Origin of the sequence: Oceanobacillus jeddahensis (assembly GCF_000750635.1) — a bacterium.
GTDB lineage: Bacteria > Bacillota > Bacilli > Bacillales > Amphibacillaceae > Oceanobacillus > Oceanobacillus jeddahense.
The window spans coordinates 57,672-173,014 of record NZ_CCDM010000004.1; the positions used below are offsets into that span (position 1 = coordinate 57,672).

Sequence of the window (115,343 nt, forward strand, 5' to 3'; positions counted from 1 at the left end):
TTCTCAGGAAATAAAAAGATTACTGGAACACCTATTAATACAAATCATTTTATCTATAAGCAATTAACTGTAGTCGGAACACATGGAGCACCACGTGATTTACATGTTGAAGCAGTGAAGTGGATTGACGAACAATTAATTGATTTCACTCCTTTTATATCGGATATATTCCCTTTAAAGGACACAAAAAAAGCATTTCAAACCGCTCTTGATAAAAAAGGGTTAAAATGTGTCATAACTCCTTGGAAATAAACATGGATTTAAATTAAACCAATTATCTGCTCTAGATAATTGGTTTAATTGTTATATATAGCTGTCTACCAATTCTTGCGCCATTCGATCATCAATAATTAAAACGTCCAAATAACCACCTTGCAATGCAGCCTCTAAGCTTTCTAATTTATATGAACCCTCTACTATCCCTACAACTTCAGGAATCTTTTTAATTTCATCTAAATTCAAACCAATAACACGATTATTGATTGGGTGATCTAACTCTTTACCAATCGCATCATAAAATCTTGAACTAATATCTCCAACAGCCCCAGCTTTACGTAAAGATATTAAATCATCTGGATTAAGATAACCTATTTTTTCCATCGTCGAGCTTTTAAATGGATTTCCCAGCCCAACTACTGCCATATCTATATTTCTTGCTTCTTCTAAAACATGAGAAATATCCTTTGATTGAACTAGCCTTTCTTTCAAATCAACAGACTCCACCATTGCTGGAGCGTATAAATAGGAACAACTAGAGTTCATTTTTTGTGATAAATGAAAAGCTAATTGATTCGAATGAAGATGGACATGATCACTCCCCATTCCGCCAACAATCGGAACAATATGTGTATCTTTTTTATGTTTATAAGGGTATTCTTCAACTAAAGATAATAAAGTTGTACCCCAGGAAAGACCTAGACTCTTTACTCCTTCTAAATGATTTGCTATATAAGAAGCAGCTGTTTTTCCCATCTGACGTTTTGTCACCTCTGGTGCAAAACCTGCCGTTGAGATAACAATAACTTCCTTCAATCCAAATTTCTTCAAAATTTTATTCTCTAACTCTACACTATGAGAAGTCTCATCTTTAATATAAATTTCCACAATTCCTTCTTTTTTAGCATTACTTAAGAGTTTAGAAATAACCGGGCGAGACACATTTTGTTTCTTAGCAATTTGCGCCTGGGTCCATCCTTCAAAATAGTATAATTTTGCAACTTTAACCATTAAACGCCTGTCTTCCCAACTTAGCATAACATCCGCTCTCTTCACAGTTTGTAGTTATTTTCTTACTATATTCATTTCCTTTTACTTTCTGTATTTTAATAATAATCATAGAATCTATGTTGCTCAATGTCAACATTTTAAGGATTCAATACTTTTGTAATTATCCCAATTTTCCCTTTATATTATATTGAAATATTCCAAATGATAAATCTTTGTATATTAATTAAAATAAAAAATTTTATATCTATGTAAAACAATTAAAGTTATGATGAACGAATACTAATTCAAAAACTTAAATTCAATTTATATAAATTAGTTGTTATCTTCATATTGTATTTAGATAACCTTCTCATTATTATTTAGTTATATTCATAGCATAGTCAATAAAAAACCAGACTAATAATCTGGTTTTTTATTGACTATGCTATGAATATATTCTTTTTTCAAAGCACTAAATAATTAAAATACTAAACCAAAAGATGATGATTTATTTCAGTAGTTTTCCACATCCATTGATAAAATTCAGCATATGCTTTTCTGTACTGTTCAGCATATAATTGATACTGTTCATGATTATGGAGATTAGGTATTATCACTTCATCATTGTATCTAACCATATTATTTACAGCATCTTCTATTTCAGAATACGCTCCACTTGCAACACTAGCTAAAATTGCAGATCCTAAACAAGACACTTGTTTATCTTCAGGTACATGAATTGGGATATTGCTGATATCAGCGTGTATTTGCAAGAAAAGTTTACTATTTGTAGCTCCACCTGCAGCGTATATCTCTGATGTATCAATACCATTTTTTCTCAAATTATTTATATTAAGATCTGTTCCATATGCAATTCCTTCTAAAATCGCCCTATAAATATGTTCACGATTATGCTTTAGTGATAAACCGGAAATTAATCCTCTTACATTAGGATCAGCATAAGGAGAACGATTACCTTGCCAATAATCTAATATAATTAGACCTTCAGAACCCGGTCTTATCTTTTCAGCTTCATTATTTAAAACTTCATATACATTCACATCGTTATCATTTTCTAAGTCTTTACAAAAATTAGTGCGAAACCATTTTATTGTCGACCCAGAAGATGTTTGTCCAGCTTCAGCTAATTTGTAACCTGGTACTACTGCATTAGGAAAAGTTCCCATTATTTCTTTTCCGTGTACTTCTTTTTCCGTTAAACTATAACAATTATGAGAAGAACCTGTAATTAATGCTAGTTTACCTGGTTTTGTTATTCCCAATCCTATAATTCCATTTAGTGCATCTACACCGCCTTGAGCTACTGGAGTCCCTTTACATAATCCCAATTCGACTGCAGCTTCTTTTGTTAGTCCTCCTATCTTATCACCTAAGTTAAAAATATCTTTTGGTATTTTTTCAATAGCTTCTTCAATACCGACTTTTTCAAAAAAGTCTTTAGGTATTCCCGCTGCCTCTGAATTATAATGCCATCTATATGTCGTGTTACTAATACTTCCAGTAAATCTGCCAGTTAATTTAAAAGTATACCAATCTACAAAATCAAGAATTCTATCTGCATTGTTAAAATTTTCAGACTCATTATTTTTTAACCAAAGCGTTTTGCATACCATCCATTCTGGAGATACTTTACCGAAACCATTGTATTTTAGTGCACTATGTCCAGTTGATGAAATTAATTCGGCTTCTTTATCAGCTCTAATATCCATCCAGAGTAATGCCCGTCTTAATGGCGTTCCATCTTCCTTACATAATACTACTGTAGCAGATGTGGTATCTAACCCTATTCCAATAATTTGTTCTTTCTTAACACCGCTATTTTGTAAAGCTTTTTTAACACTAGTTTTAAGAGCTTGCCACCAATCATTTGGATCTTGCTCTGCCCAACCAGGACTTGGATAATATGTTTTATATTCTGTTACTCCATAAGCAACTTGCGTTCCATATAAATCATAAATTCCAACACGTACACTTTCTGTACCGCCGTCAATCCCAATAACATATTCTTTATTCATAAATTCACCTACTATATTTATTCTAAATAACATTATTAAATGAATATTTTATAACAGATTAATCCCTAATAATCATAATTCATTATAATCTTAATCAACTTTTTTACAGAATAATCCATCTTTATTTACATTAGTACCCTACATTTTGTAATTTTCAGTGCTTACCTAATTAATATTTTTAAAATATCCACATTAATTGGTTTCTTCAAAACCAGCTGCACAATTATCTGTGCAGCAGATTTTTTAATAAGTTTCTTTTTTGGAAATTAACTTTGCAACCCCTTGCAACACTATTACCAATACTACAAGAATTATCGACATTGCTGCAGCAGTATAATACTGTGTCCTTAAAATATCTTGAAAAATCGCTAAACTTAACGGCGCCCAACTTGGTGGGGCTAGCAATATCGTAACACTAGTTTCCTTAATAACTGTTACAAACACAAGTATAGATCCTGCTGCTATCCCTGGTAACATCAATGGCCCGATTACGGTTAATGCAGCAGTTAGTGTAGAAGCTCCCAGATTGACTGCTGCTTCTTCAATATCTTCTTTAATCGATTTCATTGTCCCAACAGTCGATCTTACCATATAAGGAAGCCTTCTAATTGCATAAGCTATAATTAAGATAGTAGCCGTTCCAGTTAGTTGTAATGGAGCAACGTTAAAAGTTTGTAATAATGCAATACCTAATGCAATGCCAGGAACAATTAAAGGTAAAGTACTTAGAAAATCCAATCCGGATGATTTATGCCTAACTACAAAGTACGAAATTAAAACCCCTACAACAATTGCAATAGCCAGCGCTCCCAATCCTAATATTAGCGTATTTTGTATATTGGATAATGTATTTGAGAATACATTTTGATAATGAGCTAAAGTATATCCATTTGGTAATGGTCCCCTTCCCCAAGTTGTTGCAATTGATTGAAGGAATACAGTAATCAGTGCTAAAAATGGAACTAGTACAACAAATCCTGAAAATACTCCTAATAAAATAGACACTAATTTATTTTCATTCATTTTCATTTTCTTAGGTTTACCAGATAAAGAACCATAATTTTTATTTTTAAAGATACGGTTTTGTGCCCAAAAAACTAATCCAGCTACCGCTACCATCATAATAGTGAGAATAGCAGCGTTCCCCCAATTGAAAAAACCAGCCATTTCTCTATAGGCTTCTACCACTAAAAGACTAAGTCCAGTTGGAGCCAAAATAATTGGAGTTCCAAAATCAGAAAAACTTACTGCAAATATAACTAAAAATGTTGATATAATACCCGGAAGGGCTAACGGAAATGTAACAGTATTAAATGTTAGCAGCCCCCTTGCCCCCATATTTGTCGATGCCTCTTCTAAGGAAATATCACTAACTTTAAAAGCTGCAACCATCGGCCAAAGAGCATATGGAAAAAAGAAAAAGATTTGAACTAGAGCTATCCCAGTAATAGAATAAGGATCAATAAAATATTCCTTTGTTCCACCCAAAGCTTGATAAATATAAGTAACCCACCCTGATTGACCAAACATCATGATAAATGCATAAGCAGATATGAATGTAGGAATAATCAAAGGAACTGTACATAATGCCATAATCGTTCTTTTAAAAGGCATCTTTGTTCTAGCAATTCCATAAGCTATTGGAACACACATTAAAATAACGGTAAATGAAACAACTAATGCTAAAACTAAGCTATTTCTTAATGCACCAAAATAAGCAGATCGTGAAAAAATGGCATTAAAGTTTTCTAGTGTTGAATTCTTAATAGTTTCTATTGAACTTTGTAAAGTTTCTATACTGATAAAAGATCCAAAGAAATTAATCGGTGTGTTTGTAAAGCTCACTGCAAAAACAACTACCAATGGAATAACTAAAAACATTATTAAAAATAAATAGACGAGAAATTTCATTATTCCAAGGCCCGTTATTTTCTCCTTTATTTTTTTCATAGCAACAACACCCTTTCAGAGGATATACTTAACCTAACTTTACTCCCTTCCTCTAAAATCCCTTCTCCTGCTTCATAATTTTGATCAACTATCAAAATTTGATTTTCTACCTTCACTTCATATCTAACTGTGTTACCTAAATAGGTTGCAACTTCTACTACACCATCAAAAACATTTTTAAGATTTGGTGTGTTCTCTTTTAAAATATTGATATTTTCAGGTCTGATAATAATTTGCACACTATCTTTTTCAGGTTTCTTTTTTGATTCTATTTTCTGCTCTCCAAATTGAATAACCGAATAACTATCCCCTTTATGTACAACTTCTCCAGGAATTATGTTAGAAGTTCCCACAAAATCTGCAATATAAGGAGAATTAGGATTACTATATAAGTCAGTAGGCGTCCCTACTTGTACAATTTCCCCTGCTTGCATAACTGCAACACGATCAGCCATACTCATTGCTTCTTCTTGATCATGCGTGACAAATATCGTTGTAATATTCAAGTCTTGCTGGATTCTTCTAATAGTATTTCTCATTGTATGTCTCAGCTTTTGATCTAAATTTGATAAAGGTTCGTCCATTAATAAAACATCCGGCTCCATAACTAATGATCTTGCCAATGCTACGCGCTGTTGCTGACCCCCAGAAAGCTCACTAGTCAGCTTATGGGCATGTTCAGTCAGCTCTACATATTCTAAAATATCATAGACTTTTTTCTTCATTTCATCATTATATTTAACTAATTTGCTGTTAAGCATCCTTGTATAAATACCTACTTTTTTTAAAATCCCACTCTTCTTTAGCTCTTTTACATTCAAACTATAAGCTACATTATCAAAAACATTCATATGCGGAAACAATGCATAGCTTTGAAAAACCATTCCACAATTTCTGCGATGCGGATCAACTTTATTTACTTTTTTATCACCAATTTTGATAATTCCTTCTGTTGGACTTTCAAATCCTGCCACACATCTCATTGTTGTCGTTTTTCCACAACCAGAAGGGCCCAAGAGAGCGAAAAACTCGCCCTCTTTAATATCTAAATTAATATTTTTTAAAACCCTTGTTTCTCCAAAATCTTTAATTAAATTATCCAAAACAACAGATCCCATATTAACTCACCTTCTTAAAATATAATTATTGAATCCTTTCTTGCCACTCATTACGAATACGATCATAATTTTCTTGAATCCACTCCATATCTAATTCGACAATTCTATCTTCAATTTCATCCATATCAATTGGCAGTTTTTCTTCAACTTCTTCATTCACAACTAGATGATACGTATCTGCTAAAATTTCTTGAGCTTCTGGGGTATGCATAAACTCAATAAATTTCTTTCCACCATCTGGATTTGGACCATCTTTTACTAAAGAAATTGGATCGCTAACAACTGTTGTCATATCTGGGACAATAAAATCAACGGATTCTCCATTTTCAGCTAAATCATATGCGTGATAACTTAGACCAATTCCTATTTCTGCCTCTCCATTTGCAACTGCTGTTACTGGACCAGAACCTGAATCAGGGATTGAATTTGCCTGCTGTGCTAATTGTTCAAAATACTCCCATCCAGCTTCTTCTCCATATTCTGACATGTACGCCAACACTAACAATGTAGCTGTTCCAGAAGATGCAGGGTTAGGAAATTGGATTTTACCTTGCCATTTTGGATCCAATAATTCATCCCATGTCTGAGGAACTTCTTCCTCGCTAAGTACTTCCGGATCATAAGAAAATCCAGTCAATAACTTAATAATTCCACTATAGTAATCATCTTCATGTCTTATTTTGACACCACTTTCATCAATCACTGGCATATCTGCAACATTATCTGGTACAAAGGGTTCAAATATATCCTCTTCAATAGCTCCTTCAAAAGATAAATTACCTCCGCCTGCATACAATACATCGGCACTTGGATTTCCTTTTTCAGCCATCAATTGATTTAACAGTACATTTGTCCCAGCATAATGAACATCAACTGTTCCTCCATATAGTTCTTCAAATTTATCAGCTAATCTTCTTGTAGTTTCAGGTGTTTCCGGAGAAAATACGGTGATAGTTCCATAATCCCCATCTTCTCCACTTGCATCTGACCCATTATCAGAACAGCCAATTAATATAAATGAAATTAAAACAGTAAAAATAATAAATAAAAGTGATTTTCTCATTAAATATTCCTCCCTAAGCTTGTTTTGTTTTATCAATCAATCCTAATTTTTTTAATCCGTAAGCGATGCCATTATCAGCAACGTCTCTTGTTACAAAATCTGATGCTTGTTTTGCTGATTCAACACTGTTCCCCATTGCGACTCCTGTCCCTACAAATTTAAGTAACTCTAGATCATTAATTCCATCTCCAAAAGCAACAGACGATTCTTTTGGAATTTCCAAATATTCCAACATCTTTAAAGCTCCTTTAGCTTTATACATATCAGGATTCAGTACATCAACACAATATTTATACCACCTTAAAAATCGAAAATTATTTCTATATTGTTCTAAAAATCTTTCATCATCTGTTTCACAGAGTAGTAGCGCATAAGATATTTCGTCATGTAAAGTAGCCTCATGATAAGTAGGAACATCTAACCCAATTAACGACATTGAATCGTCTATGAATACATCAGATTTAGAATTTATCCAAATTTTATCCTTCGTTGAAAACATCATCGAATATCCTCTTTCAAACGCTTTCTTTTCTAACTCTCTTAAATCTTCTATATTATATTTCTCTTGATGAATAACTTCTCCTTGATAAACAACAAGTGAACCATTACAGCTAACATATGAATTAATACTTAGTTCTTCAGAAATATGTTGAAACATTGTTGGCGCTCTTCCTGTTGAAATTGCAACTTCAATTCCTTTTGATTGAATTTCATGAATAGAATCAATTGTAGACTTAGGAATCTCATTATTTCTATCTAATATAGTTCCATCAATATCAAAAAACACAATTCTTTTTTCCACTATATTGCTCTCCCTCCTCCGGAAGTACCTGCTATATAAAAGTATGCTTTTGTTAAACGTTCAATAGATTTATAACATTCCACAACTTTTAACATTCGTTCAAGATATAAACATTTGATAACTTTTGTAAAAAATAAAGATTATTCCAAAAAAATAAACACCTAATTTACTTCTAAAATAATTTGCTATAACCACTTATTAAAACATATTTAATATAACTTTCAATATAGTTCCCCCTTCTTCAATAAAAATATATAACACACATTATTTTTACATTCGTTATAATACGTGTCATTTGTAATATTAATAACATTATAAAAATAAAGCGCTTTCTTGTCAATCACTATTTTTAATAATTCGAATTTTCATAGTGATGTTCGATATTAAAATAATAATGATGATTATAATTGGTAAAATTCACAATAAATTTTATGTACTTTTATTTAAAAATACTTTCGTAAATTCGCCTATTCATAATTTAAATTCTTTTTTATTTATATTTTAGATTCAATACAAAAAAGCACAATAAAACCAACGCTAATCTGGTTTTATTGTGCTTTATTAATTGGAAAAATTATTAAAAATCATTTTGTTCTTTCAACTTTACTAATACTCCTCGCTCATCTGTCCCCACTTTCCAATTAATCGAAAGCATCTGCTTCAACTCATCAAGAGAGGATCCACTCAAATCCAAACCTTGAACACCTGTTTTTAACTTTTGAAAGTCTTTACCTTCCACTTTTTGAAACTTTAATTTCAACAATCTCTCTAAACCACCAACCGTAACAAACTTAACAGCATACCCATCATTAATGATTTCTTCAAAAGTTGAAAAGTCCTGCTCTGCTAAGACAAGCAACTGTTCAAAATCATACTGATCGTTGATTTGCTTCCATGTTGATACACCTTTTTCTTTCGCAGCCTGAATAATAGCTTCATTTGTTACTCCGCTTGCACGCAGTGTTTCAATCATATACGCTTCCATCTGAGAAATTTTTGGTCGAGTCATTTTTCATCTCCTTTCTTTCATAGCACTTTATAACAAATAATGATTAATAATTGTTGCAAATGCTTTTTCAATATTTACTAACGCTCGTTCATCAATATCAAATCGGGGGTGATGATGAGGAAAGTGAGTTGCTTCATCATCATTTTTAGAACCTACACGAAAATAAGTTCCTGGTTTTGCTTCTAAAAAGTATGAGAAATCCTCTGCCCCCATTGTTGGTGCAAATTCCACAACATTCTCATCTTCAAAGGTCTCTTTAAATAGATCTCTTGCTACGTCTGTTTCAGCTTTATGATTAAATAACGCAGGGTATCCTCTTAAATAATCCAATTCATAGGTCGCATGAAAAGCACTTGTAATCCCTTCAATAATAGATCGAATATCTTTTTCTACTTTATCCCGGACTGCCGGATCAAAAGTACGGACTGTCCCCTCTATTCTTGCAGTATCTGGAATTACATTAAATGCATTTCCTGCCTGAAAAACGCCAATCGTAACGACAGCAGACTGAAGTGGATCAATTTGACGACTTACAATTTTTTGTAGTGCCTCAACAACACTTGTACCGATTACAAGCGAATCTGTTGTTTGATGTGGTCTGGCTCCATGACCGCCATTTCCTTTCAAATGAATTGCAAATTTATCAACAGCAGCCATTTGATAGCCTTCCCCTACACCAACTTTTCCAATTGGAATGTCAGATGCAAGATGTGCACCAAATACATAATCTACGTCTTCAAGGATACCATCTTCAATCATATATTTCGCTCCGCCAGGCGGGGTTTCTTCAGCGGGCTGAAATACGAAAACGATACTTCCTTTCAAATTATCCTTATACTGGCTTACTACTTTTGCCACGCCTAATAAAGCGGCCGTATGTCCATCATGGCCACAAGCATGCATTACTCCCGGTTTCGTTGATTTGTAAGGGGTTTCTTTCTCATCCTCAATCGGTAAAGCATCGAAATCTGCTCTTAAAGCAATCTTCTTGCCCGGTTGCTTTCCCTCTACAACACTTATTAAGCCATGTCCGCCAATATTTCTTTGGACATCCAAACCAAAGCTTTTTAATTTTTCTTCTATGTAATTCGCTGTTTTTTCTTCTTGAAATGATAACTCTGGATACTGATGCATATATCTTCTCCAGCTTTTTACTTCCTCGAAAGATTGTTCAAGTTTTTCAAAAATAAAATCGACTACCTTTTCTTTTGTATCGCCCACTCGCAAACCCTCCATAATAATTATTTTGATTTTAATTAGTTAACTAGGTTCTCGAAATTCCATATTAGTTTAAACATATTAATCCGAGTTGTCAACTAAAGTTTAAGAATGATATATAAATAGGGGCTATGCCTTAATAGACATTCCCCCTTAAAATGGTAGATCACATTTATTCACAGTAATTAATTATTTTTCTAATTTTATAATTTTTTTAGTGATAACTGATTCGTGAATCGCATTGGCAATTTTTGTAGCTTGAAGCCCATCATATACATTTGCTCTAAAATCCGTATTTTCTATTATATTTCGAACGAAATCCTGTATTGGCTCTATACCAAATCCCCAGGGTACTTCTTCATCAAAATTCATAAATAAATAATTGGGAATACTAGCTTTTTCACTTGTATATTGCTCCAAACCTCTATAGGATTCATTTTTAAAATATTTATTATCCGTTACAATGACTAATTGACCATCATTTGATTTAGGGAATGTATTGGGCAATACCCAAGCATTTTCTACCGTCCAATTGCTGCCATCTGTCATCGTAAGAATCGCCTGCATAGAATCATACGTATCAATTCCTTGATTAGCTAATACTCCTTTATTTCCTGTAGCATAAACCGTTTCCACTTCGCTTCCGGTTAAATAACGAATTAAATCATAACAATGAACTCCTAAAAACCATGCCGGTGAAGACTTGTCCGCCCAGTTCAACCATTTAGTTGGAACATCAATAATATCGTCTAGTGACATGTACCCCCGAATCAGATTCGCATCTCCACTTTTTAGTTCTTTCTTTATCGCATTATAAGCTGGGTCCCACCGTTTATGGAAATCAACACAAATTCGCACATTTTTTTCTTCGGCAAGTTGAACGATTTGATAACTTTCATCCAATGTAGTTGCTAAAGGTTTTTCGATAAAAAGATATTTAATTCCGTGATTCATCGCATCCATTGCTGTATCAAAATGATAGGGATCTGATGTTGCAATACTCACAGCATCTAATTGTTCATTTTGTAGCATACTGTCAACACTTGAGTATCCTTTAATTCCATATTTATCTTCAGCTTGTTGTTTTCTTCTTTCATTTAATTCACATACAACAACGTTTTCAACATTTTTATCTGAAGTATATATATTTAAATGGTAATTTCCATATATTCCAGCTCCAACTACCCCAATGCTGACTTTTTTCATTTCATCTATCTCCTTTCACACATTTATCAATCTATAGATTTAAATGCCGTTACTTTTTGAGTATCTTTTTTCTAAATACTTGCCTCCAATGAGTGCAAGTGCTATTACAGCAAGTAAGAACACTGCGCCAAGTATTGGTACTTCAGCTAATTTGACTGGAAGCCAAATAAAGAAGTTTCCTAAGGCCATGGTTGTTGCGGTTTGCCCTTCTTGAACGAACGTTAATCCTGCATTCTCTCCTAATTGCGTAAATAACGGGGCTGCCCAACTTGAAAGCCATAATACAATAGGAATAAAGATTAAACTTGAAATAATGGTTCTAATTCTGTTTCCTTTATGAACGATCGTTGCAAAACAAACATAAAAAGCTGCAAAAGGTACTTCTCCAAGCGGAAGAGTCGTATTTCCTGGTAAAATAGCTGCAACAAACATAAATACTGGAATCATCAACATACCAACACTAATGGTTACCGAATGTCCAATTGTAACTGCTGAATCTAAACCAATATATAATTCACGATCTTTAAATTTTTCAGCAAAAAACTTCTTTGCTTGGTTTGAGATAGGAATTAAACCTTCAACAATCATTTTTACCATTGTCGGGAATAACACCATTATTGCAGCAGTACTTACGGTAACATTTAAAATATCACTAACTCCGTAACCAGCAACAATTCCAAAGAACAATCCTAATATAAGGCCAAGATAAATTTTATCCCCAAGAACCGCTCCAATCATTTTTGAAATACCATTTGAATTTCGTGAAGCATCATTATCTTCTGAACCTTTTTTGTCTTTTAAAATTGGTATATAATCATAAATCTTATCTAGAATCATAAATAAAGGTGCACTTGCTGCAGCAAATCCATGAGGAATTGTAATCCCTCCAATACCAATAACATCTTGTGTGCGCTTTGCCATAATATCTCCAATTTTCAAACCCAAAATAGCATGCGTTAGCCCTGCTAAAATTGCTAAGAAGAAGTTGCCTGTTAGAATTTGTACAAAACCGGCAGTAATCGCAAAGTACCAAAAGTTATATACATCTACATTAATCGTATTTGTTAATTTTGTAGCAACTAGTATGATATTCACTGCTACTACAACTACTATTAATACTGCGCCTACAGAAGATCCAAATCCTACTGCTGCAGCTGGGCCTCCTCCAACATCAATAGAGGTCAAATTTAACCCTAATCTTTCCACCATCGAATTTATCACTGGAGAAAGTACATCAGCAGTTAATGTACTTACTATCTGTACCCCAATCAAACCAATTCCTACAGTTATACCTGCCTTTAATGCTTTCCCAAAACGCAGACCAAAAATTAAAGCAATTGTCATCATAATTAACGGTACAAAAACCTGGCTACCTAGATTAATTACATATTGTATAATATTGAGTAATACTTCCAATACGTATACCTCCTCCAACATACTTTCACTGCTTCCCGCTAAACATCAAATAAAGTTATTTCCGGTTATCGTTCGTTAGTTGATTTTCTTTTTATTGTTTTAATATAGCTAGTATTTCTTCTTCCACTTGCTCCTCGTTAATTCCTGTAAGGAACGCACTACCTTGAACTACTGGTGTTTTGAAATTTTCGTTTGTTTTCATCGTTGTAATAAATAGATCCGCGTTATCGTCATAACCAGCTAGTTCATTAAATGTTGTTTGAACAACTTCGCAAGGAATCCCTTCCACTAATTCTTCTACCTTGCCTTTTACCATTGAAGATGTTGCTATACCTGCTCCACATGCAATAACAATTTTTTTCATTTTTATTCCTCCATTATTTCGTTTATTTGATGAAACTTCTTTCTATCTATCAAACGACGATTAAAAATGATCTAGTGAATCCTTATTTTTGATTTCCGTCATTAATTGCTGATTTTGGATTACTTCCATTAACTGACGCAACACATCTAAATGCGTTTCACTGCTTTTAAATCCAAGTATAAAAAGGATATCAACCATTACTATTTCTGTTGGCTCATCCATTCTATGCATTGGTATCGGGCTCTTTAAGGTAACAACAGCAATAAAATTTTTTCTCACATATTCTACGCCACCGTGAGGGATAGCAACTGCATCCTGTTTTAACTTTAAACCAGTAGGATATTTATCCTCGCGAAGAATTAATGCTTCTTGAAAGCCTTTATCTACATAATTTTTGTCTGTCAATGTTTTCATTACGATGGTTAAAACATCATCAAAGTTGTTACATTCCAGATTATTAAATACAAGATCATGGTGCAGATATTCTTTTAACAACGATGTCATCCTTTCTTTCCCAGTAATTATGTTTCCGAATAAAGATTTAAAATGTCGATGATTTGTTCTTTTTTATGTGCATCTATTATTTGCTGAACACTATTTTTATCTTTAATTAGCTCAGTTAATTGTCCAAGTGCTCTTAAATGTTGCTTATTATCCCAAGATGCTAAAACAACAAACACATAAATTGAAAATCCAAATAAATCCACAGGTTCCTGTAAATGCAGTACACTTATTCCCGTTTTGTTAACACCACCTGCTGAATTAGCATGGGGCAATGCTAGATGTTTAGAAAGGACGACATAGGGACCGTAATGATTGATATGTTGAATCATTTTATTTACATAGCTTTTATTAATCGATTGATCTTTAATTAATGGTTTTGCTGCGACTTCAACAGCTTCCTTCCAGTCTTTTACTGCGTGTTGAAAATGAATTCTTCTTGAAGGAATCAAGTCACTTAAAGAAGGTTTTCTCTCGCTTTCAATCGTCAAAGGTACTTGTAAATACTTTTTGAATTCCTCTCTCAAGCCGTCTTGATCATGGATATCTGCATAGCGCTTCACAATTTCCATAACAGCATCCACTGAATGCGTAGTTCCAGGTTTATATTCGTTAGCTAATCGGTTGATTTTCTTTAGCAATAATTCCTTATCTTTATTATCTAAAATAGGGTTAACTACTAAGACAGGAACTTTATTTTCTTCAAGTGGTACGGTAGATACAATAAAATCAACTGATTTAACAAATTGCTGATAGTCTCTTAAAGACTTCGTTGCAACAATATCCACTTCGGTTAATAATCCTTCCAGCTGAGATTCCAATATTTTTGAAGTACCTATTCCACTTGTACAAACAATTAAAATACGTAAACGGTTTTGATTAAGGACAATCCCTTCACGTCTTAACCAACCTCCAAAGTGCATCGCAATAAAAGCAATTTCATTCTCTTCAACCTTTTTTTGAATAAATTTTTCAAAGTGATGAATCACTTTTTCTGTTAAATGATAAATTTCAGGATAATTTTTCTTAACTGATGTATGCAGTTTTGTTTCAATTTTTATGTTGTACTTGGAGCGGTAATAAGCTGGTTTCAAATGAACCAATAAGTTCTGAATCATTTTCTTCTTTTCTGTAAATTCAATAGCAGCATATAATTGAAATTCAGCTATCATCACTTCAATAACTTCTTCTAATTGATTTAATTCCTTTCTTTCATTATAAGAAGGAGCTTCATAATTCACTTTGGCACTTAATAAATATCTGGAAAGAAAATAGATTTCTGTTTTTGGAATATGAAATTGATATTGTTTCCTTAGTTCCTGGCATAGTTGTGTTACTCCATTAAATGCTTCTGTTGAGCTGATTACATTTTCTTCAACTGGATCAATATCTACATACTTTGCTTTCTCCATTCTTTTTGTGAATAAATAAATCCATATTACTAACTCTACAAAAATGTCATCAGTAAATTCTAAATACTGGCTAGTCTCATATGCATGCAAGCTCTGTTTAATTTGCTGCATTCGACTTAAATCAAATAATTGGTATGCTTGTACTTTATTTCTTCCCCCTTCCTCTTCTTTATTGGATTCGTTAACGATGCTATGCCACCCATTTAACGGAATAATAAAAGGGAGATAATAAAAAAATGCATTTCTGACTTGTGCTTCTTCTCCAATAGGGATATATCCTTCATATCGTTCGGATATAATTTCAATTTGAAGCGTTTTCAATTCCTGCTTTAACTTTTTTACATCTTCAAGAATTGTATTTCTACTCACTTCAAAGAGATTTTGATAGTCTTCTAGATACATAGGCTGATCATATGTTGTCATATAAAGATAAATCCATGCCCTTCTTTCATTTGGAGAATACGCATAGTATGGATAATCAGAAGCACTTATTTCCAACTTTAGTTGCTCTTTAAGAGAGCTATCTAAAAATAAACCTTTTTCACGAATCTGCCCAATTTCTTTATATCCGTTACCTTTCAACCAATCATTTGTCTTACTTAAATCGTTATAGATTGTCCGACTAGACACGTTAAAACTATCTGCCAGCTCATCTACAGCCACGTATTCATTCGAATAGATTAATTGATTCAGCAATGCTAAAATCCTTTGATTCAACACATAACACCACCTAAAAACATAATAAAATGATTTGTATTATGTTCTATTTGCATTATAAGTAAAATAAAAAATGAAAATAAGACCAAATTCTTTCCAAAGCTATTTGCAAAGTTGTACCAGTATAAAACGAAACAAAAAAAGATACCTAAGTAACTTTATAAAAGTTTCCGGTATCTTTAAAAAAATTATTTTTTCATTTTATACCAATCCGCCTTTTCCATATGAACAAACGGAATATCTGTATCAATCATTCCAGTAACCTCGGAAACAGGAAAATCCTTTCCCTTCAACCAGGAAGCAAAATCAAATTTCACAGGCTGCTGATCACCGCCAAGCGCAAGCCATGCTTCTAATTTCGATGGAAAATACGCGGAAGTATGTATGGTTCCTGCCCACTGTCCGTATAGTTTAGAAAAAACACCATTCTCTGTTCCGTTTAACAGCTGAAAAGCTTCTTCTCCGCAAAGAGAATGAGGTGAGTTACTTTCCATAATTTCCAGACGCCTTATCGAATCCTTCAGATAATGACGATTTTCTTTCTTCAATAGTTGAAAATGATTCGTACACGCTTCTCCAGTTCTTACCTCTACATTTCTAGGTGAGGCCTCAACAATTGTCGACTCCGAATGCTCTTTATCAAACAATACATAGCTGAATGACCCCCGGTGCGGGATTTGTTTTAATAACGCAACAGCTTCTTCTATATTGGCACATGTTTCCAAAATAATTCTGCCAATCATATGACAGACAAAACCATCTTTTGGCCGTTTACGATGCATAAAGGTATATCCCATGGCCAACCCATGTTCATTCATACCGTCACATCTACCCGTTACTTTCTGGGTAACACCTATCACCGCATATCCTATATCCGTTGGCTGAAACACCGAATAAAAACCGTCATAGGTTTTAGGATGATAATCATAATTACGGATCAAATAGCCTTCTCCCGTTAAAATCGAGCATCCTGATCGGTTCAATTTAACCCGAAACCCTCCAAATTCAAGTAAAACTCTCTCCATGGACCACTCGAGTGCTTCTGCAAAACCTGTTAACTCCTCCCATATTGCCGGCGCTATTTCTTGAAAAATCCTTTTTGTTTCATGAATATCAATAGAAAACAAAGGTGTTCTTACCTTCCATTGATTTTCACGATTCTTTAATAAGATATGATTTTTAACTAAAGAACCTTGATGATAGCCAAATTCATAATGAGTTCCTCGAAATTGAATAATACTTGTTGCTATTTTTTTCAAACGAATTCCCCCCTCTTGCACTTTAATCATTCATCAACCTCCGCCTTTATAAAGCTCTTTATGTACAAAGCATACACAAAGGAGGAAATAATCCTACTTCCTTTATCATACCAGAATGTTCCTGTTCGGTTAAAATACTTCGTTTCTAATATATGGAGCTGATAATACTTCTGTATACTTTCTTCAAAAATGCGCCGTTCGCCCTTATACATATCTTTTTTCTGTTACAAATTACCAACCCATTTTACATGGTTATATAAATAATAGGAATGTGTCTACACCGACTTTTCACCAGAGAATATATTGGTTAAGAACACTGCATTTGAAGATATTTTTTCATAAATGTTTCTGTTTAAGATATCTATTCTTAATGAAAGGAGAATCATAATGTCCCAACCAAATATCCCAAACTTTACGCCTAATATTACTTTAACAAGGGATGATGCAATCAATTTACTATTAGCTTCTATTGCTATGGAAGAATTAGGGCTTTCACATATTATTAATGCGGAGGGCGAAAAAATACAATATGCTTTAGGTACCCTTCCTGGTCTGACAACACCTGCAACATTACCTGAAATATTGGAAGTAAATGAAGCAGTTCAAGATATGCTTGCGACAGCGATGAAAAAAGAATTACTATTGGATAATAAACTAAAACAAGTAACCAGCATTATTCCAGATGGGGATTTAGGACCTACTGGGCCGACAGGGCCTACGGGTGCCACAGGACCTGCTGGACCGCCGGGACCTACGGGTGCTACAGGACCTGCTGGCGATATCGGAGCTACCGGACCGATTGGACCTACAGGCGCCACGGGACCTGCTGGCGATATCGGCGCTACCGGACCGATTGGACCTACGGGCGCTACGGGGCCTGCTGGCGATGTCGGAGTCACTGGACCGATTGGACCTACAGGCGCCACGGGACCTGCTGGCGATGTCGGAGCCACTGGTCCGACAGGGCCTACGGGCGCCACAGGACCTGCTGGCGATATCGGAGCCACAGGACCGATTGGACCTACAGGCGCCACGGGGCCTGCTGGCGATATCGGAGCTACCGGACCGATTGGACCTACAGGCGCCACGGGACCTGCCGGCGATATCGGCGCTACTGGACCGATTGGACCTACGGGTGCTACAGGACCTGCTGGCGATATCGGAGCCACAGGACCGATTGGACCTACAGGCGCCACGGGACCTGCTGGCGATATCGGCGCTACTGGACCGATTGGACCTACAGGCGCCACGGGACCTGCCGGCGATGCTGGAGCTACTGGTCCGACAGGGCCTACGGGCGCCACAGGACCTGCATTTGCAGAAAACGGATTTTCTGCATTTCAAGGAACAATGACTGTAACTGAATCAGAACAATTAATTAGCTGGTCTACACTACCACCTTACTATCCAAACCCTAACTTTAATGCATTAGATGGAATATTTACCGTCCCTGAAACAGGCCGTTATTCCATTAACGCAACCATAAACTATCAAACAACTGCCGCACTTACTGTTTCCCTTGGAGGGGGAGTAAACCCAGCTTTTGCGGTTCAACGGATTACACCAGACCCTACACCATTAGTAACTGGGCTATTTCCTGTATTGAACGTAAACGTTGCCCTAATTCTCACCTTGAGAGCTGTATTAGGAAACGGAACCGTAACATTGGCCGGAGAAGTCGAACTAAACGCCGGAGATCAAATTGGGCTATTCTATATAGCTGACGGTTTAACCATAGGCTTAAACCTGGGCGGTACTGACCAGCAAGGTATCGTTTGGTCAATCAATCAAATTGCCTAATCCCACTAATCTGGAGTGCACACGCACTCCAGATTTTTTATTACATAACATGTGTAAAACAAAAAAGCTTCAAATCATTGAAAAAATCATTTATCATCCTCTGAAAATATAAACTTCTACACTTGTCTTTCACACTTTTATTTATCACGGAGAACCGCCCGTAAAACTCCCACCTCAAAATAAAGAGCGAAAATAAATTTATGGCGGGAGATAACAGGCGCTAACTCCCTGAATCACTTAGGCTAATTCAGTGGGAAAATGAAGGAAGCAGACTAAGTTCACAACGTCCTGGGACTGGTGCTGCGGTTACTCATCCCATCGTAAAGAGTTGTGCGTCGAAAAACTCCCACTGAATGAAGTTTCGTTTTATTACCAAATAGACCATTACCCATTTATGGAACGGCCTAATTGAGGAAATCATACGATGGATGTAGAGCAATAGATAAATGTCTAAAAAGGAGGAGGAACCCATTTGTCGCAAGCGAATATCCCAAATATCACACCTGAAATTTCCATCGATCGGGAGGATGTCATTAATTTATTATTAGCTTCCATTGCATTAGAAGAACTTGGCCTGGCACACATCATCAATGCAGAAGGGGAAAAAATTCAATACGCCTTGGGCACTTTAAACACTTCCCCTGGATCGATTTTGGAAATAGATGATTTGATTAATATCAATGAAAGTGTCCAATCGACATTAGAAACGGTATTAAAAAAAGAACTGTTATTGCAAACAAAACTTAAAAATGTATTGGATATCATTGAATAAATGATTTTATTTTTGCAAAGAAAGTTGTAAAGACCGTTTACAGCTGATTTGTTAGAAAGAATACTCATTATTCCCTTTAGTAAAAAGTAAAAATCCGTACAGGGATCACAACTTATGTTACGAGTCCCTGTTCGTTTAGATAAATAAACTTAACAGGAGGAAGTCCTATGTCCATGCCAAACATACCAAATATCACACCTATCGTCTCACTAAACCGCTGTGAAACGATTGATTTATTATTATCTTCCATCGCTTTAGAAGAAATAGGTTTATCGCATATTTTGAATGCAGAAGGAGAAAAGCTTCAAGCATTCTTAAAGGATCCGCACCATTGTTTAAAGGATTATTTAAAAATGAATGACAGTGTTAATAAAACGTTACGTACCATTGTTAAATCGCAGATGCTGCTTCAATTCAAATTAGAAGATGTTACTGCCTTGGATGAGTCATGTGAATGTAAATGCAAAGAAAAAAAGCCGAAGCCCAAACATCAAGGCTGTAAAAACAATTTCTATGAAGAATTAGGTTATCATCCTTCAACCGATTGTGACTGCAAGTATTGCAGAGAAAACAGACCTTGCTCCGAGGAATAAAAGAGGAGGCTAAAAATGATAAACGATGATTCCACAATGGAAGAAAAATGGAGCGAATGCGAATTACACTATATAACGTATACACATATTTTTTTATATTTTCTCACCGATTATTTTTATGAATATTTTTTTTATGATAAAAGTGTATCCGTTGCAGAGGAGGAACAAATGGAGAAAAAACTTCTGATTTCTCTGTCTTCCCTTGAAAAGCTTCATTATCATTTTTTTCAACAAAAAGAATTGCTGGAAGAACTTGATTATTATTCCAATGAATCCGCGCTTGAGCATGAAGACAGTTCAAGGGAGTATTTTAAAGAAGATATCCGGGAGCAGATTCTTGAATTAAAAAGACAAATTCAACAGCATCCTTTTTCTCTGGATACGTATAAAAAGCACTGTTTAGAAAATTTAAATCTGTTATTAAGCTATTACCCCAAAGTTACAATTATTAATAATGCGTTTCCTCATGCCCCTTGGCTGTCCCGTCAAGTAAGTGAAGAAAATCTTTAAGAATTAACTTAATACATCAGGAGGAAATCAAGTGGAATCAAGACCAACGATTACCTTATGTATGATTGTCAAAAACGAAGAAACTTTTCTTGAAAAATGTTTAACCAGTGTGCAGGGTTTTGCAGATGAAATTATTATGGTTGACACAGGTTCTACCGATAACTCCATCAATATTGCACATACATTTCAAGTAAAAGTTTATCATTATGAATGGGAACATCATTTTGCAAAAGCAAGAAATGAAGGGATAAAGAAAGCCCAAAATGAATGGATATTATGGTTGGATGCAGATGAATGTTTAGATATACAGGATCCGGAAACATTTAAGAAAAGATTAAATCAAATAGAAGCGAATATCCTTTTCCTGCCAATAACAAATTTTACAGGTGATCATTTAGAATCGGAGGATCTTACATCCTATATCCATTACCAGCCCCGGCTATTTCGTAATCATCAAGGTATTCAGTTTATCCATCGTATTCATGAAACATTAGACACGGACCCAGAGAAAATGACAACGGATATACTAGACCTGCCTATCCTTCATTACGGTTATATTCATGAGATTACTAAAAAGAGAGATAAATCCGCTCGCAATAAACAAATTCTGAAATTAGAAGCTGCAAAAGAAACCCATAGTCCATGGATCGAGTATCATCTTGCCAGTGAATACTATCGTGACAAAGCATACAACCAGGCGTTTGAATATATCAATCAATCGATTTACAAATTTTTGTTAGAAGGACAAAAACCGCCTTCGATACTTTACAAACTGAAGTATGACATATTAATTCAAACCAATAGCATTGATCAGGCATTACCAGGTATTGAGAAAGCACTTCTCCTGTATCCAGATTACGTCGATTTACATTTTTATAAAGGTCTTATTCTATTTCAACAAGCTGATTACCAAGCTGCAAAAAGATGTTTTGAAAAATGTCTAGAGCTGGGTGAAGTTCATCCAAACTATTTAATTTTAAAAGGCGTCGGGAGTTTTCGGGCAGCACATTATAAGAGCATGTGCATGGAGAAATTAAACACCTCAGACGAGAACTAGGAGGCAGAAAATGAAACGTGTTTTGTATATTGGTTGGATTGGCTACAATAATTTAGGCGATGAATTAATGTTTGAATGTTTTAAAGAACAGTTTTATCAGCTTGGCGATGACTATGAGCTTGATCTGGTAAATAACGAAAAGCGTTACCTTGATAATGCTCCGCTTCAGGCTTATGATTTAATTGTGCTTGGCGGCGGTTCTATTTTAAGCGGAGCCGGTCATCCGATTCAGCCTTATATTATTGAAGCTTTATATCAAGCCTTGCAATTAAATAAAAAAATAATGATTTGGGGATCAGGTATCGATTGGGTACCTAAATCTTATGTATCAAATAATCTAAACATCCAATTTCTTACAAATACATCAAAGCTATTCCAGGAAAAGTTAAATACAGTCTTCCATGAAAGCGTTTGGAGCGGTGTCAGAGGTCCGCTGACAAAACAACTCCTTGAACAGGCCGGTGTTAAAAAAGATGTTATCATCAGCGGAGATCCAGCATTTTTACTTCCAAATAAAACGGATAAAAACTTATTTCCAGCCTTGTTTAGTCCGAATGATAAAGTAATTGGAGTAAATTGGGGTACTTCCTTCCATAATATTTACGGTAGAAATGAAATCACTTTGGAGAACCAGTTTGCAGAAGCTTTAAATCAATTGATTGCTGATGGCTATAAAATTTACTTTTATATCATGTGGCATGCTGATTTAGAGCATACCAAACGCTTAGCTGCTAAATTAAACGATACAACTGCTTGGCAAATAAATGATACCGTTTATTCTGCAGAATCTGTCATATCTTTAATGACACATTTTAATTTTACGATTAATTTTAAATTACATGCAAATTACCTGTCCCTTGCTGCCGGTGTTCCTTTTATTGCTTTAGGCTACCGCTTCAAAATATTTGATTTTGTCCGCTCTGTTCATTTAGAGGATATGGCTATCGCAACAGATGATGTAAATCTCGTATCTCAAATTACCTCTCTGGAGAAAAAAATAGTAAACAATCGTTCCGAAATCGTTGAAACAATGGATAAGCAACAGAAGAATTATCGTTTAAAGCTGATAGAACCATTTGAACAAGGCTTATACATTTAAGAGGATGCGGTGATAATGAAAAAATTAAAACTATTATTTATGACGCGCGATGATCAATCATACACTGTTCCTGCTTCGTATTATTTTATCCAGGAACTTCAACAAATAACGGATTTATATGTATCTCATCAATCCGGAAATATCAGGGAGATTGTTGATTCTATCCCTTTTGAACCGGATTTTATCTATTTTAATGATTATCTTGATAATGGCTCTCCTGTCATTACAGGCCTAAAAGATTTAAATATCCCTTTTGCAGTCGGCTTCCACGACTTGCACTTTCGAAAACCTTTAAGAAAAGCAATGATTGAAAAAGAAAATATTCAGCATGTGTTCACTTTTTACCGCGATAAGTTTAAACAATGGTATCCGGAATTCGCCTCTCGTATGCACTGGCTCCCTCATCATGCGCATGACGCTATCTATCAGGATTATCAATTGGTAAAAGATAAAAACATTCTATTAACAGGCTCCGTACTAGAAGATTTTTATCCTCTGCGTGCAACGATGCAAATGCGGCTGAAAAATAGACCTGATTTTGTCCACTTGCCTCACCCTGGTTACCGAAGGATTAAAGAAGATGAAAAAAATGTCTTTGTCGGGAAAGATTATGCCAAAGAGCTGAATCGTTCGAAAATTGTTTTAACCTGTGACTCTGTTTTTAAGTACCCCTTAATGAAATATTTCGAGATCACCGCTTGCAATGCTTTGCTGCTAGCCAGTTATTCAAAAGAATTAGGTGATTTAGGCTTTATCCCCGGTGTGAATTTTGTTGCCATCGATGAGCTCTGTTTTGAAGAAAAGATTGATTATTACCTGAACCATGAAGAAGAAAGGAAACAAATCGCCCGTAACGGTATGGAGTTGACAAGAGAACGGCATACAACTAAAATACGTGCCCGGCAATTTTTAACGGAAATAGTAGCTATTGTAAAGCAATCATCCCTCTGATAACTATCAAAATATGATCTTCAAGGATAAATACGAGGAGCAAAAGAACTCTCAAATTTATCCGATATCACCAGCTTGCAGACAAGTCCTCTCTCTCTTCATCCGCTCCCTGCTTATTTCTACATATTTCCTTCCAAAACAAGATAAGCATACATTCCCTTATTTCAATGAAACATACATTGTTAAAGCAAATAGTAAACTTGATCTTAAACAAAAGGCAGGTCGAATGATTATGGAGCAGAAAAAGCTCTTAATGTGTTACGGAAAAACTTCCTTCACCCCTGGACGATACTTGGAGGATGCTTTTCGAAATATCGGAGTAAAGGTGGATGTGTATACATCATCTATCGACTTTTCTAAGGTTGCGCTTGAAGAATATGTCGCAGTTTTATTCGTTGAAAGCCCTTCTGTTCCCGCAGTGAGCGTAAAGCAGATAGATCTTGTAACCATTCCGAAGATTTTTTGGATTCACCATGGAGAGAACCGGCTGAAGACCAATAAAAGTTTAGCCCGGCTTTACCAGCCGGACCTTATTTTAATGGCGCATTCTTTACATTTAGCAAACCATTTCTCTGCGCCGGTCAAATTTTTTCCATTTGCGATGGCAACAGATATTTTTAATGATCATACACCGCTTCAAGACAGACCCGTAGATATTACGTCCGTCGGTACATTAGATCCTGTCTTATACCAAAAACGGATACGAGCTATTAAAAAAATGAAAGAGACGTTTCATGAAACTTATCGACTTTCCTTCCATAAACGGGTTTTCTTACATGATTTAGCGAAAACATATGGTCAATCGAAGCTCGTCATCAATCATGCAGCAGATACCATAAAGAGCCTGAATATGCGTATTTTTGAAGGGATTGGCTGCGGCTCTTTACTGCTAACTGATATTGTTCCTAAGCTGGATACGCTGCTTGAAGACGGAAAGCATCTGGTTCTTTTTGATTCTCATCAGGACCTTTTGGAAAAAATTGAATATTATCTAACACATGTCGATGAAGCACAACGCATTGCCTCTGCCGGCTATCAGCATCTTTTGACATACCATACCTATGAACACCGCGCCAAAACATTATTAAGCTGGGTGGAGAAAGGAATACATTCCTTTTGACAACCTACTTTTTTGCATTGGAAGGTCTGTATTTTTACAGAAGCATTTCATCGAAGTAAACATGTTAACTTGCTCAGCATAAAAAAACTGCCGGTTCTTTGATGACTCAAGTGGACCGGCAGTTTTTTTGTTTTTATAATCCATCTTCAGTAAATATTTTTTCAATCTGTGCACCATATATTTGTTGCTTTTCCCTATATTCTTTCCTTATCTTATCTGCTTCTTGCATCGTTGCATCTGCCAGTTTGATCAGTCTTTTATTTATTTGTTCCTCACTCGTTGACAGAACCAGATGATCCAGACCTAAGGATGCAAACAAATCAAATACTTTAAACCGGTAACCTAAAGCTACAGCGGGCACTCCTGCTGACAAAGAGAGTAAGTTAGGATGAAGTTTGAAATTAATTGTTAACGAACAGATGGAGAGTTTCTTCATCAGCTCCTGCTCTGTATATAATTTCTTTTCAAACAACACTTTTTCCGGTTTATCGATTAATTTATATAACCGCTGGCATGCTGGAAAATCCTCACTCCATACAGCATAAATAAAAACCTTATACCCTTCCGAAATCCATTGCTTTGCTGCTTCAGCCAACTGTCTTTCTATATCCTTCTCTTTATTACCGTATAAATTGTTCATCGTTGTTCCCCAATTGATTCCGATACACTTTTCTTTTTGGACAGCAGCTTGATTCGATTCTAATAATAATCCGGGGTCGCCAATAACCGGAACGTCTGATACTCCGGTTAACGTTTCCAGCACTTTTTTCGTATAAGGCCCTCTGACGCCAACAAAATCAGCCTGTAAAAATACTTCACGCAGCTGTGCTATCTCTTCTCCCTTAAAACGTTGGATAGCAGGCACCTTTTCCCCTTCCTGCATTGCGTACAGTGCAGCTTCCGGAATACGGTCAATCCCGCTTCCCCAGATACAGACTTTCTTTTTCATTTTAATTGCGCGATATAAAAGCTGGATGTAGGTTGGCGCAATTAAAGAGCCTCCTCCTAAAACAATAATATCATAGCGCTCTAAATGCTGGATGTTCACGCCAGGCAGAGAAGGTACAATCGTTATTTGACCGGACCCAAAATACTTACCTGCTCGATCACGAAATAGATTCCATAACAAATCGTCTCCCAGATTTCGATAACCGATCCAGCCAATGTATAAAATCGTTTTATTCATGCTGTACACACCTTTGTTTAAATTTCACACCACCCATTTCGTATGATTTCTTTTTCTGTATTTTAAGCTTTTAGCTGTTCTTTTCCTTATATTCTTTAAAAAACCTTTCATTATATTTCACCTGGCTGTCATGCGGCCGATAGTATTTTGCTTTTTGATTATGCGCTTCAGCCAATTCCTTTTCTCCTGCCTGCCAATAACAGACACAAAGCTGAAGATGCGGGTACCACGTTGCATAGCTTTGCTGCTGAAATCCCTGATGATCATCTGTTTCGATTTCTGTTGCCAAACGGTACCAAATAATAGCTTTTCGGAATAAATTCCTTCCCTTATATAAATCCCCAATCCGGCAGGAAACCTCAGGCCTTGGAACATCATAGGAAATAGACAGCGCCAGCGCCTCAATCTCTTTTTCCGGATTTCCCAGTACCCGGTAACATGCAGCCATATTGATACAGGCACGAATTTCATCTTCCACCCAGCCTTTCCTGGTGGCTAAAAACTCCCGGTAATAAATCACCGCCTTCTGATAGAAACTGTGATCCTTTAATTCATTTGCATAATAAAATAAATCTCTTGGGCTGAATTCTTCTCCCCTCTCTAATCTTTTTTCATATATTTTTAAATTACGGTCATTTGCTGTGTTTGGATCGGATTTATCTCTCTTACAATGCGTTACAGCAATATCGGATGAGATAATATTTCCATAAACCTCTAAATATTCATGAACCGGGCCGATCCATTTGAAGTTCCGGTCCCGTTTTACCAGGCGATTTCTTCGATAGCTGAAGGTTGGATTATCAAATTCATCAAAGGCAATATGATACAGCATCGAAACAGCATCCACCGATTCATCCAGCTCATCCTTCAGCTTTTTAAATTTTTTCTGATCTGCTTCTTGCAGCACATCATCTGCATCCAGCCATAGAATATAAGGAGAAGTCGCCTGTTTGAAAGCAAAATTTCGGGCAGCCGAAAAGTCATCAATCCATTTAAAATCCATTACTTTATCTGTATACTCCCCAGCAATTTGCTTCGTTTTATCCGTTGACCCTGTATCGACAATGATGATTTCATCACAGATGTTCTTGATGCTTTCCAAACATTGGCGCAGCACTTCCTCTTCATTTTTCACAATCATGCAAAGACTTATTTTCACTACATTCACACCACCAATACACAAGATATAATAATATATGTAATGGAAGGGTTATCGGAAACAAGGAATGGAAAAATGGTTGTATGATGAACTTTTTGGTTAACTATATAGCTTGAAATTAATATTTTTCCTTTTGATGCTCGCTATGGAAAAACACTACGCTAGTACTGTGCTTAATCTTAAGACGAATTACTTTATTTTTAAGCATAAAAGACAGTGCTATTAATTCAATTTATATAGGTAACTCAACTTTTGCACCTTAAAAAGTAGCTTTATTTCCATAGAAACAGGAGTTGGTTGTTCCTCCTCTACATTAGTTGACAAATGTGAGGAGGAACAGTGTAAGGCGACCGCTGCGGCGGACCGTTTTGCTTTCCTAGGGGCACGCTCTTCAGCTAACTTTTGCCAAGAAGAACGCTTGGCAAAAGTGGATCTTCAGATGGTGCTGATCCCTCAGGAGTCAAAACGGTCCGCCTCCGCTAGTTGGGTATTCCATATTGGTGAAATAGTTGAACAACTAAAAGGTAGATCAGACAGAACTGATTTTCGTGGTGTATGGTAAAAATGTTCAGCAATTATTCCTTTCTGTACATTAAGGCTATGCACGATATTAATAACCCTGTTGTCATGATTTGAACTGCTAAATCAACCATTTGAAACACCAGAAGAATTGTTTATTTAGGCTCAAAAGCGATTACTTCATCGAACTTCAGCAAGATGTTATTTCTTCCAAACGTTGTAGCATCCTATTAGAGCGCAGGCCAACCACGGAGACTCCTATGGGAACAGGGCGAGCTGAAGATCCACTTGAAAAGCGGTCTTCTTTTCAAGTTAGCTGAAGCCGTCCCCATGGAAAGCGGAGTGGTTGGCCGGAGCGGCGCTATACACAATCACCAATTCCATAATGGCCGGATATTTAACCAAAAGCAAGCATGATAATGGAAATCAGATAGCAAGATATATATGCTTATTCTTAGGTGCAAAAGTTGAGTAGGTAACAATTAAATAAGAATAATCTCATATATATAAAGGGAAACTTTTCTAATCTTGAATACACTAGATAGTTTTTTTACTATCTATCTGTAAACAATAGAATATTTAAAAATTCATTAACTTGACAACATTTATAATCGTAGTCTTAGCCCCAGCCAGTTACACTGCGATAAATAAAAATACCATAAAAGAACGGAGGCTTTCGATTGAAGGATATCACTGCAATACTTGTTTTTTATTCTGATGCAGCTGCCATTCGTAAAGCTTTACAATCTCTAAAAAGAATTGACGACAGATTACATGCTGTTATTGTTCTCCAGGAACAAGCCAAGTCTTTTACTGGAGCGATAAACGAAATGCCTTCTGAGCAATTGCAATATATTACATGGAATGACCCCGGGAAAACATTGAATGACGTGATTCAAAAAATCAACAGTTCCTATGTATTATTTCTTCATGATACAGATTATCTTTCCCCTGCCATTCAAGCTAATTCCCTTCACCTTTCCCAATCAGAACCATTTTTAACAACGAACTTCTACAGTCGCAACATTGCTGTTCACCGTCCATTCCTTGTGTCTACATCTTTTCTGAAAAAGCAGCCCTTTCTATTAAACTCCCAGCTGCCTTTTAAGGAGGCTCTCTTGCCTGCCTGGCTTTTTGATAAATCCACTTCACAGAAGCTCTGTAAAGAAGACCTGGTGCTGCAGTCAAAAAGAAATAACTCTGCCAATATACTGGAAAAGCAAACATTTATGCACAAGTACCAGCTGAAGAAAATCCAAACGGCAAATCCCAGTCTGTCTGTCGTTCTTTCCAATTATAATATGGAGCAATATGCGGAAACAGCGGTTGTCTCCTGCCTGCTTCAAAATACGCTGCCGGAGCAGGTGCTGATTATGGATGACGGCTCAACAGATAACTCTTATTATCGGCTGAAGCAGTGGGACGATGGAAAACTGGTGAGGGTTTTTGAAAAAGAGAATGAGGGAAAGGCAATCGCTTTGAACCGTTTATTGCCTTACGTTACGTCTGACTTCATTTTAGAACTCGATGCTGACGATTGGCTGGATCCGGATGCCATTTCCGTGATGAAAAAACTTTTAGCAGTCCTTTCAGAGGATACAGCTGTATTATACGGGAATCTGCGAAAGTGGAAGCAACTGGCAGGTGATGTGCTCTACAAAGGTGTAGCAAAAGGGAAGCCTGTCAATGGAAGAGCGGGATTGCTTTCTTATCATTTTCCTTTGGGACCAAGGATTTATCGTACTTCTGCTTTAAAAGAAGCCGGCGGATTTCCAGTAATGACATTTAAAGACGGAAAACTTTATGAGGATGTCAGTGTGTTAAATCAATTAATTAAGCATAACCGATTCCAATATCATGATTTCACGGTATATAATGTACGGGAACATAAAAAAAGCATCACCAAAACCCATCGTGCCGACTGGGATGCATTTTTAAAATCGCTGCAATAACGATGATACAGCATAATAATTACCAGCTGCTTTAAAAATGCAGGTGCTTCCCTCAGCACCTGCATTTTTGAAATTCTTCTGACTAACCTATCCCTTCAGCCTTCAAAATCTCTCCTATTTTCTTCACATCCACTACCAGATTTTTAATCACTTCATGTTCTGTAGATACTGGATTTGCATTCCGGCACTTTAGAAAACGATAATCCAAGTCCAAGTATTGTCCAATTTTTATGAATTCATCTGAGGTAGCTGTGAATAACTGAATAATTTTGGTCCCCGGCTGACAGAACATCAAATTTGCAAGTCCGGCGCCATTGGGGCTTATAATCACTTCTGCTGAAGAAAAAATATCGATTTGCTCCTCTACCGTTAATTTGCTCAGTACAACTTTTTTAAATCCTTTTTTAGCCAAAAGTTCCATAAGTTTTCCTTCGTTGGCCACCTTTCTCCACGAAGCATCTTCACGGCTGATATAAATACGTTTATCGTGATTTGTGGATTTGTTGCTCTCCCCCTTCAAAAATACACTTCGCAGAAATTCAATTGTCCATTTTACACACGTCCCTGCATTGAATGGCACGGATGGCAAAATCAACTGTTCCGCTTGCACATGCATCCCCGGCATAAGCTGTAAAACTTTACCCTCAGGGATCCCAAGCATTTTGATGGTTTCCCGCTGGAATGGCGAAGTCAGAGGAGGCAGAACATATTTATCTATCTCAAATCCGCTGAGCTGCAGTAGATGATAGCGTCCTAATGTATCATGCAGCCAATGCCAGTAATTGGTATGTCCCGCCCAAGCAAGAACACCTAATGTTCCTTCAAAAGAGGAAGCAGAAGGAATCGCATAAGACGAAATTTTCTCGAAATAACTCCAATATAAATGGAAAACCATATCGCGAAAGTATGTGTGATCAGGTGCCAGCGCATAAGCCATGCCTTCCCCTTTATCGCACATCCATACACTTCCTTTTTCTATTTTTGAAACATAGGCTTTATCAAATGTATGAATCTCCCCAAATAATGGCGGTTTGACCCAATCCACCCATTCCGGCATATCCCCTTTTGGCAGTGTATATGTTACCGTCTCGTCTGTATAGAATTCTTGATAAACTTCATGTATATCTGCTTTAGGCGTTCTTTTTTCAATCCAATCTTTTGTATGAATAGATAAATCGGCCATATATACATCCCCTTTTTCAATTAACAACCTTGCCTATGCCCTATTTTTTCACATTTCGCCACATACTCCATAATATGTAGAAAAGTATTCAGAAGTGTTGAGCAATCGTCCAACTATTGCAACTGACTGGATCATCGCATGGGTAATAGAAACAGGAGGATAAAACATGCTAAACGTAACCGTAACCGGTGCAGGCGGATTTATCGGTAAGAATCTGATTGCTAGACTGCATAGGGAAAAAGGAGTCTTCGTCAAACAATTTCATCACGGAGACGACTTGTCATTACTGCACGAGTATTTAAACGATACGGATGTTATCTGTCATTTGGCAGGAGTGAACAGACCGCAAAATAGCGAAGAGTTTGCAAGAGTTAATAGAGGGTTGACGGAATCTATTGTTACCTATTTAAAAGAACATCAAAAAACACCGAAAATTATTTTTTCGTCATCCATTCAAGCAGCAGGTGATACTCCTTATGGTTTGAGTAAAAAAGCTGCGGAAGACGTGCTTAAAACTTATCATATGGAGACCGGTGCAGATGTGTGCCTTTACCGTTTACCAGGCGTCTTCGGCAAGTGGTGCAAGCCGCATTATAATTCAGTGGTTGCTACCTTTTGCCATGAAATTTCCCACGATAAAGACATTGAAATCCATGACGCGGACAAAGAGCTTGAACTCGTATATATTGACGATGTTATAGACCGTTTTATAGATTGTCTGGATCAAAAAAAGCCGGAAAAAACGCTCTATTATTCTATTCATCCATCCTTTCATACAACGGTTGGTGAGCTAGCCCATAAACTCTACGAACTAAAGAACATACGGGAATCACTGATCATACCGGACTTGTCTGATAAATGGACGAAATACCTTTATACGACCTATCTCTCTTATTTAGAAACGGATAACTTATCTTATGCATTACCTGTCCATCGAGACGCGAGAGGAAGTTTAACCGAATTAATCAAATCACACCAGGCCGGGCAAGTTTTTATATCCACATCTCGCAAGGGTGTCATAAGAGGGAACCATTATCACCATACAAAGGTAGAAAAATTCTGTCTTATCAAAGGAGAGGCAATCATTACATTAAGGAAGATTGATTCTGATAAATTAATCACCTGTCATGTTACAGATCAAAACATGGAAATCGTAGACATCCCTCCAGGGTATACACATTCCATTGAAAACGTATCCGATGACGAAATGATTGTTTTGTTTTGGGCCAATGAATTATTTGATCCGGAGAACCCGGATACGATCTCCTTACATGTACAGCCGAATACAACGGATGAAAAGAAAGGATGATAAGCTCGTGTCAACAAATGAAAAATATGAATGTCAGGAAGACGATATCTGTCTTGTAGCTTACCCAAAATCAGGGAATAATTTCTTATTATTTCTTATCGCCACATTATTATATCGGAAGAAAATGGACTGGGCTACCAAAGGCATCACGGTCCAAAATGCGTCAAGCGCCCCCATTGCAAACTTGCCTTCCCCGCATCTTGTATGGAGTCATGAAAGCTACGATGCTTCTTACCCGAAAGTCATTTACCTGGTAAGGGATCCGAGAGATGTGGTCATTTCCTATTACCATCATTTCCAGAAATATCATGGCGACAAACGCGATTTTGATACTTTTTTTGACGCCTTTATGAATGGGGATATCACTCCGGGAAAATGGGACACACAAATTGAAAGCTGGTTAGCTAATCAAGAAAAAGTGAAAAATGGTTTTCTACTGGTGAAATATGAAGATCTTCTTGAGGCCCCCGCGAAAGAAGCGAAACGAATCACCACCTTCTTAAACGTGGACAGAACTGAACAAGAAATCAACGAAGCTGTGCATTGGGCCTCCTTTGATAATATGAAAGCATTGGAACAGAAACAAAAAGAACATTTAAATGGTTCTTCAAAGTTTGTAAATCATGCGCTTCCATTTGTAAGAGAAGGCAAGGCAAATAAATGGAAATCTGTTTTAAGCCAAGATCAGCAGCAGCAAATTCATCAATCCTTTAGTAAAACGTTATCCAAACTGAGGTACAAATAAAGGCCTATATCCAAACGCCTTCCTAAGCTGAAGGCGTTTTTATCTCCAGAAAGGTGTGATCATTCCTTGCTGAAAATATTACTGATTACGGCCGACACCTCTTGTTTTACGAATAATAATTACCATGATTTCGAATTGGAATTAGCAAAACGGACCCATTTAATGGTCTATCGAAAATCCGGTCCGATCCAAAAAATATTGCGTAAGATTCCTGAAAAGCCAGATTTCATTTTCATTATCAATGACGTAGGTAAAACATTTGCTCCTGTTGTTACTGGTTTATCTGATATCAACATTCCTGCAGGTCTGATGGTAAATGACGCACACCGTTTTGTAGAACAAAGAAGAAGGTATATCACTCGCAGCAATATCCGCACTTTCTTTGTTATCTGCCGCCATAATTTTTACTATCATTACCCCGAGCAAAAACAGCATCACGTCTTTTTTCTCCCCCAATTTGCCAATACTGCCATCTTTAAAGATTATGGAAAGGAAAAAACAATCGATTTGATGATGCTGGGAGAAGTTTCTTTTCCAGAAATTTATCCGTTACGGAAAAAGATATTACAGCATTATCAAGATGACCCTCATTTTTTCAATCGTCCGCATCCGGGATGGCAAGATTTTACAAGCAAACAGGCAGAGATATCATTAATTGGAGAAAATTATGCCAGAACCATCCAGCAGGCGAAATTGTTTTTTGCATGCGGCTCTGTACGCCAGGTGGTGACTTTTAAGTATTTTGAAGTGCCGGCATGCCGCACATTACTTTTGGCTCCGGCCTTACCGGAACTGAAAGAAATTGGCTTGATGCCAGGAGTTCATTTTGTGGATATAAACGCGGAAAACTTTCCCGAAAAAGCGGAATACTATCTTAAAAATACAAAAGAGCGGGAAAAAATTACTGAAGCGGGTTATCAGTTTGTGCATCACCATCATTCAACCGCTCACCGGGCAGAACAGTTCATTCAGCAAGTAAAACTTGTCTAAAAACTCCATCAAAAATAGTGAGTCCTCCGCAAAAGGAGGCTCACTATTTTCCTGTTTTCTGGGGGTTGTCCCAGACCTATTCCCAAAATCAGTGTTTTTTTGATATTTTCAATCCTTTTTTGTGCTTTTTCACAGAATGTTTCGTTAAACAGTTTTTGAATTAATAACATCCGCTTTCATAAGAATTTGTTCAATTTCACTGAATGACATTAATTCATCATCGGATTGATATCGTGTGAAGGTGGCCTTTGGTAAATGCTTATATCTGTTCTTTACCTCTTCTGAAGCATTATCAGGTAAAATAACATAGTAATTTTTATCATACTTATAAGCGTTCCGGGATTCGGCAGTGGATACTAATACCTCATGAATTTTCTCTCCTGGCCGGATACCAATCTCCTTGATGCTGATTGCTTTTTCAGCAAAATGTTTTTCCATTACATCGATTAAGTCGACAATCCGGCAAGCTTTCATTTTCATAACAAATATTTCTCCGCCAACCGCTTTTTTGGAAGCGTATATTAGTAAATCAATGGCTTGGGAAACAGTTAAGAAAAAGCGTGTCATTTCTTTGGATGTAAGCGGAACGGTATGATGCTTGACGATTTGTTCTTTGAAAAATGGGATTGCACTGCCATTTGTCCCGATAACATTACCGCCACGAATACAGACAAAGCGTGTGTGATTACTTATTTGATCGGCCTGAATGATCAGCTTTTCACCAATTGCTTTTGTATGCCCATATAAATTGATTGGTTCCACTGCTTTATCGGTCGAAACATTAATGACTTTCTTTATTTTTTGATTTAAACTCGCTTTGATAATATTCTCTGTTCCATTCACGTTGGTTTTTATTGCTTCTAAGGGCTGTTCTTCACATATAGTTACATGTTTCAGTGCAGAAAGATGGAATAGATAGTCCACATTTTTTGCTGCTTCATTAACTGCTTCAAAGTCTCTTACATCCCCAATTATAAATTTTAAACTAGGATGATCCGAGAATTCTCTTTTCATTTTCACCTGGGAAAATTCGTTACGTGAAAAAATCCTTATTTCTTTGGGTTGAAATGAGAGCAGTTTTTTAACGAGTTCATATCCCCAGGAACCCGTTCCTCCGGTAATCAATATAGTTGTATTTTGAAACACATTTAAACACTCCTCCAGGAATAATGCCTATTATTTATATCAGCAAGATAATAGATAAGCTGATGATTTGGATGCGATGTTTCGCAAACAGTACCAAGATCCTTTCGTTTACTCCTTTTTGGTAACTGACATCATTGCATTCAAATAGGTTATACCTCAATTTATGAAAAAACTAGTAGACTGTACATGATAGTCGTTTAAATAAAAAGAAAAGAGGCAGTTGCTGCGAGTACAAATGCGTTGTCTATACAGTTAGAAAAACTAACTATTTTGCATATGAGATACTATCTTAGAAAGTAAGATAAGATGATTGATATTCATTGCGAAGATTAACAAGACTAGCAAATTATAAAGGATAAACTTCTTTTTGATAGATTCTATAATGGAAACAGCATTATAATTTGACGTAGAAAATGGTGGAAACGCTGATTCCATATAAAAAGCAAATCGATGAAACGATAGACTAGTCAAGGTAAATTCCAAAACGGAATAAAGTGCTTCTCCTGTCAAAAAATGAATGATTACCTTAGCGCTTTACGAAAAACCAGCCATTTTTCAAATTCTCCCGATTATAATAAAAACGCTCATTATCCTCATACCGCGACATGGTTCCGCCGGCAGCTTCCACAATCGCCTGACCTGCTGCGGTATCCCATTCCATTGTTGGAGCATAGCGTGGATAATAATCTGCTTTTCCCTCTGCTACAAGGCAAAACTTCAGAGAACTTCCCGCTAAGACGTTGACTGTATGATCGTTACGTAGTTCTTCAATAAATGCTTCCGTTTCTTCTGACATATGAGATCGGCTTGCGATAACTTTGACAATGTCGCTCGGTGCAGTACTCGGCAGCTGCATACTCTGTTCTATCAACGCCTTATCATCAGCCGGATTCATACGTGATGCTCCTTCTAATTTAAAAGCGCCCAGATCGGTCTTTCCGAAATAAAACGTATCCAACACCGGGACATAGATAACCCCCATCACAGGGTAGCCTCCTTCAATCAACGCAATATTTACTGTAAACTCGCCATTTTTCTTAATGAACTCTTTTGTACCATCGAGCGGATCTACAAGGAAAAACACAGACCAGTCCTTGCGTTTTGCATATGGAATCTTCCTTCCTTCTTCACTCAAAATAGGAATCTCTCCATATACATTCTGAAGTCCTGCAATAATTGCCTGATGCGAACGCTGATCAGCTGCTGTAAGGGGTGAGCCGTCTCCTTTTGTCTCCACAAAATAATCCCGTTCATAAACATTCAGAATCTCCCGGCCGGCTTCCAATGATATATCCAGCAGGGTCTTTAAACTCACATTAATCATTTATGAGATATCCTTTCTTTTTCAAATAAGACATAAGCTTCTGTACCGATTCCTCTATGCTTTCTACATCCGTATTCACTATGATTTCTGGATTTACCGGTGCTTCGTATGGTGCATCAACTCCGGTAAAACCTTTCATTTTACCAGCACGCACTTTTTGATAAAGCCCTTTTGGATCACGTGCTTCACATGTTTTAATACTTGCATTTACAAAAACCTCAATAAATTCACCGTGCCCCATCATTTTACGTACCTCATTACGATCTTCGCGATACGGTGAAATAAAAGCTGTCAATACAATCAATCCGGCTTCCACCATCAGCTTGGATACTTCCCCGATGCGGCGGATGTTTTCTTTACGACCGTCCGGACCAAAACCAAGATCTTTATTTAATCCATGGCGGATGTTATCTCCATCCAAACGATAAGTTCGAACACCTAAGTGATGCAGTTCTTTTTCCAATTCAACTGAAATAGTCGATTTTCCAGAGCCAGACAGCCCGGTGAACCATACGATAGCACTTTTATGATTATTCAAATCTCTGCGCTGTTCTTTTGTTACTTTTGAATAATGCCATTCAATATTTTGAGAATCAGTCATAACGATTCCCCCCTTCTAAAACCATAGATGATAAATAATCAAAACGGACGTCACCATTACTAATAGACTAAGTGGAAGTCCTACTTTTACGTAATCTGTGAACGTATATCCGCCTGGACCGTATACAATCAAATTCGTCTGATAACCGATTGGTGTAACGAAACTTGCTGAAGCGGCTACCGCAATAAGGACAGCTATCCCCATTGGGGCAACATGAAGCGTATGAGCCATTTCAATTCCGATTGGAAGCATCATAACAGCCGCTGTGCTATTGCTTACAATTTCTGTAAATAAATTCGTCAAGAAATAGATCATAAACAAAATAATCAGCAAACCCAATGGCTTGCCAATATCCAACAAAACGTCTGCGATCCATTCCGCCAGCCCCGTTTTTCTCATCGCTACGCCAATCCCGAATGAGCTGGCAATCAACAGTAGAACATTGAAATGAACATATTTTTTAGCTTCTCGAGGCGTAATAATTTTCGCAGCCAAAAACACCACCACGGCTAATGCCACCGCTTTAAACATACTGAGCCATCCAAGTGTTACTGTCCCGATCATCCCGAGTAGCATGATAATGGAGAACCAGCCTTTTTTTGTACTCTGTTTCAGAACTGTTGACGTATCCAATGAAGATACAACAAAAAAATCATTCGACCGCTGGTATTTTTCAACAAAATCGGTCCCAGTCAAAAGCAATAATGAGTCTCCGGGCTTCAAAACAATGTCCCCGATCTTGCTCTTGATCCGTTCATTATTCCGGTGTACTGCAATGACACCAGCATCATATTGTGAACGAAACTTCGATTGTTTAATGGACTTGGATAAAAGAGATGACTGGTCTGAAACAACTGCATCCACTAAATGAGTTGTTCCATCTTTCAGTTCATCGAGGTCAATATTCGTCCCTGTTTCCAGCTCCAATCCCTTTATTTTCTGTAAATCAGCAATGGTTGAAATCAAACCGGTAAAAATCAGACGATCCCCAATTTGAATAACCGTTGTTGGCCTGACCGGCGAAATCCGTTCATTCCCACGGATAATCTCAATCAGATAAAGCCCTTTTAAATCACGCAGACCGGCTTGCTCCACACGCTTGCCAAGCTGCCCGAAAGCTTCTGTTACTTTCATTTCGGCAATATATTCCTTAGGTTCTTCTTTACGTCTCTGACTGAAGCCTTTATTATCCGGCAGCAATTTATATCCGATTATAAATAAATAAAGGAGCCCTACCAAAGTGACAGGAATACCAACTACAGCTAAAGTGAATAAGGAAAATCCCTCCAGCCCAAGATCCAGCAGCAAGCCATGAATGACCAGGTTCGTAGATGTTCCCATTAACGTTATCATCCCGCCCAGGATAGTAGCGTAAGACAATGGGATCAAAAACTTCGATGGAGCGATTCCGCGGTCTTCACACCACTTTTTAATAATCGGGGTAAGTGTCACCACAATCGGCGTATTATTCAAAAAAGCCGAAAACGCAGATGTCGGTACAAAAAAACGGATCATTGAACCTCTCCGACTACGGCTGTTTTGCAGCCATTTTTCCATCATCTGATGAATCAAACCGCTTTTCTGAATGACACCTGCAACAATGAACAATAACGCAACCGTTAGCATTCCTTCATTGGAAAAGCCACTTAATGCCTCCTCAGCTGTCAAGATGCCGGATAGCATCAATATAACCAACACGGAAAAAATAACCATGTCTGGTCTGGCCACTTCGAAAACCAAAGCGACAAACATGGCCAGAAGTAAAATCAGAACAAACATCATTTCCAATGTCATAAGGTATCAGCTCCTCTTTTAATACGTATTCAAAAGAAAAAAGAGCTGTCTTTTGAACCACCGTTATTATTTTTCCTGCATTCCTTTAATCAGTACATCAGCAACTTCCGGACGTGAAAATTCTTTTGGCGGACGTTTACCATCGCGCAACATTTCACGCACCTTTGTACCGCTTAAATGGACATGATTTTCCTTTCCATGCGGGCATGTTTTTCCGGATGCCATATTTTCACAGACTATACAGTAAAACGCATGTTCAAATTTGAAAATCTGCATACCCAATTCTTCTTCATATTGACCAATCAACATTTGTGCATCGAATGTGCCATAGTAATCACCGACACCAGCGTGGTCCCGCCCAACGATGAAGTGTGTGCAACCATAGTTTTTTCGTACAATGGCATGTAGAATAGCTTCTTTCGGGCCCGCATAACGCATGGCTGCTGGGTAGATGACAAGGCGTACCCTGTCTTCTACATAGTAGTTTTTCAAAATCACTTCGTAGCTTTTCATCCGAACGTCGGCTGGAATATCATCTGACTTGGTTTCGCCGACAAGCGGGTTCAGCAGCAATCCATCCACCGCCTCAAGAGCCGTTTTTTGAATATATTCATGGGCACGGTGAACGGGATTCCGTGTCTGAAAACCAACAATTGTTTGCCAGCCTAGGTCCGTAAACATTTGCCTTGTTTCAGCTGGATCCATATAATATGCTGCAAACTGACTGTGATCTGGCCGCTGAAGCAGCGTAATCGGTCCGCCCAGATAAATATTCCCTTTTTCATAAACTTTCTTCACACCTGGATGTGCCGCATCAGTCGTTCCATAAATATGGAAGGCTTCTTTCTTTTTATCGTAAGCGTACTTTTCCTCCAGGGTGATTATTCCATAAAGGATGCCATCTTTTCCTTTAAGGGCAATTTGATCACCAACGTTGAATTTTTGAGCTTGTTCTTCTGAAGCCGGTAGAGTAATCGGAATACTCCAGATGGTGCCATCCGCAAGACGTGTATATTCAACAACATTTTCATAATCAGCCTGACCCATAAAACCTATCAGCGGACTGAATCCCCCTACTCCAATCAATTCCAGATCAGAGAGCACCCAGGAGTTCACAGATAAGGATGGAAGCTTTTCAGCATTCCTTGTCGCCTCATCTCTTAGTTTCCCTGTTAATTCACGACAGATTAATTTTCCACCATGTGGTTGATTAACCATAAAAATCACCTCCGAATTCCAGTTTTATTAACGTAATATATTGAACAGTGATATAGGAAGAAACTACACTTGACTTAAATTCGTGTTATAAATGATGCGGAAATAAACTTCACAGATATCATTAAATGATTGAAATGAATAGAATACCCCGGCTATCAAGCCAGGGTATCTTTTATCCCACTATCCTCTCAAAATGGGCAGTTTATCCCCGAAACATTTCTCGGTAATATTATCTTTTCTACACTGCTACAGGAAAACGGACGAAGTTGATCGCATCTACTGAAATATATAATTTGACATTATCTCCATAACCACTTGTAACATCAATAACCAGAGCTAACTCAGCGGTAACCGTGGAAAGAATACCTTCAATTAAATTATTATCCGTAGCAACTTCAACTCTTGTTCCAATTCGATTACCTAGTTCAGCAGCAAACGTTGCTTCAAACATGTAAACCCCTCCTTTACGAATTACTGACAAATTCAATTTTTTCAATTCGGACCAGTGCTTGAGCACCAGAAGATTCAATAATCACAACATAGTCATCTTGGACGGCAAGCAGTGTTCCAGATATTGTGTCAAAAGGAGTCGTGACCTGCACTTGTTCGTTTACTAAACTCAGTAAGACTTCTCTGATGTTTGTTGGAGTGCTTGGAGGTGCCGGTGTTCCTCCTCCCCAGTTACCAAAACCTAAATTTAAATTATTATTAGAATCTAGACTGAATCCTGGCAGATTCAGAGAAAAGTGATTACTTAACGTGCTATCATTACTGGTATCATTAGCACTATTGGTGGTCACTGCGTTTTGAGACAAGAGGTTTAACAAATTTACTAACTTTCTTTGACGTTCTGTTAAATTAGCCAAGCTTGTTCATTCCTTTCCATAATGTTTTGGAGTCGCCTTTTTAATCAAAAGAAAACCCACAAACGAGAAATTAACTGCCCTTTACTGACAGCTAACATCCCTTGTCATTGATTCCTTTACAAGCTCATACCCAGACTGGCTGTCACACCATCATGATACTGCTTAGTAAGGAATCTGCTATTTGCGTGTCCACGCATGAGATTCCGACGTATTCCGCAGATTTATTAGTGTCCTATTCCACGAATACTTACTTGCTATGGTAGACTTTACTCCATCTTGTGTGACAGCTATACCATAGTGTTTGTCCTAGTATTTGGAGTCGTAATTGCTATATTTCAGGGCAAAATCTTTAACGTTTCTCCCCCACTTATCGTAAAAGTTGCATATAGGGAAATAGAATTTAACGGAATAACGTCATTTTGCTATTATAAATAACACTCCTTTCATATAGATATAAAATAAGTTATGCCTGTTTTTATTGGTTAGATTGTACACATTCATTAAAATATCGTTTTCTAAACATAAAGGGCTGGACGAAACTCATAAAACGAAACTTCATTCAGTGGGAGTTTTCGATACACAACTCTTTACGATGGGACGAGTAATCGTAATGGCTTTCGGTGGGGGTGAATAATCACAGTCCTAACCTCAGGAAGTCGCGAACTTAGTCTGCTGCTTTTCTCCCACTGAATTAGACTGAGTGATTCAGGAGGGGAGCTCACCTGATCTCCCGCCTAAATAAATTTATTCTTATTCTTTATTTGGAGGCAAAAGTTTTACGGGCGCTTCTCCGTGATAAAATAAAGAAAAATAGTGACTTCATACATTTTTGATAGAAGTCACTATTTTTCAAGGTATTTTTATAAGTCTGTCTTCTAAGCATAAGATTCGAGAAAAAGGAAATCATTAAAATGGAGGATCGATTACTGAAATGAGGTGATAGCAATGAAATTCAAAAAGCTGACTTTATGTATGATGACTTGCATCATTTCTATGGGAATGTTGTTTGGGTGCGGTACTACACAAGATGAACAGGAGCAAGACAAGCCCTTTGAAAATCCACAGCGGGATGATTGGGGTGGAAAAGGGAACCAATAATGGCTATTCATGAAGCCATCATATCTTAAATGAGGCTTCATGAATCAAAAAGTCAGCTTATCTGAGCTCCTATCTAAATAGATTTCATTTTTCCGTTAATTTTGAGGTGATAGTTTTTAGAATATATTCAAGCTATTTTATAATGCAGCCTCTTCTATATAAATCGACTTTTAAGAATTGGTTGATTCTCCCCCATCTACATGGAGTACTTGACCAGTAACATGTCTGGAATCATCCGATGCCAGATAAACAAAAGTCGGTGCTACTTCAAAAGGTTGAGCCATGCGATCAAATAAATTCCCTCCAGTTAAGGCATTTTCATCTGCAGAAAAACTTGCTGGAATAAGCGGTGTCCAAATTCGACCGGGAGCAATCGCATTCACCCGGATCTGCCGTTTAGCAATATTTTTCGCTAAAGAACGTGTCCATCCGACAATAGCCCCTTTGGTAGCTGCATAATCCATTAATAAAGGTTCTCCCGCATAAGTAACCACTGACGACGTTCCAATAATGGAGCTTCCCGCTTTTAAATGAGGCAGTGCTGCTCTCGTAGTGTAAAAATGCGAATAAATATTTAATTTGAAGGTTTGATCAAATTGTTCATCCGTGATTTCAGTCACGTCATTTTGCTGAAATTGAATTCCGACATGATTACATAAAACATCCAATTTATTAAAGTGATTGATTGTTTCCATAACAATATGTTCGCATTGCTTTTTTTCACGTAAATCTCCCGGCAATAATAAGCATTCCTGGCCAAGCTCCTCTATCCTTCTTTTTGTCCGTTCAGCATCCTCATGCTCATTTAAATAAGCAATTGCAACATTAGCCCCTTCTTTCGCAAAAGCAATCGCCGCCGCAGCTCCCATTCCACTGTCACCTCCTGTTATCAGCGCCACTTTCCCCTCTAATTTCCCGCTTCCTTTATAGTTTGGATTCTCAATAATTGGTTTTGGCACCATTAACCTTTCGACGCCCGGCTGAATCAGCTGTCGTTGTTCCGGTTGTGTAAGAGGCACCTCTTCGTATTGGGTAATTTTACCGTATATCGGGTAATACGGATATGGATCTTCTATTTTATTTTCTTCAAACCATTGCTGGTATGCCCGGATTTGTTTCAGCGCTTCCTCTGACAATAAATCCCGGTCATTATTTTGATTTTTCATAACGATCTCACCCTCCTTTTCATAGGCTATGATTAGGCGGACGCATATGTGAAGCAATATGGCATTTAGGTTCTTTCGTTTCGCATGCATATGTTAAACACGTCCCGTAAACAACTTAGAGTTTTACAGAAGGAGGCAATAAGTTGGAATTTGAATTTCACCCTAAGGTCAAACGCTTATTAGAAAATAAAGCAGAAGAGCTGAAAATGCATTACCTGAACTATAGCTGGAGTACACCGTCGATCAAAATCAGACCGCCATATTATACCGACCCTGTATATGAACCTTTTTATCCGCATATTCTTTGACGGAAATATTTTAGAAATGAATGTTGAGTGCAAATGGTCTTAACTGAAAGATTACAGATATTTGCAATAGACAGATAGAATGAATCGGCTTTAATAAAAGACATGGCAGTTACTCCTAAAAATTCGTGAGTAACTGCCATGTCTTTTTCGCTATATCCTGTCTATAGATCTTTCTTAATCTGTTCTATTTCTTGTGCTGTTAGTTCTGTTGCTTCCTTTATTTGTTCCTCATCTATTTTTAACAGAAGTAACTTTTTAGTTTTAAGCAGCAAAAGCAGACACACCTAGATTAGAAATCAATCTGCCTACAACATCTCAATAAAACTCCGCTTCCTTCACTTCAAATAAGGCAATACCGTATCCAGCACTTTTTGAACCTCTGCTGCTTGCTCAGCATATAATTTCTTAGCCTCAGGGTCATCTGTCTGGAATGAAAACCCCTCTAAATCAGCCTGTATCTTTTTTAGTGAAGCTGCTAGCAGTGGTCTTTCTTCTACCTCCGTTTTTGCATATTGATCCTCAAATAAATCAACATACAAGCTACCGCGAGAATCAATTTGAGCCAAAAAAACATCCCTTACCTCTTCAGCTCCCTGCTTTTGAACTTCTCCTATTAACCATTCCTTCGAGTAACCAAGATTCTCCAAACTCTTTTTCATTATTTTACCGTCCATAATTAAGATGGCAGGGCCATGCTCCTGTTCCAATGGAACCCCTAATGTTTGTGGAGTAACTGGCTGTTGATTGGTCTTCAACATAACACTCAGCTCGCCATTTGTTTCTAAAACAGCCATTTCTACATCAGAAACTTTAAATGTTCCTTTTTCCCTTAACAGCATCAATAATTCATTAATGGTTATTAAACTTTTCTTCATATTCTTATCTAATACTTCTCCATTACGAATTAATATCGTTGCTTTTCCATCAGTTATCTTTGAAAAAATGATTGATTTCATCCCAAGGTATGCAAGGGTAATCGGGAAGAACCCCCAAATAATCAATGAGACTAGTCCATTAATTATTTTTACGTTTTGATCCACTGACAACGTAGCAGCTATGGAACCGATAGTAATTCCTACACAATAATCAAAAAAAGTGAGCTGTGAAATTTGCTTTTTTCCCATCATCCGCGCCATTAAAAATAATAAAAAGAAGGCTGCTATTGAACGGATTAGTACCAATACAATCTCTGGCATTTTCCTATTCCTCACCTTTCTAAAATACGTAATATATTAGTATTATCGGACAAACTATATATACCCATTCATAAAACAAGGAGAATTAGAAATGAAGAAGCAAATAATCATTTTTACGCTTTTATTTATCATACTTTCTGGATGCGAAAATCAAGTTGGAGGAGATTATTTCTTTGATCATATTGACCAGCTTGAACAGTCTTTAGAGGAGCCAAAATGGGACGAAATCATGACTCAAGCAGAAGAATTAAAAAATATTTTCAACAATCACAAATGGAAAATCCAATTGATAGGTGATGAGGATGAATATGAGGGGTTACATGAAAGTATTAACAATCTTATTGCGGCAGCTAAAGAAAAAGATTCTACAAGTACCAGACTTGAACTTGCTACTGTCAGATCATTCTTGGAGGATATTTATTCCTTATAGTTCAAATTAGCAAAACAGGTATATTCAATATTATTCCATCCATTGCTTTTATAGTTGCAATTTCATACACACTAAAAAAGTTAATAACGCGAGCAGCGGAATTCCTTTTAATTGATTAATTATTGCTAAGGAATCTTGGCCCCTGGATCATCCCCTCTTTTTCCATTTACATTATATTATATTTATTAAAGAAAAAAGGCCTCTCTAACATGCAGAGAACCCTTTTTTTCCTTATGATATACTTCTGTCCCAGAAGCGATGCGCTGCAATTGCATCAATGAATTGCTTGGAAAAATCATCTGGCTGCTGCTTATTTATAACAACACCCGTTTTGCTTGGTAATTGCTTTTCTTTAAACCATTGTTCCCCTTCGTTCGAGACAGCAATCGGTTTAAAATGATCAAATGCTTCCTGCATAAACATTTTAGCCTTTTTCTCAAACATTTTATCTGCTTTCGTTCCTCCAGCAATATACACGGCATCAAAAGCAACCGACGAATCGGTAAGAAACGTATGCTTCGCTTTAAGTGTACTGTTGTCATCTGCTGTGATCGAACCGAGTCTGTCACTTAATATCGCAACCTGGACTTTGGCTGTTTGCAGATTCTCAATAACTTTTTTTACCTCCGCCCCATTAAATCCATCTGAAATAATGACAGCTGTTTTACGCGTTTCTGCCAACTTTGGTGTGTTCTCCTGACTTAATGCAGGGGACGCTTTTGTTACCTTGCTTTGAATATTTGCAGGTGGTACGCTTACATCAAGTTTTTGTGCAATCGCAGCAGCCAATCCGTGATCTACTTTACCGAACATATCAACAATCTTTTGTTGCACTGGCTTATACTGTACTTTCCCAACTTCAAAACTAAAACCATCAATAATATGCTGTTTTTCCGCATTACTCATGCTATTCCAAAATAACTTTGCTTGACTGAAATGATCTTCGAAACTTTTACTTCGAGATTGAATTTTTCTTCCCTCAATCTTTTCCTGATAGTGGGCAAACCCGCCATTCTTTTCATCTACTGTATGGGGTGAGTTGCCTGCTAAAGCATTATTTCGATAAGAGACCTGCCCCTTATTAATCGTTTGTCGATGAAACCCATCCCGTTGATTATTATGGAACGGACAAACAGGACGGTTAATCGGTATCTCATGAAAGTTTGGACCGCCAAGACGGAGCAGCTGGGTATCCGTATAGGAAAATAAGCGTGTTTGCAGCAATGGGTCATTTGTAAAGTCAATCCCAGGTACTACATTCCCTACATGAAAGGCAACTTGTTCGTTCTCTGCAAAAACATTATCCACATTTCGATTTAAGGTCATTTTTCCAATAATACGTACAGGAACGTCCTCTTCCGGCCAAAGTTTCGTGGAATCAAGAATATCAAAATCAAATTTAAACTCATCTTTTTCTTCTAAAATTTGGACACCTAGCTCGTATTCCGCATAATTCCCCATATTAATTGATTCCCACAGATCACGGCGGTTAAAAACAGGATCTTTTCCGCCTAGTTTTTTTGCTTCATCCCCAACAAGAGAATAAGTCCCTAATACCCGTTTCCCATGAAACTTAACAAAATGAGCTTTTCCTTCATCGTTCACAAATCGAAACGCATGAACACCAAAGCCTTCCATCATTCGAAAGCTTCGAGGAATTGCCCGATCACTCATAAGCCACATAACCATGTGTGCACTCTCCTGATTTTGTGAAACCCAATCCCAAAATGTATCATGAGCACCGCTTGCTTGTGGCATTTCATTATGCGGCTCAGGTTTAATGGCATGGACAACATCAGGAAATTTCATACCGTCTTGAATAAAAAAGATAGGAAAATTATTGGCAACTAAGTCAAAGTTCCCTTCTTCTGTATAGAATTTCGTTGCAAACCCTCTAACATCTCTAGGTGTATCCTTGGAACCTCGTGAACCGACAACTGTAGAAAAACGGGTAAAGACTGGTGTTTTCACATTCGGATTTTGTAGGAATTTTGCTTTTGTATAAGGTTTCATGGATTCATATAACTCGAATTCTCCATGAGCAGAAAAGCCGCGTGCGTGCACAACACGTTCCGGGATTCGCTCATGATCGAAGTGGGTCATTTTTTCACGGAAATGGAAATCTTCCATTAAGGTGGGACCTCTTTCTCCGGCTGTTAAAGATACCTCATCCTCCGATAGTTTAACACCTTGATTCGTGGTCAGCTCTTTATCCTCGCTATCTGCACTCCGAAAATATTCTAATTGTTCATTTTTGCTGTTTGCATTTACTTTTTTATCTTCATTTATCATATGGTCGAACTCCCTTTCTAAATGTAATAACATGTTATTGTTTTAGCTGACAATTGATCGGCTAAACAATACGTCCCCTTCAAACAGGAGGGGCGAGTCTTTAATGTAAAGGGGGTTTTTGTGATGAAACGGCGGCAGGTGCATATCCTTCCTGCATCTGCATCATATCTTGCGGTGTCAACTGTGGTACTTGATAATATCCATGTTTGTTTTGGTACAAAGAAATTTCATAAGCCATTTCAATACAGTTTGGAACAGAATCAGCAAGGACTCTGCGTACAACGGGATTCGTAACTTCTAATGCTGCTCCAGCTTTGGCTGGTACAGTTGACTTAACGGCACTTAACATGCTATTAGCAATCGTTTCATCATTTATTTCTGTTGATGCTTGCATTGGTTTTTTAGGTTGAGACGCTTTTAACCCATAAGTGAAATTATTATTTTGTTTCATTTTATAACTTTGCGTAGGCTTTGCGGGATCTTGACCCGTTTTAAAACATTCTAACGTAATATTATATTCATCTTGCATGAACGCTTTTTGACGTTCTAAAATGTCGCGAAGTTCCGGGTCCCTAACATGTTCGTTAAGCATTGTAAAGGTGTTCATCGTATTAATCGCTCCTGATAACACCTCGTGAACATCAAACATTTCATGTCCTCCGTGGTTCATTTGTGGCGGGACAGCATTTGTATTCATTTGTTCGTTTTGCATTTGGTTATTTTCCATAAGAATCCTCCTAGTTAATTTTCTTTCAATAATATGGTGACTAAAATAACGGTCAAATATACGTTTTTTTTAAATCATTCTAGAATTTACAAAAAGAAAAACCATAATCTATGATTTCTCTATAACAACTGATTATTAAATAACTAAAAAGTGGAAAAACATTAACCTTTTCACTTATGTAGGATTATATTACAAAATTATAATCATTATTGCAGAAAACTGGAACTAAATGGAAATTAATCAAAAGAATAAAAAGCCTATGTTACTGCAGAATAATAGTGCGCATCAGCAAAGAAAGGGTGAAGGAAATGACTGTTGGAACAGAAGTAAAGCAAACAATTGCAGGATTAAAGAGTGCACAAGCTAGTTTTGAACAATTCTCTTTACAAACAGACAATAAACAGGCTAAACAACTTTATCAGCAAGCTGCACAACAAACACAAGCAATATTGCAGAGTGTTGAGCCTAGAATGCAAGAATTGGAAAAAGAAGAACCACAATATAAACAATAACGAAAAAGAGGCAATTGCGCCTCTTTACATACTTGTGAAAAATGACGTTGAATCAAAGACACCCAACTCCATGTATTTCCTATTCAATAGCATTTGAACCAAGAGGTGAAAATGAATGATTTTTTCTGAGCTTTCGTTATCGGTGGTTTAATCTGTGTAATCGGCCAACTTAAGTTTGATATGTTTAAACTTTCTCCTGCTCATACCTTAACCATTTTAGTTATTATTGGTGCAATATTAGATGGTATTGGCCTATATGAACCTTTAATTGATTTTGCTGGTGCAGGCGCCACGGTGCCCATAACCAGTTTTGGTAACTCACTTGTTCATGGTCCTATGCAAGAGGCTGAAAAACATGGACTTATTGGTGTAGTAACTGGAATTTTCGAAGTGACAAGTGCTGGAATATCCGTTGCGATTATCTTTGGTGTCATTGGAGCTTTGATATTTAAACCAAAAGGATAGGAGTTGAACATCAATGACTGTAGGAACACAAGTAAAAAGCTGCTATGCTTCTATAAAAAGTATTGAAGGTACATTAGAGTCTTTATATGAAACAACTAGAAATCCATCTTTACAAACTGCAATTGAAGAAGCGAATAAGCTTCTTGCTCAAGTTAAAAATGATATGCATCATCAAGTGATTGAATTAATGAAAAAAGAGCCACAATTTAAACCCTAGGAGGATTACTATGCCAGAATGGATTATTGTCATCCTTCGTTCCCTTATTCTGATTTTATTTCTTTTTTCTTTGATCAAATGGTTAGGGACAAAACAATTAGCTCAACTGAATATTTTTGAAACCATTGCAGGTATCGTACTTGGAGGAATTGCTGCAGTTCATACAATGGATCCTGAAACAAACTTTTTTTACGCAATACTTGCTATGTTTATCTGGTTCATCATACCGTTTGGAATTGAAAAGTTATCGCTGAAAAGTAAACGAACAAGAGATTTTACAGAAGGTAAGGCCACTATATTTATTCAAGATGGTAAAATCATGGAAGAAAACTTAAAGAAAGAAGGATACTCTACAGATGAATTGTTGGAAAAATTAAGAGATAAAAACATTTTTTTAGCTTCTGATGTTGAATTTGCTGTATTGGAGCCAACTGGTACATTAAATGTACTTCCTAAAAAAGAAAACCGACCTTTAACTGCAAAAGATTTAGGATTAACGATAGCTCCAGATAAAGAACCTCAAACGGTCATTATGGACGGAAATATGATGCTAGAACCATTGGCCAACGCCTCTTTAAATCCTGATTGGCTGAGAACTGAGCTAGAAAAACAAGATGTAGCTTTGGAGAATGTGTTTCTGGGACAAGTAGATGATCAAGGCCAATTATATTTAGATTTATACGATGACCATCTATCTGTTGCTGAATCTTCACAGTCTGCACTATTACTAGCTACAATTAAGAAATGTCAAGCAGATTTGGAAATATTTGCTTTGGCTACGGATAATCAAAACTCAAAAGCAGTTTATCAAACATGCAGTAAAAATATGAATCAAGTTCAATCTATTTTAGAACCTTATTTAAAATAAACTATTTCATTACGGAAATACTGCAGTGAACTGTTGTTCAACTCAAAAGAATTAAACATTTATTCATACTTATTCCAAACTTTATATTGGAAAATTTGAAATAAATTCATATGACGATCCACCAAATGGGGTTCCCGAATTTCAGCACTGAAGATTTCTTTAACAGAAATAACAAAAATCTAGTAACAGAATTATTAAAATAATGTTATTGCTTATTTCTAGTATAAATCGATAAAACGAAACTTCCTTCAGTGGGGGTTTTTCGACGCACAACTCTTTACGATGGGACGAGTAATCGCAGTCCCAGTCCCAGGATGTGCTAGTGCAGACGTTGCGACAACGGTTTTCGATGGGGTGAGTAATCGCAAAAGCTCTTCGATGGGGCGAGTAATCGCAGTCCCAACCCCAGGACGTCGCGAACTTAGTCTGCTTCCTTCATTCTCCCACTGAATTAGCCTTAGTGATTCAGGGAGTTAGCGCCCGTTATCTCCCGCCTAAATAAATTCATTCTTACTCTTTATTTTGAGGCGGGAGTTTTACGGGCGGTTCTCCGTGATAAATAAAAATACAATTCTTAAACATACTATTAGAGATCTAAGCTCCTATTATCAATAAAGAACCTCATAAAAGGATGGCAGTTGTATGATAAAAAAATTAATTATAATACTTATCGGTTTAGCTCTAATCTTAGCTGTCATTATCTGGTACAGCTTTTCCACACCAACAAATGATATCAAGGATTTAACGATCTCTTCTTCTTCTAAACCTGTTGTAGTTTTACTTATCGATAGCCTTATGGATGAACCTTTGCAAAAAGCCATGGAAGAAGGGCGAACCCCTGCTTTGACATTTTTAGCTGAACATGGTCAGTATTTTCCTCAAATTGTAAGTTCATATCCTACCATGTCCGTTACTATTGACAGCACCCTTTTAACAGGGACCTACGCTAATCAGCATCGAATCCCGGCCCTTGCCTGGTATAATGCAGAGGAGAATCGTTTAGTGAACTATGGAAGCAGTGCAACGGAAATTTTCAAACTTGGAGCGGAGCAGATTCTGCATGATAATGCTTATAACTTAAATCAGGAGCACTTAAGTAAAAATACAAGTACCATTTTTGAAGACCTATATGAAAGACAAGACCAATCTGCTTCGATAAACGGACTAGTCTATCGTGGAAATCAACAGCATAATCTGCACATCCCAAATATAATATCAACATTTAACCTATTACCTAATACAGTCCATGTAAAAGGACCGACATTTTTATCAATGGGAAGTTTATCACAATTTAGCTCTGAAAATAATAAGTTCAATAACATCTGGCCAAGAATGGGATTTAATGATAGCTTCACTGCTAATGAACTGAAAAACCTTATTCAAAATGATATGCTTCCTACCTTTACTCTTGCTTATTTTCCATCTCTTGATAAGCAGGTACACGAAAATGGCCCCATGCATCTTGACGGGATTGAGCAAGTTGATCAGCAGATCCAGTCTATCTTAAATGAATACCCTACTTGGGAGGAAGCCATAAAAAATACCAGCTTCATTGTATATGGTGATAGTGGTCAAGCAGTCATTGGAGAAGATGAAGATGAATCTTTCATTAATTTAAAAACCCTTTCAGAAAAGTATCAGGTTTCTGAACTAGGAGAACCTATCCATACGGAAGATCAGGTTATTCTTGGTGTGAATTCACGTATGGCTTATATTTATTTGCTTGATGAAAAAATAACATATCAAGAAATGATCTCACATTTTATCGAAGATCCTAGAATTGGTTTTATCGCCTGGAAAGACAATAAAGGGAATCATGTTTTAACTGAAGAATCGGATAGTAAATTAACATTTCAACCGAATGGAAAGTATACAGATCAATACCAGCAGAATTGGGAATTAACTGGAGATTTTTCTGCATTGGACCTTTCTGTTAACAATCAAAACAGAATTGAATATGGTGAGTATCCTGATGCACTAGCAAGGCTGTACGGTGCTCTTCATTCTCATCAAGGTCGATATCTTATTGTCGATGCAAAGCCTGGGCATGAATTCATTGGAGAACATTCCCCTACCCATCCAGGTGGAGGCGGACACGGTTCTTTACATGAAGATGATTCTCTTACACCATTGATTATCACAGGGACCAATAAAACACCTAAACATAGACGCGCTGTAGACTTTAAAGAATGGATTCTTGAATTAACTAATATTCAGAAGTGAAATGTGTTAAAAAATTGCGCCGTTTTGAACACCCACTATTAGAATTCCCAAATTAGTTCTAAGACGATGCAGCAGTTTAAATCCAAATTAAATCTGTAATTAAAATGAAAGGCATGAATCCCTATAGATATCATGCCCTTCGCTTATACTTAAAAATTGTAATAGCTCGAAGTCAATACTATATTCTGGTCCAAAAGCGTTGCTTGGTAATTGCAGAGACAAAATCCTTTTCAAAATTAGGATTATTTGCAGCAAAAACAACACCATCTAAGTTATTATCTTTTGATGCATGAATGTATAACTGCCCAGTTATTGCAACGCTAATCGGTTTATAGTATTTATAGGTTTCATATACGAAATTCAAGATATCCTGTTGAATTTTTTCTTGATTCGCAGTGGTTCCACCTACAACATAGATGGAATCATACAAGACTGGGTTTGTTGTAAGAAATGTCTCTTCAACTTCAATCTTTGTACCATCTGCTGCTGCAATAGTTCCAAGCTTCCGACTAATAACACCCATTATTTCCAGCAATTGTCGTAGCCATTTCTTTATCTACGTTGATCCACATATTGGCATTTTGCTGTCTGACTGATTCACTTTTTACTTTTCCAAGATGATAGCTGAATGTTTTTACAAAATCTTGCTTTTCGAAAGTTGATAAACTGCTCCAGAAAAGTCTAGCCTGTGAAAAGTGATCATCGAATAATTCGCTAATGGAAATAATAATCAAAATATGCAATAAAACGAAACTTCATTCAGTGGGAGTTTTTCGACGCACAACTCTTTACGATGGGACGAGTAATCGCAGTCCCATCCCCAGTCCCAGGAAGTCGCGAACTTAGTCTGCTTCCTTCATTCTCCGTGATAAATGAATAAAAAAGAGTAATATAACATCTCTTCAAGTTGTCACTATCCATTTAAAATGCATTATTAAAGCCGGATAATTAATTATCCGGCTATTGTTGTTTCTTTTAATTCTACGTTATCCTTTTCTGCCTCAGCATATAGCTGCAAATCATGATAAGTGATTTCTGGACGGCTCCCCACTCGGATGTTTATGCCTGTTTGACCCAGCCCTTCACTTATATAAAATGGTCTACCATCTTGGTAATGCAAACCTTTGATTATACTTTTTTGAACCAATTCTCCCATTTTCACAAGATGATATGGTTTAGGCCAATGTATTTGCCCTCCGTGGAAATGACCAGATAAAAGGTAATCAAAATGATGGTCTGACATTTTGAGAACGATATTTGGATCGTGGGTTAGAACTAAATTGTAGCCTTTTCGTATTTCCTTATAAGATTTATCTACATTACTACGACTTGTACTAAAATCATCAATCCCAATGATATTTAAACTTTTCCCGTCAACCTCTATACTTTTATGCTCATTTTGCATCGTTTTAAAACCATATTCATTTAATAATTCTTTTAACTGATTAAAATTTACATCACGCAAAACATAATCATGGTTACCGAAAACAACATAGGACCCATAAACAGGATTCAGCTTATTTAGAGCCTCTAAATACGGAACAAGCTTTGGGATGCTTCGTTTTCGATCGAGAAAATCTCCTGTCAAGGCAATAAGATCAATAGACTGATCTTTCAAATCCGCAAATAATTGTTCCGGTGTGATTGATATATGTTCAATATGCATATCAGAAATATGGAGTACACGTAATGAAGCAGAATTAATTGATGGAATATCTTTTCCTAGTTTAATATAATTGATTGCTACTGAATGTGTATTCTTATAACCTTTATATAGAAAGCACCCTATTAGTGCTGTAAATATAGTGATGATAAAATATATCATTTTTCCCCTCCTATCCAATATTATAATAAAATTCAGGTAGGATTTTTAGTTGTAATTTATGGATATAGAGGAGGGCTTCATTCAATAGTTATTTTTGCTAACGTATATTATTTAAACTGATTTATGGACTTATAGAAGGTTTTGACCACAATTTTCATTGACTATTTTTAGTAGGGGGTCTTACTGTCTATCTATGCAGGATTCGTCTTCTACTAAACCCTTTTATATTTGTTAAGAAGCTTATCCTTTGACATGAATAAATACATAGGAGAAGTTATTTTTCTCTTTATTTTATTGCACGATAATAAATAAATTGGTAATAGAGCAATTTGTTTAAACAGTTTATAGTACCGGTTATGAATAGGATAAATTTCAAACCCCAATTTTTTACATCCTTTATGCAACATTGTAATACCAATTAACCCTTTAATCTCATTCGTATAACCTCTTATTTGAATATAATGGACGATTTCTGGAAGTGATTCCTGTACATTCTTATAAATCGTTAATGCTCTTCGAACTTCACTATCATTGTTTTGTATTTGCCTTAGTATTTGAATATTATGCAAATGAATTTTTAGAAGCATATCGTTTTTATTAATTTCTGTACCATCTGATAACGTTACTTTACTTCCTTTGTATTTTGTTAAACGGACACGCATGATTGTCCGATCGCCCAATTTACTTTCAACATAATCAAGACGTGTAAAATGGAAATAAATCGGATCAATGACATTCCAAAAAAAAAGTCCAGTTTTCCTAAAGTTAATATTCATTCTATTACCCCTCTAAATGATTTAAGTGACAGTTTTATTCTTAATTAAACGTTGCTCAACTATTACTGGAAAAATTAAGTATTATGAATCAAAATTCTTTTGTTTCACAAACTAAATACTGAAGGAGGCGAGAGCGTGATGTATAGGATTTTATTTATGCCTTTTTTACAAATTCCTTCAGGACATCATCATGTTGCTGACACGATTAAAAATCAATTAAATCAATCATCAAACGACTTTCATTTTGAAAAAGTGGAAATGTTATCATATTGTTATGGTAAGGTAGAAATACTTACTTCTTCCTTTTATTTACAATGGATTGATAAGTTTCCAAGCGTATACAGCAAAATTTATAAAACTGTAGTTAAAAGAAGAAAAAGCAGCAACAGCTATTATCTATACGAAGTCTTATTTTTAAAAAAAATAAGAAATTTAATTGAACAAACCAAACCGGATATAATTATTTGTACACATGCCCTCCCATCCTACCTTCTAAATAAATTAAAAAAAGGGAATATATGGAATGGACCAGTTATTAATGTGTACACCGATTATTTTATAAATGATTTGTGGGGAAAGGAACGTATCAACTATCATTTCGTACCTAGTTTGCACCACAAACAGGAATTGATAATGCGTGGAATAAAACCGAAGCAAATTTTTGTAACAGGAATTCCTATTGATTCCATATTCAAAAGTAAAAAGGAAACATCTAGCAATAATGATAAATTGAATATTTTGATAAGCGGGGGTAACATGGGTGCTGGTTCCATTCAACAACTGCTGCAAACATTAAATCCCTCAGGTTCTATTCTTTATAAAGTATTATGCGGAAAAAATGAAATGTTATTTCAACATATAGAGCAGCTAAATTATCCATCCATTAAACCGCTTCCCTACCTAAATTCAAAGGAAGAAATGAATCAATTATACGATGAAGCAGATGCAATTATTACTAAACCTGGAGGTGTAACCATTTCCGAATGCTTATGGAAAAGACTTCCTATCTTTGTGTTTGAGGCATTACCAGGACAGGAGGAATTCAATTTAAATTATTTGAAAAGTCAAGGTTTAATATTTCATTTGGATAATTGGAATTCACCAAATAACATAGAGAATGTAATAACTGATATCTTAATGAACGATTTATCAACTTTTAATGAACGGTTAGAATCCTTTTATATGTGCTTCGAAAAAAATGATGCTTCACAAATAATAGAAAAAATAATTATGTCATAAAAATTGGATTTAAGATGACTAGTAAAACGAAACTTCATTCAGTGGGAGTTTTCGCCTTCTCCACTGAATGATTAGTTGAGTGATTCAGGGAGTTAGCGCCCGTTATCTTCCGCCTAAATAAATTCATTCTTACTCTTTATTTTTAGGCGGGAGTTTTACGGGCGGTTCTCCGTGATAAATTTTTATCGAAAAAATGCACATCAGATCAGGCACTAGCTCAAGAAGCAATTAAGCAAGCTTCTGCTGAAATTGCCTCAGCGCAAACAACTGTAAGCCAAATTCAAAGTGCCATAATGACTCAACAATCAGAATCTTAAAGAAAACTTAGCATTCGCCAGCCGTTTGCGAATGCCTTAGTTGAGACTGCGATTACTCGCCCCATCAAAACCGTTGCACTTATACTTTATTCCTTGAATTCTTTCTTAAAGTGCAACAGCAAAAATAATGACCCGTGCACCAATCATCTGGAGCGCGGGTCATTTTCTTTCAATAAATGGTGAATTATACGATAGATTTTCTTATTTAATTGCTGAACTTCTTATTCCTGAACAAAGCTCAAGTAAGAGGGTTAAAAATAAAACGAAACTTCACTCAGTGGGAGTTTTTCGACGCACAACTCTTTACGATGGGACGAGTAACCGCAATGGTTTTCGATGGGACGAGTAATCGCAGTCCCAGTCCCAGGACGTCGTGAACTTAGTTTGTTTCCTTCATTCTCCCACTGAATTAGCCTGAGTGATTCAGGGAGTTAGCTCACCTGATCTCCCGCCTAAATAAGTTTATTTTCACGCTTTATTTGGAGGCGGGAGTTTTATGGACGGTTCTCCGTGATAAAATGATTTGGTTGCTTAAACATCCATTTTCGGCGGTTCCTCCATCCAGCCATTATTAAGCATAATCGTTAACCCTTCCCTTGCGTATTGGTAGATATCTTTAACCTTTATCCCAAGACTCGCATTCAAATCATTACGCATACTGAAATTAGCACCGAAGCTTTGGGATCCAAGAGATACATTACAAAAAAAGAAGGTTGTCATCATCATGAGTTTATCTGAAAAAGGTGCCGTTGTTGAACTTGTCACGGTACCTCCGGAAGTAGCTGGTGACTGAATATCATCCCGAAGAAGGATTTCTCCGGTTTCATTTAAAATTTCTTTGGAAAGTTCCTTCCCTTTTGTAAAATATTTTTGCACTTTTTTATTCTTCGCACATTGAGCAAAACCTGCCATCAATTGCATACCGGTAATATTAACTTCAATACTTTGATAAAGGTATGAAAACTCAACCGTATTTAAGGCTCGTTTATTACCAAAAAAATCTGTTCCTTTCGTGTAATTTTTATCTGTGATGTAATCTATCGACTTTGGCATAGAAATATAGTTTGGACGAGGAAGTAACCCTTCTTCCAGTAAATATTGAGTGAAATGATTATAATAAGTCTGCGAAATTTGAATAATATCCATATAAAGCTTTATAATATCTTCCCGGTAAGAAACGGTTATATGGAGAGCATACATAGACAGGCTAAGCTTTTTTAATACCCGGCAAAACATAATATCAAAACCATTCTCATATAACCTTGGCGCGTCCAGATACACATCTTCATGCGTAAAACCGTTAGGTGCTGCTGTACCTTCCGCCTGAATTATCATTCTCATTTCTCTGACTTTGGGATGAAGTGCTTCCCATAACTCTGACATTAGATTTCGGGCTTTTTCATTCTCTGCTGTTTCTATAAAATATTCTAAATATCGAAGAATCAATGTTTTCTTCTGGTACGTCATCCATAAAGCACCGAGTTCTGATGAAGTCATTTTAGGTTTATTGGGCATTAGCGCTTTGCCTCCCTATATTTATTATTCGCTTTAAAAAGTAGTATTCGGTTTTTTTATGAATATATACATATTACTACATGTAAAAACCACGAGATATTAGTACCATGATAAAGTGAAACTTCCTTCAGTGGGGGTTTTTCGACGCATAACTCTTTACGATGGGGCGAGTAATCACAGCCCCAGTCCTAGCCAGTTACACTGCGATAAAATTTCTGCCTATAGTAAACAAAGAGGCAGTTTTTATGACTGCCTCTTCATTCATCAATGATTTCATATTATCAGTTTCTAATAATTAAAAATTATCCATTATGATTTGCTTCATCTTCTATTTCTGATCGCAAACCTTCAATAGTTTCTCTTCTTCTTTTGTTCTTACTCATAATATCTTCTTTGTCTGCCGAATTTAATTCATTGGAATGAGCTTTCACATAATCTTCTGCTTCATTCATATTTTGTAACGTATGATCGATTGTATTTTTTATCTTTTTCACGTTATCAGAACGATCATCTGGTTTAGGGGTTGTCATATAATCTCTCCTTTCCTTTATATTCTCACTATATCTTGCCCAAAAACATAAGGGATATTCTTGTCTTATTATCCTATTTGCAACATATTATTTGCTTAGTGTTGTCTTTATACTGAATCAATACTTTAAATTAGATCACTAATTCATATTATATAAATAAGTATTATAAGGTTTAAAATTGAGACATGTTTATTATTATGTTATATTCTTTCCATAAGTTAGAAATAAAGAAAAATAAACATAAGATGTTCACTTTCATGTAGTTTATTATTTCTTCTCTACACCCATATACTTTAGAGAAGTGGTTTTGAGACACTAGCCTAGAAAAGAAAGAGACGCTTCAGGTGCTGCCGGAATTGTTTATTAACAGTATTAATATGTATAATATTTTTCAATACATTACGGAATGGCGATTAAATGATTTGATTGCGTATGTCAGCGATGCACGCAAGCTGGAACAATTGGGAGTGGATGATATCATTATTGCAGCAAGTACACCGCACCTTGTTTTTGATGAAGTACAAAAACAGGTGACCCTTCCGATGATAAGTATCGTGGACGCAACAGTTAAAGAGGCTAAAAGACAGGAAGTACATCACATTGGTCTCCTTGGCACAAAGTTTACGATGGAACAAGATTTTTTCAAAACGCCATTTGAAGAAAACGGAAAATGCATTTATGTTCCAGAAGAAGTTACACAGCAATATCTGCACAAAAAAATTGTAAATGAATTAGAAAATGGAATTGTAAATCCTGACACAAAAAAATTTAAACGAATTGTCGATGATATGATTAAGCAGGAGAAGATTGATAGTCTGATTCTCGGTTGTACAGAGTTACCAATGATTTTTTCTGAAGAAGATTTTGACATCCCTCTTATAGATACAATGGATATCCATGTAAACAAAATAGTGGATTTCATGTTCGAAAATAAATAAACAAGTTAGAGAAAGAAATGAGGAATCCCAATGAAAGAATTTATAGGTACATGTATAAAATGCAATAAAGAAATTTATTGTAAAGACGGCTTTTTAGATGGTGTAAACGAACAGGGTCGCTTGTATTGCTTTACATGTTCAGTAGAACGCCAACGGGAAGCGGAAAATAAAATAAACTGAAGTTTATCCAATATTCTGGGCAATGGCATTTTTTTAATCCAAGAATACTAACTCGTATCATTTAATGATAAAAGCCATGAAACAATCGCTCATTACAAATAAATCGTCCAAAGTAGTCAATACATCAATAGGACAACTTTGGACGGTATGTATTTAATGAATTACATAATACCCCCCACTTTTTCGTTTTCGGTTATTTCTGCGCCAGCAATAATCCCATCCTCAAAACAATAAAATGCATATACTACCATCTTTCTCATTTCCCATTAATCATTCCGTTCTAACATCAGACTTATTAAGAAAACTTGACATTCGTTAAAAGGAGACTTAAAAGCGTATTTTGCTTTCTAATATCTCTTATACTCTTGAGTGCAAGCCTTTTGCGAAAACCTTAGTTGGGACTGGGGTTGGGGATTCGATTACTCGCCTCACCGAAAACCATTGCGATTACTCTCCCCATCAAAACCGTTGCACTTATACTTTATTCCTTGAATTCTTTTTTAAAGTGCAAGCAATCCCTAGGCCTACTACTTACTTATCACCTCTCCACGCTCCCCTTATTTTACCGTTTAGGAAATGCTGTCTGAATAAAGAAAGAGCATCTTTTAACAATGCTCTTTTTCATATTAGGTTCTATTCCAAAAACGCTGCTCTGCAATAGCAGAAACAAATTCTTCTCCAAAGTTTGAATTATTTGCAGCAAAAACAACACCAGCTAAATTATTATTTTTGGATGCTTGAATATAAGGCTGTCCTGTAGAGGCAACGCCAATTGGTTTATAGTGTTGATAAGCTGTATGCACGTATTCTGTAACTTGGGAATCGAATTTTGTTTGATGTTTGGAGCTGCCGCCAACAACATAGAGAGAGTCAACCAGATAGGGACTTGTCGTAATAAAAGTTTCATCAATTTTAAGTTCACTACCCCCAGAACCAGTAACGGTACCGAGCCTGTCACTGATGATGACCACAAAAACGCCATTTTGTTTTAAATCGTTAAGTGCATTGGTGACCTCATTCCCAAAACCATCACCAATCAGTACTCCTACCTTTTGCGTATATGCATAACGAGGGGTATTGGACTGACTTAGGGAAGGATAGCTGGTAGAAACAGAAACATTGGAACCAGTTGGACGATTTACACCAATGTTATCGGCAACAATAGAGGCCATCTCCTTATCAACATGGACAAGTTGCTTATCAACCACTTGCTGTCGAACAGATTCGCTTTTTACTTTTCCAACCTGATAACTTAGCCCTTCGATCGTATGTTGCTTCTCAATCGGGGTCAAACTGTTCCAAAAAATTCTGGGTTGCGAATAATAATCTTTAAACGAGTCACTCCTGGCTCTAATTTTATAGCCTTCTACTTTCCCAGGGTAATCTTTGTATCCACCCTCTTCTGGAGGCACTGTATATGGCGTGTTGTTTGCCAGTGAATTTTCATGATAGTTTACCTTGTCAACGTCAATACGTTGTCTCATAAAGCCCCGCCTTTGATTATTGTGAAACGGACAGACGGAACGGTTAATTGGTAATTCAGCATAATTGGCACTGCCAAGCCGATGATTTTGGGTTTCTCGATATGCCATCAACCTGCCCTGCAATACGGGATCATTAGAAAAATCAATACCTGGAACAACATTGCCAGGATTAAATGCAACTTGTTCTGATTCTGTAAAGTAGTTATCAATATTTCTATTTAAAGTCAATTTACCAATCATTTGAACAGGCACAAGTTCCTCCGGCCAAAATTTTGCAGGGTCAAGCACATCAAAGTCAAATTTAAATTCATCCTCCATTGGGATTAATTGGACGCCTAACTCATATTCAGGATAAGCTCCTTTATCGATAGCTTCCCGGAGATCTTTTCTATGGAAATCGGGGTCAAGCCCGCCAATTTTCAGCGCTTCATCTTGAAGCAGAGAGTGCACTCCAAGGACAGGCTTCCAAACATACCTTACAAAGGTTGCAACATCTTGTTCGTTAACAAATAAGTACGTATTAATGGACCATGATTCCATCATTCGATAACTTCTTAAAATCCCTCGATCGGACATAATCCAAAGCACCATATGAAGGGCTTCATCATTATTAGCTACGTAATCCCAGAAACGGTCGTGGGCTCCGCTTGCTGTTGGTATATCATCAGCTTGCTTAGCTTGGTACGCATGCATGGCATCTGGAAACTTCATCGCGTCTTGATTAATTAATACAGGCATTGCGATCGTTGTCAAATCGACATTTCCTTCTTCGGTATACAGCTTAACGCCTTTGCATCGTAAATCTCTTGCGGTATCATAAGATCCTTTGGCCCCTTGCACAGTAGAAAAACGGACCGTTATTGGCGTCTTCTTCCCCGCTTCCTGCAAAAACCCGGCTTTCGTCACATGCTTCATAGACTGATAACACTCAAACTCACCATAAGCACTGTAACCTCTTGCATGAACTACTCTTTCGGGTATTTCTTCATGGACAAAATGCGACATTTTTTCAAAAAACTCATAATCCTGTCGCAACGAAGGACCACGTATACCAGCTTTTAATTGGTCCTGGTCCTGTGATCTTTTCTTCCCTTCCTGTGTTGTCATTGGCTCTCCAGAATCCTGTACACGAAACTGATCTAGTTGGTCTTGCTTAACATCTCTATTATCAGAATTTTGATTCCTTGATGATTTCTCATCCACATAATCACCCTTTCGAACATTTAGATATACATACCATTTCTATATTTACGTTACCTTTCTTAAATTAGAACATCATTTTTACTTCATGATGAGATTTTTCAAATATCAACGACTTTAAAACGTCTCATAGCCCTGGGTTACCGAAAGAAAAGATATAGTAAAAGCTCGGTAGACGTTAAAAAATATCTTGAAGATGTACATTTTCTCACCTCCCGTTTGCACGCTAACATGCAAAAATATAGCTATCTCAGCATATTTTTTTAGTCATTTCATATAGTATAGGAACCCACAAGAGGAGGGATTTTTAGATGGATGATGCAAACATTATAAGACAGGGGTTACATTTACAGGGTTTGCCGTTCTGTGAGACAGATATTCCATATATCCAGCACATACGTTGCACAATGAAGTTATCTCAAAACGCACTTCCTGCATTTCCATATTTAAATATGGAAGTACCTATCACAATTGTTGATAAGGAACTACTCCTATGACGGATATATCCTTCTTAACAGCCTCTGAGCTCGGCCCGCTAATAAAGTCTCGTCAACTATCCCCTGTAGAGTTAACGAACCATCTATTAAATCGAATTGATACATTTGATTCGACGCTCAGAACGTACATTACACCACTCCATGACCTAGCCATAAAACAAGCAAGAGAAACGGAAGAAAACATTATGCGAGGGAATTATAAAGGCCCGCTTCACGGAATTCCAATTGGGATCAAAGACAATTACTACACAAAAGGAATACGGACTACAGTTGGTTCCAAACTTTTTCTAGATTTTATTCCTAAAAAAAATGCAACTACTGTAGATAAATTATTAAATGCGGGCGCTATTATGCTGGGAAAGCAAAATTTGCATGAACTTGCAGCTGGATCAACTGGTACAAATCCGTTCTTTGGCAATACACGAAACCCATGGAATACGCTGTATATGCCAGGTGGATCAAGTGGCGGTGGAACTGCTTCCTTAGCTGCAGGTCTAGCAATACTTGCAACTGGCTCAGACACATTTGGATCCATACGCTTGCCCGCTTCCATGTGCGGTGTGTACGGACTAAAGACAACTTATGGGTTAGTCAGTACGGATGGCATTTTTCCTACAGCTATGTCTTTAGATACTGCCGGCCCTATGGCAAGATCTGTTTCTGATTTGGCATTGATGCTTTATTATATGGCAGGCTTCGATGTAAACGATCCTGGAAGCTTGGATGTACCTGTTCCAAATTATATGGAAGATTTAAATAAAGGAATCAAAGGTATAAAAATTGGTATCCCTGCTTACTTTCTCCAAGACCTTGCTCCGGATGTCGAAAGTCTTTTTAAACGTGCCATGGCAACACTCCACTATTTAGGTGCTGAAATAATCGAGGTGGAGATTCCTGAATTAAGTTTATCAACCTTTTCCGGTTATACGATAGCGGCAGGAGAAGCATCTGCTTTACATCATAAATGGCTGCAGACGCATTCAAGCGATTATTCTGCAGACATACGAAGTTTCTTTATGGCTGGCGCATTAACAAACACACCACAATACATTCAAGCGCAACAAGCGCGGAGAAAAATGGTTAAAGGGTTTCAGAAAGCTTTTAACCATGTTGATATATTGCTTGGTCCAACAATACCTATCACTCCTCATATTTATAGCGAACATTGGGTAGAGCAAAACATGGAAGTTATAAGTAGATGTCTGCCATTTACTGTACCTGTTAATTTAACCGGTACACCAAGCCTGGCTGTTCCAATGGGATTGGATAGTAATAGCCTTCCGGTTGGTATGCAGTTGATTGGAAAACCTCTTTCTGAAAAATTGTTATTACGGGCAGGTAAAGCTTGGGAAAGTACCTCGCCATTACATTTTCGGATTCAGAATTAAGGTAAGGACCTTCTTATTTGCCACCATTTAATTTTGGCAATGTTTTCGTGATTTACTTTTTGAGTATCAGCTCTGTTTAATCATGACTGATTTCAGCATCTGTCATAGGTACGTCGCTGATATCAAAAAAACCAATTTTTCTTTTCATTCCGAATAACGATAATTTACTATGACCATTTAAAATGCTTTTTATCTTTTGTATTAAAAAGTTTGACCTGCCATTTCAGCAAAATGAGAACCCTGCTGACCCTTTTTCAAATAACAAAATATGGCTTTCGAAATAGCGAGTGATTTTTTAATAAAGGGGTAAAATATTATTCGAGGACGGCATTTGTATTGGAAATACCTGCTTCACAACATTTCCAAAATAAATGTTTACCTCATACAGAATATTGGGAGGGTTTTCAATGGACAACAATAATCGTAATTTCAACCGCAATGAACGAAGAAATCGCAATAACGAGAACCAACGTAATCAAGAAATAGATAACGTGGAATTTGCAAATGAGAATGAATTTGTTGACGAAAACACTTTTAAAGACAACAATAACCGCAACAACGAGCGACGCAATAACCGTAATCGCAAATAGGTAACCATTATTTTTAAAGATACCTGAATCAATGGATGAAAAATTCCTGATTCAGGTATCTTTTTTATGATTAAATTTTGTGTCATTAAACCAAACTTGATCCTTTTCGTAATTGTTTTTTTGCAGATGTTCCTCCTCTCCAAAATTTTCATGTGTTCATGTATGATAAAAAAGCCTTCACCAGCAAATAATAGAGATAGAACATAGCCAATTTCATTTATAAAACGAAACTTCACTCAGTGGGAGTTTTCGACGCACAGCTCTTTACGATGGGACGAGTAATCGCAGTCCCAGTGCCAGCTCCAGTCCCAGGACGTCGCGAACGTAGTCTGCTGCTTTTCTCCCACTGAGTTAGCCTAAGTGATTCAGGGAGTTAGCTCACCTAATCTCCCGCCTAAATAAGTTTATTTTCACGCTTTATTTTGAGACGGGAGTTTTACGGACGGTTCTCCGTGATAAATAATACGTCATGTTTCATTGACTTTTGAGAATTAGAGGTGCCAAATGAAGAAAAAAATACTTTATACGATTACTTTCCTGCTTCTGACTTCTTGTTTTTTCTTCATAATCCATGAAGAGATACATGCAAAAAATAGATTTGATTTTGAAAAAGACGGAGATATTTTCTGGGATGCGAAAACGGAAGAAAAAGTAATCGCATTAACATTTGATGATGGCCCACACTCAAAATATACTCCTGCCGTTCTGAATATTTTAAGTGAATACGGAGCCAAAGCTACTTTTTTTGTACTGGGCGCCCACGCAGAAAAATTTCCGGATATTATTTATCGTCAAGTAATGGAAGGACACGAAATTGGTAATCACACCTATGATCACACCACAAAACTCAGCCGGCTTAGTCAAGAAATGAAAGAAACCTCCGATATCATCTACGCTATCACAGGAAACCGGCCAAAACTATTTCGACCTGTTGGCGGGGAATATAATAATGCGATTGTCCGAAAAGCTAAAGAAAATCAGTTACATCCTGTTTTATGGTCATGGGATCAAGATACAAAAGATTGGAACGACACGGATTATAAAACGATTGCAGATAATGTCATCCGTAATGTGTCTCCTGGGGATGTTATTCTTTTTCATGATGCAGGAGGGAATAGAGAAGAAACAGTAAAAGCACTTCCACTTATCCTCGATTATCTGGCTGAACATGAATATGAAACAATTACAGTATCTGAAATGATGAAGAAGGATGAAAGAATAACAGAAAATTAGCAGGATATTCTCCATTCCAACTGTTATTCATTTCTTTCTTCACCCATCATTTTAAAAAATCTACTCTGCTAATGTAACATTTTTTCCAATTGAACATTTGGCCTCGCTTCACACTCCGCTTCCCTGCCAATTTTTCTAAATCTTTAAAAACAGGCTTATTTCTATTATATTCAAAGCTATTGATAGGCAGTGGCAGGCATTTTACTCTTATCCGCTCTCACCATAAATAATCGCTGAATTTCCGGTTTTATGCGTTTTGACGTTATTTTTCCTTATGTTAGTCTAATATGGTAAGTAAAAAATCCACTCAGGAGGTGAGAGCATTAATACAAACACAACAAATGACATGACATTAACTATTGAAAAAGAAAACGATTTTTATTTTCGCGAACCTGCAAAAGATGATGGGGCAGCTGTTTGGGAACTGATTAAAGATACCAAGGTGCTTGATCTCAATTCTTCCTACAGTTACTTAATGTGGTGTGATATTTTTTCAGAGACCTCCATCGTTGCAGAAAAAAACGGGAAAACACTTGGTTTTATTTCCGGGTATAAAAATCCGAATAATACGAATAAACTATTTATCTGGCAAGTTGCTGTAGATGCTTCCGCTCGAGGTAACGGATTAGCAACAAAAATGCTGCGCCAATTATTAAAGCGCGAAGCTTGTAAAGAGATTAATTATGTGGAAGCAACCGTTTCCCCATCCAATCAACCTTCCCAATCTTTATTTAAAGGTCTCGCTAAAAAGCTGGATACGGATTGTCATATCAGTGACTACTACGTAACGGAAGATTTTCCGGATGAAGAGGAAGAACATGAAGATGAGTTACTGTTTACAATTGGACCAATTGCTACAGAAAATAAATAATTAAAGGAATGATTTCATTGACAACAGCAACATGGAATGATGCGAAAATGAAAACGTTTGAAAATTTAGAATCAGAAGTAAGAAGCTACAGCAGAGGATGGCCGACGGTTTTTGAAAAATCAAAAGGCTACAAGCTTTGGGATACGGATGGAAAAGAATATATTGATTTCTTTGCGGGTGCAGGCACATTGAATTATGGTCACAATGACGATGCCATGCAAGAGAAATTAATTGAATATATTAAAAATGATGGCGTGATTCACAGTCTTGATATGGCTACAATTCCAAGACAAGATTTCCTGGAGCGTTTTAATGAGGTGATTCTCAAGCCGCGAAATTTGGATTATAAAATCATGTTCCCTGGCCCCACTGGCACAAACACCGTAGAAAGTGCCCTGAAAATCGCCAGAAAAATAACCGGACGGGAAACCGTAATCAGCTTTACCAATGCGTTTCATGGAATGACGATTGGTTCCCTTTCTGTGACAGGAAATTCATTCAAGCGACACGGTGCGGGAGTTCCGTTACATCATGCTGTTTCGATGCCATTTGATAATTATGTGGAAGACAATGATTCGATTGCTTATCTGGACCGCTTTTTAGAAGACAGCGGAAGTGGTGTTGCCCTCCCTGCTGCAATCATTCTGGAAACCGTTCAGGGAGAAGGCGGGATTAACGCTGCACGCATGGAATGGCTGAAAAAAGTAGAAGCACTATGCAGACGCTGGGATATTCTCCTGATCGTGGATGATGTACAGGCTGGAAATGGACGTACGGGCACTTTCTTCAGCTTTGAACCGGCTGGAATTAAACCGGATGTGGTCTGTCTGTCTAAATCCATTGGGGGAATTGGTCTGCCGATGGCGATTACATTAATCAAATCAGAGTATGACCAGTGGGGACCCGGCGAGCATAACGGAACCTTCCGAGGCAATAATATGGCTTTCCTTGCTGCAACCGAAGCGCTGAAAAATTGGGAGAACGATAATTTTGCCAATGCCGTACAAGAAAAAGGCGTATTTCTCAAATCAGAAATCAACAGATTGATCGACCAATATCCAGAATTAAATGGAGAAGCCAGAGGCAGAGGTTTAATGCAGGGCATTGCCGTTGAAAAAGAAGCGTTAGCAGGTGAAATTTGTGCGGAAGCATTTAACCGCGGTCTTATTGTGGAAACCTCCGGCCCGGATGATGAAGTGGTGAAATTCCTGCCGCCATTGATTATTGATCAGGAAGGTCTGGAAAAAGGAATAGATATTCTGGAAGATAGTATAAAACATGTATTAAAAAAATAGAGATGCTGTTCACGGAAAGGAGAATTTATAAATGATCGTAAAATCACTGGAAGACTTAGTTGGAACAGAAGATGAAACAAAATCCGAAAATTGGGAAAGCCGTCGTTTTATCTTAAAAAAAGATGGTGTCGGCTTCAGCATGAACGATACCATTATCAAAGCAGGAACAGATAATTTCTTCTGGTATAAAAACCATATTGAAGCAGTTTACTGCATTGAAGGTGAAGGTGAAGTCGAAAAGGTTTCTACGGGAGATGTATACCAGCTTAAGCCTGGCACCATGTATCTGTTAGATGAAAATGATAAGCACCGTCTCCGGGCACGCACACAAATGCGTATGGTCTGTGTATTCAACCCGCCTTTAGTCGGAACGGAAACGCATAATGAAGAAGGATATTATCCGCTTTTAACAGAATAAATCACCTTCAAAAAATCCTCTGATCAAGGGTATCCCCTATCAGAGGATTTTTTCCGCTTTGACTTGAACTACTCCATCTTGATTTCAAGCAAAATCTGAAGATGGAGATTCCTGCGAACACCAATGCATCCATCAGTTATTTTAGCAGGCTCTACCCGTAGTCCCTACGGTGAATGCTTTGATACTTTATACGACGGCTTCACCGCACACCCTATTTTAGCTTGGTTTTCGCAACTTCAGTGTGTGCGTGTCAAGTAGTGCTTGGATATTTCACGTGACAAAGCATTTCTTGTCACAACCCTGTATACCCAGTTCTCAAAGAATGTTTCGTATATTGATATTGCACCACGAGAACGTAAGTTTGTATACAAAAAAAAGACGATTCATCTCCACCCTAGCTTCGCTTGAGGATGGAGTCTTCTCGACCAAAATGATAAATTCGATGTATGGACTGAGATTCGTCCGGGGTTTTTGTAAGAAAACTTGGCATTCATTAAGGATTACTCTCCCCACCGAAGTAATTTTGCGATTAATCGTCCCATTAAAAACGCTGCTCTTTCACCGACATAGATTGGTTATCGTATCCTTCATAATAAAAAGCCGTCTATTTCTTATTACAAAGAAACAAACGGCTTCATCCAGCAGTCAGCTTTCAAATTTTATTGTCAAAATTTATTTAACTGCTTCCATCATTTCTCTTCTATATTATTCGGCTTTCAAACCCAAATGCAGGATCGGATAGTCTCTCCCCTGGTCATCCTGTTCTGACTCTCCAGTAATTTGAAAGTTATTTTTCAGATAAAAAGCAAGAGCCGGTTTATTATCTTTATTGACATCTACTAACTTAATGCCGTCCTTTTCAATTAAATCATTTAAAATTCTGCTGCCAAACCCCTTTCTTATTTGCTCCGGGTCTAAGAACAACATTTCTAACTGAGACGCATTCACACCGGAAAATCCAATGAATGTAGTATCTTCAAACCACATTTTCATATCTAATTGCGGAAAATAAGCAGGAATTCCTTTCTTAAGCGACTCCCTATCCTCTGATGCTAAAAAATCATGTGTTGCCAAAACAGATTTCTCCCATAATTCGATTAAGGCAGGGTAATCCTCACTGCCAGGCTTTTTCCATTGCATTATTTCTTCCTCCGTTAAAAAAATCGAAATAAAACATGCCTCACTTCACCAGCAAGGCATGTTTCTTTTATACATTCATTTTCGATTCATATTTATTTTTTGTCAACTTTGATAATACAAATGCTGCTAAAATAAGCAATACAATTGTGAGTATTACGGTCCACGGACTGCCAGTCAAACCTGCAACAACAAAACCGATTACCGCAATGATTGCATTGGTCAATGCATAAGGGAACTGTGTTTTCACGTGATCAATATGATCTGCACCAGCTCCTGTTGATGACAAAATACTTGTATCAGATATTGGAGAGCTATGATCTCCAAAAATGCCGCCGGACAATACAGCGCCGATACAGACAAGCAATTGTGCATCTAATGCAACCGCCATCGGAATAGCAATCGGAAGCATAATAGCGAATGTTCCCCAGGAAGAACCGGAAGCTAGTGAAACAATTGCCCCGATAATAAAGAGCAATGCTGGTATAATAAATGCCGGCACTCTTCCCTGCATTAATTCTACGATATAATTCGCTGTTCCCATCTCACTGATAACCGTTCCAAGCGACCAAGCAAGCACTAGAGTCGCAGCAACATAGACCATCTTTTGCATCCCGGATGTATAAATATCAAAAATCTCTGCAAACTTTTTCATCCGGAAGCCAATTAATAAGATAAAAATGGTAATAGCTGCAAATAAATAAGCTGTTGTCAGCGAGACGCGGAAGTCATTACCATCCACTGGTTCAAACGGAAATCCTTTTGTGGAAAGCAATCCAAACAATGTCACGAATAGGACCAATAAAGGAAGCCAAATTAAAATAGCTTTGCTTTCTTGATTATCCTCCGCTTCCTTATCCGGTCTTCGCAGCGGCTTGGAATCCTTCCAGTACAGCTCGCCGGTTTCTCTAACTCTGCGTTCCGCCTTTGCCATCGGACCAAAATCTAATTTAAAGAGCGTCATTAATGGAATCATCAATACTGCTGAAATAGCGTAGAACTGAAATGGAATGACTTGAACAAAGGTATCGAACTCCGATGTAGTTATTCCCAGTGCGTCGAACTCACTTCTTATCAGCCCCATAATATAGACGCCCCAGCCAATAAAAGGGATCAATACAGCAACTGGAGAAGACGTAGAATCAATGATATACGCCAGTTTCTCTCTAGAAATTCTTGCTTTATCAAATATTTTCTCAAAAATAGGGCCGACAATCAAAGGCGTCCCCAAATCAGAGAAAAAAATAATCAAGCCGCCAAACCAAGCAGATAATTGAGCTTTCACTTTAGAATTAATCGATTTGACAGTTTTTGCTGCAAGTGCAGCGCCTCCCCCTGATTTTTCGATTAAAGCTACAAACCCTCCGATAAAAAATAACAAGACAAGCACAGCCGCATTGTAGCTGTCTGTCAATTGCGGAAACAGAAAATTTCCTATCGTTTCCGTTGTTGCAGTTAATGGATTTCCTCCCACAATAATAAGTACGCCCACAAAGGCACCTAAAAATAATGAAATAATAACGTTTTTCGTAAGAATCGCTAGAATCACTGCCAAAACTGGCGGAATAAGCGACAGCCACCCCATATGTTCCATCTTTTCTCTCCTTTTTTCTTCATGCTTTCATGAATGATATACAGTACATCTTTATCAGTTATTTTAATCATACTGTTATAAATTGAACATAAAAAGTCATTGTTAATCAATGTATGTTCCTTATTTTAACACGGGAAAGAGAAAAATAAATGAAACAAAATACCTAATAATTATGCATTTTAACGAATAATTATACTATAACAAACATTATTAAACAGCCTGTTTATTGAAAGAATAATTAAGCCATTGCTATGACAGCTTCTAATTAATCGCGAAAGAAAGCTGTGTATTACATTTCAATCCTTCTCTATTAACAAGAAGTCCCTTCATATCACAATAAAACCCCTCAGCAATGACGCTCAGGGGTTTTTAGTATCTTTGTCTTCATTTTGTTTTTCTTTATGCTTCTTTTCACTTTGTGACTCATCCTTTGATTTTGTCTTTCGTTTCTCATCCCTGGCCTCTATCTTTAGATCTTCCAAGGGAACGTCATCTACAAACATCTGCTCCTCATGTTCATCCAGCATGGTCCTGCGCTCTTCATTTCGATTCGGTTTCCCGCTCTTTGAAGAACGTTTTTCATTGTTGGACATTCTTATCCACCTCTCTGTCTCTTTTTAATACTTTTCCTTTCTAAGTGGATTACTAAACATCATTATGCGAAAATTTCTGCTTGCACCAATTTTAACAACCATCATACATCACATCCAAAAATTTAAGCAGTATAGTATGTTTCATTTTGCCATTGTAAACAATGAATAAGTATCGTAAACCAGTTAAAAATACAAATATGTCAGTACAGACTTCCCTTATGTTGTCTAAGGAGCAGACGATGCAACAGCTGCCGTCACAAAGCAGACCGATGTATTGCGATTTTTAACCTGTCTGGCAGACGATTAACTAACCAATTATATACAAACCTAAAAAGGGGTGTTCCCAATGGGCAGAGATGAGCATAAGAAAAGAAAAAATAATTTTTTATCACAAACTCCTAAAAATCAGATATCTGACGGCATCGATGTCGAATTTTCAGATGAATTAGCTGATGCGGAAGATAAAAAAGCTCAAGCAAGAAGCCGCGCTTCTGATAAAACGAAACTTCACTAAGTGGGAGTTTTTGTTCTTCTCCCACTTAGTGTTCGTTTCGTTTTATAGGATTTTATTGCTCTTTGGTTATCCATGTCCACCCGCAACCACACTTTATGCAGATGTAATTCCCGAAATCCCCATTGTAGCATCTTCTCCATCGCCGCCATTCCATACCCTTTCCGCCAAAAATCTTTATTCCCAATCGTAATTCCCAGTTCAGCCTGTTGATTGAATGCATCTATGTTTTTTAAATCAACCCAGCCTATGTGCTTACCATTTCCAGTGAGAATCGCTTTTTGTTCATACCCGTTTGATTTATCCATACATTTTTGAATCCAATTTTTCGTCTCCTCCATAGTGAACGGCGGATATGTATCTGGTATATTTAAATATTTCGTTACCTCTTTATCCAAACACCACTTATAACGGTCTTCTGCGTCTTCCAGCTTCAACTCTCTTAATGTCACTTCTGGTAATTTCATCAAGTTATTCTCTCCTTATTATTTTTTAAACGATTGTATAACACGGAACCTCATTGATAAAATCTGAATTTTCCTTTTATTGCAGCACTTTGAATAAAGAAGGAACAGAACATCTTTCCTCGCACCTTTCGAACGATTAACTATGAAACTAGAATTCTATTTCTTACAATTCAAGAATGCTTCTGCTACAATATAGCTAATTCGATTATGGAATTATATTTCCATTTGAAAGAATTTCTGATAGTTTCCATAATTACCTGATATCCACATACACCGCAGGGAAAAATAAATAGCTGAAGTAAAGGAAGGAAAAGGAATGGTACATAAACAAACGAAACGGCCTGTCGTGCTTGTCGCCCTGATTCTTTCTATGTTTATGGCGGCAATCGAAGGAACCATTGTTGCCACTGCAATGCCTAATATTGTATCTGATCTGGGCGGTTTTACATTATACAGCTGGGTCTTTTCCAGTTTCCTATTAATGCAGGCAGTTACCACGATGGTATACGGCAAATTAGCCGACTTATTCGGCCGCAAACCGATCTTTGTCATCGGTGTCATTATATTTTTAATTGGTTCCTTATTATGCGGATTGGCAGAAAGCATGACTGCTCTTGTCGTGTTTCGGCTTATCCAGGGAATTGGAGCCGGTGCTATACATCCGATAGTAACCACGATCGTAGGAGATATGTATAATTTAGAAGAACGGGCTAAAGTACAGGGATATTTAGCAAGTGTCTGGGGCATTTCCTCTGTTGCGGGTCCGCTTTTAGGTGGAATGATCGTTCAATACGTGGACTGGGCTTGGATTTTCTGGATGAATATCCCGCTTGGCCTTATTGGATTAGCTTGTGTTGTTCTGTTCTTTCATGAAAAAGTGGATAAAGAAAAGAAAACCATTGATTACCTTGGGACAAGTTTCTTTTTCATAGCCATATCTGCGTTGATTATCGTATTTGTACAAGCAGGCACAAATTGGGCTTGGCTATCACCGGAAACGCTCGGTCTGCTTGGACTCTTTGTCATTGGTATTTCCTTGTTTATTTGGCAGGAGAAAAGGTGTGCAGCGCCGATGATGCCTTTATCCTTATGGAAGAATAAATTAATGGTCATTGCCAATATCGCTACCTTACTCTCCGGGATGATTATTTTAGGTTTAAGCAGCTTCCTCCCTACTTACGTGCAGGGAGTCATGGGCGAATCAGCAATTGTCGCGGGTTTCACTTTAAGTACCTTATCTATCGGCTGGCCAATCTCCTCAACCATCGCCGGGCATCTGGTATTACGAATCGGCTTTCGAAAAACTGCCTTTCTTGGCGGTATCGCATTATTCGCCGGTACATTTCTCTTTTTCCTGCTTGATGCAGACAAAGGACCAGTTTATGCTGGTTTCAGCTCTTTTGTCGTAGGGGTAGGTATGGGGCTGACGTCAACCACTTTTATTGTTGCGATTCAAAATAGTGTATCCTGGCAAGCAAGAGGATCGGCTACCTCTTTAAATATGTTTATGCGTATTATTGGCAGCGCAATAGGTACCGCACTGCTCGGCGGCATCCTGAATTTGCGCCTGCAGCAATATTATCAGCAGCAGGCAGCAGATGATATGCCAAACATAGATGCTGTCTTAAATGAAGGGATGAGAGAAACCCTTTCTCCAGATACGTTAGCTTTGATGCAGGATGGATTAGCCCATGCATTTCATACCGTATTCTTCGGGCTCTTTTTAATAGGTATAGTCACCTTTATTATTCTATGGTTCTTTCCCAAAGGTACAGTACCAAATAAGTAACCATTTTTTCTGCCGGTTTCTTACCAATTGAAATAATCAGTATCAGCGGGATGTTTAATCAAATCCTTTTTTAATCATCCCGTTATGATTTAAATCAACCATCCCTCTCCTTTTCACTGATTTTTGAATTCAATATAAAACGAAACTTCACTCAGTGGGAGTTAGTGCCCGTTATCTCCCGCTAAATAAGTTTATTTTCACGCTTTATTTTGAGGCGGGAGTTTTACGGACGGTTCTCCATGATAAAACAAACCATCCATTCTTACATTCCCTTCACATCAAAATGCACATCACCAAATTGTCGAAATTTTTCGTCCCGGGGTACTTGAATGACTTCTCTTTTTCCCTCATCATTATAAGTGAAGATACATTTATTTTTTAAAAGAGGTGATTAACGATGGTTTAAATTGTAATAAAATGTAACATCTTGATAATAAAAGCAATTATCCATCAGAAATGATTTTTTCTGCTCATACGATTGCTGCCTCTTATACTTCATGTAATAACAGCAGGAAAAACACCCGGACAATTTTCGTTCTTACTTTAACTCTCCTTAAAACGTTTGATTGCTATTTCCACGCATAAGATTAAACGGATTCAGGAAGAAAGGAGCACGTGCTTATGGCACAAGAAAAATGGTTTAACCTGAAGACAGAACAAGCAGAATCGAAACTGGAAACGGATATAAACCATGGTTTACGCAAAGAGCAAGTTGAACAACGCAAACAGAAATGGGGAAAAAATGAATTACCGGAGCCGGAGAAGGATCCAAAATGGCTGAAATTTTTACACCAATTTAATGATACATTAATTTATGTTTTATTAATTGCAGCTGTCCTAACGGTTGTTTTACAACATTTTGCGGATACAGTTGTCATATTACTGGTTGTTCTAATTAATGCTGTTATCGGCTATTTCCAAGAAAACAAAGCTGAGAAAGCATTGGAAGGCATAAAAAAGATGCTCTCTCTTGAGTCAACAGTTATTCGTGACGGGGAGCGCAAGGAAGTCGCTTCAAGCGATCTGGTGCCGGGTGATATCGTGTTATTGTCTCCAGGAGATAAAATTCCCGCAGATTTACGGTTAACTGCCACCAGCCGGCTGACAATAGAGGAATCCCCTCTCACTGGTGAGTCAACATCAGTCGAAAAAAATACAGAAACCCTGCCGGAAGATACGGTTCTTGGCGATCGATTAAATATGACTTTTTCCGGTACAGCGGTTGTATCCGGTTCTGGTCAAGGGATTGTTGCAGCTACCGGTGCAAATACAGAAATCGGTAAAATCAATCAGTCGATTGCAGAAGTGGAAGAATTAAAGACACCTTTACTAAAACAAACAGCACATTTCGGGAAAATGATTTCCATCGCTATCGTCAGCATTGCAGCTTTATTGTTTGTTTTTGCAGCAATTTTCTATGACTATCCCATCGGGGAACTGTTGCTTTATGTTATCAGCTTAATTGTTGCCGCTATCCCGGAAGGTTTACCTGCTATTCTTTCCATTATTCTCTCATTAGGTATGCAGATCATGGCCAGAAACAATGCCATTATGCGTAATTTACCGTCTGTAGAAACACTCGGAGCAGTAACTGTCATTTGTTCGGATAAGACAGGAACGCTGACCAAAAATGAAATGACCGTCCAATCCATTGAACTATCTGACAGACGCTTGGATATTACAGGGAATGGATATGCACCAGAAGGAAAAATCCTTGAAAATAACCAAGAAGTAAATATTGCAGAAGACCAGGAACTGCAAATGTTTTTAAGCAATATATTAACAGTAAATGATGCCTATTTGCGAAAAGATGACGAGGAAGAATGGACAATCAGCGGAGAACCGACAGAAGGCTGTCTGGTCACACTGACAGAAAAAGCAAATCAGGAAATAGACCGGCTTCCCATCCTCTCTAAAATTCCTTTCGATTCCAGCTATAAATACATGGCAGGACTTGTGGAAAAAGACGGAAAGAAAATCATTTATGTAAAAGGGGCCCCAGACCGGCTGTTTGATATGGCAGGCCTGGCAGAAGACTCCGAGGAACGCAAGCTTTGGGAAGACAAAATGCTCGCACGCTCCAGCAATGGCGAAAGGGTCATCGGAGCTGCGTATAAATATGTAGCAGACAATAAAATGGAAATCGATCATGAAGATATTTGTGAAGGATTGAACATAATTGGTTTAGCGGGCATTCTCGATCCTCCAAGAGAAGAAGCCATTGAAGCAGTGAAAGTCTGTAAAAAAGCTGGTATCCAGGTGAAAATGATTACGGGTGATCACAAGACAACAGCGCTTGCTATTGCCAAACAAATGGGTATTACCGAACAAGACAATGTTCTCGAAGGACGAGAGCTGGACCAAATGTCTGAAGAGGAAATGCAGACCGCAACCCAAAACGTAGATGTTTTCGCCCGTACCAGTCCAGAAAACAAATTACAGCTGGTAACCGCTATGCAGGAGAATGGAGAAATTACTGCGATGACAGGTGACGGGGTTAATGATGCTCCTGCTTTAAAACGCGCAGACATCGGTGTTTCCATGGGGATCAAAGGAACCGAAGTCTCCAAAGAAGCTTCCGAAATGGTGCTGGTCGATGATAATTTTAACACCATTGTCAATGCTGTGAAAGAAGGACGGCGGGTCTACGATAATTTGAAGAAAACGATCCTGTTTATCCTGCCAACCAATGGCGCGGAAGCATTTTTGATTGTTTCTGCATTAATCGTCGGAATGAACATGCCGCTATCCCCGATTCAAGTCCTTTATGTAAATATGGTGACAGCAGTAACTGTTTCTTTCGCATTGGCGTTTGAAAAACTGGAACCGGGAGCAATGGAACGGCCCCCGCGTCCGTCGAATGCAAAACTGCTTAGTCCCTACTATATTTTCCGGATTATTTTAGTATCCTTGCTTGTTGGCGGAGCCATTATGACCATGAATGTAACTCTTCTCGGTGATCCAGAACATTATACGCATGAACAGGTTACAACAATTACGCTGCATTCCATTGTGATTGCGCAGGTTTTCCATCTATTTAATGTCCGGAACGAACGGAATTTTGCATTTAATAAAGATTTCTTCTCCAACAAGATTGCTTTTATGCTTGCAGGCGTACTGATTGTTCTTCAATTAATGGTGACGTATATTCCATTCTTAAGGAATGTATTTGATTTATATCCGATCGAGGCACAATACTGGATATATCCTTTTCTCATTGGATTCATGACCTTTATCATTATTGAAATCGAGAAGTATATCACCCGGAAGATTTCTGCTGCGAGAGCATTTAATAAAGAAAAGGGAAAAGAATAACAGCAAAAAGACAAGGATCAGCTTTCCTTGTCTTTTTAAACGTTATTAGTGCTATTGTCATCAGATGCTGCAATCATGCGAAAGAAGCAGAGAATTCCTTCCCTGCCTCACTCCGATAGTTCTTTTTTGCTTGTTATTTCCATCCCTTCCAATGCCTGCGTAGCTAACCGATCCGCTTCTCGATTTTTCTTACGCGAAATGTGCATGTACTCCGGGGTCACTCCCAATTGATTCACTTTATTTTCAATTCGATCTGCCCATTTCGTTAATTCTTCCTCATAACACGGCCATTCTCCCATTAATTGATTTACGACAACCTGGGAGTCACCATAAAAAGAAACAGGCAGATGATGGACACCCAACCTCTCCAATTCCATCAGCGCCAAGTGCAATGCAGCGTATTCCGCTTCATTGTTCGAACAAAGCTCTTCCACCAATGCATTTTTCCGCAAGCGGTAAAATGTATTATTCTGTTGATAGTAGATGGCGCATCCCAAACCGGAATGGCTTGTTTCACGCTCAAATCCCCCATCAAAATAAACAGTTACATCATGCGGCTCGGTTTGAATTTCCTCCATCTGCTTACGTAATTCTTTTAAACTCCACGTATGCTCCTGCGAATCGACGAATATCATATTTTTCATACGTCCCGTTTTCTTGAAATCTTCAACGATGACGAATGCTTTTGAAGCGTTCATCTCTTCAGAAGTAAAAGTTGCAGCAATCCCTTTTGGTGTCTGATAAGTGCATTCTATTCGTACTTTCATCATTTTGCCTCCGGTTTATATGTTGGGAAACGAGAAGGTGTTTCCTATCTTCATAGTATTCCCTTCCCCCTGTGTTTATCCAATAATCCGAATCCAGCAAATGAAATCAACTGCCTAAGCGGGCCGCACTTTTTAAATAATAAGCTTCCAATAAAAAAAGATACTCAGAAAAACGATAATAAGCCAACCTGCCATTGCTGGAATTCCTGTACGAAATAAATCACCTTGGCTGTAATAGCCGTATGCATACGTAATTAAGTGCACCGGAGATTGTGTAATGAATAAAAATCCTGGAATGCCGACTAAATAAACAGCCATGGCCACTTCCAAAGAACTGAACATTGCTATTTGTTCCCCCAAAATCAAAGCAAGCGGCAAAGCAATTGTTAAAAATCCCAGCACATTTACAAATAATAATCTTGCCAGAGCGATAAGTAGACATAAACCGACGATGACTGCTACTGGATGAACATGTGCAAAAATTCCTGTTATCCAGGCTGCAAATTGATTCATCGCTCCAGTATCAATAAGCACATTAGATAACATTAAAGTGGATCCAAAAAACAGCATCATATCCCAATCAATTGCGGTTCTTGCTTTATCCCAGTCCATCACTCCTATATAGGGCAGAACAGATAACGCGGCTCCCAACATTCCGACAAGCGGAATGGAATATCCATGCCACGCATGCGTCAGCCATAATATAAGTGTTAAGGCGATAATAAATGCCATCTTTATTTCTTGTTTACTCCATTTACCTAGCATTTGTTTTTTGGAATACACCAACTTCCTGACCATTTTCTGGTCAACATCCCCTATTGGAAATATGATTTGGAACAAAATCCAAAGCATGAACACAAACAACAACATTGGAAAACTGAAATAAATAAGCCAATGAATATAGTTCATCTCACCAGAAACAGAGGAAAACATCCCAAACGCATAGATGGTGGAACTAGCACCAGTAGGAACAAACGCTGCTGAAATAGGACTAATATACGCCGTTCCGATAAAAAATGATTTCCCTAAATTTGCCGTTTGCTGTATTTCGCTTAATTTTTTTACTAAGTCATCCAGAATATCGCTAGTTAATTTGCCTTTTCCGATGTTGGACGGTATAAATACAGTCAGCACAAACATCATGATAAAGGATAATAAAAGCAATAATCTGCTGGATCCTTTAGCAAGATTTAAAATAGAAAGAGCTACTCTGCCTGCTAAACCAGTACGAACAAATGCATGTGCCAGTATAAATGTGGAAAATAATAACCAGACCAAACTGGAGCCCAAGTAACTTAGCACCTCATCATATGAGGTGAAATGAAAAGACAACAGCAATATTAATAAAATGGAACTGAAAGCTAAGGGGAACACCCTCCCTATCCATAGAATCTGGATAATCAAAAGTGTTCCCACTGCTTTTATTTCAAGACCCCAATCTGCACCAAAAATGAAAAATATAATATAAAGTAATACAGAAACAGCCAACAAGATGTTCTTTTTCATTTCATCCCTCCTCATCAAGAAAGGACATCTTCCTTTTATGCATTTTTGTTTTTACGTTTTTGTATCCATCCAATTAAGAAAGGATAGCAAATAGACAAAATAGTCATAATCACTAAAGTAATCGTAATTGGAGATGCAACCAATACATTGAAAACATTGTCGAAGGAAACAATACTTTTTCTGAAGTTCTGCTCCATATCTGAACCTACGATAACTGCAAGGATTAACGGAGCAATCGGAAACTTAAGCAATTTCATCAATACGCCAATCACCCCAAAGATAACTAGAATATAGAAATCAATAATGCTATAGCTTAGTGTATAAGTTCCGATGAAAGCCAATACCAAGATCAAAGGATAAAGAATTTTTGGAGGGGTATCCAAAATCTTTACTAGTACTCCAATTAAAAGGATATTGATTAATACAAGAAATAAGTTCCCGATAAACATACTGTTCACTAATGTCCATACCGTTTCCGGGTTGTTTTCAAACAGAAGCGGCCCAGGCTGTAATCCCAGCATGATTAAAGCACCTAAAATAACTGCTGTCGTTCCAGACCCGGGAATACCCATCGTAAGAAGCGGAATAAATGATCCGACAGAAGCAGCGTTATTGGACGATTCCGGAGCTGCCAGCCCTTCGATTGCACCCTTACCAAACTTTCCCGGATGCTTCGATATCTGCTGTTCCGTTGTATAGCTGAGCATGGATGCTATCGAACCGCCAGCACCTGGAAGAACACCAATCAGAAATCCTACCGGACCTTGTCTCAACATCGGCCATTTCGTCTGATTCCAATCTTCTTTTGATATACCCTTCTTTCCTACTTTACTTTTTTGCTTTTTAATCTGATCAATATTTATAAGATTGTAGAGTACTTCCCCTACAGCGTAAATCCCAATAATCACAACCAAAAAATCAATGCCTTCACTCAATTGCGGAACATCAAACGTAAATCGGTGCACTCCTGTCTGTAAATCAATGCCAATCGTACTTAAGAGCAACCCGATACTCATTGAGATAAACCCCTTCACCATGTTCCCTCTGGAAAGAGATACAATGGCCGACAAGGTAAATACGAACAAGAGGAAATATTCCGCCGGCCCAAAATTAAGGGCAAACGATGCCAGCGGCTTTGCCAGCAAAATAAAACCGATAATGGCAATGGTTCCGCCAATCAGAGAAGCAATGGCCGAAATTGTCAATGCCTTTCCTGCCTCACCTTTTTGAGACATTGGATAGCCATCAAATGTAGCAGCAATAGCCGAACCATCTCCTGGCGTATTAATTAAAATGGAACTTCTTGAACCACCATACATGGCTCCGTAGTAAATAGCTGCCATAAGTACCAAAGCACTTGTAGGATCCATACCGAAAGTTATCGGAATTAACACAGCCACTGCTGTAGCCGGCCCTAAACCTGGAAGCATGCCAACTACCGTTCCTAAAAAACCTCCAATTAAAACCCATAAAAGATTCATAGGCTGAAGTGCTGTTGTCATCCCTTCCATAAAACTTTGAAAATCCACCCCCATAATGAATACTCCTTTCTATGGTAAACTTACATTTAATAATTCCGAGAATGAATACCAAGATATAATAGAAAATATCACTGCAATCAATATATTTTTAAACCATGCCTGTTTTCCATTGATGACAAATAATAAACCTGTTAAGAATAGCATCGTGGAAATTAAAAAACCTATTCTTTCAAATAGGAATGTATATATAAAAATTAAAACCAATGTAGATACAATTAAAAACGGGGCTCTGCCTGTGAATAGTCCTTTTAATTCCTCAAATTTTTCACTTCGTTGCCTCCATTCCTGAATAAAGTAAATCAAGCTGAAAAGAACCAGTAATCCCCCGATTAAAATCGGAAAGTAAAGCGGACCATTTTCATCACCCACACGAGCTTTTGTAAGATTAAACGTCATGATGAGATAAATAATGCCCAGCACTAGAAAAAACAAAGGCGTAATTAACCTAGCCACATTCAAACCTCCTTCACTTTCTATATCCGGGATGAATCTGTTTTGATATGATTCATCCCGATAAGGTATTTATTCTATTAAACCTGCTTCTGTCATTAACTCATCAAATCTTTCTGTCTGTTCAGCCAAAAATTCCTGCGACTCTTGGCTGTCATGATAATAAGGTTCCCATTCATTATTAGCCATCACTTCCTGCCAAGCTTCACTTTCCGTCATTTCAGCGATTTTCTCATCCCAATAGGCAATTTCTTCTTCCGTCATATCAGGTGGACCCATGACACCTCTCCAGTGAGGAAACACCATGTCCACACCTTGTTCCTTCCAGGTACTTACTTCTTCCAATCCTTCTAATTTCTCTTCAGAACTAACAGCAATCATATTTATTTCTCCAGCCTGATGCTGTTCCTTCGACTCAGAAACGGACATCGTTGCTACATCCACATGGCCACCTAATAAAGCTGTCAGTACATCTCCGCCACTTTCATAAACTAAAAATTCTACTTGTGAAACATCTACTCCAAATTCTTGAGCAGCTTGGACAAAAGATAAATGATCACTATTTCCTAAGCTCGGGCCAACACCAATTTTTAAGGATGTCGGGTCATCTTTTAGTTCTTCCATTACTTCTTCTCCAGTTTCATATGGAGAGTCCGGCGGAACAGCTACAGAAACCCATTCCGTACTTAAGATGGCTAATGGCGTAAAATCTTCATAAGTCAAATCACTTTGTCCCAGCAAATTATTCGCAACGAGTAAACTGGAATTAATGGAAATGGCATGTGCATCTTGTCCTGCCAAATACTGCCACCCTACTTCTCCACCACCGCCAGGCTTATTAGATACATTGATATTCTCTTCAATAATTCCTTCGTCACTAAGAATTTTCTGCATCGCTCTTGCAGTGGCATCCCATCCGCCGCCTGGCGTTGCAGGAGCTACAAATTCAATATTTCCACTTGGAAAATTTCCTTCAGCTTCACTATTATCCGAAGAACATCCTGCGACAAGAATAAATGTAATAAATAAAAATAATCCCAGATATTTTTTCATCAATATTCCCCCCTTTGGATTTAAATAAAATTGTAAGGTGAAAGCGATTTGATGTAAACGTTTTCAAAATAAATGAAATATATTACATAAACGAAATTGTGTTCATTTTGTTCATGAACCTGTTTTGTCTAAAGAATATCTTCTTTGCGGACGGCCGATGATACCATATTCTTGTTCCACTTTTGCAATGCCTTCTGAAACCAAATATTCCAAATAACGTCGGGCAGTGACTCGGGACGAACCAATCGATTCTCCCATCTCCTCTGCCGACAAAGATTTCCCGGACTTCTCCATGATGCGTTTTACCTTTTCCAAAGTTATCCAATCTATTCCTTTAGGTAGTCCTTCTCCCTCCGTTTGTCTATTCACTGACGGAAACAGCAGTTCATCTACTGTGTTTTGATCAATATATTCTGTCTGCTGCAATACATTTCTCTGTTTTTTATATTCTTGCATCACTTTAGTAAAACGCTCCAAACTCACCGGTTTAATCAAATAGTTGGTAATTCCTTTGCGCATACATTGTTCCAGCAGCTCTTTCTCTTTTGCAGCTGTAATAATCATGATATCTACTTGGGGATGAGCTTCCCTTAATTTAGGAATTAAGTCTGTACCCAAATAATCCGGCAAATAAATATCAAGCAATATTAAATCCGGCTTCAGATTTTTTATCAATAAGAGCGTCTGCTCACCGGTTAAAGCTTTTCCGGTAACTTGCACCTCTTCTATTTTTTCAAGAAACTCCTCATGAATATTAGCAATTCTGAAATCATCTTCTGCAATGACAATCTGAATCATTGTAAACAGTCTCCTTTAGTGATTATTTGGGAATATAAACCGTTATCATGGTACCTTGACGAGTTGAATCTATCTCCATATTTCCGTTTAATTTATTTACTGCTGCTTTAACGTTATACAGCCCAAACCCTCTCTTTTCACCATTATAATCTTTGGTAGAATATCCTGGATGAAAAATCCTCTCCTTATCTTCTTCCTTCATTCCGGTACCATTATCCGTCACTTCAAAAATGATATCCTTTCCAATATCCATCGCTGAAAATCGCACGGAAGGCTGGGAAGTGGATATCACTGCCTCTAATGCATTGTCTATTAAATTACCAATGATAGTAATAATCTCTCCAGCTTTAATATGATCTGGTAATGGACTGATATAGCTGCCTTCTTCAATCACAAAATCAATTTTTTTCTCGGAAGCTCTGCCCATTTTTCCAATTAAAATAGCTTGTACATTTTTATCCTCTATTTGATTGAATATACTTCGATTATTTTTGTTCATATGGTCCATTTCTTTGTCTATCAATTCGATGACTTGATCATAGTTTTCCAACTGCAGCATACCAGATATAAGATGCATTTTATTGGAATGTTCATGGGTCTGCGCACGTAAATCATCTGAGTACTTTTTTACCTCTGAAAGGGTATTCACCATTTCTGTGATTTCGGTTCTATCCCGGATAGTCGCAACCAGTCCAGTAAATTTTCCTTGCGTAAACATTGGCACCATATTAACAATCAACGATTTATTATGAAGATAAACCTCCTGATTCAACTTCTCATTCTTGGTTTCATAGACCTGGTTATACTCTAGGCGAGGTAGCAGATCATGAATAGGTCTGTGCATATATGCATCCGTTACTTCCAAAAGGTCTCTTGCAGATTTGTTGATCAGAGTAATCTTGCAATGCTCGTCAGCAGCAATAACCCCTTCATTCAATGAAGACAGCAGCGTATCATGCCTGTTATATAATGCAGCGATCTCCCGCGGTTCATATCCAAACGTTTCCTTTCGAATATGCCGTGCCAATAAATAGCCCAATATAATGCCAATAATAATAACTGCAACGGAAAGATAAAGAATATACTTTATTCTTTCAAATATCTGAGCATATAAATCCGCTTTCAAATAACCAACCGTTGTTACACCCAAGACACTCCCTGTATCTGATAAAATAGGAGCGATTCCAACAATAGACGAATCAATAAATTCATCAGAATCCATATTATAATACCCGCCAAAAACACGCGCCTTAAAACCATCATTAAACGGCTTGACCTCTCCAAGCTCGTCAGCATCCGGGTGAGTTAAAATACGCCCTTCCTTGTTCTGGATGATAATAAAATCAGCTTCATTTTCTATACTGAACTGATCTGTCAAAAATTGTAGGGAATGATTATTATCTTCCTCTTCCAAAGCTTCTGTTACGGAAGGCAATAGAGACACTGTTTTGGCAGTTTGCATACTTAGTCTATGTCTTTCAGAAATAATTTGTTCCACCGTAGAATAGGCATAGAAAGCTGACAATATCAATATCAGAACAATGATAACTCCTAATAATAAGCCGGTAATTTTAATTTGTAAGGAAACATTAAATAAACGATGAAGCATATCTATCACCTAATTTTCTATAAATAAAATCCGATTCTGCCATTTCAATGAATCTATTTCCTCCAAACTAACTCTATTATTTTCATTGCTTTATCCACTAAAAAAAGAGTCCTTTCCTTCAGACATTGCATGCAATGAAACAACGAAAGGATTGGACAAGGAAGCTTTATCATTTACTTTACATAAATCACTTGGGAACATCAATGATCCGTAAAAGGAAATGATATGCGAATATCATACATAGAATTCACATTTATTGCAATAATTGACATACTAGCCACAAGCGACTTCTTCCAAAAAGATTCTTGTCATCTTACTCTTATTCTGATAATATAATGAGTGATTACTCACTTCATAAAGAAAGGTGTTTTGTTTTATGATGCAATTATCCAATATGTCCAAGAGCTTTGGAAAACAAACAATCCTGCAAAATGTATCCCTAGATATTAGCACCAATCAAATCACCGGATTGATTGGTCCATCGGGTACAGGTAAAACCACGTTGATTAAATGCTTGATGGGAATGGAAAAATACGATACCGGTTCTATCCGAATCGATGATACAACGGTTCCCAACCGTAAACTCTTAAATAAAATCGGCTATATGGCGCAAAGCGATTCGCTATACCATGATTTAACCGGTCTGGAAAACATTCAATTTTTTGCTCATATGTACGGAAAGAAAATTTCCAATAAAGCAGTCCAATCTACGCTAAATCTCGTCCAGCTTGAACAGGATAAAAAGAAATTGGTGGCGTACTATTCCGGTGGGATGAAACGCCGCTTATCGCTTGCGATTGCTTTGATCAACCAGCCAAAGTATTTGATTTTAGATGAGCCGACGGTCGGGATTGATCCAGTGCTCAAATTAAGTATCTGGGATCAGCTGCATGATTTAAAAAAGGACAGCACGCTGTTAATTACAACCCACATTATGGATGAAGCTATGAAATGTGACCAGCTGCTATTAATGAAAAATAAAGGAATTGCAGCAAGCGGTACTCCACAGGAAATATTGGAGAACTTTGGCGTAAGCGATATTGATCAAGTCTTTTTAAAATTGGAGGAAATCGAAAATGCGAATGCTTCAGCTGATTAAACGGATTTGTAAACAGGTCCTTCGTGATAAACGTACGCTTGCATTATTATTTCTGGCTCCTATTTTTGTCATTACGCTGCTGAATTATATTTTTCCAGATCCGGATGACGAGATAACCATCGCTACAGCTAATGTCAGCGATGAGGTAATTGATATTTTAGAAGACAATGATATCATCGTAAAACAAGAAAACGAGATGGATATACAGTCTTATCTGGAAGAAGGAAATGCCAGCGGTGTTCTGGAGGAAACAGATGGAGAATGGAAGCTGACCATTCTGAATGATAATCCGATGGATGAGGGCCCTGCTATTCAGGGAAGCTCACAGGCTGTGATGGAAACAAATTTAAATGATCTTTCGGATAATATCGATGAGATGATAAGTAATATGGAGGATATGTCAGCAGGTGTAGAAGAAATGATGGAGCAGCTTCCTCCTGAAATTGCTCAAAACATGGATATAGATATGAATATGGATATCGATACAGAAATAGATTCTGAAATCGACATGGATGAAGACCCGATTACTGTAGAATATATTTATGGCAATGAAAGCAATACGTTTTTTGAAATTTTAAATCCCATTTTAGTCAGCTTCTTCGTTTTCTTTTTTGTCTTTTTGATTGCTGGCATGTCGATGTTAAAGGAAAGAAGCAGCGGTACGTTGGAGAAATTATTATCCACGCCAATCAGAAAATCTGAGATCGTATTTGGTTATTTATTCGGCTATGGGATTTTTGCTATTCTGCAAACAGCGATTATTATCCTTTATTCTGTATATATTTTAGATATGGAAATTGCCGGTTCCATCACCAATATGTTTATGATTAATATTTTGTTAAGCTTCGTTGCCCTTGGACTTGGTCTTCTGTTATCTACATTTGTCAGCAGTGAATTCCAAATGATTCAATTCATTCCGCTCGTCATCATTCCACAGATTTTCTTCTCTGGAATGCTGAATGTAGACACTATGGAAACATGGCTGCAATGGATTGCACCGATTATGCCTTTATACTATGCGGGAAATGCAATGATCGATGTTGTTTTAAAAGGATTTACATTTGGAGAGATCATGGTTCCCCTGTCTATTTTGTTTTTATTTATTATTGTTTTTGTGATGTTGAATATTCTGGGAATGAGGCGGTATCGGAAGGTGTAAGAACTTAGTGTGATTACTGCATAATAAAAAGAATAAGGATTTGTTATAACTATTAACAATCGAAAACTCTTTCTCCGCTTTCAGGGGAAAGAGTTTTCTTTATTCGTTTAGCCTAAAAGAACCCACTTATTATCCCTGTTACAAATAAAACTTTTAACATTTTTAATTTTAATAATTAATGCGTGATTATCCTTTTAATATAAAATTTATCCAGGCTTGAATCATTTCCAGACTATCTTTATTAAACAGATAAAAATTACGTTTCCCTTCCTTGACTAAGTAAATAACATGAGTATTCTTCATTTCCTTGAGATGATAAGACAATTTGGTATTAGAAATATGGACTCCTTCTTCCTGCAAAATCGTCAAGATATCCATTGGACAAAAGCCACCTTCTGCTTCAGATGAATCCGGAAAAAACTCCCTCCTTTCTTGATCAAATCGCAACATCTCAATAATTCGAATTCTAATTGGATCCTGAAGTACCTTAAAAATATCTGTAACATGAGTATTTTTCATAATTTTATTATAACATTTCCTTCTTGACATTTCAATTTTTTTTGAAATAATAGTTACAGTTCAAAAAAAATTGAAATAAGGTGGTTTTTATGAGATACACACGTCGAGAAACAATAAGCTTAATCAGTATTTGCATCGGATCTTTCTTGATTATTCTAGATACAAATATCGTAAATATAATTATTCCACCCTTGAGAGAACAATTATATTTAAGCAATTTACAAACCTCTTGGGTCATAAATAGCTATGTATTGGTATTTGCTTCGTTCATCCTATTTTTTTCCAGATTCAGTAAACGAATAGGTGCAAGAAATGCCTTTATCACGGGGATTTCAATCTTTATGGTTGGTTCGCTATTCTGTGGTTTCTCTAACACTTATGAACAATTGGTGATCTCTAGGATTATTCAAGGGGTTGGTGCAGCTATGTTTGCACCTATTGCAACAAAGCTCTTATCATCGACGGTAACAGAGCCAAAAAAAAGAGCGACTGCCTTTGGTATATGGTCAGGAACATCAGGTATCGCATTTGCCTTTTCGCCGATGGTCGGTGGTTTTTTAAATGAATTGTGGGGTTGGCAAAGTATCTTTCTTATCAATATCCCTTTTTCTTTGATTGTCATTTGGACCGGACTTGCTGCAATCAAGGATACAGAAAAAGAAAATATTTCAATGTTTTTCAAGGAACAGATGTTGGTCGCATTGTTTATCTTAATTTTCGTATTCATGATACAGGAATACAAAGTAATCTATCAGTCACCGCTGTTATTTACTTTAGGAGGAATTGCTTTAATAATTTTGGGATATACATATAGTATCAAGTTTAGAAATAATCAGACACAAGTAATAGAGCGGCAACTATTCACAAAACAGAATGTTGCCAGCTTAATAAATGGATTTACTTATAATTTTTCAATCTATGGAGTGATGTATTTCCTTTCTATTCATTTTCAGGAACATTTATTTTTGTCTACGCTTGAGACGGGTGTGAAATTTTTGCCCTTAACGGTTTCCGGTATGCTAATATCTTCATTTTTGTCACCTGTTCTGGTCAATAAATTAGGACAAAAATGGACTCAACAGCTATGCTTATTAGCTATTATTGCAGGCAGTATATTTTTGTTTGCCTACTTCACAATAGCAACATGCTCTGTTTTTATTTTAGTTAGTTTTATTCTTTTCGGCTTTTCTGGAGCTATAGCTCCCGTATTAATGAATGCAGCTTTTTTATCAACGGGAGAAAAATATCATAATGAAATTTCTTCATTAGTAAACCTTGCACGTCAAATTGGCAGTATTTTTGGTGTAGTAAGTGTTTCAATTATATTGGATATGCTGGCAAATACAACGACCATTCTTTACTTTCTAGTAGTGATTATATTTATCTCATTCTTTGCTTTTCTATACTTAGCATTTGCATACAAACTGAACAATCAAAAATCCAGAACGTATGAATAAAGCCGCTGCCTGGAAATATAAGCTTTCAAGATATGCAGTTTTTTTCAAATAGATGCCCTTTTTATTTTGATAAAAGAAGGGCTGTTCCATAATCAATTACCTGATTGTGTAACAGCCCTCAATTCAAGCTAAATTGTATGAATACAATTCTATTCTTACTCAAAATATAGCCCATTAATTACTTTAATGAGTAGAATATTTTCTTAAAAATTGATTACAACCACTCTAAAAGTAATTAAAAATAATAAGACCATATGAATCCATAATAGCTTGAATCAGTTTTTTCTTTTCAATCATTAGCTCACGATAAACAGAGCCAAAGAACTTTAAAATCAACCAACTACAACTTAGCTGAATTATGGAAGAAAGCAGTCAGCGAATAACCACTTGATTGACTGTAGTGGATATAATAAATTCATTTTCAAATATAACTGTGCTTTTCGTAAATCTCCTATGGGAATGCGTTTATTCTATTAATCCTTCTTTTTTACTAGTTCCATTTCTTGTTGTACATAAAAACCACGTATAGTATATTGTTGGAAATTACATTATAAACAAGGTGGTAATTTATGAGAACGTATCTGATATTCGCACATGTACTTAATATATTCTTGTTATTTCCAGTCGGTTTTTTAGGACTTCTTTTGTTTATGAATATCAGTGAACCTGGTAACATCCCTCCTGTTAGTCCAATAGATATAGGAATTGTAATTACTATGCTAGTCATGTGGACTGTGAGCTATTGGTATCAAATCTGGAAAAAAGAATGGGGTCCATTATTAGTTGCCAACTTAATTTTCCTTGTTGCTCTCTTTGTCTTGATTGTTATGATTATGCCATTTCTTTTTGATATCTTTTATTAAATGAACCGTAACCGCTGTCAACTTGATTGAGATGATTATATGATTGCTATCATACAACGGACCGTAATGCTCATAGTGTTGGCTTCAAAGATGTAGCAAAACTCGATTCGGTCTGAATTCGATTAGTTGAGTCATATATAACTTCGATTCATTGTTCTTCTTGAACTTGCGAACGCAGCTTTTGCAAATATGGTCCCCAAACCACCTAGAAGGGATTCAACTACAAAAAGCTCGGATTAACTTCCAGGCTTTTCTTTGTTTTTAGATTTGTTAATAATAGTCAGGATAAAAAGATTTATCACGGAAGCTGTAAAAGCATTAAAACTCATGTATGCAAGCCCCAAGCCTCCCCAGTTGCTAACGAAAAAGCTTACGATAAATACTATAATACTAAGTAAACTCGTAATCAGAGGCAAGATGATTCTTTTTTCTTTAAACAGCATACTTAAAAGAAATATAACAACACCAATACCGAGAATATATAACACAGTCTCTATGACTCCTTCAGCCATTGAATAACCAGCTCCTCCATTATCATGATATTCACTTTAAAAGACACTTTCATTATGGACTATTGTATTAAAAATTTACGATTTATGACAGAAAAAACCAATAAATAATAATACCCCACTATAATCACGAAAAAATCACTCACATAACGGCAACGAAAATGAAAAGATTGTTTCTTTATAGGGAATACTACGAACTTGAATAGCTCCATTATTTTTTTCAATTAACTTTTTAGTAATTGTTAGCCCTAGTCCATTCCCATGACCTAAGTGTTGCCGTGACTTGTCTCCAGTGTATAACCGGGTAAAAATATTAGCTATATCCTTTTCAGCAATCCCCTTGCCATTATCCCAAATATGAACGCTCACGGATTCTTTCACTTCCAGATGGATTCCTAACATATTACCATCCTTCCCATGAATGAAGCCATTACTAATTAAATTTACTAGAATATTTTCCATACTTTTCGGGTCTGCCCATACATATACCGGATTATCTGGCAGTTTCATATCCAGTTCCATTTGTTGTGTTTTCAGATCATGATAATAATCAACAATCGTTTCTTTTATCATGCGATTTATATCCACTTTTTGAAAATTCATTTGATAGTCCCCTGAATCTAATTGAGCAATTTCAAAAAATACATTTAATAAATCAGAGAGTTTATTTCCTTTTTGATAAGCTATTCGCATGAATTCTTCTTTTTCTTCAGGGGTAAGCGTTTGGTCATTATTCACCATTTCCATATATCCCAATAACGACGTTAAAGGAGTCTTTAAATCATGGGAGATATTTGCAATCATCTTTTTTCTTTCCTTTTCCAAGTAAACATTATGACTCCTATTGGTTTGAAACTGCTGGAGAAGTTCATTAATTTTCTTAACAAAATTCTGAATGAATGGAGAATTTGTATGCAGGCGCACTCTTTGATTATAGTCTCCGGATTTTACATCATTTAGTGTATATATTACTTTTTTTATCGAATGGACCAAATGAAAATAGAGAAATAACGCAAACAAAAGGAAAAAAATCGCACATACAAAGATTATCCAAAATATCCAGTTTGGCATCATTTATCCCCTTCTCCCAGTTTATAACCAATCCCCCAGATGGTTTGAATCAGCTGCGGGGATGATGGATCCGTTTCAACCTTTTCCCGCAGCATCCGAATATGCACCATAATTTTATTTTCATCCGATTTTAAATAGGGTTCTCCCCATATTGTTTCATACAAATACTCTTTGGTAAAAACCCTATTTGGATGAGACATTAATAATTTTAGGATTTGAAATTCCTTTTCCCGTAACTGTTTTATCTCCCCATGAATATGAAGTTCATAAGCATTCAAATCTAAATGAATACCTGCATGATAAAGGTTTTCAGTGATAGAATCCGTTTGTTGATTATATTTTTGAAAACGGCGTAGCTGCGCTTTCACACGAGCAAGAAATTCATTCATATTAAACGGTTTAGTAATGTAGTCATCTGCTCCCAAACCTAACCCTCTCACTTTATCTTGTGATGTATTTTTAGCAGATATAATGATTACAGGTGTATACTTATTCAAACGTATTTTTTTAATCAAATCAAAACCTGAAATATTTGGCAACATAATATCAACAATAACAAGATCATACGAGACGGAATCAAGATAGAGTGAAGCCTCTTCCCCATCATAAGAACGATGAACTTCAAAGGAAGATTTTTGTAAATATCTAGTAAGAAGCTGGTTGGTATCAAAGTCGTCTTCGATTAATAATATTTTAGCTGTCACTTGAATATCCCTCTCTTACTAATAGAAATAAAGGTCTCTTACACCTTTTTAAAATAGTAAATACTTAATACAAATGGTACCATAAATGTTATTAATACTGTTACCCCGGCTATCGCTAAAGAAACATCCAATACACCCAAAATGTAATAGCTGAACCTTACAGGTAAAGACCAGGGATAAAATGGCGCCAATGCAGTTGCGGAAATTAAACCCGTAGAAAAAACAGTAATAACTGCTATCGTTATTGGTCCAACAAGATTTTTGCTTAAAATCGTAATAAAAACAACGATAGGTATCAACATAAAATGCAAGACAGCTGAAATGATATAAGACAGAAACACATTTGCCCCATTTTCAACTGATCCATCAGTGACTACTATTCCCAAAATGTAAGTTAAACCAAATGAAAACATCAAAGTAAATCCAACAAGCAGCAGTAGAAGAATATATTTGCTAAGAAGTATTCTTGTCTCTGATGCCTTATACGTAAATAATTGATCCGTTAAGTGATTTTGATACTCCTGAGAAAGAATGATGCCAGCTGTTATCGCAAACAAAGGAATCCCCAGAAATAAATTAAAGAAATGAATATTTTGTTCCAATAATGCTCCGAGAGATAGCGTATCCATATCAGGCTGTCTGGTTAACATGAAATAGCTAAGCAGTGTGTTGATAAAAGTGACACCGCAAAGCATCATAAAAATCTTTGAACGTTTTAGTTTTAACATTTCTATTGAAATTAATTGAAGCATAACATCCCCACCTTTTTCCACTTTTCATACCTGACACCTTTCATGTAACTTCTTCTGTATTATATAGAACTAGACTAATAATGGTTGATATAACAAATATAAAGCCCAGTGCCAATATAGGCGTTGAAATGAAGGTTATATTGCTGCCGCCATCTGTTATTGACTGCACTGTTTTTAGAGGAATGGACCATGGGAAATAAGATGCCCATTCTGATTGCAAGCCGATCCCTGCGATAAGAACACCCAAAATAGCACATCCCATTGGAATAATAATATTTTGAAACCAAATTCCTAAAATAATGACGATGGGAAGCAAAGCAAGCTGCATGAAAATAGACAACAAATAAACCAATAAATAATTCAAAAATACACTCGAGGTTACTGTCTCCACGAAACCATATTGAGATCCAATAAAAACAATTATCCCATTCAATAAAAATGACAAAAGAAATACAACCACAATACTGACAAAGGAAGTTATTAATTTGCCGAAATAGATTGCTTTTCTGTCCTGAAGTGACGTGAAAAGAAAATTAATGGTTCCTTGCTGATACTCTTTCACAAAAATGTTGACAGCTATAATAGAAAACAACGGGATTCCAATGGTTAAGTTCAGAAATGCCAGATTTCCATCAAAGAAATATCCAGCTTCAAGCGGTCCTTCGCTTAACATATTATTAATTACTGGGGGAATCAACGTCAGAATAATAGGTATAAGTATAGCCAAAAATGAAATGAGAAAAATATTCGATCGTTTTAATTTGATGAATTCCGTATAAAAACTATTAAACAAGTTAATCCCCCTCCGTCAAATGAAGAAAGTAATCTTCTAACGTATCCGCATTAACATGGATGGATGTGATTCCAATACCATTCTCCATCAGTATTTTAGAAATGGATTCGGTACTATGAGAGTGGTCATAAATCCGGATTTTACCTTCATCCACCATTTGATATTGGTGGATATTCAGTTTTTGTTCCAAAATAACCGATGTTTTCTCAGCTTCATTTACTTCCACTTGAATATACTGTTTGTTTTTTTCATTAATATCTTCCAAAGATAACTCTTGAATTAACTTCCCCCGATGAATAATCCCGATTTTCGTTGCTAGCTGTTCTATTTCACTTAAAATATGACTGGAAACTAAAACCGTAATATCCAGCTTTTCTACCAAATCCAGAATCAGCTTACGTATCTGCTTAATACCCTCTGGATCAAGTCCGTTGGTTGGTTCATCTAATATAAGAAAAGAAGGATGATGCAGAATAGCACGTGCAAGTCCTAAGCGCTGCTTCATTCCCAATGAATAATTTTTTACTTTTTTGTCTCCAGCATGATGAAGACCAACCAATTCTAATGCTTCTTTAATGGAAGATTTTTCTTGAACGCCCATATAGCGTCGATGAATTTCTAAATTCTCTTGTCCTGTTAAATTAGGATAAAATCCGGGAACTTCAATGATTGTTCCAATTTTTCCATAAGGACGGTTTTTACCTTGCTCTCTTTTTTCAAATAATTCGATTTCACCGGCAGTAGGATCAATTAATCCCATAATCATACGAATCGTCGTTGTTTTCCCAGCACCATTCTTTCCTAAAAATCCATAAATTTCCCCTTTTTTGATATTCATATTCAAATCGTGTACAACCATTTCTCCTTTATATTGCTTCGTTAACCGGTTTGTTCTTAAAATATGTTCCAAGCAAAACACCCCATTTTTTTAAATTTAATATCGTTTTATCCTACTGCAAAGATTAATTATTTAATCTTAATTTCAGTGTATCTGTAATTTCTTTAAATCTTCTGTTTCAAATCTTAAAAAACCCTTAAATCTTATGAGTAGAAAATATTCATAGCTAAAGGTGATTCTTCACTCAATGGGAGTTAACGTCCGTTATCTCCCGCCTAAATAAATTTATTTTTACGCTTTATTTTGAGGCAGGAGTTTTACGGACGATTCTCCGTGATAAAAAGAGCTATCAAAAAATGCACATGATGCACTTTTTGATAGCTCGTTTGGAAAAGTTTTGTATGCAGGCACTGTAGCTTAACTGTTCTTATATCTACACAGCCGCCTCTAACTTATAATACGAATTAAAGACAGCTGTGCAGATATAAGAATATAATTAATCGATAAATAAAGAAAAGATTTTCCGGATAATCTTATCAATTATGACAGCAGATACGATTAGCATCAGAAGCCATACTATTAATCCTATATGATCATCAACATTAAATATATGCAACAAATAAAAGACTCCTGCTAAAAGAATAACGTTTATTAATTTACGCCAATCGCTGATCTCTATTTTCCTTTCCTTACTTTCGAAATAATTTCTGTTATCTTTTTCATCTTTATTTTTATTCATTATAAAACCACCTAACAAATAAAGGATTAGGTTCCGCAATATAGTCCACCCTTAGAAAAGATATTTCGCAAAAAAGAATGACGGTATAACAACAAATTTTTTAAGTTTAATAATCCATTCCCTATAGTAATATTTTCCAGATTCCAATTCAGCTAAACATTTTTAACCATCAGGAAAAGATACACTTCTTTTTGCAGAATCCTCTATTTCATTTTATACAGCACTAGTGACTATAAAAGAAATATTTATTGTTCTACATGGGAGAACAATTAACGCAGCATGAACTACTAAAAGATATAATGTATGCTTTTTTGAATAAAAATCTTATGTTAAGGTAACTTTAGAATTATTTCAATGTTTATGAGCGCACTGATGAATCAGATGAAGCAGGTCCTCAAGGTGGTGTTGCAGTAAGTGGCACTGCTATTTATCTAGCTGACGGGACATGGAGGTCTGGCTTAACTCTGCAGAGAATCCAGAAAAAGCAGTAATGATTGTTTTAGACGAACTATCTTAGTTAGAAGGTGATAAGAATGTTAGTATTTCTCACTGGTTTGGGTACTCTGGTGGCAAGTATTATTCTAAGGATTTCCAGTCCTGATAATATTAACAGCATATATGGCTATCGAACCAAAAGGTCAATGAAAAATCAAAAACTATGGGATTTTGCTCAAAAATATTCCGCGAAAATATTGATCATAGTGGGACTCCTTAATATTTTAATAGGTATCGTCCTAATGTTTGTAACTTACAGCAACGAATATTACTTGTTTTTTGAATTAGGATGGGCAGTTCTTTCTTTCCTGCCGGTTTTTGTTCTAACAGAGAGAAAACTTATTCAAATTGAGCGATCTTTAACAGATTAACTTACTTATTCATGCAAAGTTTGCACCAAACCATACAAAGAATCCAATAACCGCAATATTAAATATAGTTAAGATCAGCGCTATAACAGATATTATTTTTCTCTCGTTTTTCGAACAAAATGCTACTATCCCCATAATGATAGATACAGGTAACCCTGCAAGTATAAAAATCACTACTATATCATAAACAGTTTTATTTGCCGCTTGTGAAATTGGATCGAGCAGAAACATAGATAATGTGACTATGATACTTGAAATCAAAAAAACATAGCTTTTCCATGAAAAAACTTTATTTCTCAAGTATATCGCCTCCCTGTTTTAGATATTCCAAAACACTCCTATCATTTAAACTTTAATCAAAACTACAAATTTTACACAGCTTTTACTAGTCAAAAAACAAAATTTGTAATTAACTGAAGGTTAAACTTTTCAATTCTTCTTACAACCTATTATTAGTAAAAAATCAACAGTAAGAAAATTGTAAAGCTGTTAAGTATATTGTAAAATCGGACTTTATTCCATGCAAAAATTCCAACTAAATTTTTCCTTTTTTGCTTTAGTGATTTTGGCTAGTGGTGTGTTTAATCTATATCAAGAAATAGAACACTATAAATATTGAATTTTCAGACACAAATTCAGAAATAAAAACTGATAACTGTAGCAACAAAAAAGGTAATCCAATAAACAACTATCTATTTTAATGCTTCTGAATAAGTATTTCTAAAACTCCTGGCAAAGCATAAATAAGCCCTTTCTTAGAGGACTTATTTTTTGCCGAAATGTTTTTAATACAACTCTATTTTCGTTAATAATATGATTCATTGATTTTCATTATGATCAGAACGATTTCGAAAATAATTGATGACAACCACGATAAAGGCAATCACAGAAAATAAACCAAACGAATCCATAAAAGCATGTAGCAAACTTTCATTTTCAAATGTTAGTCTCACGATAAACAGAGCCAAAGAACTTAAAAATAATACAACTACAATCTTACTGAAAGCTGTATTTGTAACAGCCATGCCTAAGATAATCATTAATGAGCTTATCCCAATTATATGTATTACGATATAGCAACCTCCTTAATTAGATTAGCTCCTGTTCTTTTAAGATTCCACAACAGCGCGCTTCTTCCTGTAATCTACTGTCAATAAGAAGATTAATAGAAGGAAAAGGATAGCAAGTGATAAAGATATAGCCCATAGATTTTCTCCATCTAAATAGAGCCCTAAAATCATAATAATAATTGAAATGACTGGAGCCATAATATAATAAGGTTTGGCATTATAAAACCAGCCATACGGGAAAAAGTGTGCGCCCGTGATGATGGCAAAAAATAGAATCGCATTCTCCGGGTTTGTGATCATGCCGAAAAACAGAATTGGAAAATAGATAAGCTGCGCAAAGTTGAAAATTAACCCCAGATTACCGGTTGGATTATTTTTCAACTGCCAATCTGCTTTAATCAATGTAGATATCCCAATGGATAAAGGGAACATGATTCCCGTGGAAATAAGCATGAATATATTTTTTTGTTGTATATCGATAGGCAATAAAAATATAATCGTAATAATAGACCAGATAACAACAGCTGCTAATAAAAATCCTATCCCATTTTTTGCTTTAATCGATAGTTCATTTCGAATCTTATTTACTTCCAAATTATCCCTCATCCCTATTCCTTTTCATTTATGCATATAAATGGAATTGTATCATTTTATCATCTCTCGTACCAATCCTTTTTGAATAATAAATAGGGATAGCGGTGGGAGTATTTATTTATAAACTAAGAGCACATTTCCGCACTGAAACGTTCGTGATTCAATTAATTCAAGTTTTTGATTAACATCATTAAATAACCGTTGCCCTTTTCCAATTAAAACAGGATTCAGTATAAGTCGATACTCATCAATTAAATCATGTTGGATAAAGGTTTGTGCAATGCTTGCGCCTGCAAGTAGTGCTATATTTTTGCCGGGCTGTTTTTTCAGTTTTTCCACTTCAAAAGCCACATTTCCTTTAACCAATCTTGCATTCCATTCTGCCTTTTCCAACGTTCGAGAGAAAACAACTTTTTTCATCTTATTCATTTTTCTAGCAAATGAGCGATTTTTTTCCGTGCTTTTTTTATCAAATTCAGCAGAGGGCCAATGCTGGAGCATCATCTCATAGGCAACTCGTCCATAAAGTAGTGTATCTACAGAATCCAAAAAGTCATCCATAAAATCATGCATTTCCTCATCCATCACATGCCAAGAGCTGTCTCCGTCTTCACCTGCAACAAATCCATCTAATGACATGACCATTGATAAGATAATTTTTCTCATCCTACTCAACCTTTCTGTAGAAATTTTTAAAAATATCACACATGTATGATATTCAATAATCTTATGACCAATGCTTACTTTCTATATTAGAGCATAAATAACGCTTTGATTTCTTTTCAATTGCTACCTTTTATAGTCCAGTCATTAAGAGACAAGAGTAAAGGAAAAGGCGTTGCAGAAAACCATTATCGAACAATGAATTTAATGTAACTTACCTATCGACACTATCTATCGCAAAGATAATTTTTTATTTTTATGGGCGACCTTCCCTGTGTTAAAGGAAGCTTTAAAAGTCATGACAGCATGGAAATTTATGTTTAAAACCGTTGCCTTTGTTTGGGTGAAAAATTAGTTTTCTTATAGAATAAGCTAACAAACTATTAATTAGAATAAAGAAACATACCCTTGAAAGGACTGATTTAATTGGGGAAGAAAGCGTTTCATATTTATAATATTATTGTGTTGCTTTTATTGTTATCATTTAACGCTTTAGCGTTATTTGGTGCAGGAATGAGCGAAGGCGGAGTGTTGCCTGAGTATTGGATTGTAGTCTGGGCCTCACTCATAATTTGGGGTCTCTTTTATTTTACCCAATTTCGTTCTGATAATAAGGTTTGGAGAATATCTTGGTTTGGCTTAATGGTCGTATTCCTTTTCTTCTGGGAAACGGGGCTTGGATCAACTGTTAGTAGAATGATTAGTTAGCATGAAGAAACACTAAAAATCAAATTCCGAATTTATCCCCACTTATTTGAGTTAGAATAAGTGGGGGTAATCATATTTTTTTCTTTAAATCTGGAATCAGCGTTTTAAATCATCTTTAAAACGCTGGTCAGCAAATAAAAACATACCGATAAGTGTCAATAAAGCGTAAAATGCAAAATATAATTTTCATTATAAAACTATATATGTTTTTATAGTTTCACTAGTTTTATCAAAAATTTTTTCTTCTCTTTTTTGACCTAAATCATCTATCATAAAGAAATATCTGTAACGTTATAATTTATACCTCCAGCTTCATATAAATACGCTCCTTGAAACCTTTAAAAGAAGAAAACCGCTCTTTTTTCCTTTCCATATCGATAAAACCCAGTTTGACATACATTTGATAGGCTATTTTATTCGTATCAATCACTTCTAAAATAAAACGCTGATAAGCGGAATGATGTAATACATGCTGAAATAAAGCGGTAGAAACTCCTTTACCTCTAGCTTTTACTGAGGTGGCAACACATTCAATATATCCCGTATCATCATCATATGGAAGTTTCTTATTAAAATCGTCTTTCATAAAGTGATATCCTAGATTTCCCTTTACAAGTCCAAAATGCTTTTTTAATGTATTTCGATCAATGTTGAGTCCACGCGCTTTATTATCGGAACAAGCGAGCACGCCTACAATTTCACCATTTAGTGTAGCCAGGTAGAAAACCTCTGGATGTAACATTTTTTGAAATGCATCTACTAATTTTTTTCGGTCTTTTGAAAAAAAGCCTAATTCTTTTTTATAACCATCCACAAACACTTCAGCGGCTTCTTTTCTTACGTCGCTATTAAAGTCTTTCATTTGCTTCACTTCAATTACAGCCTTTTGCATTTTACTCCACTCCTTTTCTTAATTTGTATTTTTTAAATATAAAACTATTTTGGTTTTATTAGTTTTACCAAAAAAAGAGGATAAGTCATAGACCTCTTTTATTCTTCTTTAGAAACCAATCCGTACAAAATAATATCAGCAATTTGCGATAACGCTTCCGTAAGGGAAATATCGTTTACGATATAGAACTGCTGATCTTGAGCTGTTTCCACTGCTCCTCTTATCATCTTTACAATTAAGGCTGCATTTTTATTGGCGATTATGCCTTCACGAATTCCTTGCTCAATTAAAGCGTCCATTTCATCCCAGTCTTTTGTATATATTTTAGATAATTTCTCCCATTGTTCCGGGAAAGAACGTTTAATTTGTTCTAACGTTGGCCGATCAACAAGTTCGATGTGAGTCGGTAGACTGATAATCACTTCTTTTATCTTCTCAGTTACTGGGATATCATCATTTTGTAAAATTAATTCGTTTTTCTTATCCACTTCAGCAAAAGCGTCTTCAATTAGTGCATCCAGAATATCTGCTTTCGATGAAAAATGTTCGTACAGCGTACGTTTACTAATCCCCAATCTTCGTGCAAGATCATCCATTGTAAATTTAATTCCATTTTCTTTTAATTCTTCTGCAAAAGCTTGAATGATACGATATTCTATTGTAACCACCCCTCAAAAACTGATAAAACTTTTTTAGTTTTCTCGTTTCAGCAATTAGTATATATGATATATAATATTATTGCAAGGGGCTCTTCGTTGTATAACTTGTTAAAAACTTTAATAATTTTCTATCCTAAAAATGTCTAAGTGGAAAAGCGGAACTAATACAGAGAGGAAGGAATAATAATTAAAGCACTACGCCACCCAAAAAGAAACCAATATTTTTCATTACAATTTGGATGATTAATTTACGATGCTTAACATAGAAAAAATTTAAGTAGATGTACTCTCTCTTCAAAATTCCCTTCATACATTAGTTTTTTATCAATTTTTAAGTAATGTTACCTATTATACCAGTATCCTCCAAGGATTTGATTCTTAAAATTAAAATATTCCAAAGCAGTAGAGTCATAAAAAATCCGGACAAAAGTTGCCCGGATTTTATGGTTAATAGTTTTTAATCACAGTACTTTTTCAAAAATCATTCTCTCATCTTCCAATTTCTTTAAAGCTTCCTCTTTTGAAATGGTCTGTTTAGGTGTTAAATAACTTATTATTATACAAGTTAGTAAAGATACAAAAAGGGATGGTATAACCGGATTTCCCCAAAATTCAGATAAATCTTTATTCAACATCACAGTAAAAGAAGTCACTGAACCCGCTATTATAGCTGCAATTCCTCCTTGCCATGTTGCTCGAGACCAATATTTTCCCAGTAAAGCTGTTACAAGCAATCCCGACATAATGGTGGAACTCATATTTTCTATATAATCAATAATGTTTGTTGAACCAAGCGTGAATAATAAAGCTAATCCTATCGTTATGACAAGACCAATTCTTGAGAAAAAAACAGCTTTGCTTTTATCAGGAAGTGAACCTGTTACTGTTTGATATACATCTCTCACTAAAATTGTAGCCCCAGCCATGGCGTCCGAATCTCCTGAGGACATGGTTGCACTTAAACCGGCAATTAATAAAAATGCACCAATCCAAAACGGAAATACCTCTGTAATCATATACGGGAAAGCAAAGGCAGTATTTCCTATTTCAGGATTTAATAATCTTGCAGCTAAACCTACGATAGTAGGAATAATTGAAAATAAAACAGCTACAATTCCAGAAATAATAAAACTCCTTATGACCGTACTTTTATTTTTACCAGAATAAATTCGATGGCGGTAAGCGGGCATAACTAATACCGCTACAATTGTAACTAGAATGAGAGATATACCTGGTATTAATCCAGCTTCTTGAACGCCAACAAAAGTAGTTAGTTCTCTTGGAAGCCCTTCCGACATTCCAGCAAATCCACCTACTTTTAAAAAAGATATTACTGCTAATAATGTAAAACCTATAAATAAGATAAATGCCTGAATAGCATCAGTATATACTACTGCTAAGAAACCGCCTATTATAGAATAAACCCCAAATCCTAATGCTGTAATAATTTTAGATATGGTTGGGTCAAGTCCTGTTATCCAACTAAGATAAATACTTCCTCCCAAAATATGCGTACCCAACCAGCCGACTTCAGCAAGAAATAAAATGATAGACGTAGATCCTTTCATTACTTTACTTGCACCGAAGTAGTAGCTTAATTCTTCCGAAAAAGTCATGAAATTTTTATCACGTGTATCCGCAAAAAACAAAACTAACGCAATCATTCCAATCCCTAAACCGATACCAAAAAAAGCTCCTGCCCAACCTCTTTCATAAGCAGTTTGTACAGCCCCCATACTTGATCCTGTCCCTACTGCAGTAGCAACTGTCGTACCTATTAACAGGAAAGGACCTAAATTCCTTCCTCCCATTAAAAAATCTTCTCCTGTTTTTATCTTCTTCGCAATAACTGTTCCTACCAGTATCATAAGTAGGATAAAGATTGATAAAATAATTATATAAACCAATTGATTTTCAACCATAACTTTACACCCCTTGTATATTCTTATTAAGGTTGACCCCATCTTCCAAGTCTTTCCCATAAAAATAGTTATGATCTTACCTATACGGAAAATTAATTACACAAGTGGATTTTGGGACACATAAATATATAAATTACGAATCTTTACCTCTTATTACATAGAGTTAAAAAAGGATGGTATATTTGTCCTCTCATACTATATAAGAGAAGATAGGTTCCATATCTCTTCTCTTATATAGTATGAGAGGACAATATAAAGAATCGTTGCTTGGACAATGTAACTTTTTCTCTCATAACCTACTATCTTGACTTTTAATCTACCCAGCAATACCCAGTTTGGAGAAAAAGATATATATTAGAAGAATAGATGCGATGATCGCCAAAGAGAATGGATATAAATATTTCCAATTTGTAACATCAACGGAATTATTCTCTTTAAGAACAAATTCTGTTTCTCTCGGTCTGATTTTTCCAATAATCAACATTAATGCTACACAAATAACAAATAATATCCCTAGGATATGAATATAATGTAACCCAAAATCCCAAACCAATTGTGTTAAAGCATAAGCGAAGATAAATACTGCTAAAGATATTTTCGCAGCTATTGTAGGTACACGTTTTGTCAGATATCCTACAATTATAATTGTTAAGATTGGCACATTGTATAACCCATTGACCGTTTGTAAATAAACAAAAAATCCTTCCGGAACCAGTGCAATCAATGGTGCCACAATAATTGCAAAAAGGGCAATACCAGTACCAATATATTTTCCTTTTCGTACAAGAGTCGCTTGTGTTGCATTTGGATTAATGTAAGGCTTATAAACATTTAACATAAATAGGGTCACCGATGAATTGAGCGCTGAATTAAATGTTGATAATACTGCTCCGGCTAAAACAGCTGCAAAAAATCCAAGTAACGGGCTCGGTAACACATGTTCAACGAGTCTAGGATACGCATCTTCAGGTATTAATTCAGGGCCGAATATATTAAAAGCAATAATTCCAGGCAAGATAATAATTATCGGCGTGAATAACTTAAATGCCGCAGCCAATAGTAACCCTTTTTGCCCTTCCTTTAAGCTTTTGGCTGCAAGTGCACGTTGCATGACAAGTTGGTTTGTCCCCCAATAGAATAGTCCGATTAAAAGCAACCCGGTAAATAAAGTACTAAAAGGGACTGGTTCTGCAGATGAACCAATAGCATTTAACTTATCAGGTGTATCATTAATAATGGTGGTTATCCCTTCCAATACGGAACCATCTCCCAAAACAGCTAGCCCTAATATTGGTATCAATAGGCCTCCAATGAACAATCCAACTGCATTTACCGTATCACTGATAGCAACAGCTTTTAGTCCACCAAAAATAGCGTAAATGGCACCAATTCCTCCAACGGTGATAGAAATGATCCAAAATGCGGTTAATCTGCTGACACCCAGAATTTCGTCAATATTAAAAATACCATTAAATGCGATGGCACCTGTATATAGAACTGGAGGCATTAAATTCGTGATATACCCAAGTAAAAAAAGAATGGTAACGATTTGTTTCGTTTGCTCATCATAACGATCAGCCAGAAAATCAGGAATCGTTATAATATTCCCTTTTAAATACCGAGGTAGAAAAAAGATTGCTACAATAATAAGTGCAATGGCAGCTATTACTTCAAAGGCCATGGAAGATAAGCTAAACTGATATCCCTCTGCACTTAAGCCAATAAGTTGTTCCGTAGAAAGGTTTGTTAACAATAGTGACCCAGCAATTACCCATGCAGAAAGCCCTCTACCTGCTAAATAATAACCTTCCGTAGTATGAAGATTTTCACCTCGCGTATAGAAATAAGAAATCAAAGCAACCAATCCCATAAAAAACAAAAACGATATAATTGTTATGAATGACATTGAAAGCCTCCTATAATAATAGTTTTAAACAAAATAATTTTTTTAGAACGCAGCGAAAGAGTTTAAAAATGCCCTTTCTTTCTTGCCTGCTTTTCCACGTAAGAAGCTTTTTGAATTCTCATCACTCTCTTACCTTACTAAGATGAAACTGAAATCCATTAGAAATCTACAATACTGAAGCGCTTTCAAATTCATTCATATACAAATTTATTTGTTAAGCTTCCTAGTTTTTCTATTTCCACAGTTACTTCATCTCCAGGTTTTAAAAATACTTGTTTATCTTCTGGTTCCCCCATAATCACTCCCTCTGGTGTGCCTGTTAAAATGAGATCGCCTGGAGTTAAGGTCATATACTTAGAAATATAACTAATAATTTCATCACAATGAAAAATCATATCGGAAGTATTTGAATTTTGTTTTTCCTCTCCATTTACAATTGTTTTAAGTTGCAAATTATTTGGATCTTCCACTTCGTCGCTAGTTACTAAATATGGACCGACCGGACTGAAATCATCACAGCTCTTGCCAAGCAACCATTGACTGGAAACAAATTGTAAATCTCGGGCGGATAAATCATTTCCTGTAACATAGCCAAATACATGATCTAATGCTTCGTTTATAGGAACATTTTTTGCTGTTTTTCCAATGACAATTCCTAATTCTACCTCGTAATCTAGCTTTTTTGTGGTTTTAGGAATTTTAATAGCTTGTTTATGTCCCGTTAATGTATTATTAAATTTGTTAAACAGAATGGGTGTTTCGGGATAGGGTGAACCCGTTTCGTCTGCATGTTTTCGATAGTTCAACCCAACGCAAATAATTTTACTTGGTGAGGTAATAGCTGGACCCCAATTAATATCTGCCTCTTTCAAATAACGTACAGATTCCGTATCTAATTGTTCTATATAACTCGTTATTTCTTTCACCATTTCTTTTCCTCCATGGATAAGTTCCATCACATCCGTTGGAATAGTGGTATTTCTATGATTTTGGAGTAATTCATCGAAATCGATAATACCTTTATCCGTTTGAATCCCTAAAACTTCTTTTTCTTCTTTCCGGATAGTTAAAAATTTCATCATTATTCCCCTCTCTATATAATTTCATAATGTCAACTATCATTTACGCAATCTTAAAATTTCAGGTATATTCCGGTGTATAATATCCTCTATAATATGATCGGGAATCTTTGGCACCTTGGTTCCTTCTACAACATCGTTAATTTTCCACAATGTATCTATTGTTTGTGTTATTGTAAAAAACGGGAAATCTGAACCCAAAAATATTTTATGTGTTACACCATATTCCATGGCTAATACCATTGCATTGTAGTATTGCCATGGTCTGCCCCCTAAAGCGGATAAATCCATATACATATTTGGATTTTTACGAACTACTGAAATACATTCTCCAACCCAAGGATGCCCCATGTGAGCAATAATTATTTTTAAATCTGGAAATGCTCTTGCAATTGGATCTAAAGCGGCTGGTCTTGATGCATCTAAAAACCCTTCTGGAACAAACGATGTCCCTTGATGAAATAGTATTGGAATATCTAATTCATTCGCTTTTGCATATAAGGCAAAATGTTTCTTGTCATCCGGATAGAAATTTTGATACATTGGCCCTAATTTTAATCCGCTTAAATGTAAATTTTTTACTGCATCTTCTAATATACCAGGCGCTAAATCATTGTTCGGATCTACACTCGCAAATCCAAATAATCTATCCGCATGTTTGGAAACATATTCAGAAACATATTCGTTCGGAACCCTCGTGCCTGTTGCCGGTGCATCAAACGCTAAAACGATCGCTCCATCTACATCCTTTATACTTTCTTGATGATCTTCTGGTAAGGCAATTAATTCATGTTCTTTTCCCCAAGCTCTTTGACATGCTTCTCTCATCGCTCCAGTTACATGACCTGGTCCAAATAAATGGGTGTGACTATCAAATATCATGACAAGCAACCCCTCCTCGTTTATTCTGATTCTTCCTAGCTGATGGTAAAACTTCTTCTATTTAAATATTGCTTTTTAATTCATCCCTCAATTCCTTGGGGAGTAAAAAATCAAAATCGCATCCTAACTCCGCCTGCAAAACTGTATTTTCAAATAACAGCCCATAGCCACGATCATAAAATGGCTCTGGCTGTACCCATTTTGACTTCCTCTTCTCTAATTCTTCTTCATCAACAAGTAATTGAAGGAGCCGATCATGGATATCCAATTTAATTTCATCTCCATTTTCAATTAATCCGAACGGTCCTCCGACAGCAGATTCTGGAGATATATGAACTACCAGCGTTCCATAAGAAGTTCCACTTATTCTTCCATCAGATATACGCACCATATCACGCACACCTTTTTCTAATAGTTTCTGTGGGATAGGTATTTGCCCTTCTTCCGGCATACCTGGAGCACCTTTTGGTCCGAGATTTTTCAAAACTAATACACTATTCTCATCGACATCAAGATTTGGATCATCAATCCGCTTCTTCATATCTTCCAAAGAATCAAATACCACCGCTTTTCCTTTATGTTGAAAGTATTTTTTGGATACAGCTGTTTTCTTAATGAGTGAACCACCAGGGGACAGGTTTCCTTTTAAAACAGCAATGCCCCCGTCTGGTTCAATTGGCTCAGCTAACGGAAAGATAACTTTTCTATCCAAGACACGGACATTCATCAAATTCTCTTTCACCGTTTCACCTGTAACAGTCATACATTCTCCATGTAAAAGAGGTTCCAATTCTTTCATTAGAGAAGGTACACCACCAGCTTCAAAATACTCTTCCATTTGATATTGTCCAGATGGCCGCAAGTTCAATAAAAATGGCGTTTTTTTACTTATCTCATCGAACGTCTCTAACGGAAGTCTCATACCGAGACGTTGGGCAATAGCAACCATATGAATAATACTATTTGTTGAGCCGCCACTCGCCATCGTTACGGTGATCGCATTTTCGATAGCTTCTCTTGTCATAATATCTTTAGGCTTTAAGTTTTCTTTTACTAATTGAACGATTCGGTTCCCTGTCATCTGTGACATATGACGCCTTCTTGAATCGACAGCAGGTATTGCTGCACACCCTGGTAAAGCCATACCTAATCCTTCTGCAATCGATGCCATCGTACTAGCTGTCCCCATTACCATACAATGGCCATCGCTCCGGCAAATAGCATTTTCCGCTTCTGCAAGCTGAGCATCATCCAAATTTCCTGCTTTATGTTCTAAGGTAAAACGATAACAATCTGTACAAGCACCGAGGCTTTCTCCGCCCAGCCTGCCATTCAACATCGGCCCTCCTGTTAGGATGATGGATGGTATATTCGCACTAGCAGCGGCCATTAATTGAGCGGGGACTGTTTTATCACAACCTCCCAATAAAACAACTCCGTCAATAGGATGAGCTTTCATCATTTCCTCTGTATCCATGGCCATTAAATTTCGTAACAGCATAGATGTTGGTTTAATATATGGCTCCCCAAGAGAGATCGTCGGAAATTCCATTGGTGTGCCACCCGCTTGCCAGACGCCTCTCTTTACATGTTCAACGAGTTCGTTAAAATGCGAATGACACTTGTTTAATTCACTAAACGTATTGCATATACCAATGATTGGCTTCTTTATATCATCTTCCGTATACCCCATTGATTTTGTAAAAGAACGATGTACAAATCCCCACAGGGTTTGATCAGCAAAATATTTCTCACTTTTTCTGGTTTCATTACTCAAAGATGATACCTCCTATCGATTGTTAAATGAAAATGTTGGTAACCCTTGTACATCCATTTTGATACGGAATAATCCTCCAGAATAAGGGTGAGATGCTAACTCCTTTTCTGTTAATCCTGTACGAGCACTTGTAATGTATAATTCATTCCATTTCTTCCCGCCAAAGACACAAGAAGTCACACGAGGTACCGGTAGTTTAACCGTTTCTAATAAATTTCCGTTATTAGGATCCCAGCAACAAATGACACCTGCATCCCAATGAGCAACCCATAAATTCCCTTCCATGTCACCTGACATGCCATCAGGCAATTTAAATTCCTCTGGTATAACCACAACGGTTCTCTTATTTTTAATGTCACCTGTATTTATGTCATAATCGAAAGCTGCTATCTTAAATGCTAACGTATCAATATAATACATGGTTTGATAATCCGGAGACCAGGTTATACCATTTGAACATCCAACAGATTGAACCTTCGTTGATACGGAATGATCTAGTTGGAGACAAAATAATTCCCCTGTAAACTTTTCAGCGTCTATTCGATTAACAGTTCCTACCCAAAAACGTCCGAATGGATCACATATTCCATCATTAAATACATTTTCGGGATGCTTATTGGGGTTAGCGATAAATGTCTTTTCTGCCGTTTCAAGATGGAATGAATAAATGCCGCTTTCTGTGGCAATAATCACTTCCTGTTCATTCTTAGGAGCAACACTTCCAATATGCTCACCTATTTCTATTTTTCGATTTTGCTTGTTTTTAGGATCATATATATAGAGATTTCCTCTAACACTGTCGATCCAATAGAGTACCTGCCTTTTACTATCCCAGGAAGGGCTTTCTCCTAAATGCGCCTTTTCATCTTGGACCAGTTCCCAAGCATTATTCACCCGTCCCACCTCATAACACTAAAATAGTTTTACAATTCACTACCATTTGCCAAATGTCCACCATCAATTACTAATACCGTTCCTGTAATATAAGTTGCTTGGTCAGAAGATAAAAAATAGACTCCATCCGCCACTTCTTCCACTGTTCCTAATCTTTTCATAGGTGTTTTCTCTGTTAAGTTCAATGTCTCATCTTCTTTTTTTAATTTTTTATCCAATGGTGTATCAATAAAGCCGGGTGCTACCGCATTTACTCTGATATTGTACTGTGCCAACTCTACAGCTAACGATTGTGTCAATAAATTAATTCCTCCTTTCGAAGCATTGTAATGGGCTAAATACGAACTGCCAGCTAAGCCATTTTTAGATGAAATATTTACAATACAGCCATGAATTTGATCTTGTATCATTCGCTTTGCTATCCATTGGCTGAGAATAAAATTTGCCCTAAGGTTCACTTGCATAATCTGGTCCCAATTTTCTATCGGAATTTCAATAACAGGTTCTCTAACTGCTGATCCAGCGTTATTTACTAAAATATCTATCCCTTCCCAATAGGCATATGCCTTCTCCACTTTTTCTTCTATATCTTCAACATCTTGCAAGTCACAGACAATTGGTAGAATTTGATTTTTATAAGCGCTAAATTCAGCAGTTAAAATGGATAAGTGCTCTTCATCGTTATCTAATATAGCAACATGACAATTGTTTTTTAGATACTTTTGAACAATTCCCTTCCCTATGCCCTTAGCTCCCCCGGTAACTAACACTCTTTTATGCAAATGAATACCCTCCTTTTTTTCAATATTTAAATATTTACCATTTATATATATCTGGTATTTTGACTTGTTTTCCATCTGAATTTATCGACTTCTCAGATAAAATTCCAGGCAATGTAAGTTGTAAAGCCTTATAGATATCAATATTTAGAGGCTTGTCATTCATAATACAATCTAGAAAATCTTTAATCATATAATAGTCTGCTCCCCAATGATTAGAGTTTTTTGGTTCAACAGGCATTTTCAAATAATCTTCTGGTAAAAATTCAGGATATAATTTTTCTAAATCCATCCATTCTTCACTAGATGGATTATAATCTTTTAACCATACGCGATGTTTCTCTCCAGGAATTCTTGGTGCTTCATAACAACCCTTGGTTCCTTGTAAGGAATAATACCGCATATTATGAGGTCGATTAGAAGTTAAATCTAATCTTATTTTTATCAGCGCACCACTTTCTGTTCTGCATAACATAATCGTCGTGTCATCAATTTCATTATCTGGAGATGTATGTGATCCGGAACCTAAACAATTTACATATTGAACGCTTTCGTTAAACCAATTTAGTATAGGTCCAAGACTATGTGTCCCATAATTACAACCACGTTTTCCCATGGTGTCTGTTTTCCGCCACGTTGGATCACCATTTTCATCGTATTGTAAATGTTTCACATTATGTATATACTCTCCCTCCGAATAATAAATCTCGCCAAATAAACCTTTCTTAACCATATTGTTTATAGCAACATTTTCTCGTATATAACAATAATTCTCCGCCATCATGTATTTCGCCTTACTACGTTTGACTGCATCGAATAATAATTTACATTCTTCCAAAGTTACTGCCGCGGTTACTTCTGACAGTACATGGATATCCTTATTCAAAGCTAAAATTGCTTGACTTGCGTGCATATGAATGGGAGATGTTAACACAACGACATCAATATCATCGTTAAGTAGTTCCTCATAGTTAGAAAAGGTTTTGTTCACACCATATTTTTCTGAAAACTTCATCAGAGCTTCTTTATCCGTATCCATAATGGCTTTCACTTCTACATTATTAAATAAGTTAAAATCTTTATAAAAATCAGCTCCTCGTGTTGTACCAACTATTCCAATCTTCAGTTTATTCATATAAGATCTCTCCTAAATAAATTTATGAAACTTACAAATTAAACGAGCTAATGTAACATCTTTTGTTTAACTTTTTTATTCATGGTCGTTGTTTGCTGCCATCCTCAAATCCATTTTTTAGCACTTGAGGATGGTTATTATTCATATATTAAATGATCCCACTCTACGAAGCTACTTTAAAATTTTTGAATGAATGAAAAAGATACTAAATTAACTCTTTTAAAACATCCTCTATTGCTTGCAATGTGTTATCAATATCTTCTTTGGTGTGACTATAACTAATATGATTCCGTTTAATATTCATCGGCATTTTGAAAAAGCCTCGTTCAATCAGTTTCTTTCGATAACTGACATACATTTCAGCATCATTCTTCATTAAATCTGTATAATTTTTGGGTTCAAAATCCATAAAATATGTTGTCCAAACAGATCCAAATCCAGCTACATATGCTTTCATGCCTAGTCTTTCATGTATTTCGCGGATTCCATTTCTCATCCTATCTCCAAGTTCAAAAATGTGTTTATGGACCGGTTCTGTTTCCATAATTTCCATAGTAGCAATCGTTGCTGAAGTACCAACGGCATGCCCATTGTATGTACCAGCAAACCACACGTCTCCACCAGGATTGGTATTGTAACGCTCCATATATTCTTTCTTTCCGGCGACTGCAGCCATCGGGAATCCGTTCGCCATTGCTTTCCCCATTGTTGTCAAATCAGGTGTTACACCAGCAACCTTTTGAAAACCTCCTAAGTCATGGCGAAATCCTGTAATCACCTCGTCAAAAATCAATACCGCATTATTTTCATCACATAAATCACGCAACCCTTGTAAGAATCCTTCTTCTGGCAACACACAGCCTATATTATGTGGAATTGGCTCTACAATGATTGCTGCAACTTCATTCTTGTTTTTATGAAAAGTTGCTGCAACATCGTCTAAATCATTGAATGTACAAATTAGTGTATTATCAATTGCTTCATCCATCATTCCAGCAGAGCCCGGATCACGTTTGCCTATCATATCAGGAGTACTTAACATGTTTCTTGCTACATAATCATGCCATCCATGATAACACCCTTGAAATTTAATTAATTTAGTTCGATTTGTTATAGCTCTTGAAAGTCTAATAGCATGATAAGTAGCTTCTGAACCCGAATTGCAAAACAATACCTGATCTGCTGAAGGTACATTTTTTGTAATTTTATCTGCACATTTAATCTCTAAATCAGTGGTACCTACTCCATATAAGTCTGTTGTTGAAAGAGCTTCAATTACTCGATCATTTACTGCTTTATAATTATGACCTAATATATATGGTCCGAATGCGGATTGATAATCAACATATTTGTTTCCATCCGCATCATAAATGTAAGCGCCTTCCGATTTAGTGAAAATTAAATGAGGATCAACATTTCTTATAGAAGTGTGTACGCCACCAGGGGTATATTTTATTGCCTCTTCATATAATTCTTTACTTTTCGTATTCAACATTTCTAAAAACCCTCCCTATTTTTAATTATGCACATATAAAAAATATATACTGCACCAATCAATGAAAACGCTATCTAAAATGATTGAAAATTATCATCTCCTTTAAATTTTAAAGTTGGCCACAAAATAAATACACATGAAGCATATTCTAAATGAATCAGTAATTGAAATACATAATACTGAACTCTGTTCCTCTTGTTGAACAAGTATAATCTGCAAATACTAGTTTTGTCAATAATTATTTTTATGTTTTATTTGCTAACAACAAAAAATAAATTATTAAAGATAGTACCAATTTTATTTTCTTAACTTTAAAATACGTTTTATTTCTGTTATTCAGATATGGAAAAATAATCAATCATAAAAAAACCCGAACCTATTGAAATTCAAATAACTGAAAGAATTTCAATAAGTTCGGATTCTCATTTATATCAAATACAATTTTTCATTCATTACATACAAATCATAAAACGAAACTTCATTCAGTGGGAGTTTTACGGGCGATTCTCCGTGATAAAGAAACAAGTATATGAAATTACCTGTTATATATTTATATACTTTTTGCTATATCTTGTGCTGTTTCACGAACTAACTCTCCAATTTTTGAAAATTGATCTTTCGGTAAATGGGAGGTATGACTGGTTACACTAATAGCCGTTGGAGTAGTATGACGTGCATTAATTATTGGAGCAGCAATGCACCTGACACCAATCTCCCCTTCTTCATCTTCAATCGCATAACCATTCTGACGGACAGCATTCAAGGATTCCTTGAAAGCCGTCACATCTGTTATAGTATTCGGTGTAGCTTTTTCCAAATTTTCAAATCTCACTATTTGATCAAGTTCCGATTCACTCAAGTAAGCTGCTATTGCTTTTCCTAATCCCGTTAAATGTATTTCCGTCTTTAGTCCTGGATATGTGGAAAATTTTATAAAACTATCCGGTTCTTCTTTTGCTATATACATAATCTGATTTTCATGAAGTATACCTAAATGTACAGTAAAGCCCGATTCCCCCATTAAACGTTTCATATATGGTTTTGCCAACTCTATCATATTACTATCTGATACATACGTCATTCCAATCTGAAACATTTTAGGTCCAATTTGAAAACAACTATTTATATCTTTTTGAACCATATTATGATATTCCAGTGTCCTCATAATTGCAAAAACAGTTGCTTTTGGTAAATCAAGTTTCTTACAAATTTCTGTTACAGTGTATTTTTCTTTCGACTCACTAATTAATTTTAGTATTTTAATTGTTCTTTCCAAAGCTGGTACGTGATATTTTTCCAATTAGCTCCCCCCAATTACGTTATCTATTGACAAAGGACTGTATATTATTTGTTTAAAATATGACCCTTCAACCAATGAATCAGTTTAGTATATAAACCCACGTTCATAATATAGTACCAT

General features: G+C 36.5%; 110 protein-coding genes and 1 pseudogene (1 of these 111 only partly in view). 41 read left to right on the top strand and 70 right to left on the bottom strand.

The window, feature by feature from the left end; all coding sequences use genetic code 11:
• Positions 1 to 252: the 3' portion of an alcohol dehydrogenase catalytic domain-containing protein gene (locus tag BN986_RS16935; protein ID WP_040982371.1), read on the top strand. It extends 792 nt beyond the left edge of the window; 252 of the gene's 1,044 nt are visible here — the last part of the coding sequence; the start codon falls outside the window, past its left edge; its stop codon occupies positions 250 to 252.
• A gap of 51 nt (positions 253 to 303) precedes the next feature.
• Here the strand turns inward: BN986_RS16935 and BN986_RS16940 are convergent, their stop codons facing one another.
• The 14 genes from BN986_RS16940 to BN986_RS17005 form a co-directional block, all read right to left on the bottom strand.
• A complete protein-coding gene (locus BN986_RS16940) occupies positions 304 to 1,227 on the bottom strand; it encodes a sugar-binding transcriptional regulator (RefSeq protein ID WP_244445030.1) in 924 nt (307 codons plus the stop codon).
• A 467-nt stretch (positions 1,228 to 1,694) separates the two neighbouring features.
• Complete coding sequence (locus BN986_RS16945) at positions 1,695 to 3,242, bottom strand: FGGY-family carbohydrate kinase (RefSeq protein ID WP_040982376.1); 1,548 nt, start codon at positions 3,240 to 3,242, stop codon at positions 1,695 to 1,697.
• A 243-nt stretch (positions 3,243 to 3,485) separates the two neighbouring features.
• The gene (locus BN986_RS16950) at positions 3,486 to 5,192 is read right to left on the bottom strand and encodes an ABC transporter permease (protein WP_040982378.1); all 1,707 of its coding nucleotides are present in this window, start codon (positions 5,190 to 5,192) and stop codon (positions 3,486 to 3,488) included.
• Positions 5,189 to 6,295 (bottom strand): ABC transporter ATP-binding protein, encoded by a 1,107-nt coding sequence (locus tag BN986_RS16955; RefSeq protein WP_244445031.1) that lies wholly within the window; start codon positions 6,293 to 6,295, stop codon positions 5,189 to 5,191. The genes BN986_RS16950 and BN986_RS16955 overlap by 4 nt, the downstream gene beginning before the upstream one ends.
• Before the next feature lie 40 nt (positions 6,296 to 6,335).
• Complete coding sequence (locus tag BN986_RS16960) at positions 6,336 to 7,373, bottom strand: ABC transporter substrate-binding protein (RefSeq protein WP_040982383.1); 1,038 nt, start codon at positions 7,371 to 7,373, stop codon at positions 6,336 to 6,338.
• 13 nt (positions 7,374 to 7,386) lie between these two features.
• Complete coding sequence (locus BN986_RS16965) at positions 7,387 to 8,175, bottom strand: Cof-type HAD-IIB family hydrolase (protein WP_040982385.1); 789 nt, start codon at positions 8,173 to 8,175, stop codon at positions 7,387 to 7,389.
• 577 nt (positions 8,176 to 8,752) lie between these two features.
• Positions 8,753 to 9,184, bottom strand: coding sequence for a hypothetical protein (locus tag BN986_RS16970; protein ID WP_040982389.1), 432 nt, complete (start codon positions 9,182 to 9,184; stop codon positions 8,753 to 8,755).
• A gap of 27 nt (positions 9,185 to 9,211) precedes the next feature.
• On the bottom strand, positions 9,212 to 10,405 hold the full coding sequence (locus BN986_RS16975; protein ID WP_244445032.1) for a M20 metallopeptidase family protein: 1,194 nt from the start codon (positions 10,403 to 10,405) through the stop codon (positions 9,212 to 9,214).
• Between the two features lie 186 nt (positions 10,406 to 10,591).
• Positions 10,592 to 11,608, bottom strand: coding sequence for a Gfo/Idh/MocA family protein (locus BN986_RS16980; RefSeq protein ID WP_040982396.1), 1,017 nt, complete (start codon positions 11,606 to 11,608; stop codon positions 10,592 to 10,594).
• A gap of 39 nt (positions 11,609 to 11,647) precedes the next feature.
• A complete protein-coding gene (locus tag BN986_RS16985) occupies positions 11,648 to 13,024 on the bottom strand; it encodes a PTS galactitol transporter subunit IIC (protein WP_040982398.1) in 1,377 nt (458 codons plus the stop codon).
• A 91-nt stretch (positions 13,025 to 13,115) separates the two neighbouring features.
• On the bottom strand, positions 13,116 to 13,388 hold the full coding sequence (locus BN986_RS16990; protein WP_040982400.1) for a PTS sugar transporter subunit IIB: 273 nt from the start codon (positions 13,386 to 13,388) through the stop codon (positions 13,116 to 13,118).
• A gap of 60 nt (positions 13,389 to 13,448) precedes the next feature.
• Positions 13,449 to 13,883 (bottom strand): PTS sugar transporter subunit IIA, encoded by a 435-nt coding sequence (locus tag BN986_RS16995; RefSeq protein ID WP_040982402.1) that lies wholly within the window; start codon positions 13,881 to 13,883, stop codon positions 13,449 to 13,451.
• A 26-nt stretch (positions 13,884 to 13,909) separates the two neighbouring features.
• Positions 13,910 to 16,018, bottom strand: a complete 2,109-nt coding sequence (locus tag BN986_RS17000; RefSeq protein WP_187378573.1) for a BglG family transcription antiterminator — start codon at positions 16,016 to 16,018, stop codon at positions 13,910 to 13,912.
• A gap of 188 nt (positions 16,019 to 16,206) precedes the next feature.
• Positions 16,207 to 17,277: a C45 family autoproteolytic acyltransferase/hydrolase gene (locus BN986_RS17005; RefSeq protein ID WP_040982911.1), complete on the bottom strand. Its 1,071-nt coding sequence runs from the start codon at positions 17,275 to 17,277 to the stop codon at positions 16,207 to 16,209.
• Positions 17,278 to 17,664: 387 nt separating this feature from the next.
• Between BN986_RS17005 and BN986_RS17015 the strand changes: the two genes are divergently transcribed.
• From BN986_RS17015 to BN986_RS17050, 8 genes are all read left to right on the top strand, one after another.
• Positions 17,665 to 19,077, top strand: coding sequence for an alpha-helical endospore appendage domain-containing protein (locus tag BN986_RS17015; RefSeq protein ID WP_040982407.1), 1,413 nt, complete (start codon positions 17,665 to 17,667; stop codon positions 19,075 to 19,077).
• Positions 19,078 to 19,549: 472 nt separating this feature from the next.
• On the top strand, positions 19,550 to 19,849 hold the full coding sequence (locus BN986_RS17020) for an alpha-helical endospore appendage domain-containing protein (RefSeq protein WP_040982409.1): 300 nt from the start codon (positions 19,550 to 19,552) through the stop codon (positions 19,847 to 19,849).
• A gap of 167 nt (positions 19,850 to 20,016) precedes the next feature.
• A complete protein-coding gene (locus BN986_RS17025; protein WP_040982410.1) occupies positions 20,017 to 20,442 on the top strand; it encodes an alpha-helical endospore appendage domain-containing protein in 426 nt (141 codons plus the stop codon).
• Positions 20,443 to 20,457: 15 nt separating this feature from the next.
• Positions 20,458 to 20,952, top strand: a complete 495-nt coding sequence (locus BN986_RS17030; RefSeq protein WP_040982413.1) for a hypothetical protein — start codon at positions 20,458 to 20,460, stop codon at positions 20,950 to 20,952.
• 31 nt (positions 20,953 to 20,983) lie between these two features.
• Positions 20,984 to 22,009, top strand: a complete 1,026-nt coding sequence (locus BN986_RS17035; protein ID WP_244445033.1) for a glycosyltransferase — start codon at positions 20,984 to 20,986, stop codon at positions 22,007 to 22,009.
• Between the two features lie 10 nt (positions 22,010 to 22,019).
• Positions 22,020 to 23,108, top strand: coding sequence for a polysaccharide pyruvyl transferase family protein (locus tag BN986_RS17040; protein ID WP_040982415.1), 1,089 nt, complete (start codon positions 22,020 to 22,022; stop codon positions 23,106 to 23,108).
• Positions 23,109 to 23,123: 15 nt separating this feature from the next.
• Positions 23,124 to 24,059: a glycosyltransferase family protein gene (locus BN986_RS17045; protein ID WP_040982417.1), complete on the top strand. Its 936-nt coding sequence runs from the start codon at positions 23,124 to 23,126 to the stop codon at positions 24,057 to 24,059.
• A 232-nt stretch (positions 24,060 to 24,291) separates the two neighbouring features.
• Entirely contained in the window at positions 24,292 to 25,179 is an 888-nt protein-coding gene (locus BN986_RS17050) for a glycosyltransferase family protein (RefSeq protein WP_052400923.1), read from the top strand.
• A 133-nt stretch (positions 25,180 to 25,312) separates the two neighbouring features.
• Here the strand turns inward: BN986_RS17050 and BN986_RS17055 are convergent, their stop codons facing one another.
• Both BN986_RS17055 and BN986_RS17060 read right to left on the bottom strand, forming a co-directional pair.
• Positions 25,313 to 26,365 (bottom strand): polysaccharide pyruvyl transferase family protein, encoded by a 1,053-nt coding sequence (locus BN986_RS17055; RefSeq protein WP_040982421.1) that lies wholly within the window; start codon positions 26,363 to 26,365, stop codon positions 25,313 to 25,315.
• A gap of 70 nt (positions 26,366 to 26,435) precedes the next feature.
• Positions 26,436 to 27,506 carry a glycosyltransferase gene (locus BN986_RS17060; protein WP_040982423.1) on the bottom strand — a complete coding sequence of 357 codons (1,071 nt, stop codon included), beginning with the start codon at positions 27,504 to 27,506 and terminating at the stop codon, positions 26,436 to 26,438.
• Between the two features lie 1,217 nt (positions 27,507 to 28,723).
• On the opposite strand from BN986_RS17060, the gene BN986_RS17065 reads away from it, so the two are divergent.
• Positions 28,724 to 29,995: a glycosyltransferase family 2 protein gene (locus tag BN986_RS17065; protein ID WP_040982425.1), complete on the top strand. Its 1,272-nt coding sequence runs from the start codon at positions 28,724 to 28,726 to the stop codon at positions 29,993 to 29,995.
• An 82-nt stretch (positions 29,996 to 30,077) separates the two neighbouring features.
• On the opposite strand, the gene BN986_RS25805 is transcribed toward BN986_RS17065, so the two are convergent.
• On the bottom strand, positions 30,078 to 31,178 hold the full coding sequence (locus tag BN986_RS25805) for a glycosyltransferase family 61 protein (protein WP_052400851.1): 1,101 nt from the start codon (positions 31,176 to 31,178) through the stop codon (positions 30,078 to 30,080).
• Positions 31,179 to 31,344: 166 nt separating this feature from the next.
• On the opposite strand from BN986_RS25805, the gene BN986_RS17075 reads away from it, so the two are divergent.
• The 3 genes from BN986_RS17075 to BN986_RS17085 all read left to right on the top strand — a co-directional run bounded on the left by BN986_RS17075 (position 31,345) and on the right by BN986_RS17085 (position 34,222).
• A complete protein-coding gene (locus BN986_RS17075) occupies positions 31,345 to 32,487 on the top strand; it encodes a polysaccharide biosynthesis C-terminal domain-containing protein (protein ID WP_040982428.1) in 1,143 nt (380 codons plus the stop codon).
• Between the two features lie 7 nt (positions 32,488 to 32,494).
• Entirely contained in the window at positions 32,495 to 33,232 is a 738-nt protein-coding gene (locus BN986_RS25810; protein ID WP_052400852.1) for a sulfotransferase domain-containing protein, read from the top strand.
• A 66-nt stretch (positions 33,233 to 33,298) separates the two neighbouring features.
• On the top strand, positions 33,299 to 34,222 hold the full coding sequence (locus BN986_RS17085) for a glycosyltransferase (RefSeq protein WP_040982430.1): 924 nt from the start codon (positions 33,299 to 33,301) through the stop codon (positions 34,220 to 34,222).
• Positions 34,223 to 34,366: 144 nt separating this feature from the next.
• Here the strand turns inward: BN986_RS17085 and BN986_RS17090 are convergent, their stop codons facing one another.
• From BN986_RS17090 to BN986_RS17120, 7 genes are all read right to left on the bottom strand, one after another.
• Positions 34,367 to 35,368, bottom strand: coding sequence for a polysaccharide biosynthesis protein (locus BN986_RS17090; protein WP_040982431.1), 1,002 nt, complete (start codon positions 35,366 to 35,368; stop codon positions 34,367 to 34,369).
• Between the two features lie 526 nt (positions 35,369 to 35,894).
• Complete coding sequence (gene cysQ, locus BN986_RS17095; protein ID WP_040982433.1) at positions 35,895 to 36,692, bottom strand: 3'(2'),5'-bisphosphate nucleotidase CysQ; 798 nt, start codon at positions 36,690 to 36,692, stop codon at positions 35,895 to 35,897.
• A complete protein-coding gene (cysC, locus tag BN986_RS17100) occupies positions 36,685 to 37,293 on the bottom strand; it encodes an adenylyl-sulfate kinase (protein WP_040982436.1) in 609 nt (202 codons plus the stop codon). Before cysC ends, cysQ begins: the two co-directional genes overlap by 8 nt.
• Before the next feature lie 15 nt (positions 37,294 to 37,308).
• Positions 37,309 to 39,087, bottom strand: coding sequence for an SLC13 family permease (locus BN986_RS17105; protein WP_040982438.1), 1,779 nt, complete (start codon positions 39,085 to 39,087; stop codon positions 37,309 to 37,311).
• 66 nt (positions 39,088 to 39,153) lie between these two features.
• Positions 39,154 to 40,305: a sulfate adenylyltransferase gene (gene sat, locus BN986_RS17110; protein ID WP_074435708.1), complete on the bottom strand. Its 1,152-nt coding sequence runs from the start codon at positions 40,303 to 40,305 to the stop codon at positions 39,154 to 39,156.
• A gap of 238 nt (positions 40,306 to 40,543) precedes the next feature.
• A complete protein-coding gene (locus BN986_RS17115; RefSeq protein ID WP_040982442.1) occupies positions 40,544 to 40,756 on the bottom strand; it encodes a hypothetical protein in 213 nt (70 codons plus the stop codon).
• A 13-nt stretch (positions 40,757 to 40,769) separates the two neighbouring features.
• Positions 40,770 to 41,171 carry a DUF2642 domain-containing protein gene (locus BN986_RS17120; protein ID WP_040982444.1) on the bottom strand — a complete coding sequence of 134 codons (402 nt, stop codon included), beginning with the start codon at positions 41,169 to 41,171 and terminating at the stop codon, positions 40,770 to 40,772.
• A 945-nt stretch (positions 41,172 to 42,116) separates the two neighbouring features.
• Between BN986_RS17120 and BN986_RS27410 the strand changes: the two genes are divergently transcribed.
• Positions 42,117 to 42,269, top strand: a complete 153-nt coding sequence (locus BN986_RS27410) for a hypothetical protein (protein ID WP_187378575.1) — start codon at positions 42,117 to 42,119, stop codon at positions 42,267 to 42,269.
• A 170-nt stretch (positions 42,270 to 42,439) separates the two neighbouring features.
• On the opposite strand, the gene BN986_RS17125 is transcribed toward BN986_RS27410, so the two are convergent.
• Positions 42,440 to 43,435, bottom strand: a complete 996-nt coding sequence (locus BN986_RS17125; RefSeq protein WP_052400853.1) for an SDR family oxidoreductase — start codon at positions 43,433 to 43,435, stop codon at positions 42,440 to 42,442.
• A 143-nt stretch (positions 43,436 to 43,578) separates the two neighbouring features.
• On the opposite strand from BN986_RS17125, the gene BN986_RS27415 reads away from it, so the two are divergent.
• Entirely contained in the window at positions 43,579 to 43,743 is a 165-nt protein-coding gene (locus tag BN986_RS27415) for a hypothetical protein (RefSeq protein WP_187378576.1), read from the top strand.
• A 335-nt stretch (positions 43,744 to 44,078) separates the two neighbouring features.
• Here the strand turns inward: BN986_RS27415 and BN986_RS17130 are convergent, their stop codons facing one another.
• A complete protein-coding gene (locus BN986_RS17130) occupies positions 44,079 to 44,939 on the bottom strand; it encodes a DUF421 domain-containing protein (protein WP_040982445.1) in 861 nt (286 codons plus the stop codon).
• A gap of 91 nt (positions 44,940 to 45,030) precedes the next feature.
• On the opposite strand from BN986_RS17130, the gene BN986_RS17135 reads away from it, so the two are divergent.
• A complete protein-coding gene (locus BN986_RS17135; RefSeq protein ID WP_040982447.1) occupies positions 45,031 to 45,369 on the top strand; it encodes a DUF4363 family protein in 339 nt (112 codons plus the stop codon).
• A 231-nt stretch (positions 45,370 to 45,600) separates the two neighbouring features.
• Here the strand turns inward: BN986_RS17135 and BN986_RS17140 are convergent, their stop codons facing one another.
• Complete coding sequence (locus tag BN986_RS17140; RefSeq protein ID WP_040982449.1) at positions 45,601 to 47,661, bottom strand: catalase; 2,061 nt, start codon at positions 47,659 to 47,661, stop codon at positions 45,601 to 45,603.
• A gap of 100 nt (positions 47,662 to 47,761) precedes the next feature.
• A complete protein-coding gene (locus tag BN986_RS17145) occupies positions 47,762 to 48,388 on the bottom strand; it encodes a spore coat protein (RefSeq protein WP_040982451.1) in 627 nt (208 codons plus the stop codon).
• A 308-nt stretch (positions 48,389 to 48,696) separates the two neighbouring features.
• Between BN986_RS17145 and BN986_RS17150 the strand changes: the two genes are divergently transcribed.
• The 6 genes from BN986_RS17150 to BN986_RS17170 all read left to right on the top strand — a co-directional run bounded on the left by BN986_RS17150 (position 48,697) and on the right by BN986_RS17170 (position 52,673).
• Complete coding sequence (locus BN986_RS17150; protein WP_040982453.1) at positions 48,697 to 48,900, top strand: DUF1657 domain-containing protein; 204 nt, start codon at positions 48,697 to 48,699, stop codon at positions 48,898 to 48,900.
• 138 nt (positions 48,901 to 49,038) lie between these two features.
• On the top strand, positions 49,039 to 49,365 hold the full coding sequence (spoVAE, locus tag BN986_RS17155) for a stage V sporulation protein AE (RefSeq protein ID WP_244445042.1): 327 nt from the start codon (positions 49,039 to 49,041) through the stop codon (positions 49,363 to 49,365).
• A gap of 13 nt (positions 49,366 to 49,378) precedes the next feature.
• Entirely contained in the window at positions 49,379 to 49,582 is a 204-nt protein-coding gene (locus BN986_RS17160) for a DUF1657 domain-containing protein (protein ID WP_040982455.1), read from the top strand.
• A 10-nt stretch (positions 49,583 to 49,592) separates the two neighbouring features.
• Positions 49,593 to 50,450: a DUF421 domain-containing protein gene (locus BN986_RS17165; protein ID WP_040982457.1), complete on the top strand. Its 858-nt coding sequence runs from the start codon at positions 49,593 to 49,595 to the stop codon at positions 50,448 to 50,450.
• A gap of 282 nt (positions 50,451 to 50,732) precedes the next feature.
• On the top strand, positions 50,733 to 50,900 hold the full coding sequence (locus BN986_RS27420; protein WP_187378577.1) for a hypothetical protein: 168 nt from the start codon (positions 50,733 to 50,735) through the stop codon (positions 50,898 to 50,900).
• A gap of 192 nt (positions 50,901 to 51,092) precedes the next feature.
• Entirely contained in the window at positions 51,093 to 52,673 is a 1,581-nt protein-coding gene (locus BN986_RS17170; RefSeq protein ID WP_040982458.1) for an alkaline phosphatase family protein, read from the top strand.
• A 178-nt stretch (positions 52,674 to 52,851) separates the two neighbouring features.
• Here BN986_RS17170 and BN986_RS27710 read toward each other — a convergent pair whose 3' ends face one another.
• The 4 genes from BN986_RS27710 to BN986_RS17190 all read right to left on the bottom strand — a co-directional run bounded on the left by BN986_RS27710 (position 52,852) and on the right by BN986_RS17190 (position 55,274).
• The gene (locus tag BN986_RS27710; protein ID WP_040982460.1) at positions 52,852 to 53,196 is read right to left on the bottom strand and encodes a type 1 glutamine amidotransferase family protein; all 345 of its coding nucleotides are present in this window, start codon (positions 53,194 to 53,196) and stop codon (positions 52,852 to 52,854) included.
• Positions 53,183 to 53,416, bottom strand: a complete 234-nt coding sequence (locus BN986_RS27715; protein WP_040982462.1) for a catalase-related domain-containing protein — start codon at positions 53,414 to 53,416, stop codon at positions 53,183 to 53,185. The genes BN986_RS27710 and BN986_RS27715 overlap by 14 nt, the downstream gene beginning before the upstream one ends.
• A gap of 209 nt (positions 53,417 to 53,625) precedes the next feature.
• The gene (locus BN986_RS17185) at positions 53,626 to 54,498 is read right to left on the bottom strand and encodes a metallophosphoesterase (RefSeq protein ID WP_040982464.1); all 873 of its coding nucleotides are present in this window, start codon (positions 54,496 to 54,498) and stop codon (positions 53,626 to 53,628) included.
• Between the two features lie 212 nt (positions 54,499 to 54,710).
• Positions 54,711 to 55,274, bottom strand: coding sequence for a YkoP family protein (locus BN986_RS17190; protein ID WP_052400857.1), 564 nt, complete (start codon positions 55,272 to 55,274; stop codon positions 54,711 to 54,713).
• A gap of 138 nt (positions 55,275 to 55,412) precedes the next feature.
• Here BN986_RS17190 and BN986_RS17195 point away from each other — a divergent pair, with 138 nt between their 5' ends.
• A complete protein-coding gene (locus BN986_RS17195; RefSeq protein WP_040982466.1) occupies positions 55,413 to 56,513 on the top strand; it encodes an MGDG synthase family glycosyltransferase in 1,101 nt (366 codons plus the stop codon).
• Positions 56,514 to 57,361: 848 nt separating this feature from the next.
• On the opposite strand, the gene BN986_RS17200 is transcribed toward BN986_RS17195, so the two are convergent.
• Together BN986_RS17200 and tlp are read right to left on the bottom strand one after the other, a co-directional pair.
• The gene (locus BN986_RS17200; RefSeq protein WP_040982468.1) at positions 57,362 to 58,345 is read right to left on the bottom strand and encodes a DUF3231 family protein; all 984 of its coding nucleotides are present in this window, start codon (positions 58,343 to 58,345) and stop codon (positions 57,362 to 57,364) included.
• Between the two features lie 302 nt (positions 58,346 to 58,647).
• Complete coding sequence (gene tlp / locus BN986_RS17205; RefSeq protein WP_040982470.1) at positions 58,648 to 58,875, bottom strand: small acid-soluble spore protein Tlp; 228 nt, start codon at positions 58,873 to 58,875, stop codon at positions 58,648 to 58,650.
• Positions 58,876 to 59,231: 356 nt separating this feature from the next.
• On the opposite strand from tlp, the gene BN986_RS17210 reads away from it, so the two are divergent.
• Positions 59,232 to 59,813 (top strand): aspartate/glutamate racemase family protein, encoded by a 582-nt coding sequence (locus BN986_RS17210; protein WP_211198902.1) that lies wholly within the window; start codon positions 59,232 to 59,234, stop codon positions 59,811 to 59,813.
• A 30-nt stretch (positions 59,814 to 59,843) separates the two neighbouring features.
• Entirely contained in the window at positions 59,844 to 59,993 is a 150-nt protein-coding gene (locus BN986_RS27425; protein WP_187378578.1) for a hypothetical protein, read from the top strand.
• Between the two features lie 626 nt (positions 59,994 to 60,619).
• On the opposite strand, the gene BN986_RS17215 is transcribed toward BN986_RS27425, so the two are convergent.
• Complete coding sequence (locus BN986_RS17215; RefSeq protein WP_040982473.1) at positions 60,620 to 62,680, bottom strand: catalase; 2,061 nt, start codon at positions 62,678 to 62,680, stop codon at positions 60,620 to 60,622.
• Between the two features lie 308 nt (positions 62,681 to 62,988).
• Here BN986_RS17215 and BN986_RS17220 point away from each other — a divergent pair, with 308 nt between their 5' ends.
• From BN986_RS17220 to BN986_RS17250, 7 genes are all read left to right on the top strand, one after another.
• Positions 62,989 to 63,174 (top strand): hypothetical protein, encoded by a 186-nt coding sequence (locus BN986_RS17220; protein WP_040982475.1) that lies wholly within the window; start codon positions 62,989 to 62,991, stop codon positions 63,172 to 63,174.
• Positions 63,171 to 64,562, top strand: coding sequence for an amidase (locus tag BN986_RS17225; protein WP_040982477.1), 1,392 nt, complete (start codon positions 63,171 to 63,173; stop codon positions 64,560 to 64,562). Before BN986_RS17220 ends, BN986_RS17225 begins: the two co-directional genes overlap by 4 nt.
• Before the next feature lie 407 nt (positions 64,563 to 64,969).
• Positions 64,970 to 65,152, top strand: coding sequence for a hypothetical protein (locus tag BN986_RS17230; RefSeq protein WP_040982479.1), 183 nt, complete (start codon positions 64,970 to 64,972; stop codon positions 65,150 to 65,152).
• 504 nt (positions 65,153 to 65,656) lie between these two features.
• Positions 65,657 to 66,385 carry a polysaccharide deacetylase family protein gene (locus tag BN986_RS17235; RefSeq protein WP_040982481.1) on the top strand — a complete coding sequence of 243 codons (729 nt, stop codon included), beginning with the start codon at positions 65,657 to 65,659 and terminating at the stop codon, positions 66,383 to 66,385.
• Between the two features lie 346 nt (positions 66,386 to 66,731).
• Entirely contained in the window at positions 66,732 to 67,256 is a 525-nt protein-coding gene (gene ectA / locus BN986_RS17240; RefSeq protein WP_040982483.1) for a diaminobutyrate acetyltransferase, read from the top strand.
• 8 nt (positions 67,257 to 67,264) lie between these two features.
• Positions 67,265 to 68,551, top strand: coding sequence for a diaminobutyrate--2-oxoglutarate transaminase (gene ectB / locus BN986_RS17245; RefSeq protein WP_040982485.1), 1,287 nt, complete (start codon positions 67,265 to 67,267; stop codon positions 68,549 to 68,551).
• A gap of 31 nt (positions 68,552 to 68,582) precedes the next feature.
• Positions 68,583 to 68,969: an ectoine synthase gene (locus BN986_RS17250; protein ID WP_040982486.1), complete on the top strand. Its 387-nt coding sequence runs from the start codon at positions 68,583 to 68,585 to the stop codon at positions 68,967 to 68,969.
• A gap of 705 nt (positions 68,970 to 69,674) precedes the next feature.
• Here the strand turns inward: BN986_RS17250 and BN986_RS17255 are convergent.
• The 3 genes from BN986_RS17255 to BN986_RS17265 all read right to left on the bottom strand — a co-directional run bounded on the left by BN986_RS17255 (position 69,675) and on the right by BN986_RS17265 (position 72,293).
• On the bottom strand, positions 69,675 to 70,109 hold the full coding sequence (locus BN986_RS17255; protein WP_040982488.1) for a GNAT family N-acetyltransferase: 435 nt from the start codon (positions 70,107 to 70,109) through the stop codon (positions 69,675 to 69,677).
• 67 nt (positions 70,110 to 70,176) lie between these two features.
• Positions 70,177 to 71,700, bottom strand: a complete 1,524-nt coding sequence (locus tag BN986_RS17260) for a Na+/H+ antiporter NhaC family protein (RefSeq protein ID WP_040982490.1) — start codon at positions 71,698 to 71,700, stop codon at positions 70,177 to 70,179.
• A 359-nt stretch (positions 71,701 to 72,059) separates the two neighbouring features.
• Positions 72,060 to 72,293: a hypothetical protein gene (locus BN986_RS17265; RefSeq protein ID WP_040982492.1), complete on the bottom strand. Its 234-nt coding sequence runs from the start codon at positions 72,291 to 72,293 to the stop codon at positions 72,060 to 72,062.
• A 346-nt stretch (positions 72,294 to 72,639) separates the two neighbouring features.
• Between BN986_RS17265 and BN986_RS26330 the strand changes: the two genes are divergently transcribed.
• On the top strand, positions 72,640 to 72,807 hold the full coding sequence (locus BN986_RS26330) for a YfhD family protein (RefSeq protein ID WP_074435709.1): 168 nt from the start codon (positions 72,640 to 72,642) through the stop codon (positions 72,805 to 72,807).
• Positions 72,808 to 72,848: 41 nt separating this feature from the next.
• On the opposite strand, the pseudogene BN986_RS17270 reads toward BN986_RS26330, so the two are convergent.
• Positions 72,849 to 73,271 (bottom strand): annotated as a pseudogene (locus BN986_RS17270) (GNAT family N-acetyltransferase); the annotation flags it as partial.
• Positions 73,272 to 73,587: 316 nt separating this feature from the next.
• On the opposite strand from BN986_RS17270, the gene BN986_RS17275 reads away from it, so the two are divergent.
• The gene (locus tag BN986_RS17275; RefSeq protein ID WP_040982494.1) at positions 73,588 to 75,060 is read left to right on the top strand and encodes an MDR family MFS transporter; all 1,473 of its coding nucleotides are present in this window, start codon (positions 73,588 to 73,590) and stop codon (positions 75,058 to 75,060) included.
• Positions 75,061 to 75,681: 621 nt separating this feature from the next.
• Positions 75,682 to 78,375, top strand: a complete 2,694-nt coding sequence (locus tag BN986_RS17285; protein ID WP_040982498.1) for a cation-transporting P-type ATPase — start codon at positions 75,682 to 75,684, stop codon at positions 78,373 to 78,375.
• A gap of 107 nt (positions 78,376 to 78,482) precedes the next feature.
• Here the strand turns inward: BN986_RS17285 and BN986_RS17290 are convergent, their stop codons facing one another.
• The 7 genes from BN986_RS17290 to BN986_RS17320 all read right to left on the bottom strand — a co-directional run bounded on the left by BN986_RS17290 (position 78,483) and on the right by BN986_RS17320 (position 86,099).
• Complete coding sequence (locus BN986_RS17290; protein ID WP_040982500.1) at positions 78,483 to 79,142, bottom strand: ribonuclease H family protein; 660 nt, start codon at positions 79,140 to 79,142, stop codon at positions 78,483 to 78,485.
• 132 nt (positions 79,143 to 79,274) lie between these two features.
• A complete protein-coding gene (locus BN986_RS17295) occupies positions 79,275 to 80,648 on the bottom strand; it encodes an SLC13 family permease (RefSeq protein ID WP_040982502.1) in 1,374 nt (457 codons plus the stop codon).
• A gap of 35 nt (positions 80,649 to 80,683) precedes the next feature.
• Complete coding sequence (locus BN986_RS17300; RefSeq protein ID WP_074435710.1) at positions 80,684 to 82,183, bottom strand: tripartite tricarboxylate transporter permease; 1,500 nt, start codon at positions 82,181 to 82,183, stop codon at positions 80,684 to 80,686.
• 15 nt (positions 82,184 to 82,198) lie between these two features.
• Entirely contained in the window at positions 82,199 to 82,642 is a 444-nt protein-coding gene (locus tag BN986_RS17305) for a tripartite tricarboxylate transporter TctB family protein (protein WP_040982504.1), read from the bottom strand.
• A gap of 69 nt (positions 82,643 to 82,711) precedes the next feature.
• Complete coding sequence (locus BN986_RS17310; RefSeq protein WP_040982506.1) at positions 82,712 to 83,692, bottom strand: tripartite tricarboxylate transporter substrate binding protein; 981 nt, start codon at positions 83,690 to 83,692, stop codon at positions 82,712 to 82,714.
• A gap of 111 nt (positions 83,693 to 83,803) precedes the next feature.
• Positions 83,804 to 84,490, bottom strand: a complete 687-nt coding sequence (locus tag BN986_RS17315; protein ID WP_040982508.1) for a response regulator — start codon at positions 84,488 to 84,490, stop codon at positions 83,804 to 83,806.
• A gap of 22 nt (positions 84,491 to 84,512) precedes the next feature.
• Positions 84,513 to 86,099, bottom strand: coding sequence for a sensor histidine kinase (locus BN986_RS17320; RefSeq protein ID WP_040982510.1), 1,587 nt, complete (start codon positions 86,097 to 86,099; stop codon positions 84,513 to 84,515).
• 376 nt (positions 86,100 to 86,475) lie between these two features.
• Here BN986_RS17320 and BN986_RS17325 point away from each other — a divergent pair, with 376 nt between their 5' ends.
• Complete coding sequence (locus BN986_RS17325) at positions 86,476 to 87,198, top strand: ABC transporter ATP-binding protein (RefSeq protein ID WP_198136798.1); 723 nt, start codon at positions 86,476 to 86,478, stop codon at positions 87,196 to 87,198.
• Positions 87,176 to 88,357 (top strand): ABC transporter permease, encoded by a 1,182-nt coding sequence (locus tag BN986_RS17330; protein ID WP_040982512.1) that lies wholly within the window; start codon positions 87,176 to 87,178, stop codon positions 88,355 to 88,357. Before BN986_RS17325 ends, BN986_RS17330 begins: the two co-directional genes overlap by 23 nt.
• A gap of 186 nt (positions 88,358 to 88,543) precedes the next feature.
• Here the strand turns inward: BN986_RS17330 and BN986_RS17335 are convergent, their stop codons facing one another.
• Positions 88,544 to 88,876 (bottom strand): ArsR/SmtB family transcription factor, encoded by a 333-nt coding sequence (locus BN986_RS17335; RefSeq protein WP_040982514.1) that lies wholly within the window; start codon positions 88,874 to 88,876, stop codon positions 88,544 to 88,546.
• Positions 88,877 to 88,965: 89 nt separating this feature from the next.
• Between BN986_RS17335 and BN986_RS17340 the strand changes: the two genes are divergently transcribed.
• Positions 88,966 to 90,333, top strand: coding sequence for an MFS transporter (locus BN986_RS17340; protein ID WP_040982516.1), 1,368 nt, complete (start codon positions 88,966 to 88,968; stop codon positions 90,331 to 90,333).
• 569 nt (positions 90,334 to 90,902) lie between these two features.
• Entirely contained in the window at positions 90,903 to 91,196 is a 294-nt protein-coding gene (locus tag BN986_RS17345; RefSeq protein WP_040982518.1) for a hypothetical protein, read from the top strand.
• Positions 91,197 to 91,432: 236 nt separating this feature from the next.
• On the opposite strand, the gene BN986_RS17350 is transcribed toward BN986_RS17345, so the two are convergent.
• The 7 genes from BN986_RS17350 to BN986_RS17380 all read right to left on the bottom strand — a co-directional run bounded on the left by BN986_RS17350 (position 91,433) and on the right by BN986_RS17380 (position 96,602).
• Positions 91,433 to 91,708, bottom strand: coding sequence for a YesK family protein (locus BN986_RS17350; RefSeq protein ID WP_040982520.1), 276 nt, complete (start codon positions 91,706 to 91,708; stop codon positions 91,433 to 91,435).
• Positions 91,709 to 91,843: 135 nt separating this feature from the next.
• Positions 91,844 to 92,509 carry a sensor histidine kinase gene (locus tag BN986_RS17355; protein ID WP_187378579.1) on the bottom strand — a complete coding sequence of 222 codons (666 nt, stop codon included), beginning with the start codon at positions 92,507 to 92,509 and terminating at the stop codon, positions 91,844 to 91,846.
• Positions 92,510 to 92,775: 266 nt separating this feature from the next.
• Complete coding sequence (locus BN986_RS17360) at positions 92,776 to 93,480, bottom strand: response regulator transcription factor (protein WP_040982522.1); 705 nt, start codon at positions 93,478 to 93,480, stop codon at positions 92,776 to 92,778.
• A gap of 38 nt (positions 93,481 to 93,518) precedes the next feature.
• Positions 93,519 to 94,232 (bottom strand): ABC transporter permease, encoded by a 714-nt coding sequence (locus tag BN986_RS17365; protein WP_040982524.1) that lies wholly within the window; start codon positions 94,230 to 94,232, stop codon positions 93,519 to 93,521.
• 40 nt (positions 94,233 to 94,272) lie between these two features.
• Complete coding sequence (locus BN986_RS17370; RefSeq protein ID WP_040982525.1) at positions 94,273 to 95,025, bottom strand: ABC transporter permease; 753 nt, start codon at positions 95,023 to 95,025, stop codon at positions 94,273 to 94,275.
• Between the two features lies 1 nt (position 95,026).
• Positions 95,027 to 95,944, bottom strand: coding sequence for an ABC transporter ATP-binding protein (locus BN986_RS17375; RefSeq protein WP_392392298.1), 918 nt, complete (start codon positions 95,942 to 95,944; stop codon positions 95,027 to 95,029).
• Between the two features lie 415 nt (positions 95,945 to 96,359).
• Positions 96,360 to 96,602: a hypothetical protein gene (locus tag BN986_RS17380; protein WP_040982527.1), complete on the bottom strand. Its 243-nt coding sequence runs from the start codon at positions 96,600 to 96,602 to the stop codon at positions 96,360 to 96,362.
• Between the two features lie 533 nt (positions 96,603 to 97,135).
• Between BN986_RS17380 and BN986_RS17385 the strand changes: the two genes are divergently transcribed.
• Positions 97,136 to 97,468, top strand: a complete 333-nt coding sequence (locus BN986_RS17385; protein WP_040982528.1) for an SdpI family protein — start codon at positions 97,136 to 97,138, stop codon at positions 97,466 to 97,468.
• Between the two features lie 9 nt (positions 97,469 to 97,477).
• On the opposite strand, the gene BN986_RS17390 is transcribed toward BN986_RS17385, so the two are convergent.
• The 4 genes from BN986_RS17390 to BN986_RS17405 all read right to left on the bottom strand — a co-directional run bounded on the left by BN986_RS17390 (position 97,478) and on the right by BN986_RS17405 (position 99,798).
• The gene (locus BN986_RS17390) at positions 97,478 to 97,768 is read right to left on the bottom strand and encodes a hypothetical protein (RefSeq protein ID WP_040982529.1); all 291 of its coding nucleotides are present in this window, start codon (positions 97,766 to 97,768) and stop codon (positions 97,478 to 97,480) included.
• Positions 97,769 to 98,286: 518 nt separating this feature from the next.
• Positions 98,287 to 98,508: a hypothetical protein gene (locus tag BN986_RS17395; protein WP_040982530.1), complete on the bottom strand. Its 222-nt coding sequence runs from the start codon at positions 98,506 to 98,508 to the stop codon at positions 98,287 to 98,289.
• Positions 98,509 to 98,577: 69 nt separating this feature from the next.
• Positions 98,578 to 99,132, bottom strand: coding sequence for a DUF7010 family protein (locus BN986_RS17400; RefSeq protein ID WP_040982932.1), 555 nt, complete (start codon positions 99,130 to 99,132; stop codon positions 98,578 to 98,580).
• Between the two features lie 114 nt (positions 99,133 to 99,246).
• The gene (locus BN986_RS17405) at positions 99,247 to 99,798 is read right to left on the bottom strand and encodes a dihydrofolate reductase family protein (protein WP_040982531.1); all 552 of its coding nucleotides are present in this window, start codon (positions 99,796 to 99,798) and stop codon (positions 99,247 to 99,249) included.
• A gap of 423 nt (positions 99,799 to 100,221) precedes the next feature.
• Between BN986_RS17405 and BN986_RS17410 the strand changes: the two genes are divergently transcribed.
• Entirely contained in the window at positions 100,222 to 100,503 is a 282-nt protein-coding gene (locus tag BN986_RS17410) for a hypothetical protein (RefSeq protein WP_040982532.1), read from the top strand.
• Positions 100,504 to 100,801: 298 nt separating this feature from the next.
• On the opposite strand, the gene BN986_RS17415 is transcribed toward BN986_RS17410, so the two are convergent.
• The 12 genes from BN986_RS17415 to BN986_RS17470 form a co-directional block, all read right to left on the bottom strand.
• Entirely contained in the window at positions 100,802 to 101,395 is a 594-nt protein-coding gene (locus BN986_RS17415; protein ID WP_040982533.1) for a GNAT family N-acetyltransferase, read from the bottom strand.
• Between the two features lie 98 nt (positions 101,396 to 101,493).
• Positions 101,494 to 102,063: a TetR/AcrR family transcriptional regulator gene (locus BN986_RS17420; protein WP_244445034.1), complete on the bottom strand. Its 570-nt coding sequence runs from the start codon at positions 102,061 to 102,063 to the stop codon at positions 101,494 to 101,496.
• Between the two features lie 452 nt (positions 102,064 to 102,515).
• Positions 102,516 to 103,976 carry a sodium:solute symporter family protein gene (locus BN986_RS17425; protein WP_040982534.1) on the bottom strand — a complete coding sequence of 487 codons (1,461 nt, stop codon included), beginning with the start codon at positions 103,974 to 103,976 and terminating at the stop codon, positions 102,516 to 102,518.
• 316 nt (positions 103,977 to 104,292) lie between these two features.
• Positions 104,293 to 105,882, bottom strand: a complete 1,590-nt coding sequence (locus BN986_RS17430; RefSeq protein ID WP_040982535.1) for a solute:sodium symporter family transporter — start codon at positions 105,880 to 105,882, stop codon at positions 104,293 to 104,295.
• A 191-nt stretch (positions 105,883 to 106,073) separates the two neighbouring features.
• A complete protein-coding gene (locus BN986_RS17435; RefSeq protein ID WP_040982536.1) occupies positions 106,074 to 106,961 on the bottom strand; it encodes a fumarylacetoacetate hydrolase family protein in 888 nt (295 codons plus the stop codon).
• A 39-nt stretch (positions 106,962 to 107,000) separates the two neighbouring features.
• Positions 107,001 to 107,843 (bottom strand): amidohydrolase family protein, encoded by an 843-nt coding sequence (locus BN986_RS17440; RefSeq protein ID WP_040982537.1) that lies wholly within the window; start codon positions 107,841 to 107,843, stop codon positions 107,001 to 107,003.
• 61 nt (positions 107,844 to 107,904) lie between these two features.
• Positions 107,905 to 109,620 carry an IlvD/Edd family dehydratase gene (locus BN986_RS17445; protein WP_040982538.1) on the bottom strand — a complete coding sequence of 572 codons (1,716 nt, stop codon included), beginning with the start codon at positions 109,618 to 109,620 and terminating at the stop codon, positions 107,905 to 107,907.
• A 12-nt stretch (positions 109,621 to 109,632) separates the two neighbouring features.
• Complete coding sequence (locus tag BN986_RS17450; protein ID WP_040982539.1) at positions 109,633 to 110,514, bottom strand: SMP-30/gluconolactonase/LRE family protein; 882 nt, start codon at positions 110,512 to 110,514, stop codon at positions 109,633 to 109,635.
• 29 nt (positions 110,515 to 110,543) lie between these two features.
• Positions 110,544 to 111,296, bottom strand: coding sequence for an SDR family NAD(P)-dependent oxidoreductase (locus tag BN986_RS17455; RefSeq protein WP_052400868.1), 753 nt, complete (start codon positions 111,294 to 111,296; stop codon positions 110,544 to 110,546).
• Positions 111,297 to 111,330: 34 nt separating this feature from the next.
• Entirely contained in the window at positions 111,331 to 112,428 is a 1,098-nt protein-coding gene (locus BN986_RS17460; protein ID WP_040982540.1) for a Gfo/Idh/MocA family protein, read from the bottom strand.
• 205 nt (positions 112,429 to 112,633) lie between these two features.
• Entirely contained in the window at positions 112,634 to 113,923 is a 1,290-nt protein-coding gene (locus tag BN986_RS17465; RefSeq protein WP_040982541.1) for an aspartate aminotransferase family protein, read from the bottom strand.
• 550 nt (positions 113,924 to 114,473) lie between these two features.
• Complete coding sequence (locus BN986_RS17470; RefSeq protein ID WP_040982542.1) at positions 114,474 to 115,223, bottom strand: IclR family transcriptional regulator; 750 nt, start codon at positions 115,221 to 115,223, stop codon at positions 114,474 to 114,476.
• Positions 115,224 to 115,343 lie beyond the last annotated feature (120 nt).

Bases quoted from the DNA above. Each gene is read 5' to 3' on its own strand.
- BN986_RS16940 (WP_244445030.1), bottom strand. From the start codon at position 1,227: ATGGTTAAAGTTGCAAAATTATACTATTTTGAAGGATGGACCCAGGCG.
- BN986_RS16945 (WP_040982376.1), bottom strand. From the start codon at position 3,242: ATGAATAAAGAATATGTTATTGGGATTGACGGCGGTACAGAAAGTGTA.
- BN986_RS16950 (WP_040982378.1), bottom strand. From the start codon at position 5,192: ATGAAAAAAATAAAGGAGAAAATAACGGGCCTTGGAATAATGAAATTT.
- BN986_RS16960 (WP_040982383.1), bottom strand. From the start codon at position 7,373: ATGAGAAAATCACTTTTATTTATTATTTTTACTGTTTTAATTTCATTT.
- BN986_RS16970 (WP_040982389.1), bottom strand. From the start codon at position 9,184: ATGACTCGACCAAAAATTTCTCAGATGGAAGCGTATATGATTGAAACA.
- BN986_RS16980 (WP_040982396.1), bottom strand. From the start codon at position 11,608: ATGAAAAAAGTCAGCATTGGGGTAGTTGGAGCTGGAATATATGGAAAT.
- BN986_RS16990 (WP_040982400.1), bottom strand. From the start codon at position 13,388: ATGAAAAAAATTGTTATTGCATGTGGAGCAGGTATAGCAACATCTTCA.
- BN986_RS17015 (WP_040982407.1), top strand. From the start codon at position 17,665: ATGTCCCAACCAAATATCCCAAACTTTACGCCTAATATTACTTTAACA.
- BN986_RS17025 (WP_040982410.1), top strand. From the start codon at position 20,017: ATGTCCATGCCAAACATACCAAATATCACACCTATCGTCTCACTAAAC.
- BN986_RS17030 (WP_040982413.1), top strand. From the start codon at position 20,458: ATGATAAACGATGATTCCACAATGGAAGAAAAATGGAGCGAATGCGAA.
- BN986_RS17040 (WP_040982415.1), top strand. From the start codon at position 22,020: ATGAAACGTGTTTTGTATATTGGTTGGATTGGCTACAATAATTTAGGC.
- BN986_RS17045 (WP_040982417.1), top strand. From the start codon at position 23,124: ATGAAAAAATTAAAACTATTATTTATGACGCGCGATGATCAATCATAC.
- BN986_RS17050 (WP_052400923.1), top strand. From the start codon at position 24,292: ATGGAGCAGAAAAAGCTCTTAATGTGTTACGGAAAAACTTCCTTCACC.
- BN986_RS17055 (WP_040982421.1), bottom strand. From the start codon at position 26,365: ATGAATAAAACGATTTTATACATTGGCTGGATCGGTTATCGAAATCTG.
- BN986_RS17060 (WP_040982423.1), bottom strand. From the start codon at position 27,506: ATGATTGTGAAAAATGAAGAGGAAGTGCTGCGCCAATGTTTGGAAAGC.
- BN986_RS25805 (WP_052400851.1), bottom strand. From the start codon at position 31,178: ATGGCCGATTTATCTATTCATACAAAAGATTGGATTGAAAAAAGAACG.
- BN986_RS17075 (WP_040982428.1), top strand. From the start codon at position 31,345: ATGCTAAACGTAACCGTAACCGGTGCAGGCGGATTTATCGGTAAGAAT.
- cysQ (WP_040982433.1), bottom strand. From the start codon at position 36,692: ATGATTAATGTGAGTTTAAAGACCCTGCTGGATATATCATTGGAAGCC.
- cysC (WP_040982436.1), bottom strand. From the start codon at position 37,293: ATGACTGATTCTCAAAATATTGAATGGCATTATTCAAAAGTAACAAAA.
- BN986_RS17105 (WP_040982438.1), bottom strand. From the start codon at position 39,087: ATGACATTGGAAATGATGTTTGTTCTGATTTTACTTCTGGCCATGTTT.
- sat (WP_074435708.1), bottom strand. From the start codon at position 40,305: ATGGTTAATCAACCACATGGTGGAAAATTAATCTGTCGTGAATTAACA.
- BN986_RS17115 (WP_040982442.1), bottom strand. From the start codon at position 40,756: ATGTTTGAAGCAACGTTTGCTGCTGAACTAGGTAATCGAATTGGAACA.
- BN986_RS27410 (WP_187378575.1), top strand. From the start codon at position 42,117: ATGAAATTCAAAAAGCTGACTTTATGTATGATGACTTGCATCATTTCT.
- BN986_RS17125 (WP_052400853.1), bottom strand. From the start codon at position 43,435: ATGAAAAATCAAAATAATGACCGGGATTTATTGTCAGAGGAAGCGCTG.
- BN986_RS17130 (WP_040982445.1), bottom strand. From the start codon at position 44,939: ATGCCAGAGATTGTATTGGTACTAATCCGTTCAATAGCAGCCTTCTTT.
- BN986_RS17135 (WP_040982447.1), top strand. From the start codon at position 45,031: ATGAAGAAGCAAATAATCATTTTTACGCTTTTATTTATCATACTTTCT.
- BN986_RS17140 (WP_040982449.1), bottom strand. From the start codon at position 47,661: ATGATAAATGAAGATAAAAAAGTAAATGCAAACAGCAAAAATGAACAA.
- BN986_RS17145 (WP_040982451.1), bottom strand. From the start codon at position 48,388: ATGGAAAATAACCAAATGCAAAACGAACAAATGAATACAAATGCTGTC.
- BN986_RS17150 (WP_040982453.1), top strand. From the start codon at position 48,697: ATGACTGTTGGAACAGAAGTAAAGCAAACAATTGCAGGATTAAAGAGT.
- BN986_RS17160 (WP_040982455.1), top strand. From the start codon at position 49,379: ATGACTGTAGGAACACAAGTAAAAAGCTGCTATGCTTCTATAAAAAGT.
- BN986_RS17165 (WP_040982457.1), top strand. From the start codon at position 49,593: ATGCCAGAATGGATTATTGTCATCCTTCGTTCCCTTATTCTGATTTTA.
- BN986_RS27420 (WP_187378577.1), top strand. From the start codon at position 50,733: ATGGGACGAGTAATCGCAGTCCCAGTCCCAGGATGTGCTAGTGCAGAC.
- BN986_RS17170 (WP_040982458.1), top strand. From the start codon at position 51,093: ATGATAAAAAAATTAATTATAATACTTATCGGTTTAGCTCTAATCTTA.
- BN986_RS27710 (WP_040982460.1), bottom strand. From the start codon at position 53,196: ATGGGTGTTATTAGTCGGAAGCTTGGAACTATTGCAGCAGCAGATGGT.
- BN986_RS17185 (WP_040982464.1), bottom strand. From the start codon at position 54,498: ATGATATATTTTATCATCACTATATTTACAGCACTAATAGGGTGCTTT.
- BN986_RS17190 (WP_052400857.1), bottom strand. From the start codon at position 55,274: ATGAATATTAACTTTAGGAAAACTGGACTTTTTTTTTGGAATGTCATT.
- BN986_RS17195 (WP_040982466.1), top strand. From the start codon at position 55,413: ATGTATAGGATTTTATTTATGCCTTTTTTACAAATTCCTTCAGGACAT.
- BN986_RS17200 (WP_040982468.1), bottom strand. From the start codon at position 58,345: ATGCCCAATAAACCTAAAATGACTTCATCAGAACTCGGTGCTTTATGG.
- tlp (WP_040982470.1), bottom strand. From the start codon at position 58,875: ATGACAACCCCTAAACCAGATGATCGTTCTGATAACGTGAAAAAGATA.
- BN986_RS27425 (WP_187378578.1), top strand. From the start codon at position 59,844: ATGAAAGAATTTATAGGTACATGTATAAAATGCAATAAAGAAATTTAT.
- BN986_RS17220 (WP_040982475.1), top strand. From the start codon at position 62,989: ATGGATGATGCAAACATTATAAGACAGGGGTTACATTTACAGGGTTTG.
- BN986_RS17225 (WP_040982477.1), top strand. From the start codon at position 63,171: ATGACGGATATATCCTTCTTAACAGCCTCTGAGCTCGGCCCGCTAATA.
- BN986_RS17230 (WP_040982479.1), top strand. From the start codon at position 64,970: ATGGACAACAATAATCGTAATTTCAACCGCAATGAACGAAGAAATCGC.
- BN986_RS17235 (WP_040982481.1), top strand. From the start codon at position 65,657: ATGAAGAAAAAAATACTTTATACGATTACTTTCCTGCTTCTGACTTCT.
- ectA (WP_040982483.1), top strand. From the start codon at position 66,732: ATGACATTAACTATTGAAAAAGAAAACGATTTTTATTTTCGCGAACCT.
- ectB (WP_040982485.1), top strand. From the start codon at position 67,265: ATGATTTCATTGACAACAGCAACATGGAATGATGCGAAAATGAAAACG.
- BN986_RS17250 (WP_040982486.1), top strand. From the start codon at position 68,583: ATGATCGTAAAATCACTGGAAGACTTAGTTGGAACAGAAGATGAAACA.
- BN986_RS17255 (WP_040982488.1), bottom strand. From the start codon at position 70,109: ATGCAATGGAAAAAGCCTGGCAGTGAGGATTACCCTGCCTTAATCGAA.
- BN986_RS17260 (WP_040982490.1), bottom strand. From the start codon at position 71,700: ATGGAACATATGGGGTGGCTGTCGCTTATTCCGCCAGTTTTGGCAGTG.
- BN986_RS17265 (WP_040982492.1), bottom strand. From the start codon at position 72,293: ATGTCCAACAATGAAAAACGTTCTTCAAAGAGCGGGAAACCGAATCGA.
- BN986_RS26330 (WP_074435709.1), top strand. From the start codon at position 72,640: ATGGGCAGAGATGAGCATAAGAAAAGAAAAAATAATTTTTTATCACAA.
- BN986_RS17275 (WP_040982494.1), top strand. From the start codon at position 73,588: ATGGTACATAAACAAACGAAACGGCCTGTCGTGCTTGTCGCCCTGATT.
- BN986_RS17285 (WP_040982498.1), top strand. From the start codon at position 75,682: ATGGCACAAGAAAAATGGTTTAACCTGAAGACAGAACAAGCAGAATCG.
- BN986_RS17290 (WP_040982500.1), bottom strand. From the start codon at position 79,142: ATGAAAGTACGAATAGAATGCACTTATCAGACACCAAAAGGGATTGCT.
- BN986_RS17295 (WP_040982502.1), bottom strand. From the start codon at position 80,648: ATGAAAAAGAACATCTTGTTGGCTGTTTCTGTATTACTTTATATTATA.
- BN986_RS17300 (WP_074435710.1), bottom strand. From the start codon at position 82,183: ATGGGGGTGGATTTTCAAAGTTTTATGGAAGGGATGACAACAGCACTT.
- BN986_RS17310 (WP_040982506.1), bottom strand. From the start codon at position 83,692: ATGAAAAAATATCTGGGATTATTTTTATTTATTACATTTATTCTTGTC.
- BN986_RS17315 (WP_040982508.1), bottom strand. From the start codon at position 84,490: ATGATTCAGATTGTCATTGCAGAAGATGATTTCAGAATTGCTAATATT.
- BN986_RS17320 (WP_040982510.1), bottom strand. From the start codon at position 86,099: ATGCTTCATCGTTTATTTAATGTTTCCTTACAAATTAAAATTACCGGC.
- BN986_RS17325 (WP_198136798.1), top strand. From the start codon at position 86,476: ATGATGCAATTATCCAATATGTCCAAGAGCTTTGGAAAACAAACAATC.
- BN986_RS17330 (WP_040982512.1), top strand. From the start codon at position 87,176: ATGCGAATGCTTCAGCTGATTAAACGGATTTGTAAACAGGTCCTTCGT.
- BN986_RS17335 (WP_040982514.1), bottom strand. From the start codon at position 88,876: ATGAAAAATACTCATGTTACAGATATTTTTAAGGTACTTCAGGATCCA.
- BN986_RS17340 (WP_040982516.1), top strand. From the start codon at position 88,966: ATGAGATACACACGTCGAGAAACAATAAGCTTAATCAGTATTTGCATC.
- BN986_RS17345 (WP_040982518.1), top strand. From the start codon at position 90,903: ATGAGAACGTATCTGATATTCGCACATGTACTTAATATATTCTTGTTA.
- BN986_RS17350 (WP_040982520.1), bottom strand. From the start codon at position 91,708: ATGGCTGAAGGAGTCATAGAGACTGTGTTATATATTCTCGGTATTGGT.
- BN986_RS17355 (WP_187378579.1), bottom strand. From the start codon at position 92,509: ATGATTGCAAATATCTCCCATGATTTAAAGACTCCTTTAACGTCGTTA.
- BN986_RS17365 (WP_040982524.1), bottom strand. From the start codon at position 94,232: ATGCTTCAATTAATTTCAATAGAAATGTTAAAACTAAAACGTTCAAAG.
- BN986_RS17380 (WP_040982527.1), bottom strand. From the start codon at position 96,602: ATGAATAAAAATAAAGATGAAAAAGATAACAGAAATTATTTCGAAAGT.
- BN986_RS17385 (WP_040982528.1), top strand. From the start codon at position 97,136: ATGTTAGTATTTCTCACTGGTTTGGGTACTCTGGTGGCAAGTATTATT.
- BN986_RS17395 (WP_040982530.1), bottom strand. From the start codon at position 98,508: ATGATTATCTTAGGCATGGCTGTTACAAATACAGCTTTCAGTAAGATT.
- BN986_RS17405 (WP_040982531.1), bottom strand. From the start codon at position 99,798: ATGAGAAAAATTATCTTATCAATGGTCATGTCATTAGATGGATTTGTT.
- BN986_RS17415 (WP_040982533.1), bottom strand. From the start codon at position 101,395: ATGCAAAAGGCTGTAATTGAAGTGAAGCAAATGAAAGACTTTAATAGC.
- BN986_RS17425 (WP_040982534.1), bottom strand. From the start codon at position 103,976: ATGGTTGAAAATCAATTGGTTTATATAATTATTTTATCAATCTTTATC.
- BN986_RS17430 (WP_040982535.1), bottom strand. From the start codon at position 105,882: ATGTCATTCATAACAATTATATCGTTTTTGTTTTTTATGGGATTGGTT.
- BN986_RS17435 (WP_040982536.1), bottom strand. From the start codon at position 106,961: ATGAAATTTTTAACTATCCGGAAAGAAGAAAAAGAAGTTTTAGGGATT.
- BN986_RS17440 (WP_040982537.1), bottom strand. From the start codon at position 107,843: ATGATATTTGATAGTCACACCCATTTATTTGGACCAGGTCATGTAACT.
- BN986_RS17460 (WP_040982540.1), bottom strand. From the start codon at position 112,428: ATGAATAAACTGAAGATTGGAATAGTTGGTACAACACGAGGAGCTGAT.
- BN986_RS17465 (WP_040982541.1), bottom strand. From the start codon at position 113,923: ATGTTGAATACGAAAAGTAAAGAATTATATGAAGAGGCAATAAAATAT.